This is a genomic window from Roseateles sp. L2-2 (assembly GCF_050613215.1).
Taxonomy (GTDB): domain Bacteria; phylum Pseudomonadota; class Gammaproteobacteria; order Burkholderiales; family Burkholderiaceae_C; genus Roseateles; species Roseateles noduli.
In genome coordinates this window covers 3,939,978-4,051,455 of sequence record NZ_CP192509.1, presented here as the reverse complement: position 1 = coordinate 4,051,455, position 111,478 = coordinate 3,939,978, and the positions used below count along the sequence as shown (strand labels likewise).

The 111,478-nt window shown below is 67.2% G+C and carries 110 protein-coding genes, 1 tRNA gene and 1 other RNA gene (1 of these 112 running past the window's edge); 67 read left to right on the top strand and 45 right to left on the bottom strand.

Going from position 1 to position 111,478, the window contains the following annotated elements; translation table 11 throughout:
* Positions 1–182: 182 nt before the first annotated feature.
* Complete coding sequence (locus tag ACQZ13_RS18180) at positions 183–890, top strand: winged helix-turn-helix domain-containing protein (RefSeq protein ID WP_088408908.1); 708 nt, start codon at positions 183–185, stop codon at positions 888–890.
* A gap of 166 nt (positions 891–1,056) precedes the next feature.
* On the opposite strand, the gene ACQZ13_RS18175 is transcribed toward ACQZ13_RS18180, so the two are convergent.
* On the bottom strand, positions 1,057–2,682 hold the full coding sequence (locus ACQZ13_RS18175; RefSeq protein ID WP_431046824.1) for an ABC transporter substrate-binding protein: 1,626 nt from the start codon (positions 2,680–2,682) through the stop codon (positions 1,057–1,059).
* Between the two features lie 172 nt (positions 2,683–2,854).
* On the opposite strand from ACQZ13_RS18175, the gene ettA reads away from it, so the two are divergent.
* The 4 genes from ettA to ACQZ13_RS18155 all read left to right on the top strand — a co-directional run bounded on the left by ettA (position 2,855) and on the right by ACQZ13_RS18155 (position 7,641).
* Entirely contained in the window at positions 2,855–4,519 is a 1,665-nt protein-coding gene (gene ettA, locus ACQZ13_RS18170; protein WP_088407498.1) for an energy-dependent translational throttle protein EttA, read from the top strand.
* 198 nt (positions 4,520–4,717) lie between these two features.
* On the top strand, positions 4,718–5,305 hold the full coding sequence (locus ACQZ13_RS18165; RefSeq protein ID WP_431046822.1) for a Spy/CpxP family protein refolding chaperone: 588 nt from the start codon (positions 4,718–4,720) through the stop codon (positions 5,303–5,305).
* 94 nt (positions 5,306–5,399) lie between these two features.
* The gene (locus tag ACQZ13_RS18160) at positions 5,400–6,113 is read left to right on the top strand and encodes a response regulator (protein ID WP_088407529.1); all 714 of its coding nucleotides are present in this window, start codon (positions 5,400–5,402) and stop codon (positions 6,111–6,113) included.
* Positions 6,114–6,126: 13 nt separating this feature from the next.
* Positions 6,127–7,641, top strand: coding sequence for a HAMP domain-containing sensor histidine kinase (locus tag ACQZ13_RS18155; protein ID WP_431046820.1), 1,515 nt, complete (start codon positions 6,127–6,129; stop codon positions 7,639–7,641).
* 104 nt (positions 7,642–7,745) lie between these two features.
* On the opposite strand, the gene ACQZ13_RS18150 is transcribed toward ACQZ13_RS18155, so the two are convergent.
* From ACQZ13_RS18150 to trpS, 3 genes are read right to left on the bottom strand one after another with little or no spacing between them, the layout of a single operon-like run.
* Positions 7,746–9,149 (bottom strand): MATE family efflux transporter, encoded by a 1,404-nt coding sequence (locus tag ACQZ13_RS18150; RefSeq protein ID WP_431046818.1) that lies wholly within the window; start codon positions 9,147–9,149, stop codon positions 7,746–7,748.
* Positions 9,146–9,610: a DUF3717 domain-containing protein gene (locus ACQZ13_RS18145; RefSeq protein ID WP_431046816.1), complete on the bottom strand. Its 465-nt coding sequence runs from the start codon at positions 9,608–9,610 to the stop codon at positions 9,146–9,148. Before ACQZ13_RS18145 ends, ACQZ13_RS18150 begins: the two co-directional genes overlap by 4 nt.
* A 28-nt stretch (positions 9,611–9,638) precedes the next feature.
* Entirely contained in the window at positions 9,639–10,655 is a 1,017-nt protein-coding gene (gene trpS, locus ACQZ13_RS18140) for a tryptophan--tRNA ligase (RefSeq protein ID WP_431046814.1), read from the bottom strand.
* A gap of 170 nt (positions 10,656–10,825) precedes the next feature.
* Between trpS and purN the strand changes: the two genes are divergently transcribed.
* Positions 10,826–11,464: a phosphoribosylglycinamide formyltransferase gene (purN, locus tag ACQZ13_RS18135; RefSeq protein WP_431046812.1), complete on the top strand. Its 639-nt coding sequence runs from the start codon at positions 10,826–10,828 to the stop codon at positions 11,462–11,464.
* A gap of 42 nt (positions 11,465–11,506) precedes the next feature.
* Here the strand turns inward: purN and ACQZ13_RS18130 are convergent, their stop codons facing one another.
* Entirely contained in the window at positions 11,507–12,157 is a 651-nt protein-coding gene (locus ACQZ13_RS18130) for a DUF1345 domain-containing protein (RefSeq protein ID WP_088407492.1), read from the bottom strand.
* A 28-nt stretch (positions 12,158–12,185) separates the two neighbouring features.
* Positions 12,186–12,464, bottom strand: coding sequence for a DUF1653 domain-containing protein (locus ACQZ13_RS18125; protein WP_431046810.1), 279 nt, complete (start codon positions 12,462–12,464; stop codon positions 12,186–12,188).
* Between the two features lie 71 nt (positions 12,465–12,535).
* Between ACQZ13_RS18125 and ACQZ13_RS18120 the strand changes: the two genes are divergently transcribed.
* The 3 genes from ACQZ13_RS18120 (at position 12,536) to ACQZ13_RS18110 (ending at position 15,916) form a co-directional block, all read left to right on the top strand.
* Positions 12,536–13,804, top strand: a complete 1,269-nt coding sequence (locus ACQZ13_RS18120) for an RsmB/NOP family class I SAM-dependent RNA methyltransferase (protein ID WP_431046808.1) — start codon at positions 12,536–12,538, stop codon at positions 13,802–13,804.
* A 235-nt stretch (positions 13,805–14,039) separates the two neighbouring features.
* Positions 14,040–15,251, top strand: coding sequence for a DesA family fatty acid desaturase (locus ACQZ13_RS18115; protein ID WP_431046806.1), 1,212 nt, complete (start codon positions 14,040–14,042; stop codon positions 15,249–15,251).
* Positions 15,252–15,397: 146 nt separating this feature from the next.
* On the top strand, positions 15,398–15,916 hold the full coding sequence (locus tag ACQZ13_RS18110) for a DUF3016 domain-containing protein (RefSeq protein ID WP_431046804.1): 519 nt from the start codon (positions 15,398–15,400) through the stop codon (positions 15,914–15,916).
* A 124-nt stretch (positions 15,917–16,040) separates the two neighbouring features.
* On the opposite strand, the gene rpmG is transcribed toward ACQZ13_RS18110, so the two are convergent.
* From rpmG to trxB, 3 genes are all read right to left on the bottom strand, one after another.
* On the bottom strand, positions 16,041–16,211 hold the full coding sequence (gene rpmG, locus ACQZ13_RS18105; RefSeq protein WP_067273562.1) for a 50S ribosomal protein L33: 171 nt from the start codon (positions 16,209–16,211) through the stop codon (positions 16,041–16,043).
* A 22-nt stretch (positions 16,212–16,233) separates the two neighbouring features.
* Entirely contained in the window at positions 16,234–16,467 is a 234-nt protein-coding gene (gene rpmB, locus ACQZ13_RS18100) for a 50S ribosomal protein L28 (RefSeq protein ID WP_088407487.1), read from the bottom strand.
* Between the two features lie 251 nt (positions 16,468–16,718).
* Complete coding sequence (trxB, locus tag ACQZ13_RS18095) at positions 16,719–17,678, bottom strand: thioredoxin-disulfide reductase (protein ID WP_088407486.1); 960 nt, start codon at positions 17,676–17,678, stop codon at positions 16,719–16,721.
* A 203-nt stretch (positions 17,679–17,881) separates the two neighbouring features.
* On the opposite strand from trxB, the gene ACQZ13_RS18090 reads away from it, so the two are divergent.
* The 5 genes from ACQZ13_RS18090 to ACQZ13_RS18070 all read left to right on the top strand — a co-directional run bounded on the left by ACQZ13_RS18090 (position 17,882) and on the right by ACQZ13_RS18070 (position 24,120).
* On the top strand, positions 17,882–18,550 hold the full coding sequence (locus tag ACQZ13_RS18090) for a Crp/Fnr family transcriptional regulator (protein ID WP_088383470.1): 669 nt from the start codon (positions 17,882–17,884) through the stop codon (positions 18,548–18,550).
* A 124-nt stretch (positions 18,551–18,674) separates the two neighbouring features.
* The gene (locus ACQZ13_RS18085) at positions 18,675–21,050 is read left to right on the top strand and encodes a DNA translocase FtsK (protein ID WP_431046800.1); all 2,376 of its coding nucleotides are present in this window, start codon (positions 18,675–18,677) and stop codon (positions 21,048–21,050) included.
* 26 nt (positions 21,051–21,076) lie between these two features.
* Entirely contained in the window at positions 21,077–21,697 is a 621-nt protein-coding gene (gene lolA / locus ACQZ13_RS18080) for an outer membrane lipoprotein chaperone LolA (RefSeq protein ID WP_431046798.1), read from the top strand.
* Between the two features lie 35 nt (positions 21,698–21,732).
* Entirely contained in the window at positions 21,733–23,127 is a 1,395-nt protein-coding gene (locus ACQZ13_RS18075) for a replication-associated recombination protein A (protein ID WP_431046796.1), read from the top strand.
* 3 nt (positions 23,128–23,130) lie between these two features.
* Positions 23,131–24,120 (top strand): amino acid ABC transporter substrate-binding protein, encoded by a 990-nt coding sequence (locus ACQZ13_RS18070; RefSeq protein ID WP_431046794.1) that lies wholly within the window; start codon positions 23,131–23,133, stop codon positions 24,118–24,120.
* Here ACQZ13_RS18070 and ACQZ13_RS18065 read toward each other — a convergent pair.
* On the bottom strand, positions 24,035–25,066 hold the full coding sequence (locus ACQZ13_RS18065) for a LysR family transcriptional regulator (protein ID WP_431046792.1): 1,032 nt from the start codon (positions 25,064–25,066) through the stop codon (positions 24,035–24,037). The two genes, ACQZ13_RS18070 and ACQZ13_RS18065, sit on opposite strands and share 86 nt — an antisense overlap.
* 137 nt (positions 25,067–25,203) lie before the next feature.
* Between ACQZ13_RS18065 and sugE the strand changes: the two genes are divergently transcribed.
* A complete protein-coding gene (gene sugE, locus ACQZ13_RS18060) occupies positions 25,204–25,524 on the top strand; it encodes a quaternary ammonium compound efflux SMR transporter SugE (protein WP_088407527.1) in 321 nt (106 codons plus the stop codon).
* Between the two features lie 12 nt (positions 25,525–25,536).
* Here sugE and ACQZ13_RS18055 read toward each other — a convergent pair whose 3' ends face one another.
* Positions 25,537–26,592 carry a hypothetical protein gene (locus ACQZ13_RS18055; protein ID WP_431046790.1) on the bottom strand — a complete coding sequence of 352 codons (1,056 nt, stop codon included), beginning with the start codon at positions 26,590–26,592 and terminating at the stop codon, positions 25,537–25,539.
* Positions 26,593–26,735: 143 nt separating this feature from the next.
* Here ACQZ13_RS18055 and ACQZ13_RS18050 point away from each other — a divergent pair, with 143 nt between their 5' ends.
* Positions 26,736–27,056 (top strand): hypothetical protein, encoded by a 321-nt coding sequence (locus ACQZ13_RS18050; RefSeq protein ID WP_431046789.1) that lies wholly within the window; start codon positions 26,736–26,738, stop codon positions 27,054–27,056.
* Between the two features lie 28 nt (positions 27,057–27,084).
* Here the strand turns inward: ACQZ13_RS18050 and ACQZ13_RS18045 are convergent, their stop codons facing one another.
* From ACQZ13_RS18045 to rpsU, 6 genes are all read right to left on the bottom strand, one after another.
* Positions 27,085–27,840 (bottom strand): hypothetical protein, encoded by a 756-nt coding sequence (locus ACQZ13_RS18045; RefSeq protein WP_431046787.1) that lies wholly within the window; start codon positions 27,838–27,840, stop codon positions 27,085–27,087.
* A 7-nt stretch (positions 27,841–27,847) separates the two neighbouring features.
* The gene (locus ACQZ13_RS18040) at positions 27,848–29,377 is read right to left on the bottom strand and encodes a TRAP transporter large permease (protein WP_431053277.1); all 1,530 of its coding nucleotides are present in this window, start codon (positions 29,375–29,377) and stop codon (positions 27,848–27,850) included.
* A complete protein-coding gene (locus ACQZ13_RS18035) occupies positions 29,377–29,985 on the bottom strand; it encodes a TRAP transporter small permease subunit (RefSeq protein WP_431046785.1) in 609 nt (202 codons plus the stop codon). Before ACQZ13_RS18035 ends, ACQZ13_RS18040 begins: the two co-directional genes overlap by 1 nt.
* Before the next feature lie 279 nt (positions 29,986–30,264).
* The gene (locus tag ACQZ13_RS18030; protein ID WP_431046783.1) at positions 30,265–30,606 is read right to left on the bottom strand and encodes a TIGR01244 family sulfur transferase; all 342 of its coding nucleotides are present in this window, start codon (positions 30,604–30,606) and stop codon (positions 30,265–30,267) included.
* Positions 30,607–30,639: 33 nt separating this feature from the next.
* Positions 30,640–31,086: a GatB/YqeY domain-containing protein gene (locus ACQZ13_RS18025; RefSeq protein ID WP_421037180.1), complete on the bottom strand. Its 447-nt coding sequence runs from the start codon at positions 31,084–31,086 to the stop codon at positions 30,640–30,642.
* Positions 31,087–31,261: 175 nt separating this feature from the next.
* Positions 31,262–31,474 (bottom strand): 30S ribosomal protein S21, encoded by a 213-nt coding sequence (gene rpsU, locus ACQZ13_RS18020; protein WP_012346814.1) that lies wholly within the window; start codon positions 31,472–31,474, stop codon positions 31,262–31,264.
* Between the two features lie 460 nt (positions 31,475–31,934).
* On the opposite strand from rpsU, the gene ACQZ13_RS18015 reads away from it, so the two are divergent.
* Complete coding sequence (locus ACQZ13_RS18015) at positions 31,935–32,954, top strand: GGDEF domain-containing protein (RefSeq protein ID WP_431046780.1); 1,020 nt, start codon at positions 31,935–31,937, stop codon at positions 32,952–32,954.
* 39 nt (positions 32,955–32,993) lie between these two features.
* Here ACQZ13_RS18015 and ACQZ13_RS18010 read toward each other — a convergent pair whose 3' ends face one another.
* From ACQZ13_RS18010 to ACQZ13_RS17975, 8 genes are all read right to left on the bottom strand, one after another.
* Complete coding sequence (locus ACQZ13_RS18010) at positions 32,994–33,431, bottom strand: EVE domain-containing protein (RefSeq protein WP_431053275.1); 438 nt, start codon at positions 33,429–33,431, stop codon at positions 32,994–32,996.
* Positions 33,432–33,565: 134 nt separating this feature from the next.
* Positions 33,566–33,746, bottom strand: a non-coding RNA gene (gene ssrS, locus ACQZ13_RS18005) — 6S RNA.
* A 29-nt stretch (positions 33,747–33,775) separates the two neighbouring features.
* On the bottom strand, positions 33,776–34,120 hold the full coding sequence (locus ACQZ13_RS18000; protein WP_431046778.1) for a cell division protein ZapA: 345 nt from the start codon (positions 34,118–34,120) through the stop codon (positions 33,776–33,778).
* Entirely contained in the window at positions 34,117–34,371 is a 255-nt protein-coding gene (zapB, locus tag ACQZ13_RS17995; protein WP_088407473.1) for a cell division protein ZapB, read from the bottom strand. Before zapB ends, ACQZ13_RS18000 begins: the two co-directional genes overlap by 4 nt.
* Positions 34,372–34,418: 47 nt before the next feature.
* Positions 34,419–35,057: an endonuclease III gene (gene nth, locus ACQZ13_RS17990; protein WP_431046776.1), complete on the bottom strand. Its 639-nt coding sequence runs from the start codon at positions 35,055–35,057 to the stop codon at positions 34,419–34,421.
* Positions 35,058–35,113: 56 nt separating this feature from the next.
* The gene (gene rsxB, locus ACQZ13_RS17985) at positions 35,114–35,812 is read right to left on the bottom strand and encodes an electron transport complex subunit RsxB (RefSeq protein ID WP_431046774.1); all 699 of its coding nucleotides are present in this window, start codon (positions 35,810–35,812) and stop codon (positions 35,114–35,116) included.
* Complete coding sequence (locus ACQZ13_RS17980) at positions 35,809–37,131, bottom strand: polyhydroxyalkanoate depolymerase (RefSeq protein WP_431046772.1); 1,323 nt, start codon at positions 37,129–37,131, stop codon at positions 35,809–35,811. Before ACQZ13_RS17980 ends, rsxB begins: the two co-directional genes overlap by 4 nt.
* Before the next feature lie 263 nt (positions 37,132–37,394).
* A complete protein-coding gene (locus ACQZ13_RS17975) occupies positions 37,395–38,597 on the bottom strand; it encodes an amino acid aminotransferase (protein ID WP_431046770.1) in 1,203 nt (400 codons plus the stop codon).
* 133 nt (positions 38,598–38,730) lie between these two features.
* On the opposite strand from ACQZ13_RS17975, the gene uvrB reads away from it, so the two are divergent.
* Entirely contained in the window at positions 38,731–40,896 is a 2,166-nt protein-coding gene (gene uvrB / locus ACQZ13_RS17970; protein WP_431046768.1) for an excinuclease ABC subunit UvrB, read from the top strand.
* A gap of 117 nt (positions 40,897–41,013) precedes the next feature.
* Here the strand turns inward: uvrB and ACQZ13_RS17965 are convergent, their stop codons facing one another.
* From ACQZ13_RS17965 to ACQZ13_RS17955, 3 genes are all read right to left on the bottom strand, one after another.
* A complete protein-coding gene (locus tag ACQZ13_RS17965; RefSeq protein WP_431046766.1) occupies positions 41,014–42,729 on the bottom strand; it encodes a rhodanese-like domain-containing protein in 1,716 nt (571 codons plus the stop codon).
* A gap of 80 nt (positions 42,730–42,809) precedes the next feature.
* Positions 42,810–43,787 (bottom strand): aliphatic sulfonate ABC transporter substrate-binding protein, encoded by a 978-nt coding sequence (locus ACQZ13_RS17960; RefSeq protein WP_431046764.1) that lies wholly within the window; start codon positions 43,785–43,787, stop codon positions 42,810–42,812.
* Positions 43,788–43,949: 162 nt separating this feature from the next.
* The gene (locus tag ACQZ13_RS17955; protein WP_421037169.1) at positions 43,950–44,114 is read right to left on the bottom strand and encodes a hypothetical protein; all 165 of its coding nucleotides are present in this window, start codon (positions 44,112–44,114) and stop codon (positions 43,950–43,952) included.
* A 65-nt stretch (positions 44,115–44,179) separates the two neighbouring features.
* On the opposite strand from ACQZ13_RS17955, the gene ACQZ13_RS17950 reads away from it, so the two are divergent.
* From ACQZ13_RS17950 to ggt, 34 genes are all read left to right on the top strand, one after another.
* The gene (locus ACQZ13_RS17950) at positions 44,180–44,644 is read left to right on the top strand and encodes a low molecular weight protein-tyrosine-phosphatase (RefSeq protein ID WP_431046762.1); all 465 of its coding nucleotides are present in this window, start codon (positions 44,180–44,182) and stop codon (positions 44,642–44,644) included.
* A gap of 170 nt (positions 44,645–44,814) precedes the next feature.
* The gene (locus tag ACQZ13_RS17945; protein ID WP_067273486.1) at positions 44,815–45,348 is read left to right on the top strand and encodes a Fe-S cluster assembly transcription factor; all 534 of its coding nucleotides are present in this window, start codon (positions 44,815–44,817) and stop codon (positions 45,346–45,348) included.
* A gap of 55 nt (positions 45,349–45,403) precedes the next feature.
* Positions 45,404–46,624, top strand: coding sequence for an IscS subfamily cysteine desulfurase (locus ACQZ13_RS17940; RefSeq protein WP_431046760.1), 1,221 nt, complete (start codon positions 45,404–45,406; stop codon positions 46,622–46,624).
* Between the two features lie 63 nt (positions 46,625–46,687).
* Positions 46,688–47,104, top strand: a complete 417-nt coding sequence (gene iscU, locus ACQZ13_RS17935; protein WP_431046758.1) for a Fe-S cluster assembly scaffold IscU — start codon at positions 46,688–46,690, stop codon at positions 47,102–47,104.
* 8 nt (positions 47,105–47,112) lie between these two features.
* Complete coding sequence (gene iscA / locus ACQZ13_RS17930; RefSeq protein ID WP_067282339.1) at positions 47,113–47,436, top strand: iron-sulfur cluster assembly protein IscA; 324 nt, start codon at positions 47,113–47,115, stop codon at positions 47,434–47,436.
* Between the two features lie 49 nt (positions 47,437–47,485).
* Positions 47,486–48,007, top strand: a complete 522-nt coding sequence (hscB, locus tag ACQZ13_RS17925) for a Fe-S protein assembly co-chaperone HscB (RefSeq protein ID WP_431046756.1) — start codon at positions 47,486–47,488, stop codon at positions 48,005–48,007.
* Between the two features lie 64 nt (positions 48,008–48,071).
* Positions 48,072–49,940 (top strand): Fe-S protein assembly chaperone HscA, encoded by a 1,869-nt coding sequence (gene hscA / locus ACQZ13_RS17920; RefSeq protein ID WP_431046754.1) that lies wholly within the window; start codon positions 48,072–48,074, stop codon positions 49,938–49,940.
* Between the two features lie 58 nt (positions 49,941–49,998).
* Positions 49,999–50,337: an ISC system 2Fe-2S type ferredoxin gene (gene fdx / locus ACQZ13_RS17915; protein WP_067273474.1), complete on the top strand. Its 339-nt coding sequence runs from the start codon at positions 49,999–50,001 to the stop codon at positions 50,335–50,337.
* Between the two features lie 33 nt (positions 50,338–50,370).
* On the top strand, positions 50,371–51,429 hold the full coding sequence (gene tsaD, locus ACQZ13_RS17910; RefSeq protein ID WP_088407459.1) for a tRNA (adenosine(37)-N6)-threonylcarbamoyltransferase complex transferase subunit TsaD: 1,059 nt from the start codon (positions 50,371–50,373) through the stop codon (positions 51,427–51,429).
* The gene (locus ACQZ13_RS17905; protein ID WP_431046751.1) at positions 51,429–52,757 is read left to right on the top strand and encodes a branched-chain amino acid ABC transporter substrate-binding protein; all 1,329 of its coding nucleotides are present in this window, start codon (positions 51,429–51,431) and stop codon (positions 52,755–52,757) included. The genes tsaD and ACQZ13_RS17905 overlap by 1 nt, the downstream gene beginning before the upstream one ends.
* Positions 52,758–52,943: 186 nt before the next feature.
* Entirely contained in the window at positions 52,944–53,213 is a 270-nt protein-coding gene (rpsO, locus tag ACQZ13_RS17900; protein WP_088407458.1) for a 30S ribosomal protein S15, read from the top strand.
* A 317-nt stretch (positions 53,214–53,530) separates the two neighbouring features.
* Complete coding sequence (gene pnp / locus ACQZ13_RS17895) at positions 53,531–55,669, top strand: polyribonucleotide nucleotidyltransferase (protein WP_431046749.1); 2,139 nt, start codon at positions 53,531–53,533, stop codon at positions 55,667–55,669.
* Between the two features lie 37 nt (positions 55,670–55,706).
* Positions 55,707–56,693 (top strand): NAD(P)H-quinone oxidoreductase, encoded by a 987-nt coding sequence (locus ACQZ13_RS17890; protein ID WP_431046747.1) that lies wholly within the window; start codon positions 55,707–55,709, stop codon positions 56,691–56,693.
* 48 nt (positions 56,694–56,741) lie between these two features.
* Positions 56,742–57,482, top strand: coding sequence for a triose-phosphate isomerase (tpiA, locus tag ACQZ13_RS17885; RefSeq protein WP_431046745.1), 741 nt, complete (start codon positions 56,742–56,744; stop codon positions 57,480–57,482).
* 33 nt (positions 57,483–57,515) lie between these two features.
* Complete coding sequence (gene secG / locus ACQZ13_RS17880; RefSeq protein ID WP_088407454.1) at positions 57,516–57,908, top strand: preprotein translocase subunit SecG; 393 nt, start codon at positions 57,516–57,518, stop codon at positions 57,906–57,908.
* 134 nt (positions 57,909–58,042) lie between these two features.
* Positions 58,043–58,127: transfer RNA gene (locus tag ACQZ13_RS17875), tRNA-Leu, on the top strand.
* 290 nt (positions 58,128–58,417) lie between these two features.
* Positions 58,418–58,777 carry an NADH-quinone oxidoreductase subunit A gene (locus tag ACQZ13_RS17870; RefSeq protein WP_088407453.1) on the top strand — a complete coding sequence of 120 codons (360 nt, stop codon included), beginning with the start codon at positions 58,418–58,420 and terminating at the stop codon, positions 58,775–58,777.
* Positions 58,778–58,958: 181 nt separating this feature from the next.
* The gene (locus ACQZ13_RS17865) at positions 58,959–59,435 is read left to right on the top strand and encodes a NuoB/complex I 20 kDa subunit family protein (protein WP_067067101.1); all 477 of its coding nucleotides are present in this window, start codon (positions 58,959–58,961) and stop codon (positions 59,433–59,435) included.
* A 19-nt stretch (positions 59,436–59,454) separates the two neighbouring features.
* The gene (locus tag ACQZ13_RS17860; RefSeq protein WP_421037158.1) at positions 59,455–60,051 is read left to right on the top strand and encodes an NADH-quinone oxidoreductase subunit C; all 597 of its coding nucleotides are present in this window, start codon (positions 59,455–59,457) and stop codon (positions 60,049–60,051) included.
* Positions 60,052–60,053: 2 nt separating this feature from the next.
* Entirely contained in the window at positions 60,054–61,310 is a 1,257-nt protein-coding gene (locus ACQZ13_RS17855; protein WP_431046741.1) for an NADH-quinone oxidoreductase subunit D, read from the top strand.
* An 11-nt stretch (positions 61,311–61,321) separates the two neighbouring features.
* Positions 61,322–61,852 carry an NAD(P)H-dependent oxidoreductase subunit E gene (gene nuoE, locus ACQZ13_RS17850; RefSeq protein ID WP_331617461.1) on the top strand — a complete coding sequence of 177 codons (531 nt, stop codon included), beginning with the start codon at positions 61,322–61,324 and terminating at the stop codon, positions 61,850–61,852.
* A 12-nt stretch (positions 61,853–61,864) separates the two neighbouring features.
* Positions 61,865–63,262, top strand: coding sequence for an NADH-quinone oxidoreductase subunit NuoF (nuoF, locus tag ACQZ13_RS17845; protein ID WP_431046739.1), 1,398 nt, complete (start codon positions 61,865–61,867; stop codon positions 63,260–63,262).
* Between the two features lie 21 nt (positions 63,263–63,283).
* On the top strand, positions 63,284–65,620 hold the full coding sequence (gene nuoG, locus ACQZ13_RS17840) for an NADH-quinone oxidoreductase subunit NuoG (protein WP_431046737.1): 2,337 nt from the start codon (positions 63,284–63,286) through the stop codon (positions 65,618–65,620).
* Positions 65,621–65,633: 13 nt separating this feature from the next.
* Positions 65,634–66,731 carry an NADH-quinone oxidoreductase subunit NuoH gene (nuoH, locus tag ACQZ13_RS17835; protein WP_088407448.1) on the top strand — a complete coding sequence of 366 codons (1,098 nt, stop codon included), beginning with the start codon at positions 65,634–65,636 and terminating at the stop codon, positions 66,729–66,731.
* A gap of 15 nt (positions 66,732–66,746) precedes the next feature.
* Positions 66,747–67,229 carry an NADH-quinone oxidoreductase subunit NuoI gene (gene nuoI / locus ACQZ13_RS17830; protein WP_088407447.1) on the top strand — a complete coding sequence of 161 codons (483 nt, stop codon included), beginning with the start codon at positions 66,747–66,749 and terminating at the stop codon, positions 67,227–67,229.
* Between the two features lie 79 nt (positions 67,230–67,308).
* On the top strand, positions 67,309–67,950 hold the full coding sequence (locus ACQZ13_RS17825; RefSeq protein WP_421037152.1) for an NADH-quinone oxidoreductase subunit J: 642 nt from the start codon (positions 67,309–67,311) through the stop codon (positions 67,948–67,950).
* The gene (nuoK, locus tag ACQZ13_RS17820; protein ID WP_067273420.1) at positions 67,950–68,261 is read left to right on the top strand and encodes an NADH-quinone oxidoreductase subunit NuoK; all 312 of its coding nucleotides are present in this window, start codon (positions 67,950–67,952) and stop codon (positions 68,259–68,261) included. Before ACQZ13_RS17825 ends, nuoK begins: the two co-directional genes overlap by 1 nt.
* A gap of 20 nt (positions 68,262–68,281) precedes the next feature.
* On the top strand, positions 68,282–70,336 hold the full coding sequence (gene nuoL, locus ACQZ13_RS17815) for an NADH-quinone oxidoreductase subunit L (RefSeq protein WP_431046733.1): 2,055 nt from the start codon (positions 68,282–68,284) through the stop codon (positions 70,334–70,336).
* Positions 70,337–70,354: 18 nt separating this feature from the next.
* On the top strand, positions 70,355–71,824 hold the full coding sequence (locus ACQZ13_RS17810) for an NADH-quinone oxidoreductase subunit M (RefSeq protein ID WP_431046731.1): 1,470 nt from the start codon (positions 70,355–70,357) through the stop codon (positions 71,822–71,824).
* Between the two features lie 12 nt (positions 71,825–71,836).
* On the top strand, positions 71,837–73,318 hold the full coding sequence (nuoN, locus tag ACQZ13_RS17805) for an NADH-quinone oxidoreductase subunit NuoN (RefSeq protein ID WP_431046729.1): 1,482 nt from the start codon (positions 71,837–71,839) through the stop codon (positions 73,316–73,318).
* Positions 73,319–73,373: 55 nt separating this feature from the next.
* The gene (locus ACQZ13_RS17800; RefSeq protein ID WP_431046727.1) at positions 73,374–73,709 is read left to right on the top strand and encodes a DUF2818 family protein; all 336 of its coding nucleotides are present in this window, start codon (positions 73,374–73,376) and stop codon (positions 73,707–73,709) included.
* Positions 73,690–74,349: an NUDIX domain-containing protein gene (locus tag ACQZ13_RS17795; protein ID WP_431046725.1), complete on the top strand. Its 660-nt coding sequence runs from the start codon at positions 73,690–73,692 to the stop codon at positions 74,347–74,349. The genes ACQZ13_RS17800 and ACQZ13_RS17795 overlap by 20 nt, the downstream gene beginning before the upstream one ends.
* Before the next feature lie 12 nt (positions 74,350–74,361).
* The gene (locus tag ACQZ13_RS17790; RefSeq protein WP_431046723.1) at positions 74,362–74,916 is read left to right on the top strand and encodes a DUF1178 family protein; all 555 of its coding nucleotides are present in this window, start codon (positions 74,362–74,364) and stop codon (positions 74,914–74,916) included.
* A 144-nt stretch (positions 74,917–75,060) separates the two neighbouring features.
* The gene (gene ggt / locus ACQZ13_RS17785) at positions 75,061–76,731 is read left to right on the top strand and encodes a gamma-glutamyltransferase (protein ID WP_431053273.1); all 1,671 of its coding nucleotides are present in this window, start codon (positions 75,061–75,063) and stop codon (positions 76,729–76,731) included.
* Between the two features lie 181 nt (positions 76,732–76,912).
* On the opposite strand, the gene ACQZ13_RS17780 is transcribed toward ggt, so the two are convergent.
* Entirely contained in the window at positions 76,913–78,688 is a 1,776-nt protein-coding gene (locus ACQZ13_RS17780) for a hypothetical protein (RefSeq protein ID WP_431046720.1), read from the bottom strand.
* A complete protein-coding gene (locus tag ACQZ13_RS17775; RefSeq protein WP_431046718.1) occupies positions 78,685–80,394 on the bottom strand; it encodes a hypothetical protein in 1,710 nt (569 codons plus the stop codon). The genes ACQZ13_RS17780 and ACQZ13_RS17775 overlap by 4 nt, the downstream gene beginning before the upstream one ends.
* Before the next feature lie 93 nt (positions 80,395–80,487).
* Here ACQZ13_RS17775 and ACQZ13_RS17770 point away from each other — a divergent pair, with 93 nt between their 5' ends.
* Positions 80,488–80,745 (top strand): hypothetical protein, encoded by a 258-nt coding sequence (locus ACQZ13_RS17770; RefSeq protein WP_431046716.1) that lies wholly within the window; start codon positions 80,488–80,490, stop codon positions 80,743–80,745.
* Positions 80,746–80,817: 72 nt separating this feature from the next.
* A complete protein-coding gene (locus tag ACQZ13_RS17765; protein WP_431046715.1) occupies positions 80,818–81,471 on the top strand; it encodes a hypothetical protein in 654 nt (217 codons plus the stop codon).
* A 196-nt stretch (positions 81,472–81,667) separates the two neighbouring features.
* Here the strand turns inward: ACQZ13_RS17765 and ACQZ13_RS17760 are convergent, their stop codons facing one another.
* The 4 genes from ACQZ13_RS17760 to ACQZ13_RS17745 all read right to left on the bottom strand — a co-directional run bounded on the left by ACQZ13_RS17760 (position 81,668) and on the right by ACQZ13_RS17745 (position 84,895).
* Positions 81,668–81,979 (bottom strand): T6SS amidase immunity protein Tai4 family protein, encoded by a 312-nt coding sequence (locus ACQZ13_RS17760; RefSeq protein ID WP_431046713.1) that lies wholly within the window; start codon positions 81,977–81,979, stop codon positions 81,668–81,670.
* Between the two features lie 240 nt (positions 81,980–82,219).
* Complete coding sequence (locus ACQZ13_RS17755) at positions 82,220–83,494, bottom strand: M56 family metallopeptidase (protein ID WP_431046711.1); 1,275 nt, start codon at positions 83,492–83,494, stop codon at positions 82,220–82,222.
* Positions 83,487–83,921 carry a BlaI/MecI/CopY family transcriptional regulator gene (locus tag ACQZ13_RS17750; protein WP_431046709.1) on the bottom strand — a complete coding sequence of 145 codons (435 nt, stop codon included), beginning with the start codon at positions 83,919–83,921 and terminating at the stop codon, positions 83,487–83,489. Before ACQZ13_RS17750 ends, ACQZ13_RS17755 begins: the two co-directional genes overlap by 8 nt.
* 68 nt (positions 83,922–83,989) lie before the next feature.
* A complete protein-coding gene (locus ACQZ13_RS17745; protein ID WP_431053271.1) occupies positions 83,990–84,895 on the bottom strand; it encodes a 5'-nucleotidase, lipoprotein e(P4) family in 906 nt (301 codons plus the stop codon).
* Between the two features lie 203 nt (positions 84,896–85,098).
* On the opposite strand from ACQZ13_RS17745, the gene ACQZ13_RS17740 reads away from it, so the two are divergent.
* Together ACQZ13_RS17740 and ACQZ13_RS17735 are read left to right on the top strand one after the other, a co-directional pair.
* Positions 85,099–87,990 carry a P-loop NTPase fold protein gene (locus ACQZ13_RS17740; protein ID WP_431046707.1) on the top strand — a complete coding sequence of 964 codons (2,892 nt, stop codon included), beginning with the start codon at positions 85,099–85,101 and terminating at the stop codon, positions 87,988–87,990.
* Positions 87,991–88,218: 228 nt separating this feature from the next.
* Positions 88,219–89,913: a calcium-binding protein gene (locus ACQZ13_RS17735; protein WP_431046705.1), complete on the top strand. Its 1,695-nt coding sequence runs from the start codon at positions 88,219–88,221 to the stop codon at positions 89,911–89,913.
* Positions 89,914–89,985: 72 nt separating this feature from the next.
* Here the strand turns inward: ACQZ13_RS17735 and ACQZ13_RS17730 are convergent, their stop codons facing one another.
* From ACQZ13_RS17730 to ACQZ13_RS17720, 3 genes are all read right to left on the bottom strand, one after another.
* Positions 89,986–90,657 (bottom strand): chitosanase, encoded by a 672-nt coding sequence (locus ACQZ13_RS17730; protein WP_431046703.1) that lies wholly within the window; start codon positions 90,655–90,657, stop codon positions 89,986–89,988.
* Positions 90,658–91,134: 477 nt separating this feature from the next.
* Positions 91,135–92,673 carry a 3-deoxy-D-arabino-heptulosonate 7-phosphate synthase gene (locus ACQZ13_RS17725; protein ID WP_431046701.1) on the bottom strand — a complete coding sequence of 513 codons (1,539 nt, stop codon included), beginning with the start codon at positions 92,671–92,673 and terminating at the stop codon, positions 91,135–91,137.
* Positions 92,674–92,800: 127 nt separating this feature from the next.
* On the bottom strand, positions 92,801–94,081 hold the full coding sequence (locus tag ACQZ13_RS17720) for an NADH:flavin oxidoreductase/NADH oxidase family protein (RefSeq protein WP_431046700.1): 1,281 nt from the start codon (positions 94,079–94,081) through the stop codon (positions 92,801–92,803).
* Between the two features lie 78 nt (positions 94,082–94,159).
* Here ACQZ13_RS17720 and ACQZ13_RS17715 point away from each other — a divergent pair, with 78 nt between their 5' ends.
* Positions 94,160–94,597, top strand: coding sequence for a MerR family transcriptional regulator (locus tag ACQZ13_RS17715; protein ID WP_431046698.1), 438 nt, complete (start codon positions 94,160–94,162; stop codon positions 94,595–94,597).
* A 50-nt stretch (positions 94,598–94,647) separates the two neighbouring features.
* Positions 94,648–95,106: a DUF5329 domain-containing protein gene (locus tag ACQZ13_RS17710; protein WP_431046696.1), complete on the top strand. Its 459-nt coding sequence runs from the start codon at positions 94,648–94,650 to the stop codon at positions 95,104–95,106.
* Between the two features lie 7 nt (positions 95,107–95,113).
* Here the strand turns inward: ACQZ13_RS17710 and ampC are convergent, their stop codons facing one another.
* Together ampC and ACQZ13_RS17700 are read right to left on the bottom strand one after the other, a co-directional pair.
* Positions 95,114–96,322, bottom strand: coding sequence for a class C beta-lactamase (ampC, locus tag ACQZ13_RS17705; protein ID WP_431046694.1), 1,209 nt, complete (start codon positions 96,320–96,322; stop codon positions 95,114–95,116).
* Positions 96,323–96,457: 135 nt separating this feature from the next.
* Entirely contained in the window at positions 96,458–97,627 is a 1,170-nt protein-coding gene (locus ACQZ13_RS17700; RefSeq protein WP_431046692.1) for an esterase-like activity of phytase family protein, read from the bottom strand.
* Positions 97,628–97,878: 251 nt separating this feature from the next.
* On the opposite strand from ACQZ13_RS17700, the gene ACQZ13_RS17695 reads away from it, so the two are divergent.
* A complete protein-coding gene (locus tag ACQZ13_RS17695) occupies positions 97,879–98,316 on the top strand; it encodes a hypothetical protein (RefSeq protein WP_431046690.1) in 438 nt (145 codons plus the stop codon).
* Positions 98,317–98,396: 80 nt separating this feature from the next.
* Here ACQZ13_RS17695 and ACQZ13_RS17690 read toward each other — a convergent pair whose 3' ends face one another.
* Positions 98,397–100,388 carry a T6SS phospholipase effector Tle1-like catalytic domain-containing protein gene (locus tag ACQZ13_RS17690; protein WP_431046688.1) on the bottom strand — a complete coding sequence of 664 codons (1,992 nt, stop codon included), beginning with the start codon at positions 100,386–100,388 and terminating at the stop codon, positions 98,397–98,399.
* A 155-nt stretch (positions 100,389–100,543) separates the two neighbouring features.
* Here ACQZ13_RS17690 and ACQZ13_RS17685 point away from each other — a divergent pair, with 155 nt between their 5' ends.
* On the top strand, positions 100,544–102,469 hold the full coding sequence (locus tag ACQZ13_RS17685) for a diguanylate cyclase domain-containing protein (RefSeq protein WP_431046686.1): 1,926 nt from the start codon (positions 100,544–100,546) through the stop codon (positions 102,467–102,469).
* A 69-nt stretch (positions 102,470–102,538) separates the two neighbouring features.
* On the top strand, positions 102,539–102,922 hold the full coding sequence (locus tag ACQZ13_RS17680; RefSeq protein WP_431046684.1) for a DUF427 domain-containing protein: 384 nt from the start codon (positions 102,539–102,541) through the stop codon (positions 102,920–102,922).
* Positions 102,923–102,939: 17 nt separating this feature from the next.
* On the opposite strand, the gene ACQZ13_RS17675 is transcribed toward ACQZ13_RS17680, so the two are convergent.
* Genes ACQZ13_RS17675 through ACQZ13_RS17665 form a run of 3 tightly spaced genes read right to left on the bottom strand, consistent with a single transcriptional unit; the run spans position 102,940 to position 104,562 of the window.
* Entirely contained in the window at positions 102,940–103,455 is a 516-nt protein-coding gene (locus tag ACQZ13_RS17675) for a hypothetical protein (protein ID WP_431046682.1), read from the bottom strand.
* A complete protein-coding gene (locus ACQZ13_RS17670) occupies positions 103,416–103,817 on the bottom strand; it encodes a nuclear transport factor 2 family protein (protein WP_431046680.1) in 402 nt (133 codons plus the stop codon). Before ACQZ13_RS17670 ends, ACQZ13_RS17675 begins: the two co-directional genes overlap by 40 nt.
* Before the next feature lies 1 nt (position 103,818).
* On the bottom strand, positions 103,819–104,562 hold the full coding sequence (locus ACQZ13_RS17665; protein WP_431046678.1) for a DUF695 domain-containing protein: 744 nt from the start codon (positions 104,560–104,562) through the stop codon (positions 103,819–103,821).
* Between the two features lie 176 nt (positions 104,563–104,738).
* Here ACQZ13_RS17665 and ACQZ13_RS17660 point away from each other — a divergent pair, with 176 nt between their 5' ends.
* The 5 genes from ACQZ13_RS17660 (at position 104,739) to ACQZ13_RS17640 (ending at position 108,715) form a co-directional block, all read left to right on the top strand.
* Complete coding sequence (locus ACQZ13_RS17660; protein ID WP_431053269.1) at positions 104,739–105,431, top strand: 2OG-Fe(II) oxygenase; 693 nt, start codon at positions 104,739–104,741, stop codon at positions 105,429–105,431.
* 4 nt (positions 105,432–105,435) lie between these two features.
* Positions 105,436–106,086, top strand: a complete 651-nt coding sequence (gene alkB / locus ACQZ13_RS17655) for a DNA oxidative demethylase AlkB (RefSeq protein ID WP_431046676.1) — start codon at positions 105,436–105,438, stop codon at positions 106,084–106,086.
* A gap of 145 nt (positions 106,087–106,231) precedes the next feature.
* Positions 106,232–107,353: a bifunctional DNA-binding transcriptional regulator/O6-methylguanine-DNA methyltransferase Ada gene (gene ada / locus ACQZ13_RS17650; protein WP_431046674.1), complete on the top strand. Its 1,122-nt coding sequence runs from the start codon at positions 106,232–106,234 to the stop codon at positions 107,351–107,353.
* On the top strand, positions 107,350–107,988 hold the full coding sequence (locus tag ACQZ13_RS17645; protein WP_431046672.1) for a 2OG-Fe(II) oxygenase: 639 nt from the start codon (positions 107,350–107,352) through the stop codon (positions 107,986–107,988). The genes ada and ACQZ13_RS17645 overlap by 4 nt, the downstream gene beginning before the upstream one ends.
* Before the next feature lie 7 nt (positions 107,989–107,995).
* Positions 107,996–108,715 (top strand): 2OG-Fe(II) oxygenase, encoded by a 720-nt coding sequence (locus ACQZ13_RS17640; RefSeq protein WP_431046670.1) that lies wholly within the window; start codon positions 107,996–107,998, stop codon positions 108,713–108,715.
* Here the strand turns inward: ACQZ13_RS17640 and ACQZ13_RS17635 are convergent.
* Entirely contained in the window at positions 108,708–109,007 is a 300-nt protein-coding gene (locus ACQZ13_RS17635; RefSeq protein WP_431046668.1) for a hypothetical protein, read from the bottom strand. The genes ACQZ13_RS17640 and ACQZ13_RS17635 overlap by 8 nt on opposite strands.
* Positions 109,008–109,186: 179 nt before the next feature.
* Between ACQZ13_RS17635 and ACQZ13_RS17630 the strand changes: the two genes are divergently transcribed.
* Positions 109,187–109,753 carry a hypothetical protein gene (locus ACQZ13_RS17630; RefSeq protein WP_431046666.1) on the top strand — a complete coding sequence of 189 codons (567 nt, stop codon included), beginning with the start codon at positions 109,187–109,189 and terminating at the stop codon, positions 109,751–109,753.
* Positions 109,754–109,836: 83 nt separating this feature from the next.
* Here the strand turns inward: ACQZ13_RS17630 and ACQZ13_RS17625 are convergent, their stop codons facing one another.
* Positions 109,837–111,478, bottom strand: partial view of a hypothetical protein gene (locus ACQZ13_RS17625; protein ID WP_431046664.1) — the 3' portion only. The gene runs 1,178 nt beyond the window's last position; only the last 1,642 of its 2,820 coding nucleotides appear in the window; its start codon lies beyond the right edge, outside the window; it ends in the stop codon at positions 109,837–109,839.

The following is a 111,478-nucleotide window of genomic DNA, read 5'->3' as shown; positions in this document are numbered from 1 at the left end:
TCCGGACAGCTTTCAGCAAGCTGGGTGACAGCCCTCACTCAGGCAAGCGTGTCCGTGTCCGCAGCCGTGTTTCAGTGCGGTAAACCGCGGGTAAAAAGGGCGGTGAGGCCCGTCCTGATCGGGGTTCAAACGCGATTGCAGCGGCATAGTCTTGCGCCAATGTGTCCACTTGTCCCATCGTCATGAGCGCCCTGTTTCCCGATCCTGCCGCCGGCACCCATCTGCTGCTGCTGGACCCCGACCCGCATGCGCGCCTGCGATTCGCCGGGCTGATGCGGGCCTGGGGCTTCCGCGTCACCGACAGCAGCGAGGCGGCCCTGCTGGACCGCGTCCCGCTGTTGCCGGTGGACCTGGCCCTCATCGATCCGAGCGACGCCCGCGAGGCGGGTTGGGGCGCGCTGACGCGACTCAGACAGCGATCGCGGATGCCGGTGATCGTGCTGCTGCAGCACGACAGCACGCTGGAGCGGGTGCTGGCGCTGGAACGCGGGGCGGATGCGGTGCTCGCGAAGGACGGGGAGCCGAGGGAGCTGCAGGCGCGCATCAAGGCGCTGTTGCGGCCGCGTGAGGGCGACGCGGCCGAGGTGCTGATGTTCGGCCGGTTCAAGCTGGAACCGATGACGCGCCGGCTGTCGGGCCCGGGCGGGTTCTGCGTGGTGCTCTCGCAGAGCGAATACAAGCTGCTGCGGGCGTTCCTGGAACGGCCGCACAGCGTGCTGCAGCGGCAGGAGCTGCTGCATCTGGCGCGTGGCGACGGCGTGACCGCGCTGGAGCGGTCGGTCGACCTGATGGTCTCGCGGCTGCGGCAGAAGCTCAACGACGATCCGAGTTCGCCGTTGATCCGCACGGTGCGCGGGATCGGGTATCTGTTCGATCCGCCGCTGCGCTGAAGTCCTTCGACGGCCGCTGGCCCTCACCCCCGCCCTCTCCCGCAAGCGGGAGAGGGAGTGAGAATGCACCGAGGCATTGGCCGCAGGACCACTGGGGTGGCCCCCTCTCCCGCTTGCGGGAGAGGGCAGGGGTGAGGGCCAGCTGCCGACGCAGTGAGCCAACGGCTTACTTCGGGGCGACCGAGGCCCAGCGCAGTTCGAACCAGTTGTCGGGGCGGTGGATGACCGTCACGTTGGCGCGCGTCGCCCACGGGATCATCTGGCGGTGCAACGGGATCAGGTGCGTCTGCGCGCGGAACTCGCGCAGCGCGGACTTGATCAGTTCCTCGCGCTTCTTCGGATCGGCTTCCTCGCTGGAGGCGGCGGCGAGCTGATCGAACTTGTCGTCGTGCCAGTTGCCGAAGTTGTACTGGCCGACCGACTTCTCGCCGCGGTTGCGCATCAGCGGCGTCATCGCGACTTCCGCATCGGTGATGCTGCCGCCCCAGCCGTACAGGTAGAGGCTGGTGTCGAGCTTCTCCAGCTTGGGGAACATCAGCACGCGCGGCTGCGCGTTGACGCTCACCTTCACCTTGAGCTGCGCCCACATCGACGCCAGCGCCAGGCAGATGCGCTCGTCGTTGATGTAGCGGTTGTTGGTGCAGTCCAGCGTCACCTCGAAGCCGTTGGCGTAGCCGGCGTCGGCCATGAGCTTGCGCGCCGCGGCCAGGTCGAAGGGCAGGCGCGTCTCCAGCTGCGGGTCGCTGAACGCGCCCAGCGGCGACGGCGTCAGCCCGCCTGTGGGCAGGCTCAGGCCGTTCATCAGCTTGGTGCGCATCGTGTTGATGTCGATCGCCTGGTACAGCGCCTGGCGCACGCGCAGGTCCTTGAACGGGTTCTTGTCGCCGGGCACCTTGCCGTACAGCAGCTTGTCGCGCGACTGGTCCATGCCGATGAACACGATCCGGTTCTCGGGGCCTTCCTGGACCTTGACCTGAGCCGTCTGCTTCAGCTTCGGGATGTCGCGCGGCGAGGGGTCGAGCACGAAGTCGATCTCGCCCGACACCAGCGCCGCCAGGCGCGTCGCGTCGTTGGCGATCGGCGTGTAGACCGCGTCCTGCACGTTGCCGTCGAACTTGCCCCACCAGGCCGGGTTGCGCTTGAAGGTGGTGCGGATGCCGGGCTCGCGGGCCACCATCGCGTACGGCCCGGTGCCGTTCGAATGCGTGGCGGCGTAGGTCTCCTGCTTGTCCTTGAAGTTCTGCGGCTTGACCACGTTGTGCTGCTCGCACCACTTGCGGCTCATGATGAACAGCGTGTCCAGGTGCTGCAGGAAGATCGGATTGACCTTGTCGAGCTGGAACTCGACCGTGAAGTCGTCGATCTTCTTCGGCGTGCCGACGGCCTGCGCGTAGACGCTGATCTGCGAATACGGATCCTTCGCCCGGTTGATCGAGAACACCACGTCGTCCGCCGTGAACGGCGTGCCGTCCTGGAACTTCACGCCCTGGCGCAGCTTCAGCCGCCACAGCGTCGGCTTGAGCTGCGTCCACTCGGTGGCAAGACCCGGCACCAGGTTCAGGTTGCGATCGCGGGAGACCAGGCGCTCGTAGACCTGGCCGTTCATCGCATTGGTGACGATCTCGTTCTGCGAATGCGGGTCGGCCGTCTGCATGTCGCCCTGGCTGGCCCAGCGCAGCGTCTGCGCGTGCGCGCTGCCCACGAGGAGGGCCATCGTGAGCGGGATCGCGGCCAGGGCGCCGACTGTGCGCGAACGAACGGAGGCGGTGCGCGAGATGGAACGGAACAGCATGGTGGTCATCTCTGAGCTCTGAGGGAACGGGGAAGGGCCGTCGAGTTTATGGGCACCGGCGGAAGCTGCGACAATGCACGACTATTGCCCGGGCGCCTCGCCGCCCACGCAGGGCCCGGCGCACGCCGAACGGCCCCCAGGTCAACCCACGAAACGCTGAAGAACCATCGCCATGGCTCAATACGTCTTTTCGATGAACCGCGTCAACAAGACGGTTCCTCCGAAGCGCCACATCCTCAAGAACGTCTCGCTGTCCTTCTTCCCCGGCGCCAAGATCGGCGTGCTGGGCCTGAACGGCTCGGGCAAGTCCACGCTGCTGAAGATCATGGCCGGCGTCGACAAGGAGATCGAGGGCGAGGCCATCCCGATGCCCGGCATCAAGATCGGCTACCTGGAGCAGGAGCCGCAGCTGAACCCGGACCAGACCGTGCGTGAAGCGGTCGAGGAAGGCATCGGCGGCGTGCTGGCCGCCAAGAAGCGCCTGGACGAGGTCTACGCCGCGTATGCCGAGGACGGCGCCGACTTCGACGCGCTGGCCGCCGAGCAGGGCGAGCTGGAAGCCATCATCGCCGCCGCCGGTTCCGAGAACACCGACCTGCAGCTGGAGCTGGCCGCCGACGCGCTGAACCTGCCGCCGTGGGACGCCAACATCGGCGTGCTGTCCGGCGGCGAGAAGCGCCGCGTCGCGCTGTGCCGCCTGCTGCTGTCCAAGCCCGACATGCTGCTGCTGGACGAACCGACCAACCACTTGGACGCCGAATCGGTCGAGTGGCTGGAGCAGTTCCTGCAGCGCTTCCCCGGCACCGTGGTGGCCATCACCCACGATCGCTACTTCCTGGACAACGCCGCCGAGTGGATCCTGGAACTGGACCGCGGCCACGGCATCCCCTGGAAGGGCAACTACTCCGACTGGCTGGACCAGAAGGAACGCCGCCTGGAGCAGGAACAGAAGACCGAGGACGCCCGCGCCAAGGCGATGAAGGAAGAGCTGAAGTGGGTGCGCTCGAACGCGAAGGGCCGCCAGGCCAAGAGCAAGGCGCGTCTGGCCCGCTTCGAGGAACTGAGCGACGTCGACTACCAGAAGCGCAACGAGACCAACGAGATCTTCATCCCCGTGGCCGAGCGCCTGGGCAATGAAGTGATCGAGTTCGAAGGCGTGACCAAGTCCTTCGGCGACCGCGTGCTGATCGACAACCTGTCGTTCAAGGTCCCGGCGGGTGCCATCGTCGGCATCATCGGCCCCAACGGTGCCGGCAAGTCGACGCTGTTCCGCATGATCCAGGGCGTCGAGACGCCGGACAGCGGCACGGTGAAGATCGGCAAGACGGCCAAGCTGGCCTTCGTCGACCAGAGCCGCCAGAGCCTGGACGCCAACAAGACCGTGTGGGAAGACGTCTCCGGCGGTCTGGACAACATCATCGTCGGCAAGTTCGTGATGCCGTCGCGCGCCTACATCGGACGCTTCAACTTCAAGGGCAACGACCAGCAGAAGATGGTCGGCCAGCTGTCCGGCGGTGAACGCGGCCGTCTGCACCTGGCCAAGACCCTGGCCCAGGGCGGCAACGTGCTGATGCTCGACGAACCGTCGAACGACCTGGACGTCGAAACCCTGCGCGCGCTGGAAGAGGCGCTGCTGGAGTTCGCCGGCTCGGCGATGGTGATCTCCCACGATCGCTGGTTCCTGGACCGCATCTGCACGCACATCCTGGCCTGCGAAGGCGATTCGCAGTGGTTCTTCTTCGACGGCAACTTCCACGAGTACGAAGCTGACAAGAAGAAGCGCCTCGGCGAAGAAGGCGCGCGTCCCAAGCGCGTGCGCTTCAAGCCCATCACTTAATCTTCTCGGCTCCCAGCCGTCAGGCCGGCCCTCTGGGGCAGGTCTTGCCAGGCGCCCGCGATGTCTCGATTTCAAGAGGCGCCGCGGGCGTTTTTCATTGGGGTCGATTCATTTCACGAATCTTTACGGGACACCCACGGCCAATTGACGCGCGCCGCCGACCATTTCCTCACCCCAGAACGATTTGGAGATTCCGAGATGGTCAAGAGCTTCTCCCGCCCCCTGAAGATGCTGGCCCTGGCCGCGACGATGAGCGTGGCCGCCCTGGCGGCCCAAGCCCAGCCGGCCCCCGGCGACGCGCCGCCGCCCCCGCCGCACGGCATGCACCGCGGCGGTCCGGACTTCGGCGGTCCCGGCTTCGGCCCGATGGGCCCCATGCACGGCAAGCTGCTGAAGGACGCCGGCGTCACCGATGCGCAGCAGGCCCAGATCAAGCAGATCTTCGAGGCCGCGCACAAGGACCTGAAGGCCCAGCGCGACACCGACCGCCAGCTGCACGAACGCATGCAGGCGCTGTTCACCGCGCCGACCGTGGACGCCAACGCCGTCGAGCAGGTGCGCCAGCAGATGCACGCGTCCCATGACGTCGAATCCAAGCGCATCACGCTGGCGATGATCGACGCGTCGCGGGTCCTGTCGCCCGAGCAGCGCGCCAAGATCGCCCAGCTGAAGAACCAGCAGCGCGAGAAGATGAAGGAGCGCATGAAGGACCGCGCCGAGCGCGCCAAGGAACGCCGCGGCGCCAACGAGGCCAACCCGGTCCCGAAGCCTTTCACTGACCGCTGAACGCACGAGGCCGGCTATGCTTCAGTCTTTCGATGAGTCCGCGGCGCGCGGCCTGGCCGATCCGGCCCGGTCGGTGGCTGCACCGCAACGCCCGATGAACCCACGACTGCTCCTGATCGACGACGACGCCCGGCTCACCGCGATGCTGGGCGACTACCTCAGCAGCGCCGGCTTCGACGTCAGCTTCGCCGGCTCGCTCGCGCAAGGCCGCACCGAGCTCGAGGCCGGCCAGTTCGAGCTGCTGGTCCTGGACCTGATGCTGCCCGACGGCGACGGCCTGGAGTTCTGCCGCCAGCTGCGCGGCGACAAGCGCTGGCGCCGCCTGCCGGTGCTGATGCTGTCGGCGCGCGGCGAGCCGATGGATCGCATCCTCGGTCTGGAACTGGGCGCGGACGACTACCTGCCCAAGCCTTTCGAACCCCGGGAGCTGCAGGCCCGCGTGAAGGCGCTGCTGCGCCGCACCGAGCCGCAGGCCATGGGCGACGAAGTGCTTCGCTTCGGTCGTCTGGAGATCGATCTGGCCGCGCGCCAGGTGCGCCTGGACGGCAACGCCTGCGACCTGACCAGCCACCAGTTCGACCTGCTGGTCGTGCTGGCGCAGAGTCCGGGCCGCGTGCTCTCCCGCGACCAGATCATGGACGCCCTCAAGGGCCATCCGCTGGAAGCCTTCGACCGCTCGATCGACGTGCACATCTCGCGCATCCGTTCGGTCATCGAGGACGACGCCAAGAATCCGCGCCGCGTGCTGACGGTGCGCGGCGCCGGTTACGTGTTCGCACGCAAGCAGGACGCCGAAGGCCTGGAATGAAAGCTGCGACGCGGTGAAGGCGCTGTACCTGCGCATCTACATCACCGTCGTGGTGGTGTTGCTGGCGTTTGCGCTCGGCTCGGCGTGGCTCTTCCAGGGACGCATCGAGCAGGAGCGCGGCACCTTCGAGCAAGCCGCGTCGGAGCGCCTGGTAGCGCTCGCGGTGCTGGTGCAGCGCGCCTTGCCGCCGGTGACGGCGTCCACGGACGAGCAGGCCGACGCCGTCGAGGACTGGGGCCAGCGCCTGCGCATGGCGCTGGCGTTGGAAGATTCGCGCGGGCGCCGCATCGGCGCCTCGCCGCTGTTCGAGCGCCGCGAAGACCTGCCCGGTTCGCGCGTGCAGCGCGTGCCGCTGGACGACGGCCGGCATCTGCTGTTCCTGCGTCTGGCCAGGCCGCCGGGCGCTTCGGGACCGACCGGCCAGGACAAGCTCGAAGCCGATGCGCGCGCCGCGAGCGGTCCGCACCGGATCCAACGTGAGCGTCGCGATCCGTTCGTCGACGGCCCGGCGCCGAACGATGCCCGCACGCCGATCCGGCGCGAACCGCGTCCGGAAGTCGAGCAGATGCGCCAGCGCATGCTGGATCGTCTGGAACAGCAACGCCGCGAGGATGCCGCGAACGGTTCCTGGCTGCCGGGCTGGATCCCGCGTCCGAGCGGCGAGGCCCTGGCCGTGCTGCTGGCGATGCTGTTCATCGCGGTCGCCGTCGGCGCCTATCCGGTCGTGCGCCGGCTCACGCGCCGGCTGGAATCGCTGAAGGCGGGCGTCGAGCAGTTCGGCTCCGGCGACCTGAGCTTCCGCGTGCAGGACAACGGCAAGGACGAGGTCGCCGCGCTGGCGACCAGCTTCAACCTCGCCGCCGAACGCATCGAAGCGCTGCTGAGATCGCAGAAGAGCCTGCTGGCCAACGCGAGCCATGAGCTGCGCTCGCCGCTGGCGCGGCTGAAGATGGCCTTCTCGATGCTGGACGATGCGTCCCCCGCGCAGCGCGCGCGGTTGGGGCAGGAGATCAACACCAACATCGTCGAGCTCGACGCGCTGGTCGAGGAAGTGCTGCTGGCCAGCCGCCTCGAAGGCGGCGCGCAGTCGCTGAGGCTGGAGCCGGTCGATCTGCTGGCCATCGCCGCCGAGTCCGCCGCGCTGGGCGACGCCGAGCTGGAGATCGAGGAAGGCATCGAGCGCCTGCCGCTGAACGGCGACGATCGCCTGCTGCGCCGCGCGCTGCGCAACCTGCTGGAGAACGCTCGCCGCTACGGCGGACCCGTCGTCGAGCTCAAGGTGCGTCGCGCCGGGCAGGATCGCGTCGAGCTGCAGGTCTGCGATCGTGGCCCGGGCGTGCCTGAACCGATGCGCGAGAGGATCTTCGAGGCCTTCTTCCGGCTACCCGGCCATGCCGAGGTGTCCGGCGGCGTCGGCCTGGGCCTGAGCCTGGTGAAACAGATCGCGACGGCCCATCAGGGCACCGTGCGTTGCGACGCCCGCGAAGGCGGTGGAAGCTGCTTCGTCATCACCTTGCCGCTGACGTGACTGCTCGTGGCGCGCAGGGGCGGCCACTCGTCGTTGCAAATGCTCGCCGTAGCGCTGCTACGGCTGTGCTTTGCGCCTAGATTGGCAGCCCCTGCGCACCCCGCTCAGTCACGTCGGGGGATGTTGAGATCCTCTCGCCGATGCACGAGGGCCAGCAGGATGCTGAGCCCGATCGCGGCCGCCGCCAGACCGACCGAGGCGGCACTCCAGAAGCCCATCGCGCCCTGCATGATTGCGGGCAGCGCGACGGCGTGATCGCCGAAGACCAGCCAGTAGCCGCCGCCCAGCCCGAGCCCCCAGATCGCGAACGCGTAGATCAGCATCGGCGCGGTCGCGATGTGATGGGCGCGCAGCACGAAGGCGGCCACGGTCTGGCCGGCGTCGGAGACGTGGAAGAGCCACAACCAGCCCAGCAGGGGCAGGGCGGCGGCGATCACGGCGGTGTTGCTCGTGTACAGCCCCAGCACCTGCTCGCGCAGCGAGAACACCACGCCGCCCAGCACGAACGCAATCGCCAGGGCGATCTCCAGGCCGTGCCAGCCGAGCCGGCGTGCCGCCGCGTAGTCGCGCGCGCCCATCGCCTGCGCCACGAGCGTGCTGCAGGCGTTCGCCTGCGACAGCGGCAGCATGAACATCATCGCGACGAGGTTGGCGCAGAGCTGATGCCCCGCCACCGGCGTCGTGCCCAACCGCGCGATGAAGATCGCCATGAAGGTGAAGCCGGTGACCTCGATCAGCACCGACGCACCCATCGGCACGCCCAGCTTCAGCAGCCGCATCAGCGTGTCCTTGCGCGGACGGTGCAGCCCGCTGCGGGCGAAGCCGAAATCGGCATAGAACGGATCGCGGCGCAGCACGGCCAGCGCGATGAGCAACTGGCTCCACATCACGATCGCCGTGGCGATCGCGCAGCCGACCGCGCCCAGCGCCGGCACGTGCAGCGGCCCGAGCGTGAAGCCGCCGATCAGCAGCGCGCTGGCCGGGAACTTCAGCAGCAGCCCACCGATCTGCAGTGCCATCACGGCCTTGGGTCGCGACACCGCCGTGTTGAAGCCTCGATAGGCCGTGAACAGCAAGGCGGCCGGGAGCGCGATGCCCAGCATGCGCAGGTAGTCGCGGATCTTGGCGGCGATCTCGGGGCTGACCTGCGAGATTGCCAGGAAGGGTTGCGGGAACCACAGGATCAGTTCGCCGACGACCGTCAACGCCAGCGCGAGCCACGCGGCCTGGTGCAGGCTGTCGCCGGCCTCGGCCATGCGCTTCGCGCCGAAGAGCTGCCCGGCGACCGGCGAGATCGCCAGCACCACGCCCATCAGGCCGACGAAGACCGAGGTGTAGACGGCCGAGCCCACCGCCAGCGCCGCCAGGTCGATCGCGGAATGGCGCGCGACGAGCAGCGTGTCGATCGTCGAATAGGCCAGCACCGCGAGCTGCCCGATGAACACGGGCCACGCGAGCGGCAGGATCTGGCGCAGGCTGGCGAGCCGGCCGTGAAGCGCTGCGCTCAAGCGGAATCCTTGCCGGACGCGTCGGCACCGCCGGCGTCGGCCGGGCCGCTGGCGCCGCGCAACTCGATGGCGCGCTCCGCATACCGGTTGAAGCGCCACGCCGTGCCTTCGATCGTGATCCGGCGCCAGGTCGCGCGCTTCTCTCCGGGCGTCAGCACCGGCCAGTTCTGGACCTCGTCGAAGGTGCGACCGCAGCCCTTGCAGAGCTCGTCGCCCTGGCTGGTCGAGCAGATCGCGATGCACGGCGCGTCCGGCGTCGTGTCGTACCAGCGCAGCCAGGCCGCGAGCGCGCGCTGCGGCATGGAGTCCTCGTCGCACTCGGTCTCGTGGTGGAAGACCATCAGCGCATAGACCTCCGCCAGCGCGCGCAGCTCGGGCCCCAACGTCACGCCGTCGCCGGGCGAGCGCTGTCGCCACCAGTTGATGGCGGATTCGAGATCGGTGATGTGGATGCCGGCCATCTCTGTCGTCTCAGTCGCTTCTGTCGTCTCAGTAGTCGATGCCCATCGCGCCGCGCACCTCGCGCAGCGTCTTGCGCGCCACCGCACGGGCACGTTCGGTGCCGACCTCGACGATCCAGTGGACCTTCTTCGGATCGGCGAGCAGTTCGTCGGCGCGGGCGCGCCACGGCGCCTGCTCGTCGTGGATGGCCTCGATCAGCGGTTCCTTGCAGTCCAGGCAGCCGATGCCCGCGCTGCGGCAGCCGGCCTCGACCCAGGCGCGGGTGTCGCTGTCGGCGTAGACCTTGTGGAGCGCCCAGACGGGGCAGCGCTCGGGCTCGCCCGGATCGCCGCGGCGCACGCGCTGAGGGTCCGTCTGCATCTTGCGCACCTTGTCGGCCACCACCTCCGGCGCGTCGCGCATCGCGATCGCGTTGCCGTAGGTCTTGCTCATCTTGCGGCCGTCCAAGCCGGGCAGCCGCGAGGTCTCGGTCATCAGCGCCTGCGGTTCAGGGAACAGCGGCGCCGTCGGCGGCCGGTAGAGGTGGTTGAAACGGCGGGCGACTTCGCGCGTGACCTCAACGTGCGGCGCCTGGTCCTCGCCCACCGGCACGAAGGCCGCCTTGTAGATCAGGATGTCGGCCGCCTGCAGCAGCGGGTAGCCGAGGAAACCGTAGGTCGCCAGCTCGCGGTTCTCGGCCACGAGGTCCTTGTAGCTCGGCATCCGCTCCAGCCAGCTCGACGGCGTGCTCATCGCCAGCAGCGTGAACAGCTCGGCGTGCTCCGGCATGCGGCTCTGGATGAACAGCGTCGCCTGCTCCGGATCGACGCCGGCGGCCAGCCAGTCGACGACCATGTCGTAGACGCTCTGCTCCAGGCCTTCGCGGTGCTGGAAGTGCGTCGTCAGCGCGTGCCAGTCGGCAACGAAGAAGAAGCAGTCGTAGGCGTCCTGCAGCCGCACCCAGTTCTTCAGTGCACCGTGGTAGTGGCCGAGGTGCAGCGCGCCGGTCGGGCGCATGCCGGACAGCACGCGCTGGCGCGGGGTGGGGGTGGGGTGGTCGGTCATGGCGGAGGGCTGGGGCGGTGGCCGCGCCGGGGCGGGCGGTCTCGGAAAGAGGCCGGTCGTGCGACGACGGAACGACAACGACGGAACGGCAACGGCGGGAGGGCGATTGTAGGGAGCGGCGGACCGTGCGACACCGGTCATGCCCATGCCCTTGGCTACACTGCCGGCCCATGAAGAACATCGTGATCCTGATCTCCGGGCGAGGCTCCAACATGGAGGCCATCGTCCAGGCCTGCGCCGCCGGCGGATGGCCGGCCCGCATCGCCGCGGTGATCAGCAACCGGCCGGACGCCGGCGGGCTGGAATTCGCGCGGGCGCATGGCATTGCCACCGCGGTCGTCGACCACAAGGCCTTCGGCAAGGGCGATGCGGCGCGGGTGGCGTTCGACGCGGAACTGCAGCGCGTCATCGACGGCTTCGCGCCCGATCTGGTGGTGCTGGCCGGCTTCATGCGCATCCTGACACCGGGCTTCACCGGCCACTACGCGGGTCGGATGCTCAACATCCATCCGTCGCTGCTGCCGGCCTTCACGGGCCTGCACACCCATCAGCGCGCCATCGAGGCGGGCTGCCGCGTGGCCGGCGCGACGGTGCACTTCGTGACGGCGGAGCTCGACCACGGGCCGATCGTCGCGCAGGCGGTGGTGCCGGTGCTGGACGGCGACGACGAGGCGGCGCTGGCGGCGCGCGTGCTCAAGCTGGAGCACCGCATGTATCCGAGCGCCGTGCGCTGGTTCGTCGAGGACCAGCTCGCGACCGAGGGCGCGCGCGTCCTCCATCGCGGCGGCGATTCGCAGATGTTCAGCTGATCGTCCTGGCGCAGCGGAGCCTCGGCTCCGAGGCTGAGGCGTTCAGCCCAGCATGCCCGCCAGGAAGTTGATCGTGAGCGCCAGCACGACCGTGTTGAACACGAACGCCTGGATCGCCTGCACGAGGACCAGCCGCCGGATCGGTCTCGCGCTGACGACGACGTCCGAAGTCTGCGAGGTCGCGGCGACGGTCGCCGCGAAGTAGAAGAAGTCCAGGTAGTCGGGCGCTTCCTCGTCGCCGGGGAACTCCAGCCCGTGGGGCGCCTTCGGCCCGCTGTGGAACAGCGACGCGTATGCCAGGCCGAACTCCACCGGCAGCAGCAGCCAGGAGCCGGTCAGCGTCGCCGACGCCACCAGCAGATGCGGCCAGGCCTGCAGCAGGCCGGACTCCTTCACCTGCGCCAGCTCCAGCGCGATCGCCGCCATGCTCGCGGCGCCGCCGAGGATCGCCAGGATCAGCACCGTCGGCGCGCTGTCCGCGACGGCGCGGGCCTGCTCCTCGACGTCGTCCGCGTCGGTGCGGAACATCATCCAGCCGATCAGCACGAGGTAGGTCCAGACGCCGGCGCTCCAGCCGAGCAGCGTGCGGGTGTGCCAGGCCAGTTCGACCGGCCAGGCCGCCGCCAGCAGGGCGCCGGTCGCCGCGCCGATCAGCAGGCGGGGACGACGCTTGATCTGGTGCAGCAAGGGCATGGGCGTTCGTCCGGGAATCCGTCCGGGCTCAATCCGGGATGCGGGCGAAGCGGGGCTGGACCACGCCGTCGATCTCGACGGTGCCGACGAACATGTCGTAGGGGCGCACCCACAGGCCGCTGTCGCTGTAGAGCGGCGCGTAGAGCACCAGCGCCTCCAGCGTCTCGCTGTGGCGGACGACGCCGCGCACCTCGTACTCGCCGCCCTTGTAGTGGCGGTAGCGGCCGGCGGGCGCCTCCGGCAGAGGCGGCAACGGGTCGCCGGCGCCGTGCGCCGCGGGGTCCTGGGTCGTGTGGGAATCGCTCATGGAGGAGGGTGCGTGACGGCGGGGACAGGGCAGGGCGCGGTCCCGGGCCCGGAGCCTGGGATAATCGGGCGATGCATCCTAATGCCCTTCTTGAACTCTGCGCCGAACTGGTGGACAGCCTGCTGCTGTTCGACAAGCCCGCCGACTCCCTCGTTTCCGACTTCTTCCGGGCGCACAAGGCGCTCGGCCAGCGTGAGCGCCACACCGTGGCCGAGACCGCCTACGCCGTGCTGCGCCTGCGTCCGGTGCTGCAGCATCTGGCCCAGTCGGGCCGCGGTCCGATGTCGCGGCGTCTGGCGATCCTCGCCTGGGCCGGCAGCGAGGCCTTCCTCCGCGCCGCGCTCAACGACGAAGAGCAGCACTGGCTCAAGCAGGTGGCGAAGATCGACCGCACCAAGCTGCCGGCGAAGCTGCGACACAACCTCCCCGACTGGATCGTCGACCCGCTGAAGCAGCGTCTGGGCGACGAGCAGTTCTGGCAACTGGCCGAAGCCGTCAACGTCCCGGCGCCGCTGGACCTGCGCGTCAACCTGTTGAAGGCCAAGCGCGAGGACGTGCAGGCCGCGCTCCAGGAGAAGGGCTTCGCGTCGTCGCCGACGCCGTTCTCGCCCTGGGGCCTGCGGCTCGAAGGCAAGCCGGCGCTGCAGAAGCTCGACGTCTTCACCAGCGGCCAGGTCGAGGTCCAGGATGAGGGCAGCCAGTTGCTGTCCCTGCTGACCGAAGCCAAGCGCGGCGAGATGGTCGTCGACTTCTGCGCCGGTGCGGGCGGCAAGACGCTGGCGCTGGGCGCCGCGATGCGCAACACCGGTCGGCTCTACGCGTTCGATGTCTCGGGGCACCGCCTCGACAAGCTCAAGCCGCGCCTGGCGCGCAGCGGACTGTCCAACGTCTACCCGGTGCAGATCAGCAACGAGCGCGACGAGCGCGTGAAGCGTCTGGCCGGGAAGATCGACCGCGTGCTGGTCGATGCGCCGTGTTCGGGCCTGGGCACGCTTCGCCGCAATCCGGACCTGAAATGGCGCCAGTCGCCGGAGGGCATTCAGGAACTGCACGCCAAGCAGCTGGCGATCCTGAACAGCGCCTCGCGCCTGCTCAAGCCGGGCGGTCGCCTGGTCTACGCGACCTGCTCGCTGCTGGATGCCGAGAACGAGTCGGTCGCCGAGGCCTTCGCCGAGGCCCACCCCGACTTCAACTTCATCCCGGCACAGGACGTGCTGACGCATGCGCAGGTCGAAGCATCCCAGGCGGCATCGCTGTCGGAGAACGGCTATCTGCGCCTGTGGCCGCATCGTCACCAGAGCGACGGCTTCTTCGCCGCGGTCTGGGAGCGGAAGAAGTAAGCCAGCGGAGCCCGGCGCAGGATTTCGGCGCCGGAACGATGGTTTGTTTTTGATACGAACGGCTTGCACCGTTCGTTCGATCACGTCTTCAGGCCCTTCCAGTCCTGAAGCGTCAAAAGACCGGCGGGAAAGCGGCTTACATCCGGGCGATTTCTAGAGTGCGTCGCCTACAATGGGGGCTTCCTGTGGACAACTGGCTCCTCGCGAGCAGGGTTAGGACCGAATGAACGTATTGATGTCTGTGCATGACGCCATCCTGGCGTGGATGATCGACGGCCTCACCGGCGCCAGCTGGTGGCAGATCGTCGTCTTCACCTTGGTGGTGACGCATATCACCATTGCTGGCGTGACGATCTTCCTGCACCGCGCGCAGGCGCACCGGGCCCTGGACCTGGGTCCGATCCCGTCGCACTTCTTCCGCTTCTGGATGTGGTTGACGACCGGCATGGTCACCCGCGAATGGGTCGCCATCCACCGCAAGCACCATGCGAAGTGCGAGACCGTGGACGATCCTCACAGCCCCGTCACCCGCGGCATCAAGACGGTGATGACGCGCGGCGCCGAGCTGTATCGCGCCGAGGCCAAGAACGAGGAAACGATCAAGAAGTTCAGCCACGGCGTGCCGGACGACTGGATCGAGCGTCACGTCTACACGGGCCGTTCGGTCTGGGGTGTGTCGCTGATGATGATCATCGACCTGGCGCTGTTCGGCGTGGCCGGCATGGCGGTCTGGGCGATCCAGATGGCCTGGATCCCGTTCTGGGCGGCTGGCGTGATCAACGGCGTCGGCCACTACTGGGGCTATCGCAACTTCGAGGCGCAGGACGCGTCGACGAACGTGTCGCCGTGGGGCGTGATCATCGGCGGCGAAGAGTTGCACAACAATCACCACACCTACCCGACGTCGGCCAAGTTCTCGGTCAAGCCGTTCGAGTTCGACATCGGCTGGGGCTACATCCGCGCGATGGAGATGATCGGCTGGGCGAAGGTCCGCAAGACCGCGCCGCAGATCAAGACCGGCGAGCTCAAGGCCGTGGCCGACAAGGACACGCTGGAGGCCATCATCGCCAACCGCTATGAAGTGATGGCGCGTTATGCGCGCGGTCTGCGCGGCGCCTGCAAGGCCGAGCTGACCCAGCTGAAGGCGGCGGGTGAGCAGCACAGCGTCAAGTTCCACCAGTTCAAGCTGGCGACCCGCTGGCTGCACCGCGACGCCGAGAAGATCCCGGCGGCGTACCAGGCGCAGCTGGACGGCGCCCGCGCCGCGAGCCCGGTGCTCGACAAGCTGGTGACGATGCGCGAAGAGCTGCGTCAACTGTGGACCCGCACGAACGTGTCGGCCGAACAGCTGGTGCATGACCTGCAAGCCTGGTGCCGCAAGGCCGAGGAAAGCGGCATCGCTGAACTGAAGGCGTTCGCGACGGGCCTGCGTACCGTGCGCGTCTGATCGGACCGTCTGTCGGGTGATGAGTCGTCCTGAGTGACGGCCTTCACCGAGCGACAGATGAAGCAATGCAAAGGGCGCCCCTACAGGGCGCCTTTTTTCTTGGCGACGCCCATAATTTGTCCGGACTCTCAGACAAGGAGACTGACATGACGACCTCGACCTTCTTCAAGCGCGCCGCGCTGTTGGGCCTGACGAGCGTGAGCCTGGGGGCGATCGCCGCGGCCGCTCAGGCGCAGGCGGAAGTCACCTTCATCAAGCCGGAGAACTTCTCCGACATCGGCTGGATCGGCGTGGATCGTGACAACGCCATGAAGCAGCTGGAAGAGCATTTCAAGGCGCTCGCGGCGCGTGAGCTCCCCGGCAAGCAGCTCAAGATCGATGTCACGGACGTCGACCTGGCGGGCGAAGTCGAGCCGCGCGTCCGCACGGATCGCGTTCGCATCCTGCGGTCGGTGACGATCCCGCGCATGAGCTTCACCTACACGCTCAGCGAGAACGGCCAGGTGCTGAAGTCCGGCAAGGCCGACCTGAAGGACATGGACTACCAGAACAGCGGCGGCAACCGCTATTTCGACACCGAGTCCCTGCGCTACGAGAAGAAGATGATCGACGACTGGATGGCGCGCGAGCTGCTGGGCAAGGCGCACCTGGCGCCGGTCCGCTGATCGCGAGAAGGGCAGGGGCTGTGGCGGCCTCTGTTCATTGCTCCTGATGTGCGCTTGATCGCTGTCGATCGCCCATGAAAAAACCCGCCGAGAGGCGGGTTTTTTCTTCAAGGACCGGGCTGAATCACTTCAGCTTGGTTTCCTTGTACAGCACGTGCTTGCGTGCCTTCGGGTCGAACTTCATGAATTCCAGCTTTTGGGGCGTGGTCTTCTTGTTCTTGTTGGTGGTGTAGAAATGACCGGTGCCGGCAGTGGATTCCAGCTTGATCTTCTCGCGTCCGCCTTTGGATGCCATGGTGTCGCTCCTGGTTCAGTGATTAGGCTTGACCGCGCGAGCGCAGGTCGGCCAGCACGGCGTCGATGCCCTTCTTGTCGATCAGACGCAGACCTGCGTTGCTGATGCGAAGACGGACCCAGCGGTTTTCGCTCTCGACCCAGAAACGGCGGTATTGCAGGTTCGGGAGGAACCGGCGCTTGGTTTTGTTGTTGGCGTGGGAAACGTTGTTCCCGACCATGGGCTTCTTGCCCGTGACTTCGCAGACGCGTGCCATGAGGACACTCCGATACTTGTCATCCGGCGACCGTCCCAATCGTCCCGACCTTGCTGTCGAGTCGCGGGCGGCGGCCTCACCTCGCCATAGGGTGGCGGTATCCCATCTTCCTCGCGTCAAGATCCTTCACAGGTTGATGGCGCGGGGAAACGAAGAGTGTAGCAGAAACAGGCCGGCCCGCGCAAAGGCGGGCCGGTCGGGGTCTGGGTGCGGGCGCCCTGCGCGGGCGCCGCTCGCGCCGGGCGCGAGGGTCAGGCCGATTCCTGCTCCAGGAATCGCTGCGCATCCAGCGCGGCCATGCAGCCCGTGCCGGCGCTGGTGATGGCCTGGCGATAGACGTGGTCCTGCACGTCACCGGCGGCGAACACGCCCGGCACGCTGGTCATCGTGGCGAAGCCTTCCAGGCCGCTCTTCGTACGGATGTAGCCGTCCTTCATCTCGATCTGGCCTTCGAAGATGTCGGTGTTGGGCTTGTGTCCGATGGCGATGAAGCAGCCCTGCAGCTTGACGTCCGTCGTCGTGCCGTCCTGCGTGCTCTTGATGCGCACGCCGGTCACGCCGCTGGCGTCGCCCAGCACTTCGTCCAGCGTGTGGAACACGTGCAGTTCGATCTTGCCGGCCTTGACCTTCTCCATCAGCTTGTCGACCAGGATGGGCTCGGCGCGGAACTTGTCGCGACGATGGATCAGGTGGACCTTGCTGGCGATGTTGGACAGGTACAGCGCTTCCTCGACCGCGGTGTTGCCGCCGCCGACCACGCAGACTTCCTGCTCGCGATAGAAGAAGCCGTCACAGGTCGCGCAGGCGCTGACGCCGCGGCCCATGAACGATTCTTCCGACGGCAGTCCCAGGTATTGCGCCGAGGCGCCGGTGGCCAGCACGACCGCATCGGCCGTGTAGACCGCGCTGTCGCCGGTCAGCGTGAACGGACGCTTGGAGAAGTCGACGCTGTTGATGTGGTCGAAGACGATCTCGGTCTGGAAGCGCTCGGCATGTTCCTGGAAGCGCTGCATCAGTTCCGGACCCTGCACACCCATCACGTCCGCGGGCCAGTTGTCCACTTCGGTCGTGGTCATCAACTGACCCCCTTGCGCCATGCCCGTCACCAGAAGCGGCTTCAAGTTGGCACGCGCCGCGTAGATGGCGGCGGTGTAGCCGGCGGGGCCGGAACCGAGGATCAGCAGTTGGGCGTGGCGGGTGTTTTGGCTCATGACGGGGGAGATGGGGGTGCGTTCATCGGTCGCAAGGGACCGGGCAGGGACGACAGCCTAAGGCGACGCGCGGGCGGCCTATGGCGTTGACCCTATGAACAGGCGTGAACAAATTGGCACAATGCATCCATTCTAGGTGGCGGGTCCCTCTGCCATCCTGAGATCCACGATTGACCCTAACCACCGACAGGAGGCATCCCTTCATGGCCATGTTGTCCAACTTGGATCTGATCCGCAGGGTTCCCTTGTTCTCCCTGCTGACCGCCGACCAGGCCCAGTCCATCGCGGACAGCGTCGTCAAACGGCGCTTCAAACGCGGCGAGTTGATCGTCGAGCAGGGCACCAAGTCCAATGCGCTCTTCATCCTGCTCAACGGCCGCGCCCGCGTGCTGACCGCGGACAGCCGTGGCCGCGAAGTCATCCTCGCCGTGCTGCAGCCCGGCGACTACGTCGGCGAGATGAGCCTCATCGACAACGAACCCCACTCGGCCACGGTCCGTGCCGAGGTGCAGACCGACATGCTGGTGCTGGGCCGCGCCGATTTCGGCCGCGGTCTGCCGGAGTCGTCCAGCCTCGCCTACGGCATCCTGCGCGGCCTCGTGGCGCGCCTGAGAAACGCGGACCGCCAGATCGAATCGCTCGCGCTGCTCGACGTCTACGGCCGTGTCGCGCGCACGCTGCTGGACATGGCGGAGGAAGAGAAGGGCGTGAAGATCATCCGCGGCAAGGTGTCCCGGCAGGACATGGCCAAGGTCGTCGGCGCGTCGCGCGAGATGGTCAGCCGCGTCATGAAGGACCTGGAGGACAAGGGCGTCATCGAGACGCTCGAGAACGGCTCCGTGGTCATCAAGGAACGTCTGCAGCACGACTGACGATCCCGGTGGCGCGCCCGTTGAAGCGCCTGTCGACGCAAGGTCGATCGGCGCTTCAACGTTTCTTCACCTTGGTGGGGAGCCTCCTGTCCGGGACGCGGGGCTTGTGCGTCACAATCGAGGGATGAGTTTTCCCGGTTCCCTGCTGGGCGGCGGTGACGACGCCGCCCCGACCGAGCGCCCCGCGCCGGCACGCAAGTCCAAGAAGGCCGCGCCGCCGGCCGCTCCACCCACGCCCCCCAGCCCGCTGCGCACGCCGCTGTGGCTGCTGCTCGGCGCGATGGTGTGGTGCCTGGTCTTGCTCGCGATGGTCAGCCATGACCGCGCGGACGCCGCCTTCAGCACCGCCGGCACCTCGGCGCCGGCGCACAACCGCGTCGGCGCGCTCGGCGCCTGGATCTCCGACCTGATGCTGTTCGGCTTCGGCTACTCCTGCTGGTGGCTGGTGCTGATCTCGCTGCGCGCGTGGCTGAGCGGCCTGGCGCGCATGCTGCGCGCCGACGGTTCGTCCGTGCCCACCGTCAAGGACCGCCTGCCGGCCCTCGCCGGCGTCGCCCTTTTGATGGCCGCGAGTTGCTCGCTCGAATGGACGCGGCTGTGGCGATGGGACGAATTCCTGCCCGGCGGACATGCCGGCGGCGTGCTCGGCTACTGGCTGGGGCCGCTGAGCATGAAGCTGCTGGGCTTCGCCGGTTCGGGCGTCGTGTGGATCGCGGCGCTGGTGGCCGGCGTCTCGCTGGCGCTGAAATTCTCCTGGCTGCGCCTGGCCGAACAGATCGGCACCAAGATCGAAGCCCTGATCGAGAAGCGCACCGAGCGCCGCGAGATCGCCGAGGACAAGCGCGTCGGCAAGGAAGCCAAGCGCGAGCGCGAAGCCGTCGTCGAGGTCGAGCGCCTGGTCGAGGAAGAGCACCACATCCCCATCGTCATCGAACCGCCGGTGGCGGAGGTGCCGAAGTCCACGCGCGTCATCAAGGAACGGCAGCAGACGCTGTTCACCGATCCGACGGATGCCAAGCTGCCGCAGGTCGACCTGCTGGACTCGCCGCCGCCGCGCATCGAGACGGTGACGCCCGAATCGCTGGAGATGACCAGCCGCATGATCGAGAAGAAGTTGAAGGATTTCGGCGTCGACGTGCGGGTGGTGGCGGCGTCGCCGGGGCCGGTGATCACGCGCTATGAGATCGAGCCGGCGACCGGCGTGAAGGGCTCGCAGATCCTGGGCCTGGCCAAGGACCTGGCGCGCTCGCTGAGCCTGACCTCGATCCGCGTGGTCGAGACCATCCCGGGCAAGAACTACATGGCGCTGGAGTTGCCGAACGCGCGCCGCCAGACCATCCGCCTGTCGGAGATCCTCGGCTCGCAGGTCTACGCCGACGCTGCGTCGCCGCTGACGATGGGCCTGGGCAAGGACATCGTCGGCCTGCCGGTGGTGGCCGACCTGGCCAAGATGCCGCACTGCCTGGTGGCCGGCACGACCGGTTCGGGCAAGTCGGTGGGCATCAACGCGATGATCCTGTCGGTGCTCTACAAGGCCGAGGCCCGCGACGTCCGCCTCATCCTGATCGACCCGAAGATGCTGGAAATGAGCGTCTACGAAGGCATCCCGCATCTGCTGGCGCCGGTCGTGACCGACATGAAGCAGGCCAGCAACGCGTTGAACTGGTGCGTCAACGAGATGGAGCGCCGCTACAAGCTCATGTCCAAGATGGGCGTGCGCAATCTGGCGGGCTTCAACAAGAAGATCGCCGACGCGGCCGAGCGCGAGGAAAAGATCCCCAACCCGTTCAGCCTGACGCCGGAAGAGCCGGAGCCGCTGGAGCGTCTGCCGCACATCGTCGTCGTCATCGACGAGCTGGCCGACCTGATGATGGTGGTCGGCAAGAAGATCGAGGAATTGATCGCCCGCCTGGCGCAGAAGGCGCGCGCGGCCGGCATCCACCTGATCCTGGCCACGCAGCGTCCGTCGGTCGACGTGATCACCGGCCTGATCAAGGCCAACATCCCGACGCGGCTGTCCTTCCAGGTGTCGAGCAAGATCGACTCGCGGACCATCCTCGACCAGATGGGCGCCGAGGCGCTGCTGGGCATGGGCGACATGCTCTACATGGCCTCGGGCACCGGCCTGCCGGTGCGCGTGCACGGCGCCTTCGTCAGCGATGACGAAGTGCACCGCGTCGTCGAGTACCTGAAGGAGCAGGGCGAGCCCAACTACATCGAAGGCATCCTGGAAGGCGGTGTGCTCGATGGCGATGGCGGCAGCGACGGACTGCCCGGCCTGACCGCGGGCGGCGACGGCGAGTCCGACCCGATGTACGACCAGGCCGTGGCCATCGTGCTGCAGCACAAGCGGGCGTCGATCTCGCTGGTGCAGAGACATCTGCGCATCGGCTACAACCGGGCGGCCCGTTTGCTGGAGCAGATGGAGAAATCCGGGGTGGTCTCGTCGATGGCCACCAACGGCAACCGCGACATCATCGTGCCCAAGCGGGACGACTGACCGCGACGTAGATGAAGGCCCCTTCCATGTTCCGATCCTTGACCCGAAGCATCGCGGCGCTGGCCGTCTGCTTCACGACCCTGGCCCACGCCGACGGCGTGAGCGCCCTGCAGCAGTTCGTCAGCGAAGTGAAGAGCGGCCGCGCGAGCTTCACGCAGACCGTGACCGCGCCCGACGGCAAGCGCAAGAAGACGACGACCGGCACCTTCGAGTTCCAGCGTCCCAACCAGTTCCGCTTCAGCTATGCCAAGCCGGCGGAGCAGCTGATCGTGGCCGACGGCAAGGAAGTGTGGATCTACGATCCCGACCTGCAGCAGGCCAGCGTCCGCAACATGGACCAGGCGCTGGGCGCGACGCCGGTCTCGCTGCTGGCGGGCGGTGACCTGGCCAAGGACTTCACCTTGAAGGCCCTGCCTGCGGCGAACGGCCTCGATTGGGTGCAGGCGACGCCCAAGCGCAACGACAGCAGCCTGCAGAGCCTGAAGCTCGGCTTCAAGGGCCGCGAGCTGGGCGCGCTGGAGATCGTGGACGGCTTCGGCCAGCAGTCGGTGATGCAGTTCAGCGCGATCGAGCCCAACGCCAAGGTGTCCGCCGATCGCTTCCGCTTCACGCCGCCAGCGGGCACCGACATCGCCCGCCAGCCTTGAACGTTGAACGCTGAACGGCTGGTGAGCCTGCATCGATGAGCAACGCGTCGCTCTTCCCGGACGAGTTCGATCCCGTTCCCAGCGGACGGCCTTCGGCGGCCGTGGCCAGTGCCCACGCGCCGCTGCCCGAGCGTCTGCGACCGCGCAAGCTGGACGAGGTCGTCGGCCAGCGCCATCTGCTGGGCGAGGGGATGCCGCTGCGCGTGGCGCTCGAAAGCGGCCGGCCGCACTCGATGATCCTGTGGGGCCCGCCTGGCGTCGGCAAGACGACGCTGGCGCGCCTGATGACGCAGCATTTCGACGCGCAGTTCATTGCGATCTCCGCGGTGCTGGGCGGCGTCAAGGACATCCGCGAAGCGGTCGAGCGCGCGCAGGCCGCGGCGGGACAGGGCCGGCGCACGATCGTGTTCGTCGACGAGGTCCACCGCTTCAACAAGGCGCAGCAGGATGCCTTCCTGCCGCATGTCGAGTCGGGACTGTTCAGCTTCATCGGCGCGACGACGGAGAACCCGTCGTTCGAGGTGAACTCGGCGCTGCTGTCGCGGGCGACGGTGCATGTGCTGAAGTCGCTCGACGAGCAGGACATGCGCGAGCTGCTGGCGCGCGGACGTGAGGTGCTGGGCGCGCCGCCGGTGAGCGAGGCCGCCACGCTGCGGCTGATCGGTTATGCCGACGGCGACGCGCGGCGTCTGCTGAACACGCTGGAGACCGTGGCGCAGTTGACGCCGGCGGGCACGGCGGAGATCGACGAGGCGCTGCTGGAACGCACGCTCGGCGAGCAGCTGCGGCGCTACGACAAGGGCGGCGACCAGTTCTACGATGTGATCTCGGCGCTGCACAAGTCGGTGCGCGGGTCCAACCCGGACGGCGCGCTGTACTGGCTGGTGCGCATGCTCGACGGCGGCGTCGACGCGCGCTACATCACGCGACGGCTGATCCGCATGGCGAGCGAGGACATCGGCAACGCCGACCCTCGCGCGCTGCGCATCTGCCTGGATGCGGCCGAAACTTATGAGCGCCTCGGTTCGCCGGAAGGCGAGCTCACGCTGGCGCAGGCGGTCGTCTATCTGGCGATCGCGCCGAAGTCGAACGCCGTCTACAACGCCTACAACCAGGTGCGCGCGCTGATCAAGCAGGACAGCTCGCGACCGGTGCCGGTGCATCTGCGCAATGCGCCGACGCGCCTCATGAAGGAGCTCGGCTACGGCAAGGCCTATCGCTACGCGCATGACTTCCCGGGGGCGTACGTGGCGGGCGAGCAGTACCTGCCGGACGGCCTCGAGGACCAGCGCTTCTACGAGCCCGTGCCACGCGGTCTGGAGATCAAGATCGGGGCGCGCCTCGACGAGCTGCGGCGGCTGGATGCCGGAGCGCTCGGGCAGGCGGATGCCAACGGCGGCGCCGGCTTCGGCGATGACGGCGAGGGCTGATCGATGAACACGCGGATCGTCGGTGCCGTGACCGGGTTGATCCTGACGCTGGTCTCGATGGCCGATGCGTCGTTCGCCGAGGCCGCCACCGTCAAACCGCGGCTCGCTGCGCCATCGGCTTCCGCTTCCCGCCCCGCGCAGCCGCCCGAAGGTCCGACGCTCAACCGCATCCGCGAGACCGGCGTCGTCGTCATCGGCTACCGGCCGGCGTCGGCGCCGTTCAGCTACCTCGATGCGCAGCTGCGGCCGACAGGCTATTCAGTCGACCTCTGCGAACGCGTGATCGCCTCGCTGCGCGTGAGGCTCAAGCTGCCCGACCTGGAAGTCCGCCGGGTCGCGGTCGGTTCCGCGACCCGCATGCCGATGGTCAGCAACGGCACGCTGGACATGGAGTGCGGCATCACGACCAACACGGCCGAGCGCGCGCGCAGCCAGGCGTTCTCGGTGACCATCTTCGTGGCCGAGACCAAGCTGATGACGCGCCACGGCGAGAAGGTGCAGAGCCTGCTCGACCTGCGCGGCCGGCCCGTGGTGAGCACGATCGGAACGACCAGCATCCAGCACCTGGCCAAGGTCAACGAGCAGCAGGGGCTGAACATCCGCATCGTCGCCGGGCTGGACGATCCGGATGCGTTCCAGCTGCTGCGCAGCGGCCGCGCCGACGCGTTCATGATGGACGACGTCATCATCCGCGCACTCCTGGCGCAGCAAGGGGCCGCGGTGTCGGCGGACGACTATGTGATCTCCGATCGCGCGCTGACGGTTGAGCCCTATGCGATCGGGCTCAACCGCGACGATCCGATGTTCAAGACCATGGTTGACGACGTGTTGATCGGCCTGTTCCGCAGCGGCGAGATCCACGCGATCTACAAGCGCTGGTTCGAGTCGCCGCTGCCGCCGTCGGGCATCAACCTGAAGCTGCCGATGAACGCCGCTTTCCGGCGCGTGGTCGAGCAGCCGACGGACTCGCCGGATCCGGAGCGCTACCGCTGAGCGGCTTGATGGCCGACATGACGGCCGACGTGCGATCGCCGGCAACAGCGCCTGAGCAGCCGTCGCGCCCGTTCAGCAGTTCCACGAATCGCCGCGCGGCGAGACCCAGCGGGCGCGTCTGCGTCCACACCACGTCGACATAGAGTTGCAGCGCCGTCGTGAAGTTGCCGGCGGGGATCTGCACCAGTTCGCCGGAGGCCAGCGCCGCGCGCACGAAGCCCGAGGGCAGCCACGCCCAACCCAGCCCCGCAGCCACCATCCGCAGCGCCGCCACCGGACTGTCGGTGCGCCATTGCACCCGGGAAACGGCGATCCGCTTGTCGACGTCACAGGCGTCCCGGCCGGCGACGAGGATCTGACGTTCCGCGATGAGGTGCTCGTCGCGGAGCGCAGACGGTTCACGCGCGAGCATCGGATGCGAGGCCGCGGCGACGGCGATCAAGGTTTCACGCGCCACCTCCTGGAACTGCTCCGACGGATCGAGCCCTTGGCGCTCGAACACGAGGGCCAACTGTGCGCGGCCCGACTTCAGCATCGCGAGCGCATCCGCCTGCGGCGCGGTCAGCACCTCGACGTCCAGCAACGGGAACTCGGTGGACAGCGTCGTCAGCGCATCGCTCCACGGCGTCGCGGCGACGAGTTCGGGCACGACCGTGATCGTCATCGAGGGCTCCAGCCCCTGCGTCATCGACAGCGCGTGGCGGTTGAGCTGTCCGAGCTGCTCGGCCAGCAGCCGCGCCTGCGGCACCAGCGCGAGCGCCTGCGCGGTGGGGACGGGTTCCCGCCCGGCGCGATCGAAGAGGACGAGGTCGAGCTGGGCCTCGAGGTTCGCGATCGTCATGCTGACGGCCGAAGGCACGCGCCCCAGCGCGCGTGCAGCGGCGGAGAACGAGCCGTGATCGATCGCGGCGAGGAAGACACGGAGGTTGTCGAGGTCGAAAGCCATGGCGTGCTCTTGCATCTGTCAATGGATCTGCCAGTGAATCTATCAGTGGATCTGATGGATTCTGACTTTAAGTATCAGGAGCTCGAACATACAGTCACGGGCATCCGCTTTCAAGATCCACTTTCAAGGAGATGACGATGGTGTGGGGCGTGTTGTTTCTGGCCGGGCTGTTCGAGATCGGTTGGGCCGTCGGTTTGAAGTACACGGACGGCTTCACCCGCCTGTGGCCGACGGTGGGCACCGTGGCGGCGATGGTGACGAGCGTCGTGCTGCTGGGCTGGGCGCTGAAGCACCTCCCGGTGGGGACGGCCTATGCGGTATGGACGGGCATCGGCGCCGTCGGGACCGCGATCGCGGGCATCGTGCTGCTGGGCGAATCGGCGTCGCTGGCACGGCTGGCGTGCATCGGCCTGATCGCCGTGGGCATCATCGGCTTGAAGATGTTCTCGTCGCAGTGAGCTGGCCGAGGATCAGCGGAAAGTCTTGAGTGCCTGCTGGCCCGCCGGCGTCAGATAGGGCCAGACGGCGTCGATCGGCAGCGAGACATCTTCGGCGCACGGCGTCATCGCGTACGAGGCCTGCGTATGGAAGACGAGCTGCTTCGATTCCGGATGGATCGAGCTGCCCATCCAGCTCACCTCGTCGCGGCATTCGGCTTCCTCTCCGTTGCCGCCGCCGTCGGCGTAGGCTTTCACCAGCAGCTTGCCGAGGCGCGAGTCCTTCGGGATCTCCTTGCGCCACTCGGACCGCAGCCAGGAGGCGACGTCGGCCTCCGCCCCGGTGTCCAGGCGATAGGTGGTGACGCTGTTGCCGTGCCACGGATGCGCACCGCCGCAGTAGCCCTCGTTCCAGGTGTCGACGACGACGAAGGCGGCGTTCCAGGCAACGATCTTCTGCGTTTGCGAGGACTCATAGCCGGCTTCGGGGCCTCGATCACGCCGACCCTGCGCCATGCAGTCGACGTGATCGAGGACCGCGTCCGCGGCCTTGTCCCACAACGTGGCGTTCAGCGTTGCGATGGCGGGCGTCGTCCCAATCAGGCGGACGCCGACCTGCGTGGTGTCAGGTGTCGTGCCTCCGGCGCCGCCTCCCGGCACGGGGAAAGTCAGCGCCTCATAGCGGCGACCTTCGATCTGGGCCGCCTTTGCGGAGGTCGGCTTGAGCGCGGCCTTGCGGCTCGCGTTGTAGTCGCGCTCCTTGATCGCCACAGCGGTGATCGGCAGCGTCTTCGAGCCGTCGATGGAGCGCCACTCGCCGCTCAGCGTGCTGGCATCGCAACCGAGCTTCAGCCGGCCGGTCGGCTTTTCCTTGGCGTCGAGTTCCTGCCATTCGCCGGTCTTGGCATCGCGGACGAGCGTGAGGTCGCCGAGCGAGCCGCGGTAGTAGTAGCGGCCGATCGCAGGCCGCTCGCCCTCGGCAGGGTTGAGTTCCATCGACACCGGTGTGCTGCCCAGCGTGCCGCGCCAGGAGCCCTTGTCGCAGGGCTCGGCGGCGTGTGCCGCGGTTGGGACGAGCGTCGCCGCCAACGTCAGCGTGATCGACGCGTGAAGGCGGATAGCTGGGAGGCGGTGGAGGAGGGCGGATGGATGTGCGCGCATGACGACGACTGTAGCGAGCGCAGGGCATGACGCTTGCCGACGAAGGTCATCGAGACATCCTGGAGATTGCCATGCCTGACTTCGACAAGCCTCGCGACAAGGCCTACGACCACGAGCAGGAAGCCGCCTACTGGCGCGACAACTACGCCAAGCGGCCCTACATCCAGCAAGGCGACACGCACGATGACTTCGGTCCCGCGTACGCCTACGGCGTCGACGCGTTCGCCCGCTACCCCGACCGCGAGTTCGAGGACTTCGAGGCCGAACTGCACCGCGACTGGGGCAACCAGCGCCAGGGCTCCTCGCTGGAATGGGCGAGGGCGAAGCCCGCCGTGAAGGATGCCTGGGATCGCATCAAGGAGGCGTCGAACATGCCGCCGTCGACGCGCTGAAGCGCACCATCGAGGGTGACGTCGCGCCTCAGCAGGGAGCGGTGATCGCGCCAAACAACCCGTTGAGGACGTTCGTCGTCACCCGCGCCCGATTCAGGACGATGTCGCCGAGCAGCGCGGTTACGCCGGCAAGCCAGGCGGCGTAGCCGAGCCCCACGTAGTCGCTGAAGAGGAGGGTGTGCAGCCAGTCCTGGGCGAAGAGATAACCGTAGCCGGTGATTCCGACCGCCACGAGGATCAACAGCGCCGGCACGGTCAGTTGGATCGCCGCGCGAGGCCGCCACCATGCGATCAGCGTGAGCAGGGCGAAGGCGGTGGCATTGGTGCCGGTGACGATGCGGAATTCGCGCAGCCACTGCCGGCTCACGGAGGCGTAGGCCGTCTCGGCGATATGGCGCAAGGACTGCTCTGCAGCGGTGATGGTGGCGACGCGATCGCGCGCGCTGTCTTCGATCAGTTGGGCGATCCGGCGGCGGCATTCGCAACTGGCGTCCTGCATGTTGGCGAGGACGGTCTGCGTGATGCGTGGCACCGCGTCGCGCAGGCGCGCGGAGGCGGCGATGCGATCAGCCTCTATTCGCTTGAGCGCATCTTGGGCGAGTGCTCCGAGGCGTGACTCGTCCAGGCGATCGATGCGTTCGCCGATACGACGTTCCATCTCGATCCGCAGCAGCTCACGCGCGCCACGTTCGATGAGCAGCGGCTGCACGAGCGACACCAGCAAGGCGACGCCGAACATCGCGGCCCCCAGTGCTCCGATCAGCATCAGCGCTCGACGCAGCATGTGCCGCCTATCGAGCCTCGGACGCCGGCGACGACGCGGCCTCAGAGGCCGCTTCCGCCGGCAGCCCGAACAGCGCATTCGTATCCGCGTTCGGATCGGTGCGCTCCGCCTGACCGGCGTCGATGCCCTGGAGCATCTCCGTCGCCTTGTCCATGTCGACCGCCTCCACCTTGTCGAGGAACGCCGTCACCGTGACGGGGAAGAAAATGACGATGGCGACGAGGATCAGTTGCATCACCACCCAGGGGATGGAGCCGAGATAGATGTCGCTCGACAGCACCTTCCTCGGCAGCGCACCGTTCTTGAAGAGCGTGTCCGAGATCCCTCGCAGATAGAACAGCGCGAACCCGAACGGCGGATGCATGAAGCTGGTCTGCATGTTTACGCAGAGCATCACGCCGAACCACACCAGGTCGATGCCCATCTTGTCGGCGACCGGGCCGAGCAGCGGCAGGATGATGAAGGCGATCTCGAAGAAGTCGAGGAAGAACGCCAGGAAGAAAATGAACAGGTTGACGACGATCAGGAAGCCGATCTGACCGCCTGGCAGGTTCGAGAGCAGGTGCTCGATCCACTTGCCGCCTTCGACGCCCTGGAACACCAGCGAGAAGGTCCGCGAGCCGATCAGGATGAACACCACCATCGCGGTGATGCGCATGGTGCCGATCATGGCGTCCTTGACCACGGGCCAGTTCAGCCGCCGGTGCGACGCCGCCAGGATGAACGCGCCGACGGCGCCCATCGCGCCGGCCTCGGTCGGGGTGCAGATCGCCGTGTCGATGCCGGGCAGTCCACCCATCGAGCCCAGCACCGCGAAGATCAGGATCGCCGACGGGATGATCCCGCGCAGACACTTCGCCCACAGCGCCCAGCCGTCGAGGGTGCGGGCCTCCTTGGGCACGCCGGGCACGTGCTCGGGCCGGATGCGCGACACCATGAAGGTGTACAGCGCAAAGATCAGCACCTGCAGGATCGACGGTCCCCACGCGCCCTTGTACATGTCGCCGACGGGTTTGCCGAGCTGGTCCGCGAGCACCACCAGCACCAGCGACGGTGGCACCAGCTGCGTGATCGTCCCGGAGGCCGCCAGCACGCCGGTGGCGTATCGCATGTTGTAGCCGTAGCGCATCATGACCGGCAGCGAGATCATCGCCATCGCGATCACCTGACCCGCCACCGTGCCGGTGATCGCGCCGAGGATGAAGCCCACGATGATCACCGAGTAGCCCAGCCCGCCGCGCACCGGCCCGAAGAGCTGGCCCATCGAATCGAGCATGTCCTCGGCGAGCCCGCATTTCTCCAGCAACGCCCCCATCAGCGTGAAGAAGGGGATCGCCAGCAGCAGGTCGTTGGACAGGATGCCGAAGACGTTCTGCGGCAGCGCCGACATGAACGAGGGCGGGAACCATCCCTGGCTCACCGCAAAGAAGCCGCAGGCCAGGCCGAGCGCGGCCAACGAGAACGCGACGGGGAAGCCGATCAGCATGATGATGATCAGCCCCGCGAACATCAGCGGGGGAAACTGCTCCATCGTGATCATTGCAGCGGCCTCTCGTAGTGGGTGTCCATCTCGACGAGATGGGCGAGGTAGCCGATGCGCTTGATCACCTCCGAGATCCCCTGTAGGAACACCAGCGCAAAGCCCACCGGCAGCGTCAGCGCGGCCGGCCAGCGGATCAGGCCGCCGGCGTTGCCCGACACCTCGCCACTGGTGAACAGCTTCCACGCATAGCCGCCGTAACCGAGCGCGGCAACGGTGTCATCCGCGCGCATGCCGGTGGTGAGCTTCACCAGGAAGAAATCCCACGACAGCCAGCCCGCGTACGCCATCACGGGGATCAGGAACACGATGAGCCCGAACAGATCGACGTAGACCTTGCCGTGGCCGCGCAGCCGCGTGTACAGGATGTCGACGCGCACGTGCTCGTTGAGCCGCAAGACCTGCGCCGCGCCACCCATCACGCAGGCGGCAAACAGGTACCACTGGATCTCAAGGAAGGCGTTGGAGCTGATGTCCAGCCCGTAGCGGATCACCGCATTCGCGGCGCTGATAAAGCACGACAGCAGGACAGCCCAGGCGGCAAGCGTGCCGAACCGGTCCGTCAGCCAGTCGATGCCCTTGGCAAGTGCAAGCAGGGCTTTCATCGACGAGTCCAGGTCTCCATCTCGAACCCCGACGGGAGGGCTCTCGGTTCTTGTGTGTAGACGTGGACTTTAGCCAGCGAGGGCTGTCGGAAAGCTGAATTCGGGAGGGGTTGCGGGAAAGCCCCGACATGCCAGGGATGGAGCGTTGATCGAGGCGCCCGGGGGCCCTTTCCTCCATCTCCCTCCTTTGCTTGCCTCCCGGCAAGCAAATTCCCTCCTTAAGTTCCGGAAAGGGCCCCCGGTCGCCTCGATCCGAGGCACCGAGGACCACGCGTCGGATCAGAGTTGGGTGGCGGCGGCGAAGAGGCGCGTGGAACGCGCGCCAGAGCGGCAGAACGCCAGCACAGGCGTCGGCACTTCGTCGAGCAGTGCGCGCATGGCGGCGATCTCTTCCGGCGACTGGTAGCCGCCTTGCACCGGCAGGTGGTGATAGACCAGTCCCGCGGCTTCGGCAGCGGCACGAATCTGCTCGCTGGTGGGCTGGTCGGGGCCATGCTCGAAATCAGGCCGGTTGTTGATCACCGACTTGAAGCCGGCCCCCGCCAGCGCCGCCATGGCTTCCGGCGTCAGTTGCGGGGCGACGCAGAAATCGGGCGTCAATTGTTGGACGGTCAGTTCCATCGCGAACTCCTGTCGTTGAATCGAGGGAAAGCTTCAGCCCGCCAGCGCGGCCTTCACCGCCGCCGAGACCAGGCCCATGTCAGCCTTGCCCGCCAGCTTGCCCTTCACGGCACCCATCACCTTGCCCATGTCGGCCGGACCCTTGGCGCCCAGCTCGGCCACGATGGCGGCGACTTCGGCCTTGATCTCGGCCTCGCTCAGGCGCTGCGGCAGGTAGACCTCCAGCACCTTCAGTTCGGCGCTTTCCTTGTCGGCCAGATCCATGCGGCCGGCGGCCGTGAACTGGCTGATCGAGTCCTTGCGCTGCTTGATCAGCTTGTCGACGATGCCCACCAGCATCACGTCATCCACCTCGACGCGCTCGTCCACTTCCTTCTGCTTCACCGCGGCCAGCAACAGGCGGATCGTGCCCAGACGTTCGCTGTCCTTGGCGCGCATCGCCGTCTTCATGTCTTCGGTGATCTGTTCCTTCAGGCTCATGAGGGCTCCTTGATTCGTGGTCTCGAGGGAGAGGTGGGAGAGGGGAGAGATGTCGTAATGTCGCGCAGAAACAGAAAAGCCCGCGGCAGCGTCCTGCGCGGGCTTTCTGTGCTGTTCCGACGGTGGGGATCGTCAGTGGACGGGTCCCCGGTGCCGAAGCGGTCCGATCAGACGATCAGTACAGCTTCTTGGGCAGCTGCATGCTGCGCACGCGCTTGTAGTGACGCTTGACGGCCGCAGCCTTCTTGCGCTTGCGCTCGGCAGTCGGCTTCTCGTAGAACTCGCGGGCGCGCAGCTCGGTGAGCAGGCCCAGCTTTTCGATCGTGCGCTTGAAGCGGCGCAGGGCCACGTCGAACGGCTCGTTTTCTTTGACGCGAATGGTGGTCATGAAATTCCTTCAAATAGCGCTCGGTGTTCGCGAGGAAGGACTTGCCTTCGAAGCGGAGTATCCGGATTCCACTTCCGAATCGACGCGCAGGGTTTGCCAGCAAAACGAGGATTCTAGCCTTATTTTTGACCGTTCGCCATCTGCCGCGATGCAAGCGCGTTGCACCGGACACGACGCCGGGTGTCGACGCCCTTGTCCCCTGTGAAGGCCCCATGCCGACCTTGAAAGGGGATGTGACATTTTCACGCCTTTACCCCCGTGGGAGCGCAAGCTCGCCTCTCTGGGCGAAGCGCATCGCTCTGCGTCCGAGCCAGGGCAAGCTAGGATGCCGGACCCCAAGCTTAGGGGGAGTGGCACCTCTGTGCTGCCGACGGCACTTGCCCCGGCGACGGACGGCCATCTACATTCGATCCACCACCATTCGACCGCGAGGGGCCGCCCCCCTGGCCCGGCCCGACCCATGGAATTACAAGCCGCCGCGACACCCGCGCCTGCCAGTTTCGATGCCTGGCTGGAATCGTCGGGAACGCCCCAGACGCCCGTTGCGGCCGGCTTGCTCAGCCTGCTGGAGCCGACCGGCGCCTGCCTGACCGTGAAGTCGATGGCCACCGGACGTTATGTCTTCGCCAGCCCCGGCATGAGCGAGCTCTTCGGTCGCGTGGAGGCCGGCATCGTCGGTGCCGCCGACGCCGAGCTGATGCGCGGCGACGAAGTGCAGGCGATGCGCCGTTCCGAACAGGCCACGCTGGCGCAGCGCGGCGTGGTGAGTTCGGAGCACCGCCTGGAGATCGGCGGCCGCCGTCGCGAGTTCATGGTCATGCGTGTGCCGCTCGGCGCGGAACACGTGATGGCGCTGTGGAGCGACAAGACCGAGGAGCGCCATCGCGAGACGCACCTGCAGCGCGCGCTGCAGCAGCTCGAACAGCAGCAGAAGTCGCTGGAGCAGATGCGCCGCGAGCTGCAGCAGGGCAGCGGCCGCGACGAGGTCTCCGGCCTCTACATGCGGGCGCAGTTCGACGATCAGCTGCTGCGGGAGATCGATCTCTCGACCCGCGAGCATCGTGAGTTCACGCTGGTGCTGATCGCACTGGATCCGGTGTCGCCGGAGGCCGGCCTGGGCGAAGAGGCCCGCCAACGCCTGCTGGAAGGCCTGGGGCGCATGCTCCGCGCCAACACCCGGGCGATGGACGCGGCCTGCCGCATCGGCGACGACCTGTTCGCCGTGCTGCTGTCGGGCGTTGGCCTCGCGACCGCGCATGCGCGGATGGAGCAACTGCGCCGTCAGTGTCATGCCCAGATCGTCGTGCTGCACGGGCAGGACATCGGCCTGTCGCTGTCGATGGGCGTGGCGAGCTTCCCGCACACCGCTTCCCGCCAGGAAGAGCTGCTGGGCGCCGCCGAGATGGCGGTCAAGGAAGCGCAGCGCCGCGGCGGCAATCAGGTCGTGCTGGCGTCGATCCCTTTCGGGATGGGCGGCTGAGGCCGCTGGAGGACTCCGCGTCGCCGTCGCGCTCGCCGGTCAGGCGAGCAGCTTCTGGAGGTGGCGCCACTCCGCCGGCGTCACCGGCGTGATCGACAGCCGGTTGCCCGGCTGCAACGTGCGCATGTCGGCGAGCGCCGGGTCGCGCTTCATCTCCGCCAGGCTCAGCAGGCGCGTCTTGCGCACGAAGCGCACATCGACGTGCTGCCAGCGCGGTTCTTCGCGCTTGGACTTCGGATCGAAGTAATGGCTCGCCGGATCGAACTGGGTCTCGTCCGGATACGCGGCGCTGCTGACTTCGGCGAAACCGGCGATGCCGGGCTCCGGGCACGACGAGTGATAGAAGAGCACGCCGTCGCCGACGCGCATCTGGTCGCGCATGAAATTGCGGGCCTGGTAGTTGCGCACGCCCGTCCACGGAAGTTCGCCGGCGGCTTGCAGATGATCGATCGAGGCCTCGTCCGGTTCGGACTTCATCAGCCAGTACTGCGGGGACGCGTTCGCTGCGGTGTTCAAGGCGGGATCCTCACGACGATGGCCGAAGACGGCGGACGATGATCGACCATGAAAAAACCGCGCGTGATGGTGGATCAGGCGCGGTTTCGGGAAGAGGTGTCCACGGCGAACCGTGAGCCGCATTCCTGAACCCTAGGGGTACAGGTGGGCGAGGTCAGCAGGGCTTCGGGTTCATCTGACGCGAGACGCTCACACCAGCTCTGCAATGTTCCAAGCCCTTGCTCGCGAAAGCATCGGTTCAAGGAAATATAAAACTCACGCGAACGCAGTGGACAGGGTGGATTCTACGCGCCGCCATCCAGCGTTCACAGCAGTTGCCCGTCTTGGACAAGGGCTTCATCGAGCCGCTTCATCAGCGTTTCAAGATCGGGTATGGCGCCGTCGGCGGCGACAGCGCGGACGTCACTGCTCGTTGCATCGGTTGCATCGCCAGCGGCGGCGGCGTTCGCCGTCGATTCGGTGAGCGAATAAGCGAGGTTCAAGGCCGCCAGCACGGCGATGCGCTCACGCGCCTTGACGCGGCCAGCGTCGCGGATGGCGCACATTTCCTTGTCCACGCGGCCCACCGCCTTCTGCAGCGCGGCTTCGCCGCCTTCAGGGCAGCCGAGCAGGTAGCTCTGGCCCATGATCGTGACTTCCATTTGCTTCATGCGCCCGTCTTTCGAGAGTCAGAGGTGTCAGTGCCGTCGCCGCTCTCCAGGAGATCGACCGCTTCCAGCGGCAGGCGGTCCAGCAGGGCGTCGACGCGCGCGCGCGCCGCGGCCAGTCTGGAGCGCAGGCTGTCGCGTTCCAGCGAAAGCGCCTGGACCTGTTGCTCGAGCAGGTCGTTCGTGCGTTTGAGTTCCTCGTGACGCACCAGCAGGCGCTCGACGCGGTCGACTAGGTCGTTGATGCTGGACATGGCTTCCCTGACGGATGAACGCGCAGATTGTAGGGGCGGGGGTTCGCTCAACGCGCCGCGGCCAGGGGCGCGCTGTCACATTGCGCGACGACGGCGCAACGCTCGCACAGCGGTCGGCGCGCCTGGCAGACGTAGCGTCCATGCAGGATCAGCCAATGGTGCGCGTCGACCAGGAACTCGTCCGGCACGCGTTCGAGCAGTTGCTGTTCGACCTCCAGGACGTTCTTCCCCGGCGCCAGGCCCGTGCGGTTGCCGACGCGGAAGATGTGCGTGTCCACGGCCATCGTCGCTTCGCCGAAGGCGACGTTGAGTACCACGTTCGCCGTCTTGCGGCCGACGCCGGGCAGCGATTCAAGCGCCTCGCGGCTCTGCGGCACGGCGCCGCCGTACTGTTCGACCAGGATCCGGCAGGTCGCGTACAGGTTCTTCGCCTTGGTCTTGTAGAGCCCGATCGTCTTGATGTAGTCGGCGAGCTTCTCCTCGCCGAGGTCGAGGATCTTCTGCGGCGTGTTGGCGACGACGAACAGCCGCCTCGTCGCCTTGTTGACGCCGACGTCGGTGGCCTGCGCGGACAGCAGCACCGCGGCGAGCAGTTCGAAGACGCTGGCGTATTCCAGCTCGGTCTGCGGCGACGGATTGGCGCGGCGGAGGATCTCGAAGAATTCGCGGACTTGGATCTGATTCATGGCGAGCGGCGATGGCTGGCAGAGGCAGGCGATGGCTGGCGGTACGGAGACGGCGCTCAGACGCCGCGCTTGGCGCGGGCCCGTGCGAGCGCGGCCTCGATGACGGCGCGCTTGCGGTCGATCTGCGCGGCGTCGGTGAGGCGCGTTTCCTCTTCGAGGTGGTCGAGCTTGTGCTGCGCCTTGGCTTCAAGACGCGCGTCATGCTCGCGCAGGTCGCGCGCGACGCGGATCTCGTGCCAGCGGTAGCGTTCACGGGCGCGCTCGGCCTGCGGCGCGCTCCACGCGGCCCAGCCGCTGCGTCCCGGCGTCACGTCGGTCAGGGAAATGCAGTCGACCGGGCACACCGGGATGCAGAGTTCGCAACCGGTGCAGTCGGCGTCGATGACGACGTGCATCTGCTTGTTGGTGCCGATGATGGCGTCGACGGGGCAGGCCTTGATGCACAGCGTGCAGCCGATGCACCAGCCTTCGTCGATGACGGCGAGCCGGCGGGGGCCCTCGATGCCGTTCTCGGGATTGAGGGGCAGGGCGTCCCGGGCGGTCAGCGCGGCCAGGCGGGAGATGCCCTCGGCGCCACCGGGCGGGCACTGGTTGATCGCCGCCTCCCCGCGCGCGATCGCGTGGGCGTACGAGTGGCAGTCGGGATAGCCGCAGCGCGTGCATTGCGTCTGCGGCAGGGCCAGATTCAGGCGTTCGACGAGGTCGTCGAACGGGGCGGAGGTCGGTTCAGCGGAGGCGGAAGCGGCGGGGTTCACTCGGTCGGCTTGCGCGACCGGCGGGCCGCAGCCGGTCGGGCGGCGGCACGCTTGGCCGCGACGGGCTTGTGCAACGGGGCCGCATCGTACTTCGCAATGAAGTCGCGGATCACCGGATAGACCTTCTCGCGCCAGCGGCGGCCCGAGAAGATGCCGTAGTGGCCGGCACCCACCGCGTCGTAGTGGGCCTGATCCTTCGCGCCGATGCCGCTGCACAGTTCGTGCGCCGCCTTGGTCTGACCGGCACCGGAGATGTCGTCCAGCTCGCCCTCGACCGTCAGCAGCGCCGTCTGGGTGATGTCCTGCGGACGCACCAGATCGCCGCCCACTTCCCAGGTCCCGTTCACCAGCGCGAAGTCCTGGAACACCGTCTTGATCGTGTCCAGGTAGTACTCCGCCGGCATGTCCAGCACGGCGTTGTACTCGTCGTAGAAACGCCGGTGGGCGTCGACACTGTCGTCGTCGCCGCGGACCAGGTCCAGGAAGTAGTCGTAGTGCGAGCTCAGGTGGCGGTCCGGGTTCATCGCCACGAAGCCGGTGTGCTGCAGGAAGCCGGGATAGACCTCGCGGCCCGCGCCCGGGAAGTTGGTCGGAACGCGGTAGATCACGTTGTTCTCGAACCAGCTGTAGCTCTTGTTCATCGCCAGGTTGTTGACGGCCGTCGGGCTGCGGCGGGCGTCGATCGGACCGCCCATCATCGTCATCGAGCGCGGCGTGGTCTCGCCCTTGGTGGCCATCAGAGAGATCGCGGCCAGCACCGGCACCGTCGGCTGGCAGACCGAGATCACATGGCAGTCCTCGCCGACGTGGCGGATGAAGTCCTGGACGTAGTAGATGTAGTCGTCGAGGTGGAAGGCGCCGGCTTCCATCGGCACCATGCGGGCGTCGGTCCAGTCGGTGATGAAGACTTTGTGGTCCTTCAGCAGCTGCTTGACGGTGTCGCGCAGCAGCGTGCTGTGGTGGCCCGACAGCGGCGCCACGACCAGCACGGTCGGCTGCGCCTTCATCTTGGCCAGCACCGCCTGATCGTCGGTGTAGCGCTTGAAGCGAAGCAGGCGGCAGAACGGCTGCTCCAGCGCGACCAGTTCCTGCACCGCGACGTCGACGCCGTCGACCTCGACGCTGTTGATCTCGAACTCCGGCTTCTCGTATTCCTTGGCCAGGCGGTGCATCAGATCCAGGCCCGCGGACATCCGGTGCGACAGCGGCGTATGGGCGAAGGGCGACAGCGGATGGCTGTACAGCTTGGCCGTGGCGCTGGCAAATTCGGAGAACGGGCTCAGCAGCGCGCGTTGGGTTTCATAAAGCTGGTAGAGCATCTGGCGGACCTCTCGAGGGGGAGTGAGGCGAAGGCTGGCACCCGTTGTGCAATGCAGCAATTCTAGGCCCCGGCTTCTGGCAGTGTGTGTCGCCAGCGTTCCGTGCAGGGCGGGAGGAGGGGCTTCGAAGCGCCCCATTTCGCCATAAATGCGCAGGGCCGGCCCGCTTGCGGCGGGTCCGGCCCTGTGTTCGAAGGCCGATCGTGCGATCAGCGCATCGAAGTGTGGCGCTGGAAGCGCGGATCCTCAGCGGATCAGTCCGCTCAGCCCTTCTTGACGGCGGCGATCGCGGCGGCGACCGGCTTCAGGTTCTTGCTGTTCAGCGCCGCGACACAGATGCGGCCCGAGTCGACGCCGTAGACGCCGAACTCCGAGCGCAGGCGCTGCATCTGCTCCGCAGACAGGCCGCTGTAGCTGAACATGCCCTTCTGACGGGTGACGTAGCTCAGGTCATCGGTGATGCCGGCGGCCTTGAGCTCGGTGACCAGCGCCTCGCGCATCTGCTTGATGCGCACGCGCATGCCGGCCAGTTCCTCTTCCCACTGGGCGCGCAGCGCCGGGGTCGACAGCACGGTGGCCACGACCTGCGCGCCGTGCGTGGGCGGGTTGGAGTAGTTGGTCCGGATGACGATCTTGAGCTGGCTCAGGACCTTGACCGTTTCTTCCGCGGAGGCGCAGACCACGCTCAGCGCGCCGACGCGCTCGCCGTAGAGCGAGAAGCTCTTGGAGAAGCTGGTCGACACGAAGAAGTCCAGGCCGGCGTCCAGGAACTGCTGGATCACGGCGCCGTCCTCGGCGATGCCCTCGCCGAAGCCCTGGTAGGCCATGTCGAGGAAGGCGACGAGGTGCTTGGCCTTGACGACTTCGACCACCTGCGCCCATTGCGCGGGTGTCAGGTCGTAGCCGGTCGGGTTGTGGCAGCACGCGTGCAGCACGACGACCGTGCCGGCCGGCGCGGCGTTGAGCGCCGACAGCATCCCGTCAAAGTTGATGCCGCGGTTGGCGGCGTCGTAGTAGGGGTAGGTCTCGACCGGGAAGCCGGCGTTGGTGAACAGCGCGCGGTGGTTTTCCCAGGACGGATCGGAGATCAGCACCGTCGCGCCCGGGTTCAGGCGCTTGAGGAAGTCCGCGCCGATCTTCAGGCCGCCGGTGCCGCCGATGGCCTGCACGGTCGCCACGCGCTTGCTCTTGAGCACGTCGCTGTCGGCGCCGAAGACCAGGCCCTGGACTGCCAGGTCATAGGCGGCGATGCCGTCGATGGGCAGGTAGCCGCGCGGCTTGGGAGCGGCGTGCATCTGCGCTTCCGCGGCGGCCACGCAGGCCAGCAGCGGCAGCTTGCCGTTGTCGTCGTAATAGACGCCGACGCCCAGGTTGACCTTGTTGGGATTCGGGTCGGCGTTGAATTGCTCGTTCAGACCCAGGATGGGGTCGCGAGGGGCCATGGCGACGGCGGCGAACAAGGACATGGAGGCTTTCCTGACAAACGGTGGAGAGGACTGCGCTACGCTGTCGCGTCCTGACGCCCGAGGCGCCTCCTGAGCGCCCAGCGAAGCCCGCCGATTGTAGGCAGGGAACATGCGTTGCCCCTGGGAAACCCTGATGAGCCGTTCTACCGTCGCCAAGCCTGAAACCTCCGTTGCCAAGGGGGAGAAACCTGCCCCGCCAGAGGCGGAAGCCGCCGGCGCGGGCGAGCCGCCGAAGGGCGAATTCGTCTCTTTCGAAGGCTCTCCCTTCCAGCTCTTCCAGCCGTATCCGCCGGCGGGCGACCAGCCGACGGCCATCCAGGGGCTGGTGGACGGCGTCAACGACGGCGAGAGTTTCCAGACGCTGCTGGGCGTGACGGGGTCGGGCAAGACCTTCACGATGGCCAACACGATCGCGCGCCTCGGACGCCCGGCGATCGTCTTCGCGCCCAACAAGACGCTGGCGGCGCAGCTGTACAGCGAGTTCCGCGAGTTCTTCCCCAAGAACGCGGTCGAGTACTTCGTCAGCTACTACGACTACTATCAGCCCGAGGCTTACGTTCCGCAGCGCGACCTGTTCATCGAGAAGGACAGCGCGATCAACGAGCAGATCGAGCAGTTGAGACTGTCCTGCACGAAGAGCCTGCTGGAGCGGCGCGACGTGGTGATCGTGGCGTCGGTGTCGGCGATCTACGGCATCGGCAACCCGAGCGACTATCACCAGATGGTGATGACGCTGCGGGTGGGCGACAAGGTCGGCCAGCGCGACGTGATCCAGCAGCTGGCGCGCATGCAGTACACGCGCAACGAGATGGAATTCACCCGCGGCCACTTCCGCGTGCGCGGCGACACGATCGACGTGTTCCCGGCCGAGCACTCGGAGCTGGCGCTGCGGATCGAGCTCTTCGACGACGAGGTCGAAGGGCTGGTGCTCTTCGATCCGCTGACCGGCCAGATCCGGCAGAAGATCCCGCGCTTCACCGTCTATCCGTCGAGCCACTACGTGACCCCGCGCGATCGCGTGGTCGCCGCGATCGAGACGATCAAGGAGGAGCTGCGCGAGCGCGTCGCCTTCTTCATCAAGGAGGGCAAGCTGGTCGAGGCCCAGCGGCTGGAGCAGCGCACGCGCTTCGACCTGGAGATGCTCCAGGAGGTCGGCCACTGCAAGGGCATCGAGAACTACACGCGCCACCTGTCGCAGGCCGCGCCCGGCGATCCGCCGCCGACGCTGGTGGACTACCTGCCGCCCGACGCGCTGATGTTCCTGGACGAGAGCCACGTGCTGATCGGCCAGTTCGGCGGCATGTACAACGGCGACCGGGCGCGCAAGAGCACGCTGGTGGAGTACGGCTTCAGACTGCCGTCGGCGATGGACAACCGGCCGCTGAAGTTCGAGGAGTACGAGCGCAAGATGCGCCAGGCCATCTTCGTCAGCGCGACGCCGGGCGACTATGAAAAGCGCCAGGCCGGCAACGTGGTCGAGCAGCTGGTGAGACCGACGGGACTGGTGGACCCGGTCGTCGAGGTGAGACCGGCCGTGCACCAGGTCGACGACGTGCTGCAGGAGATCCGCGACCGCGTCGAGATCCACGAGCGCGTGCTGATCACGACGCTGACCAAGCGCATGGCCGAACAGCTGACCGAGTACCTCAGCGACAACGGCGTGAAGGTGCGCTACCTGCACTCGGACATCGACACCGTCGAGCGGGTGGAGATCCTGCGCGACCTGCGGCTCGGGACCTTCGACGTGCTGGTGGGCATCAACCTCCTGCGTGAGGGCCTGGACATCCCCGAGGTGTCGCTGGTGGCGATCCTGGACGCGGACAAGGAAGGTTTCCTGCGCGCGGAACGCAGCCTGATCCAGACCATCGGGCGGGCCGCGCGGAACGTGAACGGCAAGGCGATCCTGTATGCGGACCGCATGACCGAGTCGATGAAGAAAGCCATCGGCGAGACCGAACGCCGTCGCGCCAAGCAGGTCGAGTTCAACGAGGCCAACGGCATCACGCCGCGCGGCGTGGTCAAGCGCATCCGCGACCTGATCGACGGGGTCTACAGCGACAAGCCGGGGCGCGACGACGCCAAGGTGATCCACGACGCGGCGGAGGTCGAGGCGCTGAGCGAGAAAGACCTCAGCAAGCGCATCACCCAGCTGGAGAAGCAGATGCTGGAACACGCGCGCAACCTGGAGTTCGAGAAGGCCGCGCGGTTGCGCGACCAGCTCTCTCAGCTCAAGGAACAGGCGTTCGGCGCGGCCGTCCACGACAACGTCGTGCCGATCACCGCGGGCAAGGGGAAGTAAGGCGCTTCCGGTCGAAGTTCCTCGACTTCGATCGGCCAAGCGCGGGCTCTCCACGGGGCATGGGGCCTCGCGTCCGCGAACCCCAAGCCCCATTCCGGCCCCACGGAGGCCCGTTGACTACGGGTTCGACGTCGTGGCGTCGGTGTCGGTGCCCGTGTCGATCACACGGAAGAAGTGCGTGCCGTCTCGGTCGAGTTGGGCGATCAGCCCGAATTCCCAGTCGAGGTAGGCCTGCATCGCGTCGCGCGCGTGGTTCGTGCCCTCATAGGGGCGGCGATAGCGGTCGTCGCGGGGGAAGGCCAGACGCGGGTTCGCGGATTCGATCGGTAGTCCGGCGTCGTACCAGGCGGACGTGCCGCCTTCAAGCACCAGCAACTCCCGCCCTTCTGCGGCCAGTTCGGCCGCGAGATCCGCGGCGACGAAACGCGGGAGCACGCCCAGGTTGCCGGTGAGCACGACGCGACGCGCATGCGGGATGACGTTCCGGAGCGCGTCCGCGAGCCGCGCCCGCGGACTCCACCAGGCGCCCGGAATGTGCCGGACGATGTAGGTGATGCTAGGCGCCACATCGACGACGACAGTGTCGGGCTGCTCGCGATCAGCCTCTTCGGCGCGCCAGCGGGCCAGTTCGGCGGGCGTGACGGTCGCGACCGACGGCGATAGCGGTTGCGGCGGCAGGTCGGGGCCTGTCTCGGTATGAGCGGCGGCGTCGGGCGGCAGTACGGCGACTTCCCAGCCCATCTGCGCGAGCCAGGCCGCCGCCATCGGCGCACGGATGCCGTCGTCGTCGGCCAGCACGACGCGCGCGCCGCGCACCGGCACGTGGTGATCAGTCTCCTGGACGAGTTGTCCGCCCGGTGCATTGCGGAAGCCGGGTCGATGACCCAACCCGTACTCGGCGGCGCTGCGGACATCGAAGCGATAGGTCGAGCGCCGCGCATCGGCCAGCCACTCCGCGAGGACCGACGCATCGATGCGCTGCACGTGCGCCCGACGGGCGAGGGCAGCCGCGCCCTCGCGGGCTGCGTTCAGATCGCCGACCGGCACGTCCTCATGGGAACGCCCCTGGCCCTGTGCCAGCGTGAGGCCGGCGAGCGTCCATCCGATCGTGCCGTTGCGCAGCGCGGCGACGGGATTCGGCACGCCGGCGTCGATCAGCGACTGGGCGCCGATCAGGCTGCGGGTGCGGCCGGCGCAGTGCACGACGATCGTCGTCGACGGATCCGGTGCGAGGTCGCGCGCTCGGCGCACCAGCTCGCCGCCCGGCGTGCTGATCGAGCCGGGCAGGCTCATCGTGCGGTACTCGTCGAATCGCCGGGCGTCGAGCAGCACGATGTCGTCCCGGCGCGCGAGGCGCTCCTGGACCTCTTCCGCCGGCAACGACGGCGTATGCCGGCGCGCTTCGACGAGTTCGCCGAAGGCCTTGCTCGGGACGTTAACGTCTCTGAAGAGTTCGAGGCCGTCGTCGCGCCATGCGCTCAGACCGCCCGCCAGCAGCGCGACGTCGGTGTAGCCGAGCGCTTGCAGCTTGCGCGCGGACGGCGCCGCGACGCCTTCGCCGTCGTCATAGACGACGATGGGGACGTCGCGCCGGGGCAATCGTCCCCACGCGTCGAGCTCCAGCCGCGAAGCCGCGAGATTGGCGGCCCACAGCGGATGGGCCTCGGCGTAGGCGGCCTCTTCGCGGACGTCGAGCAGCGCGATCTCTACGCGCGCCAGCAGCGCGGCGCGGACGTCGGCGGGCGTGCGGGTCGGCAGCGGTGCGGGGTGCTTCGGAGTCGGCGGACGGGAGAGCCCTTGGGCGGCCCCCGTATCGGAATTCAAGACGGACATGGCGTTGCTCCTGACGATCGGACCGGGGCGTTGCGGGTCGGGCATCGGCTCGGGGATCGGTGTCGAGTATGAGGTGCTGTTCAGGCCGGACGCCAGACGGGCGATTCCTGGATGGCGATGCGGCGCGGCAGGATCTGCGCGCCGCTGAAGGCGTCGGCGATGCGCTGCTGCTCGGAGAGCGACTCCGCGTCCACGGGGCGGACCGCATACGTGCGCCGCTCGTTGGCGGCGGCGACGATGGACGCGTCGAGGCCGAGCACCGGCGCATGCCATTCGGCTGCGGCGGCGGGATTCTTCTTCACCCAATCGCCGGCGCGCTGGAGTTCGTCGTAGACGCGTTGAAGCACCTCGGGATGCTGCTGCGCGAACGGGGTGGCCGCGAGATAGAAGCGCCGGTAGGAGGCGATGCGGGTGCCGTCGACCAGGATGCGGGCGCCGGACTGGCGCTGCACGGCGGCCAGGAAGGGATCCCAGACGACCCAGGCGGCGATGGCGCCGTTCTCGAAGGCCGAGCGGCCGTCGGCGGGATTGAGGTAGGCGGGCTCGATGTCGCGGATGGACAGGCCGGCCTGACTGAGCGCTTCCAGCAGCAGGTAGTGCGCGCCGGCGCCCTTGGCGAAGCCGATTTTCTTTCCCTTCAACTGGGCGACGCTGGTGATCGGCGAATCCTTGCGGACCACGATGGCCTGCGCGGTGGGCGAGGGTGTCTCGATCGCGTAGTAGGTGAGTTTGGCGCCGGCGGCGAGCGCGAATGGCGGGACCGCGTCGGCCACGTCCGCGCTGAGGTCGAGCGCGCCGATGTTGAGCGCTTCCAGCAGCGGCAGGCCGGAGGTGAACTCATGCCAGCTGACGGTGACCTGTTGCGGCGCGAGCGCCTTCTCCAGGAGGCTGCGCGACTTCAGGAACAGCGTCAGCGTGCTGGACTTCTGGTAGCCGATGCGCAGGGTCTTGGCGTCGGCGGCGAGCACCGGGAGCGCGGGCAGGGCGGTAGCGCCCGCGAGAGTGGCTGCTTGGGCCAGCCATTGGCGGCGGGTGGTCGGAACGGCGGAGGAGGGCATGGCGCGGGGAGCTCGCAATCACGAGGAAACGGGAGATCACCGCAGCCTAGGGATCCTCGTCACGACCTGGAACGAAGCAAAGCGAGGATCGATAGACGCCGCCGGCGTCAGGCAGGCGCCGCCTGCGCCTTCAGCCAGGCCAAGACCGTCGTGCTGACGACTTCAGCCCGCCCGCGGCGTGTCGCGCTGGGGCGGGGTTCCGGAAGTCGGCGAGGAGGCGGCCTTGTCCTCCAGGGCCCATTCCAGCAGCGCCGCGGTCTTCTCGTCGCCGAGGTCGATCAGTTGCAGGCGGGCGAGACGGATGGTTTCGATTTGCGTGAGGCTCATGGCAGCTTTCCAAGGGTTGGGAACGGTGGAAGGGCAAATCCCGGGCCAAGCCACAATACAGCGTCATGGCTGCAGAACTCTCCATCCTCTTTGTGTGCACAGGCAACATCTGTCGCTCGCCGACGGCGGAAGGGGTGCTCCGCCATCAACTGACGGCCATGGGCCTGGCGGACCGGGTCCACGTCGACTCCGCCGGCGTCCAGGGCTGGCACGCCGGCGAGGCCCCCGACGAACGCTCCCAAGACCACGCCTTAAAAAGGGGCTATGAGCTCGGCGACCAACGGGCGCGCGCGCTTCGCACCGATGATTTCGAGCGCTTCGATCTCTTGATCGCCATGGATGGCGGCCACCTGCGCGAACTCCGCCGACGCTGTCCTGCTGCGCTGCAGCACCGGATTTCCCTGCTTCCGGGGGAGATCGAGGTACCAGATCCGTATTACGGCGGTGCGGACGGGTTCGAGCAGGTGCTCGATCTGTTGGAGTCCGGATGCGGTCGCCTGGCCCAGATGGCGGCCAGCCGCCTGGCCTGAACAGGCCCCCTCGGCCCCTGTCCGGGGTAACCCGAGCAAGCTTCTTCTTAATTGAGTAAAATGGTCGGACTTAGCGGGGGTTAACCCTCTGCTCCGTGAGTCGACCCGGCGTCAGCCGAGCCGCCGCCTCCATGTCCTGTAGCCCGACACGGGCGCCAAGGAGAAGTTCGATGCGTCTCACCACCAAAGGTCGTTTTGCCGTCACCGCGATGATCGATCTGGCCCTGCGCGAAAACGGCGGGCCCGTCGCGCTGGCGGCGATCAGCCAACGCCAGCAGATCTCGCTGTCCTATCTGGAGCAGCTGTTCGGCAAGCTCCGCCGCCACCAGCTGGTCGAATCCACCCGCGGTCCCGGCGGCGGCTATTCGCTGGGCCGGCGCTCCGATGAGATCACCGTCGCCGACATCATCGTCGCCGTGGACGAACCCATCGACGCCACCGGCTGCGGCGGCAAGGAAAACTGCATGGGCGACGACACCGGCCGCTGCATCACGCACGACCTGTGGACGGCGCTCAACAACAAGATGATCGAGTACCTCGACTCGGTCACGCTGCGCAAGCTCGTCGACGACCAGCTCGCCAAGGGCGTCACCGTCGAGGAAGCGCCGATCAAGCGCGCCATCTCGAGCACCCCCGTCGTCAAGCCCATCCGCATCACCGCGCCGAATTCCGTGTTCGCGCTCGGCAATGCGATGAGCAAGTGATTCCGGCCCTCCGGTCCACGTCAACCATTCAGTAGTCGACAAGAAGAACGTTCCCATGGACATGACCCCGCACTTCCCCATCTACATGGACTACGGCGCCACCACGCCGGTGGACCCGCGCGTCGTCGACGCGATGATTCCGTGGCTGCGCGAGCACTTCGGCAATCCGGCGTCGCGCAGTCACGCGTGGGGCTGGGAAGCGGAAGAGGCCGTGGAGAAGGCGCGCGTGGAAGTCGCCAAGCTGATCGGCGCGGATCCGCGCGAGATCGTCTGGACCTCCGGCGCGACCGAGTCGAACAACCTCGCCATCAAGGGCGCGGCCAACTTCTATCAGTCCCGCGGCAAGCACCTGATCACGATCAAGACCGAGCACAAGGCCGTGCTTGATACGACGCGTGAGCTGGAGCGCCAGGGCTTCGAGGTCACCTACCTCGATGTCCAGGAAGACGGCCTGATCGACCTGGATGTGCTGAAGGCGGCCATCCGCCCCGACACGATCCTGATCTCGGTGATGTTCGTGAACAACGAGATCGGCGTGATCCAGGACATCCCGACCATCGGCGCGCTGTGCCGCGAGAAGGGCATCGTCTTCCACGTCGACGCCGCGCAGGCCACCGGCAAGGTCGAGATCGACCTGGCCACGCTGCCCGTCGACCTGATGAGCCTGGCCTCGCACAAGTCCTACGGCCCCAAGGGCATCGGCGCGCTGTACGTGCGTCGCAAGCCGCGCGTGCGCCTGGAAGCGCAGATGCACGGCGGCGGTCACGAGCGCGGTCTGCGCTCGGGCACGCTGCCGACGCACCAGATCGTCGGCATGGGCGAAGCCTTCCGCATCGCCCGCGAGGAGATGGCCACCGAGCTGCCCCGCATCAAGGCGCTGCAGCAGCGCCTGCTGGACGGCCTGAAGGACATCGAGCAGGTGTTCCTGAACGGCGACCTGACCCGCCGCGTGCCCCACAACGTCAACGCCTCGTTCAACTACGTCGAAGGCGAGTCGCTGATCATGGGCATCAAGGGCATCGCCGTGTCGTCGGGCTCGGCCTGCACGTCCGCGAGCCTGGAACCGAGCTACGTGCTGCGCGCCCTGGGTCGCAGCGACGAGCTGGCGCATTCCTCGCTGCGCATGACGATCGGCCGCTTCACGACCGAAGAGGAAATCGACTACGCCGTCTCGCTGCTGAAGGACCGGGTCGCCAAGCTGCGCGAACTGTCCCCGCTGTGGGACATGTACAAGGAAGGCGTCGACATCAGCACCATCCAGTGGGCGGCGCATTGAGCGTCCGCTGACGGCGAAACGAACGACGCAGTTCATCAAGACAAAGTTGTTGGAGAACACGACATGGCATACAGCGACAAGGTCATCGACCACTACGAGAATCCCCGCAACGTGGGCGGCTTCGACAAGGGCGACGAGTCCGTCGGCACCGGCATGGTCGGCGCGCCGGCCTGCGGCGACGTGATGAAGCTCCAGATCAAGGTCAACCCCGCGACCGGCCTGATCGAGGACGCCAAGTTCAAGACCTACGGCTGCGGCTCGGCGATCGCGTCGAGCTCGCTGGTCACCGAGTGGGTCAAGGGCAAGACCCTGGACCAGGCGCTGTCGATCAAGAACAACCAGATCGCGGAAGAACTGGCCCTGCCGCCGGTGAAGATCCACTGCTCGATCCTGGCGGAAGACGCGATCAAGGCCGCGGTGGACGACTACCGCGCCAAGCACGGTCAGAGCGCCGACGCAGGCGCGACCGCGACGGCCTGAGGTCCATGATGTCCGTCACCCTGACCGAAGCCGCGGCGCGGCACGTCACACGCTACATCGCCAAGCGCGGTCGTGGCGTGGGCGTGCGCCTGGGCGTGAAGACCACCGGCTGCTCGGGCCTGGCCTACAAGCTCGAGTACGCCGACGAGGTGGCCCCCGAGGATGTGATCTTCGAAGGCCACGGCGTGAAGGTGCTGATCGACCCGAAGAGCTTGCCGTACCTGGATGGCACCGAGTTGGACTTCGTCCGCGAGGGCCTGAACGAAGGCTTCAAGTTCCGCAATCCGCGTGAGAAGGACCGCTGCGGCTGCGGCGAATCCTTCCGAGTCTGAGCTCGATACGCGAGGAAGGGCGCGGCCACGGTGCCGCGCTTTTTTGTTCATGAAACTCGACGACGACGACTTCATCCTCTTCGGCCTGCTGCAGCGCTTCGCGCAGGACGGCGCCGAGATCGCCGAGCGCTGGAAGGCGCTCGCGGCCAAGGTGCATCCGGACCGCTTCGCCGCCGACGGTGCGGCGTCGCAGCGCCTGGCGATGCAATGGGCGCTGCGCGTCAACGAGGCGCACCAGCGCCTGCGCGATCCGCTCAAGCGCGCGTCCTACCTCTGCGAGTTGCGCGGCGCGCCTATCCAGGCCAACGAGAACACCCGCATGCCCGCGGCGTTCTTGATGGAGCAGATGGAATGGCGTGAGTCGCTCGACGAAGCGAAGACGTCCGACGCGATCCTGGCCATCGACAAGCAGGTCGCCGACCGCGAGCGAGCGCTGCTGGCGCAGGCCGGCCGCCAGCTCGACGACGAGGACGACCCCGCCGGCGCCGCCGAATCGGTGCGCGCGCTGATGTTCCTGACGCGTTTCCGCTCGGACATCGACCATCGGCTCGACACGCTTGAGCATTCCTGAGGCCGGAACGACCACGAGCGCCCAGGATCGCCTCCTCGACATCCGAAGAACAAGACAACACACCATGGCCCTGCTGCAAATCTCCGAACCCGGCGCGTCGCCCGATCCCCATCAGCGCCGCATCGCGGTGGGCATCGACCTCGGCACGACGCATTCGCTGGTGGCGTCGGTGCGCCACGGCGTCGCCGAATGCCTGCCGGACGACCAGGGTCGCGTGATCCTGCCGTCGGCCGTGCGCGTGATGCCGGAAGGCCGCCGCCAGTTCGGCTACGACGCGCTCGCCGCGCAGGCCGAGGATCCGGAGAACACCATCGTCTCGGTGAAGCGCTTCATGGGCCGCCGCCTCGACGACATCGCCAACCGCGAGAAGCTGCCGTACCGCTTCGAGGATACGCCCGGCATGCTGAGCGTGGTCACGCGCGAGGGCCTGAAGTCGCCGGTCGAGATCAGCGCGGAGATCCTGGCCACGCTGCGCCAGCGCGCCGAGGACACCTTCAACGACGACCTGTTCGGCGCCGTCATCACGGTGCCCGCGTACTTCGACGACGCGCAGCGCCAGGCGACCAAGGATGCCGCGCAGCTCGCGGGCCTGAACGTGCTGCGCCTGATCAACGAGCCCACCGCCGCCGCGATCGCCTACGGGCTCGACACCGGCAACGAAGGCCTCTACGCCGTGTACGACCTGGGCGGCGGCACTTTCGACATCTCGCTGCTGCGCCTGACGAAGGGCGTGTTCGAGGTGGTCGCGACCGGCGGCGACGCGCAGCTCGGCGGCGACGACTTCGATCGCCTGCTGGCCGACTGGGTGCTGGCGCAGGCGGGCCTGAGCGTGAGCAGCGCGGCCGACAAGCGCCGCGTGCTGGTCGCAGCGCGCGAAGCCAAGGAATTGCTGACCGACCACGAGCGCGTGACCTTGAGCGCCGCGCTCGATGCCGGCGCGCTGAGCGTCGAGGTCTCGCGCGGCCAGTTCGACGAACTGGCGCAGCCGCTGGTCAACAAGACGCTGCTGGCCGTGCGCCGCGTGCTGCGCGACGCGAAGGTCGCCGCGGACGAGGTGCAGGGCACGGTGATGGTCGGCGGCTCCACGCGCATGCCGATCGTGCGCCGCGTCGTCGGCGAGCTGTTCGGCCGTGAAGTCCTGACCGATCTGAATCCCGACGAAGTCGTCGCGCTGGGCGCCTCCGTCCAGGCCAACCAGCTGGCCGGCAACAGCTCGGACGGCGAGATCCTGCTGCTGGACGTGATCCCGCTGTCGCTGGGTCTGGAGACCATGGGCGGCCTGGTCGAGCGCATCATCGAGCGCAACGCCACCATCCCCGTGGCGAAGGCGCAGGACTTCACCACCTTCAAGGATGGCCAGACCGCGCTGGCGGTGCACGTGCTGCAGGGCGAGCGCGAGCTGGTGAGCGAGTGCCGCTCGCTGGCGCGCTTCGAGCTGCGCGGCATTCCGCCGATGGTGGCCGGCGCCGCCCGCATCCGCGTGACCTTCCAGGTCGACGCCGACGGCCTGCTGAGCGTCTCCGCGCGCGAGCTGGGCTCGGGCGTCGAGGCGGCGGTTCAGGTCAAGCCGAGCTACGGCCTGTCCGACGACCAGATTGCGACGATGCTGCGCGAAGGCTTCGCCAGCGCCGAGGGCGACATGGTCGCCCGCAAGTTGCGCGAAGCACGCGTCGACGCCGAGCGCATGATCCTCGCGACCCAGTCCGCGCTGCGCGCCGACGGCGACCTGCTCAACGACGACGAGCGCGCCGGGATCGCCGCGCTGCAGACGGACCTGCTCGCGAAGGCCCAGGCCGACGACGCGGTCGCGGATGCCGATGCGATCACCGCCGCCGTCGAGGCGCTGGCCAAGGGCACGGAAGCCTTTGCCGCCGCGCGCATGAATCGCGGCATCCAGCAGGCCCTCACCGGCCTCAGCATCGACCAGGTCTGACCGCAAGCCGACGCCCAGCCGGAAACGCTCCGCTCGCCAGCCTCAAGGACACCTCCCCATGCCCGTCATCAAGATCCTTCCCCATCCCGAATACGCGCCCGAAGGCAAGTCGATCGAGGCCCCCTCCGGCACGACGATCTGCGAGGCGATGCTGGACAACCACATCGACATCGAGCACGCCTGCGACCAGGTCTGCGCCTGCACGACCTGCCACGTGATCGTCCGCGAGGGCTTCGCGTCGCTGTCCGAGATGGAAGAGAACGAGGAAGACATGCTGGACCGCGCCTGGGGCCTGGAGCCCAACTCGCGCCTGTCCTGCCAGGCCATCCTGTCCAACAAGGACGTGACGGTCGAGATCCCCAAGTACTCGATCAACCACGCCAAAGAGAACCATTGAGCCTTCGCCCTGCGAAGCGGAACGACTGATCCCATGCGCGTCCTCGGCATCGAATCCTCCTGCGACGAAACCGGCGTGGCGCTGGTCGACGCGTCCGGCGACGGCGTGCCGACGCTGCTCGCGCATGCGCTGCACAGCCAGATCACCATGCACCAGGCCTACGGCGGCGTGGTGCCCGAGCTGGCCTCGCGCGACCACATCCGCCGCGTGCTGCCGCTGACCCGCGAGGTGCTCGCGGGTGCCGGACTGTCGCTGGCGGACGTCGACGTCGTCGCCTACACGCAGGGGCCGGGTCTTGCCGGCGCGCTGCTGGTCGGTGCCGGCGTCGCCGCGTCGCTGGGCGCCGCGCTCGATCGGCCGGTGATGGGCATCCATCACCTCGAAGGCCATCTGCTGTCGCCGTTCCTCTCGGCGGATCCCCCGGAGTTCCCCTTCGTCGCGCTGCTGGTGTCCGGCGGCCACACGCAGCTGATGCGCGTCGACGACGTCGGCAGCTACGAGCTGCTCGGCGAGACCATCGACGACGCCGCCGGCGAAGCCTTCGACAAGTCGGCCAAGCTGCTCGGCCTGCCGTATCCCGGCGGCCCGCATCTCTCGAAGCTGGCGGAGCAGGGGAATCCGGAGGCTTTCGCGCTGCCGCGCCCGCTCATGCACAGCGGCAAGCCGGACTTCAGCTTCGCCGGTCTGAAGACGGCGGTGCTGACGCAGGTCCGCAAGCTCGAGGCGCAGCCTGATGGCATCACTGAACAGCAGCGCGCCGATCTCGCGGCGTCGACACAGGCGGCCATCGTTGAAGTGCTGGTCAAGAAGGCGCTGCTCGCGCTGAAGGAAACCGGCCTGAAGCGCCTGGTCGTGGCGGGCGGCGTCGGCGCCAACAAGCGCCTGCGCGAACAGTTGGATGCGGCCTGCGAGAAGCGCCGGGTGCGCGTCCACTATCCCGAGCTGCACCTGTGCACGGACAACGGCGCCATGATCGCGCTCGCGGCCGGCCTGCGTCTGCAGCGCGACATGGCGAACCTGACGCGCGGCGGGGGCTTCGAGGTCAAGCCACGCTGGGATCTGTCGCAGCTCGCCAGCCCCGCGCAGCTGTGATGCGCTGGACGAGGAGGGCGGTGGTCGCGCTGACCGCCGTGACGGCCGTTGTTTGTGCCGTCGCTGGCGCGGCGCCCGCTCCAGCCGCTCCGGCTGCCGCGGTCGCGATCACTTCTGTGGTTCCGGCTGCGCCGATCCGCCTGGCCTTGATCGAAGGGCTCTCCGGTCCGCTGGGCAACGGCGGCGAGGCCGTGTTCCGCAACCTCGTCTGGGCCGCTGAACGCGTCAACTCGCGCGGCGGCGTGAAGCTGCCGAGCGGCGCGCGGCGTCTGGAGATCGTCCGCTTCGACAGCAAGGGCTCTGTCGAGGAATCGCTGGCCATGCTGCGCTCGGCGACGGATCAGCGCATCCCGGTAATCCTCCAGGGCAACAGCTCCGCCGTCGCGGGCGCGCTGATCGGCGCGCTCGACCGGCACAACGCCCGCGAGCCCGAGCGCCGCGCGCTGTTCCTCAACTACGCAGCCGTCGATCCCGCGCTGACCGGCGCGCAGTGCAGCTTCTGGCATTTCCGTTTCGATGCCCACACCGACATGCGCCTGGCGGCGCTGGTCGAGGTGATCGCCCAGGACAAGCACCTCAAGCGCCTCTACCTGATCGGCCAGGACTACAGCTTCGGCCAGCATCTGCGCGAGCAGGCGAGGGCGATGCTGGCCGAGCGTCGCCCCGATCTCCAGATCGTCGGCGACGAGCTCCATCCGCTCGGCCGCGTGAAGGACTTTCTCCCCTACGCGACCAAGATCCGCAGCAGCGGCGCCCAGGCGGTGCTCACCGGCAACTGGGGCAACGACCTGACGCTGCTGATCAAGGCGGCCAAGGACATCGGGCTCGATGCGCGCTTCTACACCTTCTACGGCAACGCGCTGGGCGTGCCCGGCGTGCTGGGCGAGGCGGGCGTCGACCGCGTGCTGGCGGTGGCCGAGTGGCACCCGAACGTCGGTACCGTGGACTCGGAGCGTTTCTATACGGCGTTCCGCCAGCGTTTCCCCAAGCCGGAGCACGACTACCTCCATGCGCGGATGCAGCTCATGATCGAGATGCTGGTCGCCGCGATGGAGAAGGCCGGGAGCACCGATCCGAAGGCGGTCGCGCTCGCGCTGGAGGGGTTCAAGCTCGACGGCCGGCCGCTCGGCGTCGCGCACCAGGGCTGGATGCGGCCTGCGGACCATCAGCTCCAGCAGCCGCTGTACGTCAGCGTCATGCGCCGCGCCGGCGAAGCCGGAACGCCGCACGACAACGAGGGCTCCGGCTACGGTTTCCGCACGCTGCGCTACCTCGATGCCGCGCAGGCGGAGCAGCCTTCCGGCTGCCGCATGCGGCGCCCATTCTGAAAACCATCGTTTGCGGCTATACTCCGCGGCTGTCCCGCCAGGTTTGTCCTGGTGGCGGCAATCAGCACGACACGGGTCGGTTTCACCTGTGATCGCAAGTCAAACCTCGGAAACCGTCTGCGCACTTGACGCCTTCACTGGCATGCCGGCGGACCTTCCGAATCATTCCGGAACAAGGAACGCATCATGTCCAGCTTCGACCAAAACAAGGCCGAGATCGTCAAGGCCAACGCGCGCAGCGCCAATGACACCGGCTCGCCGGAAGTGCAAGTGGCCCTGCTGACCGCGCGCATCAACGAACTGACCCCCCACTTCAAGCTGCACGCCAAGGACCACCACGGCCGTCGCGGTCTGCTGAAGATGGTCAACGCGCGCAAGAGCCTGCTGGCCTACCTGAAGAAGAAGGACGCCGACCGTTACACCGCCCTGATCCAGAAGCTGGGTCTGCGCAAGTAATCGGCGCATGACAGCAAAGAGCCTGATTGGTCTGACTCCAACAGGCTCTTTGTCGTTTCTGCGTGCTTTCAGCGAGCTGTCGGCCGGAGTGTTCCGGCAGGCGGCCCGACCGGTCGGTGGACCGGTCACACAACGGAGTTGAACTGACGTGGCGCCGATGTGTCATTCCAAAGCGTTTGCAAGGCCTTTGCAAGGCGTTCTCCGGCGGCAGCCGGGACGCGCAGCCGCTCTGGAATGGCATCCCGCCAAACCCAGTTTCACTCCCGGTCCTTGTGCCGCACCGTGAGCGGCGCATCCCTGAACTGAGGAGAACTCGAATGAGCATGTTCAACAAGGTCGTGAAGACCTTCCAATGGGGTCAACATCAGGTCGTGATGGAGACCGGCGAGATCGCCCGTCAATCCTCCGGCGCCGTGCTGGTGAACATCGAGGACACCGTGGTGCTGGCGACCGTCGTCGCCAAGTCCTCCCCGAAGGCGGGCCAGGACTTCTTCCCGCTGACCGTCGACTACATCGAGAAGACCTACGCCGCCGGCAAGATCCCCGGCAGCTTCTTCAAGCGTGAAGGCCGTCCGAGCGAACTCGAGACCCTGACCTCGCGCCTGATCGACCGCCCGATCCGCCCGCTGTTCCCGGAAGGCTTCTTCAACGAAGTCCAGGTCGTGGTCCACACGGTGTCGCTGAACCCTGAAGTCCAGGCCGACATCGCCGCCCTGATCGCCACCAGCGCCGCGCTGGCCATCTCCGGCATCCCGTTCAACGGCCCGATCGGCGCCGCCCGCGTGGGCTACGTCAACGGCGAGTACGTGCTGAACCCGGGCAAGACCCAGCTGATCGACTCCAAGCTGGACCTGGTCGTCGCCGGCACCGAAGCCGCCGTGCTGATGGTCGAGTCCGAAGCCGACCAGCTCAGCGAAGACATCATGCTGGGCGCCGTGACCTTCGGTCACGACCAGGGCAAGGTCGCCATCGCCGCGATCAACGACCTGGTCCGCGACGCCGGCAAGCCGTCCTGGAACTGGGTCGCCCCGGCCAAGGATGAAGGCTTCATCGCCAAGGTCACCGCCCTGGCCGAGGAAGAGCTGCGCGCCGCCTACCAGATCCGTTCGAAGCAGGCCCGTACCGAAGCCTGCCGCTCGGCCTACTCGAAGGTCAAGGCTGCCCTGACCGCCGAAGGCACCGAATTCGACGGCGTGGAAGTCGACGGCCTGCTGTTCGAGATCGAAGCCCGCATCGTCCGCGGCCAGATCCTGGCCGGCGAACCGCGCATCGACGGCCGCGACACCCGCACCGTCCGCGCCATCGAGATCCGCAACGGCGTGCTGCCGCGCGCCCACGGCTCCTCGCTGTTCACCCGCGGCGAAACGCAGGCGCTGGTCGCCGCGACGCTGGGCACCGACCGCGACGCGCAGACCATCGACGCGCTGGCCGGCGAGTACTCCGAGCGCTTCATGCTGCACTACAACATGCCCCCGTTCGCCACCGGCGAAACCGGTCGCGTGGGCAGCCCCAAGCGCCGCGAAATCGGCCACGGCCGTCTGGCCAAGCGCGCGCTCGTCGCCGTGCTGCCGACCAAGGAAGACTTCCCGTACTCGATCCGCGTGGTCTCGGAAATCACCGAGTCCAACGGCTCCTCGTCGATGGCCTCGGTCTGCGGCGGCTGCCTGTCGCTGCTGGACGCCGGCGTGCCGCTGAAGGCGCACGTCGCCGGCATCGCCATGGGCCTGATCAAGGACGCCAACCGCTTCGCCGTGCTGACCGACATCCTGGGCGATGAAGATCACCTGGGCGACATGGACTTCAAGGTGGCCGGCACGACCTCGGGCATCACCGCGCTGCAGATGGACATCAAGATCCAGGGCATCACCAAGGAGATCATGCAGGTCGCCCTGGCGCAGGCCAAGGAAGCCCGTCTGCACATCCTGGAAGCCATGGTCGGCGCGCAAGGCGCGGCCAACACCGAGATCTCGCAGTTCGCGCCCCGCCTGTACACGATGAAGATCAATCCGGAGAAGATCCGTGACGTGATCGGCAAGGGCGGCGCCACCATCCGCGCGCTGACCGAAGAGACCGGCACGCAGATCGACATCGGCGAAGACGGCACGATCACCATCGCGTCGACCGACGGCGCCAAGGCTGAGATCGCCAAGAAGCGCATCGCCGAGATCACCGCGGAAGCCGAGATCGGCAAGGTCTACGAAGGCCCGGTCACCAAGATCCTGGACTTCGGCGCGCTGGTCAACATCCTGCCCGGCAAGGACGGCCTGCTGCACATCAGCCAGATCGCGCACCAGCGCGTCGAGAAGGTCACCGACTTCCTGAGCGAAGGCCAGATCGTCAAGGTCAAGGTGCTGGAGACCGACGAGAAGGGCCGCATCAAGCTGTCGATGAAGGCGCTGCTGGATCGCGACGCTCCGGCGCCGCACCACGGCCACGGCGAAGGCTCGGGCGAGTAATCGTCCAGCCCTCCGGCAGCTCAAGCCACCGCATGCCATGAAGGCGATCGCCATCACCCAGCCCGGCGGACCCGAGGTCCTGCAGCTGGTCGAGCGCGCCGACCCCGTCGCCGGGGTTGGCGAATGCTTGATCCGCGTGCAGGCCTACGGCATCAACCGTCCGGACGTGCTGCAGCGCAAGGGCGCGTATCCGGCGCCGGCCGGTGCCAGCGATCTTCCGGGTCTGGAAGTCGCGGGCACGGTCGAGTCGGGTGACGCCCAGGCGCTGGCCGCCGCCGGCCTGAAGGTCGGCGACGCGGTCTGCGCGCTGGTCGCGGGTGGTGGTTATGCCGAGCTCTGCGTCGCGCCGGTGGCCCAGTGCCTGCCGGTGCCTGCGGGCTGGAGCATGGTCGAGGCGGCGAGCCTGCCGGAAACCTTCTTCACCGTCTGGAGCAACGTCTTCGAACGCGCGCGCCTGCAGCCGGGCGAAAGCCTGCTGATCCATGGTGGCAGCAGCGGCATCGGCGTGACGGCGATCCAGCTGGCGAAGGCGCTGGGCTCGACGGTGCTGGTCACCGTCGGCAATTCGGACAAGGCGAAGGCCTGTCTGGCGCTAGGCGCCGACGTCGCGATCAACTATTGCGACCAGGACTTCGTCGAGGAAGTGAAGACGGCGACGAGCGGTCGCGGCGTCGACGTGATCCTGGACATGGTTGCCGGCAGCTATGTCGCGCGCAACGTGCAGTGCCTGGCCGACGACGGCCGTGCCGTGATCATCGCGGTGCAGGGTGGTGTGAAGGCGGAGTTCGATGCGGGTCAGGTCTTGCGCCGCCGGCTGACGATCACCGGCTCCACGCTGCGTCCGCGTCCGGTCGCCTTCAAGGCCGGCATCGCCCGCTCTCTGCGTGAGCGCGTGTGGCCGTTGCTCGAGTCGCGGGCGATCTCGCCGGTGATTTTCAGGCAACTACCCGCGTCGGAAGCCGCCGCGGCGCATGCGCTGATGGAATCGGGCGAGCACGTCGGCAAGATCGTGCTGAGCTGGTGAGCGGTCCGCTCATCCGCAGGATTTTTCGGATTCAAGGGAGTTGATCTGATGCGCAAGAAACTGGTGGTCGGCAACTGGAAGATGCACGGTACCCGTGCGTCCAACGCCGTGCTGCTGGCGGGCCTCAAGGAAGCGGGTCCGTGGAACGCCCAGGTCGCCGTGTGCGTGCCGTTCCCGTACATCACGGACACGGCGCTCGGGCTGACCGGCACGCAGCTCGCATACGGCTCGCAGGACGTGTCCACGCACGAGCAGGGCGCCTACACCGGCGAGGTGTCGTCGGCCATGCTGGCGGACCTGGGTTGCCGCTACGCCATCGTCGGCCACTCGGAGCGCCGCGCGTACCACGCCGAAAGCGATCAGCTGGTCGCCGACAAGGCCAAGGCCGCGCTGGCGCACGGCGTCACGCCGATCGTCTGCGTCGGCGAGACGCTGGCCGAGCGCGAAGCGGGTCGCACCGAGGAAGTCGTCAAGCGCCAGCTCGCGGCGGTCATCCACACGCTGACGCACTGCATCGGCGAGATCGTGGTGGCCTATGAGCCGGTGTGGGCGATCGGCACGGGCCTGACGGCCACGCCGGAGCAGGCTCAGCAGGTCCATGCGCTGCTGCGTCAGCAGCTGCGCGCGGCCACGCAGAAGGCCGATCAGATGCAGATCCTGTACGGCGGCAGCGTCAAGCCCGACAACGCCCCCCAACTGTTTGCGCAGGCTGACATCGACGGCGGCCTCATCGGAGGCGCCGCGCTGAAGGCGGTTGATTTCGCGGCGATCTGCCGCGCTGCCGGCTGACCCCCGGCGTTCAAGGTTCCTGGAGAAATAGCAATGCAAGTGATGATGAATCTGGTGCTGGTGCTGCAACTGATTGCAGCCCTGGCGATGATCGGCCTGGTGCTGGTGCAGCACGGCAAGGGCGCCGACATGGGCGCGTCGTTCGGCAGCGGTGCCTCGGGCTCGCTGTTCGGCGCGACCGGCAGCGCGAACTTCCTCTCGCGCTCGACGGCCGTCGCGGCGACGATCTTCTTCGTGTCGACGCTGGCGCTGGCCTACATGGGCAGCCACCGCGAAGGCGGCATCGGTTCGGGTCCGTCGGCGGGCGAGCAACTGCTCGAACGCGCCGCCGTGCCGTCGGCGCCGGCCTCGGCTGCGGTGCTGCCGGGCGCCTCGATCGCTCCTCAAGCCGCGCCTTCGGCCGCCGCTTCCGGCGCGTCGAACTGACAGGGCTGGGCGGCAAGCGCAAGCACCTCGACAAAATTGCTTTGGTTTCCTTTTGGAGCTTGAAAAGCACTATAGAATTCGAGGCTGTCTGAAGCGCAAACCGTCAAGACAAGGTCACTGAAAGGTGACGACAAGCCGACGTGGTGAAATTGGTAGACACGCTATCTTGAGGGGGTAGTGGCGAAAGCTGTGCGAGTTCGAGTCTCGCCGTCGGCACCAGAATAAATCGGCCTGCCATGGTCTTCGCGATCTAGCCGGAAAGCCGGATCGACAATCGATCAAGCAGGTTGAGGACTCGGGAAATTCCAGCGCACAACAGGTGTGCGAATTTCCAGAGGACAAGGCGGGCGCGGTCCGTGAGCGATTGGATAATCGCTGGCGGCGCGCCCGTTGCTTTTGCCGAATCGTTGGTCGGCCCTGGCCCGCCAATCTTCGGTGACACGCCGGGAAATGGTGTTGCCGCCCAAGGTCGGCAGTATCTAATCCCGGCCATACAACGAGAGCAAGTCGTGAGCCTGGAACAATACCTGCCCGTCATCCTTTTCATCCTGGTCGGTTGCGGAGTGGGTATCGCTCCGCAAGTGCTGGGCTTCCTGGCGGGCCCGCGTCGCCCTGACGCGGCAAAGAACAGCCCCTACGAATGCGGCTTCGAGGCCTTCGAGGACGCGCGCATGAAATTCGACGTGCGCTACTACCTCGTCGCCATCCTCTTCATCCTCTTCGATCTGGAAATCGCCTTCCTGTTCCCGTGGGCGGTCTCGCTGCGCGAGATCGGTCCGACGGGCTTCTGGGCGATGATGATCTTCCTGGGCATCCTGGTCGTGGGCTTCGCCTACGAATGGAAGAAGGGCGCGCTCGACTGGGAGTGACGACCGACGGCGGATCCGCGATGACGCGTCGGATCCGTGAATGCATCAGGACACGGCGCCCGTTCAGGGCGCGTGTCCGTTAGGGAAGGGCAACGCGTCAACGTGGCGTTAGCGTGGTTTTCGCGCAGCGACCATGGTCCGACGTGCCTTCTCCGCTGATCTCGAAAGATGGGAATTCGATATGGGTAACGAAGGCGTATTGAAGGAAGGCTTCATGACCACCCAGCTGGACAAGCTGGTGAACTGGTCCAAGACCGGTTCGTTGTGGCCGATGACCTTCGGTCTCGCCTGCTGCGCGGTCGAGATGATGCACGCGGGCGCCGCCCGCTACGACATCGACCGTTTCGGCATGCTGTTCCGTCCCAGCCCGCGCCAGTCCGACCTGATGATCGTGGCCGGCACGCTGTGCAACAAGATGGCGCCGGCGCTGCGCAAGGTCTACGACCAGATGGCCGAGCCGCGCTGGGTGCTGTCCATGGGCAGCTGCGCCAACGGCGGCGGCTACTACCACTACAGCTATTCGGTGGTCCGCGGCTGCGACCGCATCGTCCCGGTCGACGTCTATGTCCCGGGCTGTCCGCCGACCGCCGAGGCGCTGCTCTACGGCATCCTGCAGCTGCAGGCCAAGATCCGCCGCGAGAACACCATCGCTCGCTGAGCAGAAGCAGGTTGACCTCATGACCCTCAAACTCGACACCCTGCAGGCGGCCCTGCACAGCGTGCTGGGCGACCAGATCGTCGCGTTCAAGCGCGAGCTGGGCGAAATCACGATCACCGTCGCGGCCAAGGACTACTTCAACGTCGCCAAGCTGCTGCGCGACCACTCGGAGCTGCGCTTCGAGCAGCTGATCGACCTGTGCGGCGTGGACTACTCCGCCTACAAGGACGGCGCCTACGAAGGCGCGCGTTTCGCCGTCGTCACCCACCTGCTGTCGATCAACAAGAACTGGCGCCTGCGCCTGAAGGTCTTCGCGCCGGAAGACGACTTCCCGTCGGTCGCCGCCGTGACGCCGATCTGGAACGCCGCCAACTGGTTCGAGCGCGAGGCGTTCGACCTGTACGGGATCATCTTCGAAGGCCATGAAGACCTTCGTCGCATCCTGACCGACTACGGTTTCATCGGCCACCCGATGCGCAAGGACTTCCCGGTGACGGGCCATGTCGAGATGCGCTACGACCCCGAGCAGAAGCGCGTGATCTACCAGCCGGTGACCATCGAGCCGCGTGAGATCACGCCGCGCGTGATCCGCGAAGACAACTACGGGGGCCTGTGAGCATGCCAGCCGAAATCAAGAACTACACCCTGAACTTCGGTCCGCAGCATCCGGCCGCGCACGGCGTGCTGCGCCTGGTGCTGGAGCTGGACGGGGAAGTCATCCAGCGCGCCGACCCGCACATCGGCCTGCTGCACCGCGCCACCGAGAAGCTGGCCGAGAGCAAGACCTTCATCCAGTCGCTGCCCTACATGGACCGCCTCGACTACGTGTCGATGATGTCCAACGAGCACGCGTACTGCCTGGCCATCGAGAAGATGCTCGGCCTGGAAGTGCCGGAGCGCGCGCAGTACATCCGCGTGATGTTCGGCGAGCTGACCCGCATCCTGAACCACCTGCTCTGGCTGGGCGCGCACGGCATCGACTGCGGCGCGATGAACATCCTCATCTACTGCTTCCGCGAGCGTGAGGACATCTTCGACATGTACGAGGCGGTCTCGGGCGCGCGCATGCACGCGGCCTACTTCCGTCCGGGCGGCGTGTACCGCGACCTGCCGGACGCGATGCCGCAGTACAAGGTCAGCAAGATCAAGAACCAGAAGGCCATCGACAAGCTCAACGAGAACCGTCAGGGCTCGCTGCTGGACTTCATCGAGGACTTCTGCAACCGCTTCCCGGCCAACGTCGACGACTACGAGACGCTGCTGACCGACAACCGCATCTGGAAGCAGCGCACGGTCGGCATCGGCGTCGTGACGCCCGAGCGCGCGCTCAACCTGGGCCTGACCGGCCCGATGCTGCGCGGCTCCGGCATCGCCTGGGACACGCGCAAGACGCAGCCCTACGACGTCTACGGCAAGATGGACTTCGACATTCCGGTCGGCACCAACGGCGACACCTACGACCGCTACTGCGTGCGCGTCGAGGAGATGCGCCAGTCCAACCGCATCGTGCAGCAGTGCGTGAAGTGGCTGAAGGCCAACCCGGGTCCGGTCATCACCGACAACCACAAGGTCGCTCCCCCGAGCCGCGTGGCGATGAAGACCAGCATGGAAGAGCTGATCCACCACTTCAAGCTGTTCACCGAAGGCTTCCGCGTCCCCGAGGGCGAGGCCTACGCGTCGGTCGAGCACCCGAAGGGCGAGTTCGGCATCTACCTGATCAGCGACGGCGCCAACAAGCCGTACCGGCTGAAGATCCGCGCGCCGGGTTATTCGCACCTGGCGGCGCTGGACGAGATGGCCCGCGGACACATGATTGCCGACGCGGTGGCCGTGATCGGCACGATGGACATCGTGTTCGGTGAAATTGACCGTTGAGTGGTGACCGCATGAGCAGCACTGAAATTGTGAGCACCGGGTTCGTGTTGAGCGAGGCCACCGCGGCCCGCTTCGCGCGCGAAGTCGCGAAGTACCCGGCCGAGCAGGCGCAGTCGGCCGTGATGGCCTGCCTGTCCATCGTCCAGCAGGAGCAGGGCTTCGTGTCCCGCGAGGCGGAAGACGCGATCGCGCAGTACCTCGGCATGCCGGCGATCGCCGTCTACGAGGTCACGACCTTCTACAACATGTACAACCAGCGCAAGCTGGGCCTGTTCAAGCTGAACGTCTGCACCAACCTGCCGTGCCAGCTGCGCGACGGCCAGAAGGCGCTGGACCACCTGTGCTCGAAGCTGGGCGTCGAGGCCGGCGGCACGACCGCCGACGGCGTCTTCACCGTGCAGCAGAGCGAGTGCCTGGGTGCTTGCGCCGACTCGCCGGTGATGCTGGTCAACGACCGCCAGATGCTCAGCTTCATGAGCACCGAGCGTCTGGACGAGCTGGTGGAGGCTCTGAGAGCCCACCACGCCGCCAACAAGAACTGAGGGACCTGGACGATGACCAACATCGCGAACATCGACCTCTCGAAGTGGCAGGCCACCGGCAAGGAAACCTGCTTCCACGACCGCAACATCACCCCGCAGATCTACGCGGGCCTCGATGGCAAGAACTGGTCGCTGAAGGACTACGAAGCGCGCGGCGGCTACCAGGCCCTGCGCAAGATCCTCGCCCAGGGCGAGGGTCAGGGCATGACCTCCGACCAGGTCATCGCCGAAGTGAAGGCCTCCGGCCTGCGCGGCCGCGGCGGCGCGGGCTTCCCGACCGGCCTGAAGTGGAGCTTCATGCCGCGCCAGTTCCCGGGTGCGAAGTACCTGGTCTGCAACAGCGACGAGGGTGAGCCCGGGACCTGCAAGGACCGCGACATCCTGATGTTCAACCCGCACATCGTCATCGAAGGCATGGCGATCGCGGCGTTCGCGATGGGCATCAAGGTCGGCTACAACTACATCCACGGCGAGATCTTCGAGGTGTACGAACGCTTCGAAGCCGCGCTGGAAGAGGCCCGCGCGGCCGGCTACCTGGGCGACAACATCCTGGGCAGCAACTTCAGCTTCCAGCTGCACGGCCACCACGGCTTCGGCGCCTACATCTGCGGCGAGGAAACCGCGCTGCTGGAATCGCTCGAAGGCAAGAAGGGCCAGCCCCGCTTCAAGCCGCCGTTCCCGGCCTCGTTCGGCCTGTACGGCAAGCCGACCACCATCAACAACACCGAGACCTTCGCGGCGGTGCCCTGGATCATCCGCAACGGCGGCCAGGCCTACCTCGAAGTCGGCAAGCCCAACAACGGCGGCACCAAGATCTTCTCGATCTCCGGCGACGTCGAGCGTCCGGGCAACTACGAGATCCCCCTGGGCACCTCGTTCGAGAAGCTGCTGGAGCTCGCCGGCGGCGTGCGCGGCGGCCGCAAGCTCAAGGCGGTCATCCCCGGCGGTTCGTCCGCCCCGGTGCTGCCGGCCGACGTCATGATGCAGTGCACGATGGACTATGACTCCATCGCCAAGAACGGCTCCATGCTGGGCTCGGGCGCGGTCATCGTGATGGACGAGACCCGCTGCATGGTCACCAGCCTGCTGCGCCTGTCCTACTTCTACGCGCACGAGTCCTGCGGCCAGTGCACGCCCTGCCGCGAAGGCACGGGCTGGATGCACCGCGTGATCGAGCGCATCGCCCACGGCAAGGGCCGCGTCGAGGACATCGACCTGCTGAACTCCGTGGCCGACAACATCCAGGGCCGCACCATCTGCGCGCTGGGCGACGCCGCGGCGATGCCGGTGCGCGCGATGCTCAAGCACTTCAAGGGCGAGTTCATCGCGATGATCGAACAGGCCCAGCAGAACAAGGCGCCCGCCGCGTCGTCCCCGTCCGCCACGGCGAAGTCGCCGGCGCACGCCTGATCGGAGCCGCTGAGAAGAACTATGGTTGAAATCGAACTCGACGGCCAGAAGGTCGAAGTGCCCGAAGGCAGCATGGTGATGCATGCCGCCGAGAAGGCCGGCGCATACATCCCGCACTTCTGCTATCACAAGAAGCTGAGCATCGCGGCCAACTGCCGCATGTGCCTGGTGGACGTGGAGAAGGCGCCCAAGCCGCTGCCCGCCTGCGCCACGCCGGTGACGCAGGGCATGATCGTGCGCACCAAGAGCGAGAAAGCCATCAAGGCCCAGCAGGGCGTGATGGAGTTCCTGCTGATCAATCACCCGCTGGACTGCCCCATCTGCGACCAGGGCGGCGAATGCCAGCTGCAGGACCTGGCCGTCGGTTACGGCGCCAGCGCCTCGCGCTACTCGGAAGAGAAGCGCGTGGTGTTCCACAAGAACGTCGGCCCGCTGATCTCGATGGAAGAGATGAGCCGCTGCATCCACTGCACCCGCTGCGTCCGCTTCGGCCAGGAGATCTCCGGCGTGATGGAGCTGGGCATGGCGCACCGCGGCGAGCACAGCGAGATCCAGACCTTCGTCGGCCGCACCGTGGACTCGGAGCTGTCGGGCAACATGATCGACATCTGCCCGGTGGGCGCGCTGACCAGCAAGCCCTTCCGCTACAGCGCCCGCACCTGGGAACTGTCGCGTCGCAAGAGCGTCAGCCCGCATGACTCGACCGGCGCGAACCTGATCGTCCAGGTCAAGAACAACGAAGTGATGCGCGTCGTCCCGCTGGAGAACGAAGCCGTCAACGAGTGCTGGATCGCCGACCGCGACCGCTTCTCCTACGAAGCGCTGAACGGCGACGAACGCCTGACCACGCCGATGCTGAAGCAGGGCGGCGAGTGGAAGTCCGTCGACTGGACCACCGCGCTCGAATACGTCGCCAACGGCCTGAAGCAGGTCAAGACGGAGAAGGGCGGCGCGTCCATCGCCGCGCTGGGCTCGGAGCACAGCACCGTCGAGGAACTGCACCTGCTGGCGCAACTGGTGCGCGGCCTGGGCAGCGAGAACATCGACACGCAGCTGCGCGTCGTCGACCCGGCGCTGCGCGCCGCGGACGGCAAGGCGCTGTGGCTGGGCACCTCGATCGCCTCGCTGTCGCAGCTGGACCGCGCCTTCGTCGTCGGCTCGTCGCTGCGCAAGGACCACCCGCTGTTCGCGCAACGCCTGCGCCAGGCCGCCCGCCGCGGCGCGCAGGTCGTGTCGCTGGCCGGCTCGGTCGAAGACTGGAAGATGCCGGTCGCCGCCGCGATCACCGCCGCCCCGTCGGCCTGGGTCGCTGAACTGGCCAACGTCGCCGCCGCCATCGGCGCGACGAAGGGCGTCAGCGCGCCGGTGCAAGGCAACGCCACCGACGCCGCCAAGGCGATCGCCGACACGCTGCTGTCGGGCGAGCGCAAGGCCGTGCTGATCGGCAACGCCGCGATCCAGCACCCGCAGGCTGCGACGCTGCTGTCGCTGGCGAACTGGATCGGCGAGCAGACCGGCGCCACCGTCGGCGTGCTGTCGGCCGCCGCGAACAGCGTCGGCGCGCAGCTCGTCAACGCGCGTCCGGGGCAGGGCGGCCGTACGGCGGCCCAGCTGCTGAACGACCAGCCGGCCAAGGCGCTGCTGCTGCTCAACACCGACCCGGTGCTGGACGGCGCGAACGCCGCCGCCGCGAAGAAGGCGATCAACGCGGCCGAGATGGTCGTCGTGCTGACGCCGTTCAAGACCGGCCCGGTGGTCGAGTTCGCCGACGTGCTGCTGCCGACGGCCCCATTCACCGAGACCTCGGGCAGCTTCGTCAACGCGGAAGGCCGCCTGCAGAGCTTCGTCGGCGTGGCCAAGGCCCGCGGCGAGACCCGTCCGGGCTGGAAGATCCTGCGAGTGCTGGGCAACCTGCTGAGCCTGCAGGGCTTCGACTTCGACAGCTCCGAGCAGGTCCGCACCGCGGCGCTGGGCTCGTCGCTGGACCTGGCGAACCGCCTGGGCAACACGGTGTCGGCGCAGTCCGCTGCCGTGGCAGCGCCGGCGCAAGGCCTGGAACGCCTGACGACGGTGCCGATCTACGCGACCGACGCGCTGGTGCGTCGCGCCACCTCGCTGCAGCTGACCCGCGACGGCCGCGACGCGGCGATCGCTTCGCTGCCGCAGGCGCTGTGGACCGAGCTCGGCCTGACCGAGAAGGGTGCGCAGGTGCGCGTGTCGCAGGACGGCGGCGAGGCCGTGCTGGCCGCGCAGCTGGACGCATCGCTGCCCGCGACCGTGGTGCGCATCCCCGCCGGCATCCCCGAGACCGCCGCACTGGGCGCGTTCACCGGCGCGATCGCCGTGACCAAGGCCTGAGGACGAGACGACGATGGAAAACTTCTATAACGCCGGCGCCTCGCTGCTGGGAGGTGTGGTCTGGCCGGTGGTCTGGAGCGTGCTCAAGATCATCGCCGTGCTGCTGCCGCTGCTGGGCTGCGTCGCCTACCTGACGCTGTGGGAACGCAAGGCCATCGGCTGGTCGCAGATCCGTCCGGGTCCGAACCGTGTCGGTCCGATGGGCCTGCTGACCCCGATCGCCGATGCGGTGAAGCTGATCTTCAAGGAGATCATCATCCCGAGCGCGGCCAACAAGAACCTGTTCTTCCTCGGCCCGATCATGACGATCATGCCGGCGCTGGCGGCCTGGGCGGTGGTGCCCTTCGGCCCGGGCGTCGCGATCGCCGACGTCAACGCCGGCCTGCTGTTCCTGATGGCCATCACCTCGCTGGAGGTCTACGGCGTGATCATCGCGGGCTGGGCCTCGAACTCGAAGTACGCCTTCCTGGGCGCGCTGCGCGCCTCCGCGCAGATGGTCTCGTACGAGATCGCGATGGGCTTCTGCCTGGTGGTCGTGCTGATGGTGACGGGCTCGATGAACGTCAGCGCCATCGTGATGAGCCAGGAGCAGGGCTGGTTCGCGTCGCACGGCGTGAACATCCTGTCCTGGAACTGGCTGCCGCTGCTGCCGATCTTCATCGTGTACTTCATCTCCGGCCTGGCCGAGACGAACCGCCACCCCTTCGACGTCGTCGAAGGCGAATCGGAAATCGTGGCCGGTCACATGATCGAGTACTCGGGCATGTCGTTCGCGATGTTCTTCCTGGCCGAGTACGCCAACATGATCCTGGTGTCGGCGCTGGCGGTGCTGATGTTCCTGGGCGGCTGGTCGGCCCCGGTGTCCTGGAGCCTGTTCGGCATGGAGACCCCGGCCTTCATCCAGCAGACCATGGGTCTGTGGAACTGGGTCTGGCTGTTCCTGAAGACCTTCTTCGTCGTGACCTGCTTCCTGTGGGTGCGTGCCACGTTCCCGCGCTATCGCTATGACCAGATCATGCGTCTGGGCTGGAAGATCTTCATCCCCATCACGCTGATCTGGCTGGTGGTCGTGGGTCTGTGGATCCAGTCGCCGTTCAATATCTGGAAGTAAGCCGAGGTACCCGCTGTGATCAAGGACCTAGTCAAGAGCTTCATGCTCACCGAGCTGCTGAAGGGCATGGCCCTCACCGGCCGGCATTTCCTCTCGAAGAACATCACGGTGCAGTTCCCGGAAGAGAAGACCCCGCTGTCTCCTCGCTTCCGCGGTCTGCACGCGCTGCGCCGCTACGAGAACGGTGAAGAACGCTGCATCGCCTGCAAGCTGTGCGAGGCCGTGTGCCCCGCCATGGCGATCACGATCGAATCCGACGTGCGCGCGGACGGCTCGCGCCGCACGACGCGCTACGACATCGACCTGACCAAGTGCATCTTCTGCGGCTTCTGCGAAGAGAGCTGCCCGGTCGACTCCATCGTCGAGACCGACATCTTCGAATACCACGGCGAAAAGCGCGGCGACCTGTACTTCACCAAGGAGATGCTCCTGGCGGTGGGGGACCGGTACGAGCCGCAGATCGCAGCCAGCAAGGAGGCCGACGCCAAGTACCGCTGACCGGTCGCGCGGTCGTCTCCACCTCGCCGCCAGGGGAGGGGAGAGGACTGCGACCGGCGGCCTGCTTGCAGGACATCGCATGGATATCACTACCGCGCTCTTCTACGTTTTCTCGGCCGTGCTGCTGGGCTCCGCGATCCGTGTCATCACGGCCAAGAGCACCGTGCACTCGGCCCTGTTCCTGATCCTGTCCTTCTTCAGCGCCTCCTGTCTGTGGATGCTGCTGAAGGCCGAGTTCCTGGCCATCACCCTGGTGCTGGTCTACATCGGCGCCGTGATGGTGCTGTTCCTGTTCGTCGTCATGATGCTGGACTTCGAGTCCACCGCCGTGCGCGAGAGCATCTGGAAGCACCTGCCGGTGGCCAGCCTCGTCGGCGCGGTCATCGCGCTGGAGATCGCGGCCGTGCTGATGGGCGGCTTCCGCGGCGTCGAGAACGCCCCGGAGATCCCCAACATGGCGCAGCTGGGCAACACCAAGCTGCTGGGCATCGAGATCTACACCAACTACCTGTTCCCGGTGCAGATCGCCGCGGTGCTGCTGCTGGTGGGGATCATCGCGGCGATCGCGCTGACGCTGCGCGGCCGCAAGGACTCGCGCCACCAGGATCCGTCGCAGCAGGTGCGCGTGAAGAAGGCCGACCGCCTGAAGATCGTCAAGGTCGCCGCGACCGTCGAAGCGCCGTCGCTGCCGGCGGCTGACAAGAACGAAGGAGCCGCGTGATGGGTGCGCTGAGCCTGAACCACTTCCTGATCCTGGGCGCGTTCCTGTTCGCGCTGTCGGTGATCGGCATCTTCCTGAACCGCAAGAACCTGATCGTGCTGCTGATGGCCATCGAGCTGATGCTGCTGGCGGTCAACATGAACTTCGTGGCCTTCTCGCACTACCTTGGCGACATGGCCGGCCAGGTGTTCGTGTTCTTCATCCTCACCGTGGCGGCCGCCGAGTCGGCGATCGGCCTGGCCATCCTGGTCGTGCTGTTCCGCAACCGCAGCAGCATCGACGTGGAAGAGCTGGACGCCCTCAAGGGCTGACGAGGGAAGCGAGAAAAACAATGTCTGCAACACTCTCTCAGAACATGCTGCTGGCGGTGCCCCTGGCGCCGCTGGCCGGCGCCATCGTGGCGGGCCTGTTCGGCAAGCAGGTGGGCCGCCGCGGCGCCCACACGGTGACCATCCTCGGCGTGCTGGTGGCGCTGATCATCTCGGTGATGACGCTCAACGCCGTGCTCGACGGCGCGCGCTTCAACCAGACCGTCTACGAGTGGATGGTGCTGGGCGGCCTGAAGATGGAAGTCGGCTTCATGATCGACGGCCTGTCCGCGATGATGATGTGCGTGGTGACCTTCGTCTCGCTGATGGTGCACATCTACACCATCGGCTACATGGAGGAAGACCCCGGCTACCAGCGCTTCTTCAGCTACATCTCGTTGTTCACCTTCAGCATGCTGATGCTGGTGATGTCCAACAACATGCTGCAGCTGTTCTTCGGCTGGGAAGCGGTGGGCCTGGTGTCCTACCTGCTGATCGGCTTCTGGTACACCAAGCCGACGGCGATCTTCGCCAACATGAAGGCCTTCCTGGTGAACCGGGTCGGCGACTTCGGCTTCATCCTGGGCATCGGCCTGCTGGTCGCCTACGGCGGCTCGCTGAACTACACCGAGACCTTCGCCAAGTCGGCGGAACTGTCAAAGATAGTCTTCGCCAACCCCTTCGGCGCCGAGCCGTGGATGATGCTGAGCGTGGCCTGCATCTGCCTGTTCATCGGCGCGATGGGCAAGTCGGCGCAGTTCCCGCTGCACGTCTGGCTGCCGGACTCGATGGAAGGCCCGACCCCGATCTCGGCGCTGATCCACGCGGCGACCATGGTGACGGCCGGCATCTTCATGGTGTCGCGCTTCAGCCCGCTGTTCGAGTTGTCCGACACCGCGCTGAACTTCGTGCTGGTCATCGGCTCGATCACGGCGCTGTTCATGGGCTTCCTGGGCATCATCCAGAACGACATCAAGCGCGTCGTCGCGTACTCCACGCTCTCGCAGCTGGGCTACATGACGGTGGCGCTGGGCGCCTCGGCCTACTCGGTCGCGGTGTTCCACCTGATGACGCACGCGTTCTTCAAGGCGCTGCTGTTCCTGGGCGCGGGCTCCGTGATCATCGGCATGCACCATGACCAGGACATCCGCAACATGGGCGGCCTGCGCAAGTACATGAAGGTGACCTGGATCACCTCGCTGCTGGGCTCGCTGGCGCTGATCGGCACGCCGTTCTTCTCGGGCTTCTACTCGAAGGACTCGATCATCGAAGCCGTGCACGCCTCGCACCTGCCGGGCGCGAGCTTCGCGTACTTCGCGGTGGTGGCCGGCGTCTTCGTGACGGCGTTCTACAGCTTCCGGATGTATTTCCTGGTCTTCCACGGCAAGGAGCACTTCCACCACAAGCCGTTCCCGGGCGAGCACGACCATCACGACGACGATCACCACGGCGACGGTCACGACCACACGCCGCATGAGTCGAAGTGGGTGGTGACGGTGCCGCTGGTGCTGCTGGCGATCCCGTCGGTGCTGATCGGTTTCTTCACGATCAAGCCGATGCTGCACGGCGACTTCTTCAAGGACTCGATCTTCGTGAACCACGTGGTCCATCACGCGATGAGCGAGCTGGGCGAGGAGTTCCACGGCGCCGTCGCGATGGCGGTGCACAGCCTGCAGACGCTGCCCTTGTGGCTGGCGGTGGCCGGCGTGGCCGTGGCCTACTGGTTCTACATGATCAGCCCGGCCATCCCGGCCGCGATCGCGCGCACCTTCCGCCCGATCGTGACGATCCTTGAGAACAAGTACTACATGGACTGGTTCAACGAGAACGTGCTGGCCCGCGGCGCGCGCGCGCTCGGATCCGGCCTGTGGAAGGCCGGCGATCAGGCCGTCATCGACGGCGTGCTGATCAACGGCTCGGCGCGCACGGTGGGCGGATTCGCCGGCCTGGTGCGGCTGGTCCAGACCGGCCACCTGTACTGGTACGCGCTGGTGATGATCCTGGGTGTCGTGGGTCTGATGACCTGGCAGCTGTGGCCTTACATGGGGCCCCAATTCAAGGCCCTGTTCGGCCTCTGACGCGGGCGGAGAATAAGAATGTTGCTAAGTCTCTCCATCTGGCTGCCCATCGTCTGCGGTGGCCTCCTGCTCGCGCTCGGTCGCGACAACAACGCCGGCGCGGTGCGCTGGATGGCGCTGGTCGGCGCCGTGCTGTCCTTCCTGGTGACCTTGCCGCTGATCAGCGGCTTCGACAACACGACGGCGGCGATGCAGTTCGTCGAAGTCGCGACCTGGATCCCGCGCTTCAACATCCACTACCACCTGGGCGTGGACGGCATCTCGATGTGGTTCGTCCCGCTGACGGCCTTCATTTCGATCATCGTGGTGATCGCGGCCTGGGAAGTGATCGACACGCGGGTGCACCAGTACATGGGCGCCTTCCTGATCCTGTCGGGCCTGATGATCGGCGTGTTCTGCGCGCTCGACGGCATGCTGTTCTACGTGTTCTTCGAGGCCACGCTGATCCCGATGTACATCATCATCGGCGTCTGGGGCGGACCTCGTCGCGTGTACGCGGCCTTCAAGTTCTTCCTGTACACGCTGGCGGGCTCGCTGCTGATGCTGATCGCGCTGCTGTACCTGTACAGCCAGTCGGGCAGCTTCGAGATCCTGCTGTGGCACAAGCTGCCGCTGCCGATGTCGGCGCAGTCACTGCTCTTCTTCGCCTTCTTCGCGGCCTTCGCGGTGAAGGTGCCGATGTGGCCGGTGCACACGTGGTTGCCGGACGCCCACGTGGAAGCCCCGACGGGCGGCTCGGTGGTCCTGGCGGCCATCATGCTGAAGCTGGGCGCCTACGGCTTCCTGCGCTTCTCGCTGCCGATCGCGCCGGATGCGGCCCGTCATTACGACTGGGTCATCATCGGCCTGTCGCTGATCGCGGTGATCTACATCGGCCTGGTGGCCATGGTCCAGCGCGACATGAAGAAGCTGGTGGCCTACTCGTCGGTCGCCCACATGGGCTTCGTGACCCTGGGCTTCTTCATCTTCAACGAGCTGGGCGTCGCCGGCGGCCTGGTGCAGATGATCTCGCACGGCTTCGTGTCGGGCGCGATGTTCCTGTGCATCGGCGTCCTGTACGACCGCGTGCATTCGCGTGAGATCGCCGACTACGGCGGCGTCGTCAACACCATGCCCAAGTTCGCGGCGCTGGCGGTGTTCTTCGGCATGGCCAACTGCGGCCTGCCGGCGACGGCCGGTTTTGTGGGCGAGTGGATGGTGATCCTGGGCGCCGTCGGCCACAACTTCTGGATCGGCCTGCTGGCGGCCACGGCGCTGATCTTCGGCGCGGCCTACACGCTGTGGATGATCAAGCGCGTCTACTTCGGCGCGGTGACCAACGACAACGTGCGCAACCTGACCGACATCAACGGCCGTGAGTTCCTGATGCTGGGCGTGCTGGCGATCGCGACGCTCTACATGGGCGTGTACCCGAAGCCGTTCACCGACGTGATGCACCAATCTGTCGACGCGCTGCTCAAGCACGTCGCGGTGTCCAAGATCCAATAAGGGCCCGACACAATGAACGACATGAACTGGGCTGCGGTCTATCCTGAAATCCTGTTGCTGGTGCTGGCCTGCGTGGTCGCGCTGGTGGACCTGTTCGTCACCGATCCGCGCCGCACGACGACCTACCTGCTGACGCAGCTCAGCCTGGCGGTGGTCGGCGCGATGCACTTCGCCGCGATGGGCGAGCCGCGCATCGAAGCGATGCAGGGCATGCTGGTCATCGACCCGCTGAGCCACCTGCTGAGCGGCGTCAGCGCCTACGCGCTGATCGTCACGCTGGTCTACGCGCGTCCGTACGCCGAGTCCCGCGACATCCTCAAGGGCGAGCTGTTCACGCTGAGCCTGCTGGTGCTGCTGGGCGTCAACGTGATGGTGGCGGCCAACAACTTCCTGACCACCTACCTGGGTCTGGAGCTGATGAGCCTGTCGCTGTACGCGCTGACGGCGCTGCGTCGCGATCACACGATCTCGACCGAAGCCGCGATGAAGTACTTCGTGCTGGGCGCGCTGGCCTCGGGCTTCCTGCTGTACGGCCTGTCGATGATGTACGGCGCGACCGGCTCGCTGTCGATCCCGCGCGTGTACGAGGTCATCTCCAGCGGCACGGTCAACCAGGGCGTGCTGGTGCTGGGCGTGGTCTTCGTGGTCGCCGGCCTGGGCTTCAAGCTGGGCGCCGCGCCGTTCCACATGTGGGTGCCGGACGTCTATCAAGGCGCGCCGACGGCCGCGACCCTGCTGATCGGCGGCGCGCCCAAGCTGGCCGCGCTGGGCATGACGCTGCGTCTGCTGGTGGAGGGCATGCTCCCGCTGGCCAACGACTGGCAGCAGATGATGCTGGTGATGGCCGTGGCCTCGCTGGTCGTGGGCAACCTGGCCGCGATCGCGCAGAGCAACCTGAAGCGGATGCTGGCGTACTCGACGATCTCGCAGATGGGCTTCGTCGTGCTGGGCCTGGCCTCGGGCGTGGTGAACAAGCAGCCGGACGTGCACGCGCTGAACGCCTACAGCTCGGCGATGTTCTACGCGATCACCTACGTGCTGACGACGCTGGGCAGCTTCGGCCTGATCATGCTGCTGGCACGCCAGGGCTTCGAGTCCGAGCAGATCAGCGATCTGGCCGGCCTGTTCAAGCGCAGTCCGTGGTACGCCTTCGTGATGGCGATCTACATGTTCTCGCTGGCCGGCATCCCGCCGATGGTGGGCTTCTACGGCAAGCTGGCCGTGCTGCAGGCGATGGTCACGACGGGCCAGTCGCTCTACATCTGGATGGCCGTGATCGCGGTGCTGCTGTCGCTGGTCGGCGCGTTCTACTACCTGCGCGTGGTGAAGGTCATGTTCTTCGATGAACCGACCGACCACAGCCCGGTGACGGCGCCCATGGACGCCCGCGTGGTGATGTCGCTGAACGGCGCCGCGGTGCTGGTGCTGGGCCTGTTGCCGAGCGGCCTGCTGGCGCTGTGCACGCAGGCGGTCGTCCGCGCGCTGGCGCACTGATCGCCGGCCCATCGAACGACCCCGACAGCGGCAACGCGCAAGAGAGAACCCGACCATGGATCAAGGCGTTTCAGTCTGGATGGTGCTGGTGGTGGCGCTGGTCGCCGCCAATCTGCCTTACATGAGTTCCCGCATCCTGCTGGTGGGGCCGCGTCGTGATCCCAAGGCCGGCGGCTGGCGTCTGCTGGAGCTGTTCCTGCTCGCGCTGATCACGCTGGCCGTGGGCTTCGGCCTGGAATCCACGCAGGGCCAGCGTTTCCCGCAGGGCTGGGAGTTCTACGCCGCCGCGCTGGCGATGTTCGTCACCTTGGGCTTCCCGGGTTTCGTGTGGCGCTACCTGCGCCGCTCCCGCTCCAAGGTGCGAGAGTTCGATGACGAAGAAGCTGCCTGAAGCGAACCGACCTGAAGACGACGGCGTGATCGGCATCGCGCCGGCCGCCGACGCTGACGAGCATCTGCGCGAAGCCCCGCTGGCGTCCGAATGGATCCTGCGGGGCAACTTCCTTCAGGTGAAGCGCGACCGCATCGCGCTGCCCAACGGCCGTGAGGCCACGCGCGAATACATCCGCCACCCCGGCGCCGCGGTGATCGTGCCGCTGTTCGACGACGGCCGCGTGCTGCTGGAACGGCAGTACCGCTACCCGGTCGGCCGCGTGGTGCTGGAGTTCCCCGCCGGCAAGCTGGATCCGGACGAGACCCCGCTGCGCTGCGCGATGCGCGAGCTGGTCGAGGAGACCGGCTACCAAGCGCGCGAATGGGCCTACGCCGGCGTGCTGCACAACGCGATCGCCTACTCGGACGAACGCATCGAGATCTTCTTCGCCCGCGGCCTGATCGCCGGCGAGCGGCAACTGGACGACGAGGAATTCCTCGACCTGCTGCCGGTGGCCGAGGACGAGCTCGACCGCATGGCCTTCGACGGCCGCATCACCGACGCCAAGACGCTGATCGGCCTGCAATGGCTGCAGCGCTGGCGCGCCGGTGCATGGCCATTGGACTGGATGGCGGCGGACGAGGCGGCCAGCCGCTAGCATCGGTCCATCATGCTGGTACTGAACCTGGCCTGCGAGGCCGGCCATGCCTTTGAGGGCTGGTTCGCGTCCTCCACCGATTTCGAATCGCAACAGGCGCGCGGTCTCCTGAGCTGCCCGCTGTGCAACATCGTCTCCGTGCGACGGATGCCGAGCGCGCCGCGGCTGAATCTCTCGTCGGCCGCGGAGCCCCGCGCGGCCAGGTCCGCGAAGTCCGCACAGGCGGCGGAAGCGGCCGAGGCCGCGGAAGCCGCTGAAGCTGAAAGGGCTCGCGCGACCGAGGCATCGACGAAGCTGCCCGCAGGCCCGACACCGTCGGACGGCGTGCCGCCGATCGCGATCGAATTGCAGAAGCAGGTGCTGCAGGCGGTCCGCACGCTGATGGCGAAGACCGAGGATGTCGGCGACCGTTTCGCCACCGAGGCGCGCCGCATCCATTACGGCGAAGCCGAGGAGCGCGGCATCCGCGGCCGCGCGACGCCGGACGAGGCGCGCGAGCTCGCGGACGAGGGCATCGACATCGTCGCACTGCCGGTGCCCGACGCGCTGAAAGACCCTCTCCAGTAACGACCTGACGCCTCTTGGGATTGCGGGCGGCACCCTGCGGGTGTCGAATGCCCCGGTCGCATCTCTTGAGGAATCAGGTTCATGAAGACTTTCCGATTGCTGGCCTGCGCCGCGGCGGTGACCGCGTCCCTGGCCTTCGCACCGATGGCGCCGTCGCTGGCGGCCTCCGCCGCACCGGTGGCCGCGCAGAACGGGATGGTGGTGACGGCGCAGCACCTCGCGACGCGCGTGGGCGTCGACGTGCTCAAGGACGGCGGCAATGCCGTCGACGCCGCGGTGGCGGTGGGCTACGCGCTCGCGGTCGTGTACCCGGCCGCGGGCAACCTGGGCGGCGGCGGGTTCATGACCATCCAGCTGGCCGACGGCCGCAAGACCTTCCTCGACTTCCGCGAGAAGGCGCCGCTGGCCGCGACGGCCAACATGTACCTCGACAAGGACGGCAACGTCGTCAAGGGCCTGAGCACGCACGGACACCTCGCGGTGGGCGTGCCGGGCACGGTCTCGGGCATGGAGTACGCGCGGGAGAAGTACGGCACGATGAAGCGTCCCGCGCTGATCGCGCCGGCGATCGCGCTGGCGGACCGCGGCTTCGCGCTGGAGCAGGGCGACGTCGACATGTTCCAGACAGCCACCAAGGACTTCGAGGCCGACGCCGCCTCGGGCGCGATCTTCCTCAACAAGGGCAAGCCTTTCCAGGCCGGCGACAGGCTGGTGCAGAAGGACCTCGCGAAGACCTTGCGCGAGATCGGCGCCAAGGGCACGGACGGCTTCTACAAGGGCTGGGTGGCGAAGGCGCTGGTGGACTCCAGCCAGGCGGGCAAGGGCATCCTGACGCAGGCCGATCTGGACCAGTACCAGACGCGCGAGCTGCCGCCGGTGGAATGCGACTACCGCGGCTACCACGTCGTGTCGGCGCCGCCGCCGAGCTCGGGCGGCGTGATCATCTGCGAGATGCTCAACATCCTCGAGGGCTATCCGCTGCGCCAGCTCGGCTGGGGATCGGCGCAGGGCGCGCACTACCAGATCGAGGCGATGCGGCACGCCTACGTCGATCGCAACAGCACGCTGGGCGATCCGGACTTCGTGAAGAACCCGCTGCAGCGGCTGCTCGACAAGAGCTACGCGGCGAAGATCCGCGCCGCGATCGATCCGGCGAAGGCGGGTGTGTCCATGGACATCAAGCCCGGCGTGGCGCCGCATGAGGGCAGCAACACGACGCACTACTCGATCGCGGACAAGTGGGGCAACGCGGTGTCGGTGACCTACACGCTGAACGACTGGTTCGGCGCGAAGGTCACGGCGGCGAAGACCGGCGTGCTGCTCAACAACGAGATGGACGATTTCACCTCCAAGGTCGGCGTGCCCAACATGTACGGCCTGGTGCAGGGCGAGGCGAATGCGATCGCGCCCGGGAAGCGGCCGCTGTCGTCGATGAGCCCGACCATCGTGACCAAGGACGGCAAGCCGGTGATGGTGGTGGGGACGCCGGGCGGCAGCCGCATCATCACGGCGGTGCTGCAGACCATGCTCAACGCGATCGACTTCGACATGAACGTGCAGGAGGCGGTGGACGCGCCGCGCTTCCACCAGCAGTGGCTGCCGGACGTGACCAACGTCGAGCCGTATGCGTTCTCGCCGGACACGCGCAAGCTGCTGGAGGGCATGGGCCACAAGCTGGGCGCGCCGCATCCGGCGAACCACCTCGCGGCCATCATCGTCGGCGCGCCGTCGCTGAACGGCAAGCCGGTGGGGAACAACCGGTTCTACGGGGCGAACGATCCGCGGCGGAACACGGGCCTCGCGGCCGGGCATTGATGACTGCCTTGCCCCGCGCCCGCGGGGCAAGCGTTCACCCTCGTGATGAGCGAGCGTGCGCCCGAATTGCCGCACCGCCATGCTGCGCACCGATTGCGGTGATCAGGACCGTTGAACGGTTGACCTTGAACTCTTGCCGATCGCGGCCCTGGTCGAGGCTGCAGCGTCGTAGCCGCCTGTGTCAGTCATGGTCCTCGACGTGTGCCGGTGCTTCAGTCTCGCTCGCTGCTGCTGGTGCTTCTGGGCTGTTGTTGAGAGCCGCCCCGCTCTCGCAGAATGCGACCGCTTGCTGGACGAGCATCTGACGCGGGATTTGACGCTCCCATTGCAGGGCAGCGAGCATCGGTATGAATGGGAATCGCGCCCTGTACCAGCCTGATGCCTCAATGCTCTCTACCCCGGGAAGAGGCTTGGCCATGCGTTCGAGGAACTCCTTCGGTTTGGCCGGCACGAAGGCGAGGGCCTCGCCGATCCCGTGGCTGTGCAGCGCGCGCGGGTCCGCTACAACTTCGTCGTAGCCCGCGTCAGAGCTCCAGAAGTTGGGAGTGCTCCACGAGCACTCTGGCATCACAACTTCGCGCAGGAATTGATATGCACCATCGAGCCCAAGCGCTGCAGTCCAGGTGAGCAGTATCGGAATCAATGTGGAGCTGGCGGTCGAGGCGTCCGAGGGGTTCTGGAGGCCGAATCGCACCTGAAGCTGCTCGTCCAAGGTCCTCACGGTCGGCCAAAAGTCCCGCTTCGTGCGAGCGACCCCGATCCGCTCACACAGCGAATGCATCCATCCTGTCGCAACTTCGTTGCGGCCGGTAATGACCAGTAGCAACATCGCAAGATGAATGTCAGTGGCCTGGTGGTCGAAGGCTGGGAACTGGAGGTTCGAATGGGTACTGAGGAGGTCGACCAGCCGAGCGGAGTACGCCCAGTGCCCCCCAGCGTCGCTTCCGGTGGTCGAGGCGTGCCATGCCCAAAAGCACCCCTGCAACCCAAGCCGACCAGCTTCTTCGAAGACGCGCTTCGACAGAAAGAGGTTGTGAGGCAGGACATAGGCGAAGCCATTCTCGGTGCGATAGAAGGCATCGAGGCGCGAGTGATACCGCATGGCAATGCTCATGGCGTCGCCCAGAATCTGGCCAAACTCGACCGCATAGGCCGATGCAGGGTTGAGCAGATCGGCGTGCACCTTCGACCATGTTGCAAGGACGGCGTACTCGGAAAGCCTGTATGGGGCGAGTAGGTTGTCTTCTTCCGCGGCGCGGAGAGTCAGCGCGGAAAGCGCTGCGCGAATGCCTCGCAAGGCCTGTAGGGTGCGCTTTTTCCGAGATGCAGCGCTTCCTCCACTGGCGGGAAGGTCCGACACCAAGCCGTTCACAAGCTGCCTGCCGACGCTTATGCAAAGGTCCGGTTGACCCACGTTAGCCAGCATGCGTCGAAACAGGGACCTCCGTTCGATTGGGAGGATGTGGTCGTCCAAGAGGTGTTCGACGGTCCACGCTGCTAGTTTGGAACCGTTGACGTTCACTACCTTGATGCCGTACTGACTCGCGTAGTTCTCGTAGGCGCCGGCCATCTGCCCTTGAATGCTCGAAAGGAATTCGCCGTTGGTTACGACCACAGCCATTCTCGGCAGCTTACTGTGCTCGGGGGCGACATTCGCGCGGACGTACGTGTGTGCCAAGTCTTGCAGGGACTGAAAAATGGATTGTGGTCCGGAATTCCATTCAGCCCGCCCAATGGTTCCGCACTTGAGTACCCACATGAAGAGCGTCCTGCGACCGCTGTCGTCTTTCCCGACAGATGCCATATCGACGCCGTTCTCGCGCACTCCCTTCTGTGCAGTGTGAACAACTTGGTGCCCCATGCCCGACACGAGTAGCGGCATGAAATCATCGAGTTCACCGGACTCTTTCATCAGCTCCAGATAGTCGGCCACCAACAATTGCAAGGCGTCGTTCATCGGGCTTGCTCCAGCAACTTGAATCGTCGGATGTACCCCTGCATCGGGTCAGAGAGTTCGGATGACGGTAGCTCAAACGAAAGACCGCCAGAAACCAAGTCGACGATCTGGCTTGGCCCATCCGCCAGGTGAGTCACAAATCGTCTTCCTTGTGCCAGATGAGCCTTGGTGACAAGGGAAGCGAAGACAGAGTTCTTTTCCCCCACCTGCTGGATGTGATCGTGTTGCTTTGCTTGCGCGCTTCTCAGAGAGAAAGCATCGACGTCGCTGATTCGAAGTTCGCGCCGGCGAGGTAGACGCGCGAGGTGCCGCGTCCATCGGAGGATCGAGGCATAGATACCTCGAAATACGACCGCGCCGCGAGCGTTTCGGCAAGAAGGACTGCACAGTGGCTTCAAGAATGCCTCAGTTGCACCCGGGTATTCGATCTTTAGGAAGTTGAGCATATCGCCGGCCATGTACAGCCCCGAGTCGCCAAGGCTCTCCATCCTCGCGATGCTCGCTGCGAAATGGCAGAGGGTCGGGCCTTCCTCATGGAGACCGAGCACACGGCGGATCGCCTTCGTCCTGACGAGCGGGGTTGCAGCGGCGAACAGCGGCTCGTCCAGGACAGCTCGGACGGGCCTAGCGTAGAGGAATTCGAGCATCCCGCGAATTACCGGGAAGGAGGCGGTTGGACTCAGCAACCAGTGGGTAAGGAGCGTTCTGAAAAGCGCCTCATCCTCCGCAGACGATTGGAACGTAAGGTTGAAGCGCTGCAAGACGTCTTCAGGGCCGTTTCCCAGCGCAAGCAGCTGCTCGATGACGAAGCTCTTCTGAGGGGCCTTACGCAAACAGGAGCTAAGGGCTAGGTCGACGTTGTGGCAGATGCTCTTATTCTGAAGCGCTAGCTCCACCAGCCGGCGGAGGAGGTCATTCAAAGGGACGGCTTCGACGCCGTAGTACGCACTCTCGATCCGGAAGACCGATCGTGCAACTTGGGACGCGGCCTCCGGCACTCCTGCCGAGAGCGCCTCGGCGACCAATCTGAATGCGGCACGGTCGAATTGCGCAAGCTCGACGATGCAGTACCACGCGTTCTCAGCATTCGTGTTGGATAGCGCGACCAAGTAGGCGAGGAGGGGCTGCTGGTACGGCTCAATGATTTCCTTCACCGCCTCAGAACGCCAAGGAAGCGCCGCCACAAGCGCATGGACCGCACGAGCGTCTTGCACTGGCGGCCCGAGGCGACCCATGACGAACTTCGCCGCAATGACTGGCTGAGCAATCGCGAAGCTGTGCGCCCAGGTTCGGCACGCCCGATCCCCGATCGGTGTATCCGAACAGATGCTGACTACCAAGTCGAATGCCAGGGATGGCTCGCTCGTGAAGCGAGTCTGAAGCACCTCTGCGAGGTGATATGCGAATCCATCGTCGCGGTCAGGAACGAGCCTCAGGAGGCGTTCCAGCCGCACCGCGCTGGCCTGGCCCGACAGGCCCAGTGCTGGAAGCAGGATGTGGCAGGCGCCGAACTGATCGTCTGGCACCCAATGTATGAAGACGTCAAGGAGGTCGACTTCCTGCATGTCCGCTTCAGCAAGCCGTCGCTGCAGTTGAGCGTCCTGCCCGTCATCCTGTTTACGGGTGAGGCCCCGCAGGTCCGCGTAACGCCCGTCTATCAAGAGCGCGAGACGCTCATCGAGTTCTTTCCTGGACAAGGGATCCATAGCGCCTCCGCCTACGCCATCTGTTGATTTTGGAAGTGGTGTCCAGGGCAGCATGGCGACCGCCGTGGCTCGCATACTTTAGTAGAGCAGGAGGTGGGCGCGATGGAGCCTCAGCGGCGCACGGGCTACGTCGAGGCGATGATCAAGGACTCGGACGAGGGCGCGGGCCGGCTGACGCCTGAGGCGTGCAGCTGCTGCCACACCACCGGCCGGCGCCCGCTGACGTGCGAGGTGCCGCCGAAGTTGCGCGAGCATGCCGAATGGATGTCGGCCCATCTGGACCGACACGTTTCGCTCCTGCGCGACGACATGGCGCGTCTGCTGGGAGTCTCCGATGTACTGACACGTTGAGACGACGTTCCGACTTGAGATCCAATTGCCCGCGTAACGTCGCGGCAAAATGCCTTCACCTGGGAGGTGAAGATGAAAGACAAGCGGTTCGTTTGGGGCGTGATCGTGACGGCCATATGGCTTGGCGTCATGGTCGGACTTCTGTTTGTAGCGAATAGGCCGGACAAACTGAACGAGTGGGGAGACTTCTGCGCAGGCTTCTTCGCACCGCTCGCCTTCATGTGGCTGGTACTTGGGTACCTGCAACAGGGCGAGGAACTGCGGCAAAACACCGTGGCGCTGGAGCAGCAACTGCTGGAGCTGCGCCAGACGGTGGAGGTGGGACGGGATCAGCTCGCTGAAGTCCGAATGGCGGCAAAACGCGAGAAAGCGGAGCGTATTCAAGCCCTCCGACCGATCTTCACCCTTCGCCCGCGTTCGAGCATCCTGGGTGCAGGTGGCCTGGAGCAGCAGGTGGCCCTAATAAATGACGGTGGGCTGGCGCGGAATGTGGTGATCGAGGCCGTCGGCGCGGTCATCACTTCGGGAGAACGCTCGGCCCGTATTCCTCAGCATGAGGACGCCCGCCTCTACATCAACCAGCAACTCGATGTGCCTGGCCTGCTGCGAATCCATTACGAGGATGCCGAGGGAAACGAGGGGGAGGTGGAATGCAGGTTTGCTAGGGTGAACTCGGGATTGCAGTTCGCTGCGGTAAAGACGGTGTTGACAGCTGCGGACTTGTAGTTGCAGGGGCGCATTGCAAATGTTTTCAGACCCAATAGATTCCCGCCCGCGCGATACATAGATCGGGATAGCCGATCAAAACACTAAGCTGCGCGCCTCTGACGGTCGTGATCCCAGGCTGAACTCGACGCCTAGCTGGCGAAACGCTCGAAAAAGGATGCATCCCTGCCGTAAGCACCGTAGCCAATGTGAGGAGCTACCGGACTTGCTTCGACAGCCGTGTGGCAAGGACCTCAAGTTCCTTGCCGTGCATCAGGTCGATGCACTTCATGGTGTTGAAATCCGACTGGACGGCGCCGCCGTAGACGCGCTTCGAGTAGCTGTCGGCGAGCTCGCGCAGGGGCTCGTAGGCTTCGATGGGCTGCTTGCCGAACTCCATGTAGGCGCTGGCGGTCGCGTTCGCATCTTCCTTGGCCTCCTGGGTCTTCGCCGCGCTGGCCAGGCACACGCTGACGGCCCAGTTCTTGAGCAGCGTTCTCTGGGAGTAGCTGGCGGTTGCGCTTGCCACGGGCTTCCCAGCAAGGGGCTGAGCTGGCTCCGCACAAACGACGGAAGAGAGCATCGCGGCGCCGAAGAAGAGAGCTTTCATCGCAGGGTCCAGATGGAGCCCGTCTCCGGAACGAGGGGGCCGTTGTCGAGGTCGTGCATCAGGTGGCAGACGTCGGAGGACGCTTCAAGGACACCATCAATGCGCAAGCGCCTCGCGCCTGACTAGCGGATATCGCGCGGCGGGCGCGATGACACTGACTCACTGCTTGGACCTGTAGCCCGGCACGTCCCCGAGCGGCAGCGTCCGCACGCGGATCACGATCTCGGTCTTGTTCGGGTCCTCCGGCGACGAGTGCACGCCGCTGTCGATGCCGTCCTCCACCAGCAGCGTGCTCTTGAGCACCGGCTGCCCGGCTTCCTTCACGTCGAAATCGAGATAGACGCGCTTGCCGTCGCGGCGGCGGGCGGCGATCTCGATGCGGACCTGGTCCGGCGTGACCAGATCGGGCTTGCCACCGATGACGACGAGGGACTTCTTGCCGCTCTCGGTGACGAGGCGCATCGTCGACAGCTTCTGTTCCTGGACCACGCCGTTGCTGCGGCGGTTGAGCTGGATCGTCAGCTCCAGCGCGACGGGATCGATGGCGAGGTCGGGCATGACCGCGTTCATCGCCTGCACGGCGCCTGCGGCGCCCAGCGCCAGCACGACGAGGCCGGAGGCGCCGAAGAGTCGGCGCGAGCGGGAATGGGGACGGACGGCGAGCATGGCGACTCTTTCGATCAACGGGTGGGAAGACAGGTGGGTCGACGGATGGGACGACGAATGGCTTGAGCGCCAGCCGGACCACGGCTGGAGCGGGGACAGCGACGGCTGGGCGCGGAGCAGCGCGCGGGCGTAGTCGGCGGCGCGCGCGGGGAAGCGGCGCATCACGGCGTGATCGCAGGACAGCTCCTGGTCGGCCCGCATCGCACGCAGCGCCAGCCAGGCGAGCGGATTGAACCAGTGCAGCGCGCACAGTCCAGCTGCAAGGGCGTTCCAGTGGTTGTCGAAGCGGCGGCGGTGCACGTCCTCATGCGTGAGAACCAGCGAGCGCTGGACGGCGTCGAATCGTTCTTCGAAGTCGGAAGGCAGTACCAGCCGCGCCGGCCACAGGCCGACCAGCGCGGGGCCTTGCGCGCGAAAGCGCCACTGCAGCCAGATCATGCGTGCGAGGATCGCGAGTGCGCCGGTGACCCAGATCGCCAGCCACATCGCAACGCCGCTAGCCGGCATCCACGACTTCAGCGGTGCCGTCGTCGCCGCGTCCAGCGCCGGTCCGAACTGATGGATAAGCGCCGCGGAGAACTGCGTCGCCGGGGGACTTGCCGGCAGCAGGTCGACGACAAGCAGCATCGGCAGCAGCGCCCAGCCCACGTAGGCGAAACCGGGTCCGACGTGGCGCGCCAACGGACGACGCAAGGCGAGCAGCGCCAGCGCGATCACGGAGAGCAGGGCGGTCTGACGCAGCAGCGTCTGGAGGAGGACGTCAGTCATTGGACTTGCCGCCCTTGCTGGCGGTGCCTGCCTTGGCGGGCTTGGCCTCGCGCTGCTCGTAGTCCGCGATGAGCTGCTTCAGCGCCTTGACGTCGGCGGCCTTGAGCTTGCGATGCGACGAGAAGTGCGACACCAGCGGCGCGAGGCTGCCGCCGAAGAGGCGGTCGAGCAGCGAGAGGCTCTCGCCATGCGCCCACTCGGTGCGCGGAAAGCGGGGCGTGTAGAGGAAGCGCCGGCCGTCGCGCTCGGCGATGAGCGCGTCCTTCTTCAGCAGACGGTTCAGCAAGGTCTTCACCGTCGCGAGCTGCCAGTCCTGCCGGTCGGCGAGCGCGGCGGCGATGTCCTCGGCCGACAGCGGCGAAGAGCGCCAGAGCACTTCCATGACCTCGGCTTCGGCCGAGGTGATGGCGGGGAGGTCGTCGGGCATGCGATTCCGTTTACGCGTGTAATCGAATGAATGATTACAGCTGTAAATGGAATCGTCAAGGGGTGGATTCAGGGAGCGGTCGGGCCGCTCCACGGCTTGAGCGCGTCGTAGCGCTGCGGCAGCGTCAGCGAGTCGCCCCACGATCCATAGGTCGGATTGGGAATCGGCACCCACGACAGTCCCCAGCGCTTCGCCTGCGATGCCTCGTCGTACTTCGCGCGCGGCACGAAGTCGTTGAGGTCGTCGCCGACGAGCATCGCGATGCGGTGCGTGCGTGCGACCGCGAGACGCCTCGCGCTCTTGTCGGACTCGGCCCAGTCAGCGCGGTCGCCGCGCAGCATCAGGTCGCCGGGCGCGACGGCACGGCCGAGCACCCGCTCCAGGTTCGCGAGCGTCTGCGCCTTCTGCGGACAGGCGGCGTGAAGGCCGTCGGGGCCGAAGGGGCCGCCGGCGGGGCAGGTCCGGTTGGTGATGAAGACGACGCGGAATCCGAGCGTCCTGGCGCGGGCGATGAACTCCGGCGCGCCGGGGATCGCGGTGGCCTGCGCGGACGCCACCCAGGCGGCCCAGGACGCGCTGTCGTAGGGCTTGCCGGCGCGGATCCGCCACGCCTCGTAGGGCGAGTTGTCGACCACCGTCTCGTCGACGTCCAGCACGATCGCCGGCGGCTTGCGGGCGAAGCCGCCCTGCGCGGCCTGTTCGAGCGAGGCGGTCTCGCGCGTGGCCTGACGCGCGGACGGCAGGCGGGCCGTCGCGGCGCGATAGACCGCGAGCGTGGCGGCTCGGCGTTCCACCGCGGTCTGGAACCACAAGGTGGACGTCACGCCTTCGCGGCCCTCGATCGGGAGTGCGTCGGCGCTGGGCGCGGAAACGGCAGAGGCAGCTGACGCCGTTGATGAGGTCGATGCCGTCGATGTCTCGGTTGCCGTCGATGTCGTCGGTGTCGTCGTTGTCGTCGATGCCGGGACGGCCATCGACATCATCGCCGTGAGCACGGCGACGGACACTGCGGGGAAGGGCCGCGCAAGGCGGGCTGGGGTCACGACAAGGCGCATGCCGGGAGCTCTCTCAGGGTCGGTAGGCGTGGATTGTGAGGCGGCCCGACGTCATCCGAACGGATGATGCGGCGGGGCGTGGCGCGGGATATACGGGCGATGTCGCCCACTCGTTCCCCGCCATGGAAGCCTCCTCCGTCGACTCGTCCGCGACTCAAGGCCGCGGTGGTCGTGTCCGGCCGTGGCGATGGCTATGGTTCGGGCTGGCCTGGTGCGCAGCCGCCTCCGCCATGGCGCTGTGGCAGTCGGCAGGGCCGGCGGGCCCGCTCGCCGTCACCCGGGTGGACCGCAGTCTCTGGGACTGGTGGCGTCTTCCGGTCGAGCGCCACGCATTCCTTCGTCTGCCCAGTGTCGAGGGGCCCTACACGTCAGGGGATGACGCGTCGTCGCGTTCCCCGACGACCAGGCGAGCGCTGGACCCGCTGACGAGCATCGATTTCTCCGACGACGACCAGCGCGGATGGGTCGTGAGCGCCAGTGGCGCCGTGCTGAGAAGCGAGGACGGCGGCCGGACCTGGAGACGGCAGTCGACGGGCTACACCGCACCGCTGGGGCTGCTGCACGCGAGCGCCGACGGCATGACGGCCTGGGCGCAGGAGAGGGGCGGCGAGCGCGTGATCCAGACCGTCGATGGGGGTGCGTCTTGGCGGGTCGGCGATCTCGCCGCGCCGGACGCGGAGGCCGCGATGGCGCGTCCGCGCCAATCGCTGCGGCCGCCGATGCCGCTGCCCTGGGGGCTGCGTGCGGGCTACATCGGCGCGGACGGCCGTCGTGGCTGGGCCGTCGGCGACGGCGCGCTGCTGCTGAGCACGTCCGACGGCGGCAAGACCTGGACCGATCCCCGTGTCTATGCACGCTACCCGGCACCTTGGTACTGGCTCGCCTTGCTGCTGTCGGTGCCGATGTTCCTGCGCGCGTGGCGACTGTTCACGCAGACGCGTCGCGTGGCGGCCGGCATGGCCGATACGCCCGCCACCGACGCGGCGCTGACCGATCCCCGGCAGGACCGGCTCAACTTCGAGCCGCTTGCCGCGGGCATCTCGCGCTTCCTGCGCAACCCCGCGACGGAGCCGCCGTTGACGCTCGCCATCACCGGCGACTGGGGCTCGGGCAAGAGCTCGCTGATGGGTCTCGTCTGCGCGGACCTGCGCAAGCACGGCTCGCGGCCGATCTGGTTCAACGCCTGGCACCACCAGAAGGAGGATCACCTCTTCGCCGCGCTGCTCGGCGCGCTGAGCAAGCAGGCGCTGCCGCCGTGGCTCAGCCTCGACGGCGTCGGCTTCCGGCTGCGCCTGCTGTGGATGCGCTCGCGCAAGCATGGGGTGTTCACGGTGCTGCTGTGCGCGGCGGTCGCCTTGCTCGTGACCCTGCATGCGGGGATGAACGACCCCGCAGTGGAGACGCAGATGCTGCGGCGCGTCGGCCAGACCTTGGGCGCGCTCGCGGGGCAGGAACCGTCGAAGGACGCGCCGCCATGGCCCTGGGCGGAGTGGCTGGCGCTGCTGGCGGTCGCGGGCACGACGCTGACGGCGTTGCGCAAGGCGCTGACGGCCTTCGGTGCCGATCCCGCGGCGCTGCTGGCGGGCGGCATCCAGGGCATGAAGCCCAAGCTCGCCGCCGAGCAGAACAGCTTCCGCACCCGATTCGCCGAGCAGTTCGGCGAGGTCTCGCGGGCCTTGCCCGAGCGCGTCGTCGTGGTCATCGACGATCTCGACCGCTGCCGGCCCGAGGCCGTGCTGGAGATCATGGAGGCGGTGAACTTCCTGACCTCGTCGGGGCAGTGTTTCGTGCTCTTCGGGATGGCGACTGACAAGGTGCAGGCGGCGCTGGCGATCGCGTTCGAGCGCATCGCCAAGGAGCTGGCGAGCGCCTCGGCCCCGGATGCCAACCCCGAGCAGGCCGCGCGCGAGCAGCGCCGCGCCTACGCGGCCAACTACCTGCAGAAGCTGATCAACCTCGAAATCAAGGTGCCCACGGCGCAGACGTACGAGGCGTGGCGGCTGCTGACCGACGATCCGGCGACGACGGCGCCGTCGTCGTGGCGGCGCGAAGCGATGCAAGGGCTGCGTCGCCATGCGATGTGGCTGGCGCTCGCCGGTGCGATCGCGGGTGGCGTGAGCCTGGGCGTGCTGCTGCGACCGCAGGGTCCGTTGAAGGCCGAAGCGCAAGACCCGGCACGCGCGTCCGTGTCGACCGCGGCGTCCGGTCCGGAGTCGGCACCTCTCTCAGGAGCGGGAGCGTCGAGCGCCGCCAGTGCCCCGCGCTGGGTGCCGATCCCGGGCCTCACGGCGTCCGATCCCACCCGGGCGTGGGGACGATCACCCGCGCAGTCGGAAACGCGCGTGCTCGTGCAGGCCGGCGCGGACAGTCATGCGGACGAATGGATCGTGGCCGGCGTGCTCATCGCCGGCGCTGCGATGGCTGGGCTGCTGCTCCTGCGCGCCGCCAGCCGTCGCCACCGAGAGGCCACGGACTCGAAGGACTTCCGCGACGCGCTCAAGGTCTGGACCGAGCTGGTCCGCGAGTCCGCCCACACGCCGCGCGCGGTCAAGCGCTTCGGCAACAAGCTGCGCTACTTCGAGATGCTGCAGCAGGGCGATGCGCGCGATCGCACGCTGCTCGAAGAGGTGCGCGAGTACTGGCGCGCGCGCCTTGGAAAGGCAGGAAGCGCCGCGTCGGGGGACGACGCCCCACGCACGGCGGTGAACCGGCGCATCGCGGCGCCGCAACTCGTCGCGCTCGGTGCATTGCATGAAGCCTTCGGCAGCGCATGGCTGCGCGCGTTCCACGCCGGCACGGCCGACACCTACCCGACCACGCAGGCGACTTCTCTTGTCGACGATTCGAGGCTGGTCGTCGCCGTTGGGCAGTTGACGCGGGAGCACCAGGCGTTGTTCGACACGTCATGGCCGCCAACGCAGGCGGAGATCGACGTCTTCATCCGCCTGCTCGACGGCATCCGCATGCCGGGCGAATCGGAGGAACTGGACATGCGTCGTCCCGATGTCGCATGACCGCTCGCGAGCGCGCGAACGTTCGAGATGGGCGCCCCCCGGGAGAGGGTGAGAACCGCGGCACCTTGACCTCCCGACTGAGCGCGTTCAAGAGTCTTCCTGGCGAGCCCAACGGATGGATGTCGATCGATATGACGAAGCACGAGCGCCAGAACGCCATCGTTTCCTGACGCTTTATCTGCCGTATCTGGTGCTTCAGTTTCTTTGTCACCATTGAAGAGGTGTGAGATGGCGTGGAATGATTGGTCGAAGTTCGATACGGCAGGTGCGATCGGGGGGCTGCTCGGCGAGAAGTTGCAACCGGCCGCGAAGTACTTTGCGGATGTGGCGGCGGATCTCCGGTCGCAAGCGGGCCGAAGCTCGGCGCGTGTCGATCACATGAAGGACATCCGGCAGCAGTTGGGGGCGCTGAGCAATGCGGCCAATGAAGATCTGCAGGACATCGCTCGTCGGGTGGAAGCAGGGCAGATCGGCAGTATCGATGTCATGCGAAAGGAGCTGTCCAAGGCGCAGGCGCTCCTGAGCAGCGCCGACTTGAACCTTGCCGCATCGAAAAACATTGCCGCGCTGGGTCGCAGCCTGGGTACCGTGGTCGGCGCTGGCGAGTTGCTCTACAAGCTCAGGAACCCTGACCTCAAGAGCGATGACTTTGGGGAGACTGGCGTGGGTCTCATCGGGGGCATTGCCGCCGGAGTCATCGCCACCGCGCTGACGGTCTCAGCGCTCCCTGCCGTCGGCATCGGCATCTTCGGTAAGTACATGTGGCAGCACTACGTGGCCCCTCAACTCGGTTGGTCCGAAAAAGACAGCGCGCGCTTCTGGGACAGCGTGTTCGAAGCGATCGGTGTCGGTCAGTCGCAGAAGACCGCGATCGATCACAAGGCGATCGAAGCGCGTCGCGGGACATCGTTCACGCGCTATTTCGATGATCTGCTAGGCGGTGCGCCAGGGACCGGGGAGACGGTCGGGTCGTCCGGATTGCCGGGTCTGAAGGCGTCGTTCGAACAGGCGTTGAACGACGATCCCGCAACCGGACTTGCCGACCTGATCGACTTCGTGTCCCTGGTCGGTCACGACACGCTGAAGGCGCAAGGCTGGGATCCGCGGCCGCTGATCATGGACGGGTTGCGCAGCGGCGTGTTGCCCGCGGGCATGAGTCCTCCCGTCGCGGACGGGAACGGCGAGCGTGTGGGCAGCGCCTCGGCCGATATCCTGATAGGGACCGACGACGCAGACGCAATCCGGAGCGGTGAAGGCGACGACGTGCTGGGCGGCGGCGCCGGGGCGGACCAGCTGTTCGGCGAGCGTGGCGACGACCAGATCAGCGGCGGCGCCGGCGACGATGTGCTGATCGGCGGCGACGGCGACGACGAGCTGATCGGCGATCAAGGCGCGGACACCCTCATCGGCGGTCCCGGCAACGATCGCCTGCGCGGCAACGTCGGCGACGACGCACTCATCGGCGGTCCGGGCGACGATGTGCTCATCGGTGGGAGCGGTGCGGACACCTTCCACTTCGAACGCAACGGCGGCAACGACCGCGTCATGGATCAGAAGAACCTGCGACCCAATCGCCTGGAGTTCGGCGCGGGTCTGGCCCTCGCCGACGTTTCGGCGATCCGCCGCGGCAACGAACTGCACCTGTCGTGGAAGAGCGGCGAGTCGGTCGCGCTGGCACGCTACTTCACGCGCCGATCGGGCCGATTCAATCTGCATTTCGAGGACGGCGCGTCGATCGAAGACGCGCCGCTGCGGCAATGGGCATCGACGATCGGCCGGGATGCCGCGCGCCTGATCGATGCGATGCCGCTGGTGGAGACCGCGCCGTCAGCGTCGGGTGCGGCCGCCTCCGGGCGCCTTCAGCCGCTCGTGTCCATGTCGTCGATGTCGCCGATGTCGATGCTCGCCGGCGCGACGGCGTGAGGATCGTGTGCCGGCCCGCACGCCCCGCTGGGACGTGACGGGCCTCAGGCGACAGGCGGGCGCCAGCCCGACTCAATCGATGTGGAAGTCGTCCTTGTAGACCTGCCACCGCAGCGGCGTGTTCAGGTCCAGGTTGCCGGCCTTCAGCCAGACGCGCTGCGCGGTGTCCACGCGTGACGTGTCCTCATGCGCCGCTTCCTTCTTCATGGCCACCACGCGGGCATCGAGGAAGGCGTTCAGGTAGACGGTCTCGTCGCCGCCTTGCGCGGGCGTCTTTGCCTTGGCCATCGCCGCCTTGCGGATGCCGCCGAAGCTGTCGCTGCTGTTGCCCGGGCCGTGCATCACGATGGCGTCGTAGTAGGCGAACTGTCCGAGCGCCCGCAGGCCGTCGGCCTTGGCCTGACTCACGGCGGGATTGAAGTAGACGCTGTCGCGCTCCGCATCCTGCGCCTGCTGGAACACGGGATCCTTCGCCGCCGCGGCCCAGTCGGCCTTGAAGTCGGGATCCAGGCCGGCGTGCGAGTCGCTGCCGTTCACCTTCTTCAGCGCCGTCAGGTATTTCGCCAGCACGTTGCCCGGCGAGCGCATCGCGTAGTCCTGGACCAGCTCCAGCATGTCGCCCGTGCCCGAGCAGAACCCGATGATGCCGGCGGTGTAGCCGCGTCCGTCCTTGATGTCCTGGATGTAGGCGTACTGCGCGCGCCAGTCCTGCGAGCTGTTCTCGGCGCTGGACACGATCTGCATCGCGATGTCCTTCTTCCGGGCATCGGAGAGGTCGGCGGAAGAAGGCGCCGGAGCCGGAGCCGGCGCAGGTGCCGGGGCAGGAGCAGGAGCAGGAGCCGGAGCAGGAGCTGGCGAAGGGGCAGGTGCCGGCGAGGGAGCGGGCGCCGGCGAAGGTGCAGGCGCAGGCGCCGGGGAGGGCGCCGGCGAGGGCGCAGGCGACGACGGGTTGTTCGACACCGGAGATCCGGGCTCGTCGCTGGAGCCGCCTCCGCCGCATGCGGAGAGCGCCACGGTCAGTGACAGGAGGGCAAGGTGGCGACGGTTCTTCACGGATCGATCAGGTCAATGGAATGGGCGCGGATTTTCTGTCGCCCGACTCGTCGGCATGTGTTCCTGACTGCGACCAAATGAAAACGGAATGCCTTCCGAAGAGGCATCCGAATGCGCCCAAGGCCGATGCCTGCTGCGTTCCCACACTGCGACCCGTTGTTTGCCAGACTACCTCGAACCGGGTAGTCCGGAGGAGTTGCTCGCCACCGCTGCGGCCGCCGCGGCGTGCAGATCGCGGGGGTGGACCATCAGCTCGCGCACGGCGCGCAGCGTCACGTACTGGCGCAGCACCGAAGTGAAGGCGGGCGCTTCCAGCAGCAGACGCCAGACCGGGAGCAGCAACGACGGATCGGCCGCCACGCCTTCTTCCATCAGCGCGGCGAAGTCGAGGCTGGCTTCGGCGGACAGCAGCTGCATGCGGCTCGCCGCGTTCAGCAGACGCGGCGTGCGGTCTTCCTGGCCGTCGCAGCAATAGAGCACGGCGCGCGCGAGGTCGCCTTCCTCGGTGGGCAGCGCGCTCAGCGACGCGCCGCGCAGGCGGACTTCGCCGTTGTTCGAGGTGAACGCATAAGTCGTGTCGATGTCGGCCTGTGCCAGCAGACGCAGTCCGCGCAGGAGTTTAGGAAGGTCGGTCGTCGCAGCATCGGGCGAGGCCTTGGCCTCGATCAGCAGACAGAGATCCCAGTCGCCATCGCCGTCGCCGCCGGTGTCGGTGTCGGTGTCGTGTCGCCTCAGCAGCGCCACATCCCATTCGCTCTTCGCGCGCTCGGCATCGCCGGGGAAAGACGGCGGAACGCGCAGCGAGGCCGCGATCCGGTAGCGCGTCGCGCCGCCTTCGGTGTTCATGCGGTCGACCAGCACGCCGAGCGCTTCGACCGCCAGCGCCTCCACCGCATCGCCGCGCAGCTGCGCGCCGGCGCCGTGAGCGGCCGCCTGCTCGCTGCCGGCGATCGGACCTCGCTGGTCCCACAGCGCGCGGTAGCGCGCAACCAGGGCGTCCGCGGCCAAGTCGTCGAGCCGCCGCACGCGCGCCAGCGCGGAATCGTCGATCAGCCGCTCGATGCAGCGATGCAGCGCCGGCTCGGCGCGCACGTCGGCGTCGTCGCGCAACGGGATGAGGCGTTCGGACAGGCGCGACCAATCGTCGCTGTCGCTCGCGGCGTGGAGCGCCAGAAGCGCCTCGCGCGTCGGCCCCGGTGCGCGGCGCTGCGTCTTCGCGGGATGGGCGAGCGCGTTGACGGCGGCGCGGACTGCGCGTCGGTCGCGCTCGGCGTGCGCGCTCAGCGAGGCGTACTCGCGCACGACGGCGGAGCGATGGCGCAGCACCATCGCCTGGAAGGCGGGATCGCCGCCGCCCGCCGCGGCATCGTGCAAGGCGTCGTGCGAGACGTCGTCAGAGGTGTCGTTGGAAGCATCGATGCCGGATGCTCGCAGCGGGCGCATGGCCACGCGAATCAACTGGGCGAGTGCGTCCAGGAAGAGCGACTGGACGCTGTCTCCCGGCGAATCACCCGCAGCGAGCGCGGTCCTCGCGCATTCGATGGCGAAGGCGAGCCGGGTCGCCGCGCCGGCGGTCCGAGCCTCTTCAAGGCTCGCCGGCAGCGCGGGCGCGCGGAATCGGCGAGCCGTCCGCTGAAGCACCTCGCCGAGCAGCGGTGGCAGTGGCGGCGAGGAACCGTGAGGCGAGGAGCCGTGGGACGAAGACATCGACGAAGACGGCATGCAAGGCGACCGCGTGGGCGACCGGAAGCGAAGCAGGCATTGTCGCGTTCCGCGAGCGCGCAGCGGTGCAGGCGTGCGGATGCGGCATCGCCCTGTATCCGACGTCGCCGACCTACCGCGCCGACGCCGCCGCGCTCTGCCGCCAGCGCAGGTAGCGTTTCGTCAGCCTCGACGCGCGCCACCGGTCCAGCACCAGCGTGATGAACGGCGAGACGTTCCGGGTCGGCTCGTCGCCCGAGGCCATGCGCCGCAGCTGGCGCCGGGCGAGCGCCATGGTGGCCAGGCCGCTGATGGCCTTGTTCTTCCAGTTCACGGCGACGGGCTCGGCGACGGCTTCCACCGTCGTCCATTGCGTCGGCAGATCCGGCTCGTAGGCGAGGGCGGTCCCCAGGCCCACCACCGCCACGCCGCTCGCGAGCACCTGTTGCGCGACGGCGCGTCGACGGATGCCGCCGGTCGTCATCACCGGCATGTGCGCGAGCCGTGCCAGGTCTTGCGCGAATTCGAGGAAGTAGGCCTCCCGCGCCAGCGTGCGGCCGTCGGCGGTGCGGCCCTGCATGGCCGGGCTCTCGTAGCTGCCGCCGGACAGCTCCAGCAGATCGATGCCTTCGGCGTTGAGCAGGCCGATGACCGCGCGGGCATCGGCTTCGTCGAAGCCGCCGCGCTGGAAGTCGGCGCTGTTGAGCTTGACCGCGACGGCGAAGTCCGGCCCCGCGACGGCCTTCACGGCGCGCACGACCTCGATCAGCAGCCGCGCGCGATGCGCGATCGGCCCGCCGTAGCCGTCCTCGCGGCGGTTGGCCAGCGGCGAGAGGAACTGCGACAGCAGGTAGCCGTGCGCCGCATGGATCTGCACGCCGTCGAAGCCCGCCTCGCGGGCGGCGCGGGCGGTGTCGGCGAAGCGGCGGACGATGCCGGCGATCTCCGCCACGGTCAGCGCACGGACCGGCGCGAAGTGCTTGCCGAACTTGCCCATGTCGAGGGCGACTTCCGACGGCGCGTAACCCGGGTTGCCGAGCGCCGCGAACACCTGCCGGCCCGGATGATTGATCTGCATCCAGAGCCGCGCGCCGCCCGCATGCGCGGCGCGGGCCCAGTCGGCATACGGTGCCAGCGGCGTGCCGGCTTCGAGCACCAGTCCGCCGGGGCCGGTGAGGGCATCCGGCGCCACCATCACGTTCCCGGTGATGAGCAGGCCCGCGCCGCCTTCCGCCCAGCGCCGATAGAGCTTCTGGCTGCTGATGCCGGGCAACTGACCCGCTTCGGCGAGCGCCTCCTCCATCGCCGCCTTCGCGGTGCGGTTCTTCAGCGTCTGGCCGTTGGGCAGGACCAGCGGGTCATGGAGGGCGGGCGCCTGGACGGGCGTCTGGGCGGGCGTCGAAGTGATCGGCATGGTCCGGGCTTGAGTTCAGGAATGCGCTCAGCGTAAGCTTCAAGCTGACTTGAAGGTCAAGCGCCTTTTCAGCTTGTCATGGAGACGACGATGCGCATCGGGGAACTGGCGAAACGGATCGGTATCAAGACTTCGGCGATCCGGTTCTACGAGGCCAGCGGGCTGCTGCCGGAAGGCGCGCGCGGCCTCAACGGCTACCGCGACTACGGCACCGACGCGATGGAGCGGCTGCAGGTCATCCAGCTCGCGCAGCGGCTGGGTTTCACGCTGGACAGCCTCAGACAGGCGTTCGCGCAGGGCGACGGCCGGGTGCCGAAGGAACTGGTGCTCGCCAGCCTGCAGCGGCGGCGCGAGGAGATCGCCCGCATGCGCACCGAGCTCGATGCGCAGGACGCGGAGCTCCAGCGTCTCGCCCAGGCCTTCACCGAAGGCTGGTCGCGCGGCGACTGCCTGGAGGCCAACGGCTTCATCGCGGCGACGCTCGACAGCGCCGTGCCAGTGGGGAAGAAGGCCTGATCGCGCCGCGTGGCAACATCGCGGGTCCGAATCGACGACGTCCCTTGCTCATGCGCGCTTTCCCGCTTCCTGTCCGGCTGGCCGCCGCTTCTGCCGCTGTATTCGCCGCCTGTGCGGCCGCGCCGATGGGCGCGTGGGCCGACCCGCTGCCGCCGGCCGCCAAGGCCGAGGTCACGGCGCTGCTGGGCAAGTTGACGGCCTCGTCGTGCGAGTTCAACCGCAACGGCGACTGGCATTCCGCCGCCGAGGCGAAGACCCATCTTGAGCGCAAGCTGAGCTACCTCGAAGACAAGAACCTCGTGAAGACGGCCGAGCAGTTCATCGATCTTGGCGCCTCGAAGAGCAGCATGAGCGGCAAGCCCTATCTGGTGCGCTGCGGCGGCGCGGCGCCGGTCGAGAGCAAGGCGTGGCTCACGCGCGAGCTCGCGCTCGTGCGCGCTGCGGGGAAGGGCGGTTCCGCGCCTTCCCCATCGACATCCACGACTCCGTCGACGTCGCCGTCGCGCTGAGTCCGCCTCAGCGCGCGCTGCCCGCCTGCAGCTTGCCGAGGATCGCGTAGGCCGCGTCCACGCGCTCCGGGATCGGCCAGCTCCGGTTGCCCAGCAGCACGACGCCGATGCGCTGCGTCGGCACGAAGACCACGTAGGCGCCGAAGCCGCGCGTCGATCCCGTCTTGTTGAACAGCCGCGCTCCCGCCGGCGTGTGGTCCAGCGGCTTGACCGCCGTCGTCACGCGCCCGAGCGCGTTGCCCGCCTGGAGCTGCGCCAGCGGCACCGGCCACGGGTACTGCTCCCAGCCCAGCCCCTGCGTCATGCCGTCGACCTGGAAGTGACCGACGTGCGTCGCCTCGACCGCCTGGCGGGTCGTCGCATCCAGACCGCTGGGATCGATGTTGACCTGCATGAAGCGCACCAGGTCCGCCGCCGTCGTCTTGATGCCGTACGACTCCGAGTCGAACGCGCCCGGCGAGACACGCACGGCCATGTCCGGCGCGCCAGCCTGGCGGTCGTCCTTGTCGTAGCCCGTGGCGTAGTCGGCCATCGCCGACGCCGGCACGCGCAGGTAGGTCTCGCGCAGGCCGAGCTTGGGGAGCAGGTCCGACTCGACCGCTTCCGTGTAGTCGCGCCCCATCGCCGCGGCGGCCGTGCGGCCGAAGAGGCCGATGCTTGGATTCGAATAACGACGCTTCTCTCCGGGCGCGAAGTCGGGCTTCCACTGCTGGAGGTAGCGCATCAGCGAGGCCTCGTCGGTGACCGCGTCCGGCACCTGCAGCGTCAGGCCGCCGGCCGTGTAGGTGACGAGGTTCAGCAGCGTCGCGCGGTCGATCGGATGGCCCTTCAGCGCGGGGATGTGGCGGCCGGGGTGGTCCGACAGCTTGAGCTTGCCCTCCACCAGCGCCTTCGCGCCCAAGGTCGCGTTGAAGGTCTTGCTGACGGAGCCGACCTCGAACAGCGTCTTGTCGTCGACCGGCTTGCCGGACTGCTTCGACGCGACGCCGTAGTTGAAGACGAAGGACTTGCCGCCGACCGTCACGCCCACGGCCATGCCGGGGATGTCGTTCTTCGCCATCAGGGGACGGATCGCCGCGTCGACGGCCGCGCGGATGGCGGCGGCGTCGGGCGCTTGATCGGTCGCAGCCTGCGCCGGGAAGAGCGCGAGCCCGGATGCGGCGAGCGCCGCCAGCTGCGTCGTCAGTCGCGCCGTTGCGCGTGGAATGCCTTGCATCGATGAAGCCTCATTCGGATCGTTGGAATCTGACCGCGCGGGAAGCGCGGCGTTCATCCCGGACCTTAGAGGCAGACGCCCGACCACGACGGCGAAAGGCGCGTTACGGGCGTCCGCCGTAACGCGCGGTGCTTCTTACGGCTGGACTTCGAACACCAGCATCTGGTTGCGGTCCGTCGCCGAATCCGCCGCCGGGAAGTTGTCGTCGGCGACGACGACCAGGCTGCGCTTGCCGTTGGCCAGCTTCGGCCCGAAGGTCATGCCTTCGAGGTTGGCGATGCCGCCGAGCTGCGTCTTCAGCGTCTCGAAGTCCAGCACCAGCTTCTTGGTCACCGGCGTCGCGCCGGCCAGCGAGGGCGCCGTCAGCACGTTGGTCGCGGCCGCCGTGTCGATCTCATAGAGGCGGACCTGGTTGCCGACCACGCCGACCGAGAAGCTGCGCTCCAGCACGAGGAAACGCGTCGCCGACAGCGCCAGGATCTCCGTCGGGCCGTTGACGGTGAACTGGTCCGCCGGGACCGGCGTCGCCTGCACCTTCTCGATCGGGTAGACGTACTGCGCGTTGGCCGTGCCGCTGGCGCGGTCGAAGCGCGTCAGGCGCGACGCGCTGCCCGCGGTCGTCGTCGGCGCGGCGCCGTCCTGGATCAGCGCGCCTTCCATCAGCACCCACGCCGACTGGGTGTCGGGCGAGAAGGTCAGCCCCTCGAAGACCAGGTTGCCGCGCGGACCGGTCTCCTGCGCGCTCATCTGGAACATCGCGGGCAGGGTGTACTCGCGCACATGGTTGCCTTGCGGCGTGATCTCGCGGATGAAGGGATTGATCACGCGCGTCGGTGTGCTCGTCAGCGTGCGGTCGCCCTCGCTGAGCCAGACCCAGTTGCCGGTGACCGGATCGATGCGGACCGACTCCGGATCCGCGACCTTGGCGTCCGGCACCTTCGGATAGACGCTGCCGTCGGGCTGCTTCATTGACACCGTGCCGGTGAAGCTCACGGCGCTGAAGGCAGTCGCGTCGAAGGTGAGCTTGGCGGTGTACAGGCGCGGCGCGCCGGCGGAATCGGTCGTCGTGCGGTCGTCGCTGATGAACACGTAGGTGTCGGTCTTGGGGTCGTAGTCGACGCCGGAGAGGCCGCCGACGACGGTGCCCGCGTAGTCCATCCGCCGCGGCAGCACCTGCTGGCCGATCAGGCGCAGGCTGGACACGGTGATGTCGGCGTTGCCGTTGACCGGCTGGCCGGCGTCGTCGTCGCTGCCGCCGCAGGCGGTGAGGGTGGCCGTCGCGAGCAGCAGCGGCACAAGGACCATCGCTCCGGTCGGTGGGGTGCGACGGCCGCTGGCCCTCACCCCCGCCCTCTCCCGCAAGCGGGCGAGGGAGCAAGACATGGAGCGGCGGAAGGAGGGCGTCGGAATGAGGGACATGACAGCGATCGAGCTCGTGATGCGTGTCATGTTCGTGGCGCAAGGTTGCGCGGAGGTGACAAGCCGTGGCTATCATGCGCACCCGCCGCGCCGAATCATTTCGAAACAGAAGGCCGGCGATTCAGGGAGAAGAAGTCATGCGAGCTGTATTGCTCCTCATCGTCATCGCCGTTCTGGGCGTCGTCGGCTGGAAGAAGCGCGATGAGATCCCGTTCCTGCGCGACGCCGCGCGCGAGGTCCAGCGCCAGGCCGAGAAGGTCGAGGTGCCGAAGAACCCCTTCGACAACGAACCGCCCCCGCCCGCGACCTCGGGCGGTCCGCAGTCGAAGACGCCGACCGGCGCGCCGCGCCGCTGCGTGGTCAACGGCAGCACGCTCTACACCAACGAGGCCTGCCCCGAGGGCAGCACCGAGCAGAAGATCAAGGGCGGCACGATCACCGTCTACAAGGCGCCGCCGACACCCGCCGCGCCCGGATCGGCCAGCTCCGGTATCCCCAACGCCCGCGAGCTGCTCGCGCCCAAGGGCCCGACGCTGAAGCAGCAGGCGCAGGACAAGATCATCGAAGGGCTCTGAGGCCCCCGAGGCCATCGAGGCTCATCGTCGATGTCCTCGATGAGCCCTCGCGCGGTGGGCGCTGTCGTGGCGCGGCGGGGTCAGGCCTTGCGCCCGACCTTGCCGACCGTCTTGATCGGCAGCACCGCCAGCAGCAGGCGCCCGCCGCCGAAGATCGCGATGGCCAGCGGCCAGGCGATCACCTTGATGAGCGAGAAGAGGGCGGTGACGTACAGCGCGAGCCCGGCGACGCCCGGCATGCCGAGCAGGTGGATCGCGATGGCGGCCAGCGTCGACAGATCCTCGAAGGCATCGGCGCCGACGGCGATCGCCGGCAGCCAGCCGATGGCGAGCAGCCAGCGCGACCGCGAGTCGCCCGGCTTGCGCCAGCCCGCCAGCCACGTGAACACCCGCGAGGCGAGCCGCGACAGCAGGTAGGCCGCCGCCAGCAGGAACACCAGGTCGCAGGCCATGCCCACGATGACCGACGAGCGGTCGTGCCGGATCCAGTCCGGCGCGGGCCAGCCGTTCCACGGCATCGGCACCATCAGCTGCTGACGCGCGAACTCGACCGCCGGCTGGATGACGGACGGTATCCACGCCAGGCAGCCCTTGAACGGCAGCGCGTCCTTCACGTCCGGCACCTGATTCAGATTCCAGGCTGAGAGCAGCAGCGCCACCACGCCGATCGCGGCCGCGATGAACAGCCATCCCAGCGAGCGCCGTTCATCCCAGACGCTGGGGCCTTCGAAGGGCGCGGGCGGGGCCTCGGCGGCCACGTCGACCGGGATCGCCTGAGGCGGCTTCGGGATGCGCACCACCTCCGTGGACGTGCGTCTCACCGTCATGCCGGCGAGCGCCCAGAGCGGCGTGTCGTGGAGTGCGTCGTGGCGCAGCGGCAGCTTGCCGATGAACGGCGCCAGCAAAGGCATGCCGAAGGCCGGATCACCGGCGGGCAGGCTGCCGACGGGGTGGTCGGTCAGGCGCGGAATGCCCAGTTCGTGCGCCACCTCGTTGACCATCCACACCATCGAGGCGTCCTGCAGGCCGGTGCGTTCATGCGGATAGCGCGCGCTTTCCGTCGATGCCGCCGGATAGCTGCCGCCGACATCGCAATGCACGCCCGGGAACCACAGCTGGCGAAGGGTGCGCGTGACCGGGCGTCCATGGAGGTCCGTGCCCGGCACGGTGACATGGCTCGGCGAGTCGTAGACCCGCGGCAGGAAGGGCCAGCGGTGCTCGTCGAAGGCCAGCGCGTGCCGGATGTTGAGCATGCGCGGCTTGTTCTCGAAGGTCGCCGTCGCCGGGTTGTCGCGCGATCCGAAGGGCGGCAGGCCGACCGACTCCACGGTGTCCCAGACGCCGACCCAGAAGATGTCCGCGGGCCGCGCGAAATTGCGCCTGACCTGTTCCGCGAGCTTGTTGCGGTCGGCCGCCGTGGCCTCCTCGCCGCCCTGCGCGCCGCGCGCGCCTTCCTGGCCCGGTCTCGCGAAGCCGCGATGCATGGCGCGAGCCATCGCGCGCCGCCAGCTCTTGCGGCCCTCGGCCTGTTCCTCGGCCGGCGGCTGGGAGAAGTAGATGCGGACCAGCGTGGGGATCAGCTCCTCATGCTCGGGCCGCAGGACGCCGAACAGGTTGATCATGCCGACGATCGCGCGCGCGGTGAAGGCGCCGCGCGAGAAGCCGAAGGCGAAGATGCGGTCGTCGCTGCGCTCGTCGTAATGGCGCATCAGGAAGCGGTAGCCCTCGCCGATGTTGTCGTAGACGCCCTGGCCCGAGGCCAGCCCGGCGATGCGCGCCCAGCGGCGCTTGAGCAGGTCCAGCAGGCCGGTCGGCGGGGCAGCGTCCGGCGACCCCACGCCGGGGTCGTAGTACAGCAGCGATTCGATCGTCGGACGATGGTGGCGCAGGTAGCCGAACAGCTTCAGGACATTGGTGTCCTCGATGCCGCCGGTCAGGGTGTTGTTGGTGCCGTCGCAGAACAGCACCAGGTTGCGCTTCCTGCCGGGATCGACCGCCGATCCGGTGCCTGTTCCACCGCTGGTGGCGGTGCTCGTTCCGGCGCTCGCGCTCGTGACTCTGCTCGTTTCCATGGGGCTCCTCCCGGCGTGATTCTTCTGGGTGAAAGACGAAGGCTAGGCCGTCCGGCCGCGGCGGTCATCCCCGAATATGGGGACCAGGGAAAACACCTCGTGGCCGACGGCGCGCGCCCGTTCCGGCGGCTTCGGGGCTGAGGCACCATCCGGACATGCCGCTTTCCGATCCGCAACAGTACGTCGACGGGGCCGTCCGACGCCGGCGCCGCATGACGGCGTGGCTCGCGGGCGCGAACCTGACCGTCGCGCTGGTGCTGGGCGCGCTGGTGGCGCATGTGCTCGCCACGTCGCATCGCGCCTATGAGGCGCAGGCGCGCGATGTCTCCGAAGGCCTGGCGGCCGTCGCGCAGATGAACGTCGCCGCGGAGCTCGGGCGCGTCGACGCGATCCTGCGCGCCACGGCTGCGGAACTGGAGCGGCTGCTGGCGGCGCCGGGCGGCACGCCGGACGCGGTGATCAACGACGTGCTGCATGCGCGCTTCAAGCTGCTTTACGGCATCGACGCTTTCCGCGCCGCCGACGTCACCGGCGTGGTGCGTTGGGGTACGCAGCTGCCGGCGGGGGCGCCGACGCGCATCACCGATCGCGACTACTTCATCGCCGCGCGCGATCTGTCCAATCCCGGGACCAAGGTCAGCGGGCCGCTGGTGTCGCGGGTGTCGGGACGCTGGGTGATCGGCTTCGGACGTCCGCTGGTCGTGGGGGAGCGCTTCGCGGGTTTCGTCTACGTGACCGTGGGCGTCGACCACTTCCGGCACCTCTTCGAGCGTTACGAGCTCGCGCCCATGGACGCGATGACGTTGCGCCGCGACGACCTGCGGCTGGTGGCCCGGATGGCGCCGGACAGCCCGTCGCAGGGCGAGGTCGGCGACGCGACCGTCACCGACAAGCTGCGCGCGATGCAAGCCGCGCATCCGCGCCAGGGGACCTTCGTGTCGACGGTGATGATCGACGGGCAGAGCCGCACCAGCTCGTACCGCGCGGTGGACGACTGGCCCTTCGTCGTCTACGCCGGCGTGAACAACGAGCGCTTCTTCAAGCCCTGGCGCCAGCAGGCCTGGACGGTGGCCTCGCTGGCGGCGCTGGCGTGGCTGCTGGTGGCGCTGGCGACCTGGCAGGTGCATCGCGCCACGCGCCGCCAGGACCGGGCGATGCAGGCGCTGGCCGACCAGGGCAAGCGGATCCAGGCGCTGCAGCGGGAACAGACGGCGATGCTCGACAGCGACCTGGTCGGCATGGCGAAGATCGCGCGCCGCACCATCACCTGGCGCAACCGCGCGGTGGAACGGCTGCTCGGTTACGGCCCCGGCGAGCTGCAGGACATGCCCGCGCGGGTCTTCTACTGGGACGACGCGCAGTACGAGGACGTCGGGCGGCAGGTCTATTCGGCGCTGGCCGAGCACGGCTACTACCGCTCGCAGATCCGGATGCGCAGCAAGTCCGGCGCGGCGGTGTGGGTGGACTTCGGCGCGGTGCCGCTGTCGGAAACCGAGATCTTCGCGATGGCGGTCGACATCACCGCGATGAAGGCGGCGCATGAAGACCTGGCGCATGCGGCCTTCCACGATGCGCTGACGCAGCTGCCCAACCGTGTGCTGCTCTACGACCGGATCGAGCAGGCGCTGGCGATGGCGCGGCGCGAGCGCACGCAGGTGGCCGTCTGCTACCTGGATCTCGACGGCTTCAAGGCCGTCAACGATGCGCAGGGGCACGATGCCGGCGACCAGCTGCTGCAGACGGTGGCGGCCCGCCTGATCGCGAACATCCGGCCGCTGGACACGGCGGCGCGCCTGGGCGGCGACGAGTTCGTGCTGGTGCTGACCTGTCTCGAGTCCGACGAATGGCGCCCAGTGCTGGCGCGCGTGGTCGACGCGATCGGCGAGCCCGTCGTGCTGTCCTCCGGTGCGCGGGTGACGGTGGGCGTCACCGCCGGGGTCGAGGTGTTCTCGCCGGACGACGAGTCCGGCGCGCACGAGCTCATCGAGCGCGCGGATCACGAGATGCTGCGAGGCAAGCGCGACGGCAAGGGCCGCGTAAGGGCCGGCCAGGCATTGCCGGGGGCGCAAGCGGGCCGTTGATCCGATCGCCGGATGAAGGCATGCCGATTGCTCGGTGACGGTTCCCACAACCGTCATCGAGGTCCCGTCATGAGCAAGTCCCCCGGTCATCGCCTGCATCCCGAGCACAAGGTGAAGGAGTCCCCGGTCGCCGAACGCATGATCGCCGTGTTCGCCGGCCAGACCTTGGCGGATTCGCGCGATGTCGTGCGCGTCGACGAGGACGGCCATCCGCCGCGGTTCTACTTCCCGCGCGGGGATGTGCGGCAGGATCGGCTGAAACGGACGGAGACCTCGACCGAATGCCCGTTCAAGGGCACGGCGAGCTACTTCGACATCGACCTTGGCGATCAGAGCGCCAAGGACGCCGTGTGGTCCTATGAGGAGCCCTACGACGAGCACCAGGGACTCAAGGAACGCATGGCGTTCGATGAATCGAAGTCGGACGAACTGGTGGTGAGCAGCCTGCCGTGAGGGGGCGCCGCGGCTTGCTAGCGGCGACGGTGGGACTTCCAAGTCTTCTTGAACAAGGACGCGAGGGCTGTCAGCCCAACGCCGCCCGCGAGCACGGCGGCAAGGAAGTGCCACCAGAACGACGTGCTCCGCGCGGCCTCGACCTGCACCAAGGTCGCGATCGGCTTGCCATCGGCCTCCAAGGCCCACAACGTGGGCTGGCAATCCGCGGGTTGGTCGAAGCGGATCCGGACGGCGCGGGCGGTCTGGATCGTCGACCAGGCGCTCCTCACGTCCGGATCCGGATCGCGGTAGGTGAACGTGACGCTCGGTTGGCCGACCTGCAGCCTGAACCCGGTGAGTTGCTGCCGGGTGTAGATCGGCTCCCTGTCGACGATGACGCCGCTGATGAACTGGAGCGACTCCGGCGGCTGTCTCTCGATCGTGAGCGCCATGGCCAAGAAGAGCGCGGACAGCGCCAGACTCACGATGGCGAGGGCGACTGGGCGCTTGTTCATGACGCGGCGGTCGGGAGTGCGGTCGCCTTGGACCACACAGCCATCCAGCCGGATTCGCGGCGCTCGTAGACGTCCATGTGCCAGCAGTCGACGACCTTGCCCGACGGGAAGCTCAGTCGCGCGCGGTAGCGGATGACGGCGAGGTCCGCGGACGCGCGGACCTGCATGTCGCTGTGTTCCCAGCCGGAGTAGAAGGGCGCTTCGGCGATGAGCGCGAGATACTCGTCGCGTCGGAAGAGGCGACCCGCCGGCGAGATGAGCTCGTATTCCGGCGCGTGCAGCGATTCGATGATCGCCATGTCGCGCTCGACGATGGCGCGGGTGCGGCGGATCTCCAGCGCGGGGAAGAAGTCCTCGGGGTCGAGGGCGTTGGTCGGGTCGTCGGTTCGATCGTTCACATCAGCGCTCGACAGTGCAACCCCAGCCGTCATAGTCGCCGCCATGGCGATGAGTGGCTTCGAAGATCGGACGAGTCACCTCGTCGATGCCCTGCATCGACGGCACGTCCACGCGAGAGACCTCCACGCTGATCGTGTCGTCTTCCTCGTCGTGCCTGGGCTCGTCCTTGATGTGGTAGCCGAGCGGGCGGACATCGTCGATGAATGCGGCCGCCGAGGCCGCATCCCTGAAGTAGGCCAGATGGTCGATCTCGCGAGGCGTCGTCAGCGCGTCGCCGTTCTCTTGGAGTTGCTCGCAGACGCCGCGGTTCAGTATCCGCTGGCGGTCCCAGGGGCCGGGCAGGAGGAAGTTCATGTAGCTCGACCACTCGGGGTCTTCGCGCGTGCCGGTCTGGAACTGATAGTCGCCGAAGGGCGCCATCGCCGAGGCCGTGCGCGCTTCCCACGTGTCAGGTGCCGAGACGTAGAAGTAGAAATCCCGGCAGCCGTCAGACGTGTTGCGGCCGACGAAGGCGGTGTGCTCGTCGCAGAGCGCGTCGGTCAGCGCGTCTTCGATGACGATGAGCTGGTCGAATTCGGCCTTGCTGGAAAGCCCGTCATCGCGCGGCTGGCGCATGCGCAGGCGCAGGTAGGCCATGTGCGGAAGATCCTTCCGCGGAGCGAAGGCTTTGGCGCCGAGGTCCACGTAGAGAGAGGCTGGCTTGCCGTCGACAAGCGCGGAGTAGAAGTCCCAATCGTCGGTCATGAGATGGCCGTGTCGCGGAGTGGAAGTCGACGCGGATCATAGAGGTGTGAGATGAATCGCTCTCCTGGCCACGCACCGCGCGCAAATGGGACCTGGATTCAATCGCAAGGATCGGAGTGTCTGAACGCCTGCGCGTTCCTAGACTGCGTTCATCCCATCGACTTGAAGGAAATGAGATGACAGATGTCGCTGTCTGGGGCGCCGTTGAGCGGTCGCTGGACGCCTGCGGCAATGCCGTCCTGCCTGGCGTGCTGACGGCCGCCCAGTGCCGTCAGATCGCTGACCTGTATCCGCAGGAGGACCGCTTCCGGACGAAGATCGTGATGGCCCGCCATGGCTTCGGCCGCGGCGAGTACAAGTACTTCGCCTATCCGCTGCCGCCGTTGCTCGGCGAGCTGCGTCACGCGCTGTATCCGAGGCTGGTGCCCATCGCCAATCGTTGGAACCAGCGACTCGGTATCGACGTGAGCTATCCCGACGCGTTGACGGACTTCCTGCAACGATGTCATCGCGCAGGACAGACGCGCCCCACGCCGCTGATCCTTCAATACGAAGAAGGCGACTACAACTGCCTCCACCAGGACCTCTACGGCGAGCAAGTGTTCCCGCTGCAGGTCGCGATCCTGCTGTCGCGCCCCGACGAGGACTTCACCGGTGGCGAGTTTGTGATGACGGAAACACGTGCGGGCCAACAGCGCGCGGATGTCGTTCCGCTGTCGCAGGGCGACGGCGTGGTGTTCACCGTGAATCAACGTCCGGTGGCGGGGCAGCGGGGGCAAACTCGTGCCGTCGCCATGCGTCACGGCGTCAGCCGGATCCGCAGCGGCCGACGCCATACGGTGGGATTGATCTTTCACGATTCGAGGTGACGACGTGAGCACACGGGGACTGTTCGACGACATGGGCTTGGACGGCGTCCACGAGCTGGGCCCGCGCGCCTGCGTGTTGCGTGGGTTCGCCCGGCCTGTCGCGGGCGATCTGCTGAAGGCGATCAACGAGGTGGCGCGGATCTCCGCGTTCCGGCATCTGGTGACTCCCGGCGGCTACACGATGTCCGTCGCGATGACCAATTGCGGCGCGCTCGGGTGGACGTCTGATCGACGGGGCTATCGGTACTCGGCGATCGATCCCTACACCGGTTCGCCGTGGCCGGCGATGCCGGACTCGTTCAAGCGCCTCGCCCACGACGCTGCGGCGGCAGCCGGCTTTGAAGCCTTCGAGCCCGATGCCTGCCTGATCAACCGCTACGCGCCTGGCGCGAAGCTGAGCCTTCATCAGGACAAGGACGAACGGGACCTCGGCGCACCGATCGTCTCCGTGTCGCTGGGCATGCCGGCGGTCTTCCTGTTCGGCGGCTTGCGACGCGATGACCCGACCGCGAAAGTGCCGCTGTTCCACGGCGACGTCGCCGTGTGGGGCGCCGAGGATCGCCTGCGCTATCACGGCGTCATGCCGTTGAAGGACGACCCGCATCCCGATCTCGGCAGCTACCGGATCAACCTGACGTTCCGCAAGGCGGGCTAGGCGGCCGGCTCGCAGCGAGCCGCAGTCCGTCCGAAGGAAGAGGGCTGGGATCCGGGAAGAGACCGACGCACACGAATTCGATCGCAAGAAACGAGGTGCCTGCGATCAGGCGCCGTCGGACACTGCGTTCACAGGATTGAAGACCATGAACACCACCAAGCACCTTCTGACTGAAGAAAGCGCCGAGCGCGTCGAGCGCGCGGACGACTACGCCGACGACGCGCAGCGTTGGGCAGCCGTGCAGGCGCGCGACGCCCGCGCCGACGCGTATTTCGTCTACGCCGTCCGCACGACCGGCGTCTACTGCCGGCCGAGCTCGTCAGCCCGCCTGCCCAAGCGCGAGAACGTCGAGTTCTTCGCCAACGAGCAGGCCGCCGAAGCCGCCGGCTACCGCGCGAGTCAGCGCGCATCCGGTGATCGGACCGCCATGGCCAGACAGCACGCGGCGGCGATCGCGAAGGCCTGTCGCATGATCGAGCGCGCGGAAACGCCGCCCAGCCTCGATGAACTGGCCGACGAGGCGGGCATGAGTCCGTTCCACTTCCATCGCATCTTCAAGGCCGAGACGGGGCTGACCCCGAAGGGCTACGCGTCGGCGTTCCGCGCGAACAAGCTGCGGCAGGAGCTGGGCCAGAAGGGCGCGAAGGTCACGAATGCGATCTACGAGGCCGGCTTCAACTCCAACAGCCGCTTCTACGCGGAGGCCGACAACATGCTCGGCATGCAGGCGCGCGAGTACCGCGCCGGTGCGCCCAACATGCAGATCCGCTTCGCGGTGGCGCAATGCTCGCTCGGCGCGATCCTGGTCGCGCAGAGTCAGGTCGGAATCTGCGCCATCCTGATGGACGACGATCCCGAGCGACTGGTCGAGGACCTGCAGGACCAGTTCCCGAAGGCGGAGCTGATCGGCGGCGATGCCGACTTCGAGCTGCTGGTGGCGCAGGTCGTCGGCTTCATCGAGGCGCCGTCGCTCGGCCTGAACCTGCCGCTGGACGTGCAGGGCACGGCCTTCCAGGAGCGGGTCTGGCAGGCACTGCGCGAGATCCCGCCCGGCGTGACCGTCAGCTACGCGCAGGTCGCGGCGCGCATCGGCCAGCCGAAGGCAGTCCGCGCCGTCGCGCAAGCCTGCGGAGCGAATCCGCTGGCGGTCGCCATCCCGTGCCATCGCGTGGTGCGTCGCAACGGCGAGCTGTCCGGCTATCGCTGGGGCGTCGACCGCAAGCGCGAGCTGCTGCTGCGCGAGGCCGGGCAGGGCGCCCAGTCATGAGCGTGAGGGACGCCGTCGATCGATTGGACTGGCCTCGCATCGAAGCGCAGCTGAACGAAGAAGGCTGCGCTGTCCTGCCTGGCGTGCTGGGCGAAGGGCTGATCGCCGAGTTGCTGTCGGCACGTCCCGACGTCATCGCGGACCTGCGCAAGCACTTCTACGAACGCCTGGTCCCGACTGCCAACCACTGGAACGCCGTGCGCGAGATCGATCACACCTACCCGGACACGCTGGCCGAGTGGATGGCGCAATCCGGCGGTGCGGCGGTCGATGCGACCGGCGACTCGGCTCATTCGCGCCTCACACGCCTGCGCATCGATGACTACGAGCCGCTTCGCCAGTATGGGGAGCGGCCGAACGCGTTCCCATTGCAGCTCGTGGCCTTGCTCAACGAGCCCGGGAATGACTTCACCGGCGGCGAGTTCGTCCTGACCGAACAGCGACCTCGCATGCAGTCCCGGCCCATGGTGCTGCCGCTTCGGCGCGGCGATGTCGCCGTCCTCGCGGTGGCGCATCGCCCGCACAAGGGCACGAAGGGCTACTACCGCGTGAGCCTGAAGCATGCGATCAGCCGCGTTCGAAGCGGCGAGCGAGTCGGGATAGAGCTGCTCATCGACGAAGCGACAGTGGCGTGAGGTCGATATGAGAGCGATCGAAACGCCGCAGGACCTTGTCACTGCGTTGGACTGGAGCGACGTCGAGGACGATCTGGGGCAAGACGGTTTCGCCGTCCTGCCTTCGTTGCTGACGCCCACGCAATGCGCCGACGTCGCCGGCTACTTCCCGGCGGACGAGCGCTTTCGCAGTCGCATCGTCATGGAGCGCTACGCGTTTGGGCGGGGCGAGTACAAGTACTTCAGCTATCCGTTGCCCGATGTCGTCGGCGCGTTGAGACACGCCCTCTACGAGCCCTTGGCGCCCATCGCCAACCGATGGCACGAGGCCATGCGCATCAGCGAGCGCTTCCCGCCGACTCACGACGAGTTCCGCGCCATCTGCCATGCGGCCGGCCAGCGACGGCCGACGCCGCTGTTACTGAGGTACCAGCCCGAAGACTACTGCTGTCTGCACCAGGACCTCTACGGCGATCACGTCTTCCCGTTCCAGGTCATCTTCCTGCTGAACGAGCCGGGACGCGACTTTGAAGGCGGCGAGCTCCTGCTGACGCAGAGCGACTCAAAGGGGGCAGGTCGTGCGGACGTGGTGCCGCTGCGGCGGGGCGATGCGGTGGTGCTCGCCGTCAACCATCGTCCGGTGCGCTCGACGCGCGGCTTCCATCGCGCGAGTCTGCGGCACGGCGTCAGTCGGCTGCATTCGGGACTGCGGCACACGCTGGGCATCATCTTTCACGACGCTAAATGAAACCCTGGGCTGCTCCCTCAGTTCCCGTTGTCAGCCAGGACGAGAGAAGCAGGAGGATGCCGTTCTCATCGAGCCCGATCAACTGAACTTCATGCACGCGCTCCTGCTTCTGGTCGGGCAGGGCTCGCCACAGCGTCAGCCAGCCCTCACGATGGTCGCAGACAACTTCGAGGTGGTCGGACGGCGTGCGGACGCGAGCGCGCCAGTTGCCGAAGAAGCCGGGGTGATCCTCGAAAACGAGCACCTGTGCGCCAGCGCTGCGGATGCAGCCGTAGAGGGCGGTTTGATCCATGGAGGGATTCTGCCGTTTGGGTTCGCTCTTGCTGCTGACCTGCCTCCATCAGGCAGCCCTGGCTACACTTCAGGCTTCCGCTTCTGGAAGTCCGGGTGAATCTCGGCTTTCCCGGAGCGGGAACCCTTAATGGCAGGCGATGGGACTCGAAAAATCATCAACCAAGTTAAGGCGTTTTCATGAAGAAGATCATTTCGCTGTTTCAGCGCAATTACGAGGGCAACCGCAAGGTCCGCGACGAAGTCACGCCCGACGCCCGATGGGTGCTCGAGGGTGAAGGCCAGGCCACCCGCAAGTGGGACGGTCTGGCCGTGATGGTCAAGGACGGCGCGGTGTTCAAGCGCTACGACGCCAAGACCGGCCGCACGCCGCCCGCGGGGTTCATCCCGGCTCAGCCGAGCCCGGACCCGGTGAGCGGTCACTGGCCGGGCTGGGTGGCGGCGGAGGGACCGGACTCGCGCTACATCCACGAAGCCGTGGAAGCGGCGGCGGTGCGGTACCCGCAAGGCGTTCCGGACGGCACCTACGAGGTCTGCGGACCGCGCATCGGCACTCGCCACGGCGCGAATCCGGAGAACCTCACCGAGCACGTGCTCATTCCGCACGGCGAGGATGTGCTGGCGGATGCGCCGCGGACCTTTGCCGGGCTGATGGCGTACCTGCGGGACAAGCCGATTGAAGGCATCGTGTGGCATCACGAAGATGGCCGCAGGGTGAAGATCAAGAAGGCGGACTTCCCGTTCTGATAGGTGTCTTGAAGGAGGAGCTTCGGCTCCTCCTTTTTTTGTGGGCGTCGTCTGTCCGATTCAGACCTTCGCCATCCCGCCGTTCACTCCTTCCACATCCTCCCGGACCAGTCCGAGAACGTCTTCAGGCGTTGAGCTTCGGCGCCGTGGTTGCGCGCCGAGATCACGCTCCAGGTGATGTACTGCTCGCTGGTCCAGTCCACCCAGCCACCGACCAGATGCTGCTGGCCTTTGCTGTTGAGCGGCAGCGGCGTGCGCTTCGCATCGAGGCAGAACCGGAAGCCTGACTTGATCTCCGGCTCGCTGCCGAAGAGCGCGTTCGGATCGCAGCGGCGCCACTGCTCGTAGGTCGTGTTCGCGTACATCGCGTTGTAGAGCGAGATCGAGCTGTTGATGAACATCAGATGCAGCCCCGGCGTCACGTCGTCGAGCATTCTGAATCTCGACTTCTCCCAGCTCTCCGGCCCACGGTCGACCACCTCGCCGACACCCAGCTTGTGGATCGCCAGCGAAGCGCGGCTGCGGTGTCCTTCGTTGCGGAACAGGTCCGTTGGCGCGGCGGGATCGGGCTTGTTGAACGACAGGTTCGTGTTGGCGAGCTGCGCCAGCTTGGTCCGCACCTGGAAGTAGCGCGCCAGGTGCGACGCCGACACCTGCGACGGCGCCTTGGCCGTCATCAGGTCGTCCACGACCGCGGTCGTGAAGCCCATGTGGTACGGCCAGTCCATCGGACCTTCCGACGCTCCGGCCCAACCCGGGTTCATCGTCATCTGCAGCTGGTACCACTGGTTGGTCCGGTAGTACGAGGTCAGCCTGGGCTCCCACGAGAAGTAGAACTCGCGCTTGCCCTGCTGGGTCTGCTCGTCGACGTAGAGCATGTGAGGCGCCATGTAGAACACGCTCGGCCAACTGAACGGCCAGCCGCGCTTCTCGCCTTCACCGACCCACTTGCCGCTCGCGTCCTTTTTGCCGTGGAACGACGCGGGCTGGGCTTCGAGCCCGTATTCATGGGCCAGTTCCCACTGCTTGACGCCCATCCAGTGGAGCATGCCGAACATGGCGCGTTCGATGAACGCTTCCTTGCTGTAGCCGGCCTTCGCGTTCGGATACAGCGCCGTCGCTGAGGACTGCGTCGAGGACGACAGCAAGGCCTGCAGCTTGCGGCCGCCGATCTCCGCGCCGAAAGGCTGCGAGGGATTCGACGACACGCGGCTGCCGCGACCGCCGCCCACGACGTCCAGCGTCTTCATGCCCGGGTCGGTCAGCCAGTACATCGCCCGTTCGCGCTGGTCGGCGGTGAGGTGACTCCAGTCGCCGTACACGCCGTTCGGATTCTTGTTGGCCTGCAACCAGTCGGCGATGCGCTTGAACACCTTGATCGGGTTGGAGCCTGTATCGCCTTGCGTCTCGAACAGACCCTGGCTCTGGCCCGCGTCCGGCGTCCAGATGTCCAGCGGATGCGTGATGGGCAGCCACGCGTTCCAGTCGGGCAGTTGCAGCGGGATGGGCATCTCGCGCGTGTTCAGCACCTTGCCCGGGCTCGGATCCATGGCGGCGTCGAGCTCGGCCTGCGTCACCGCAGCCGTGCTGTTGGCGGCCTTGCCAGCGAAGACGTTGACGAAGGACTTCGCGTCCGGGAGCACCGCGTCGATGCCGGCACCGGCGGCCCATTCGACGACGGGCTTGCTGTCGAGTCCCGGACCCGGCTGGTACGGCGGATTCCAG

Coding starts and splice junctions, on each gene's coding strand:
- ACQZ13_RS18070 (WP_431046794.1), top strand. CDS start 23,131: ATGAACACGCGGATCGTCGGTGCCGTGACCGGGTTGATCCTGACGCTG.
- ampC (WP_431046694.1), bottom strand. CDS start 96,322: ATGCAAGGCATTCCACGCGCAACGGCGCGACTGACGACGCAGCTGGCG.
- nuoH (WP_088407448.1), top strand. CDS start 65,634: ATGGAAAACTTCTATAACGCCGGCGCCTCGCTGCTGGGAGGTGTGGTC.
- ACQZ13_RS17725 (WP_431046701.1), bottom strand. CDS start 92,673: ATGTCTTCGTCCCACGGCTCCTCGCCTCACGGTTCCTCGCCGCCACTG.
- ACQZ13_RS18175 (WP_431046824.1), bottom strand. CDS start 2,682: ATGCTGTTCCGTTCCATCTCGCGCACCGCCTCCGTTCGTTCGCGCACA.
- ACQZ13_RS18115 (WP_431046806.1), top strand. CDS start 14,040: ATGTCTGTGCATGACGCCATCCTGGCGTGGATGATCGACGGCCTCACC.
- ACQZ13_RS18050 (WP_431046789.1), top strand. CDS start 26,736: ATGCCTGACTTCGACAAGCCTCGCGACAAGGCCTACGACCACGAGCAG.
- ACQZ13_RS17780 (WP_431046720.1), bottom strand. CDS start 78,688: ATGAACGACGCCTTGCAATTGTTGGTGGCCGACTATCTGGAGCTGATG.
- trxB (WP_088407486.1), bottom strand. CDS start 17,678: ATGAGCCAAAACACCCGCCACGCCCAACTGCTGATCCTCGGTTCCGGC.
- nuoG (WP_431046737.1), top strand. CDS start 63,284: ATGGTTGAAATCGAACTCGACGGCCAGAAGGTCGAAGTGCCCGAAGGC.
- ACQZ13_RS18110 (WP_431046804.1), top strand. CDS start 15,398: ATGACGACCTCGACCTTCTTCAAGCGCGCCGCGCTGTTGGGCCTGACG.
- iscU (WP_431046758.1), top strand. CDS start 46,688: ATGGCATACAGCGACAAGGTCATCGACCACTACGAGAATCCCCGCAAC.
- ACQZ13_RS17855 (WP_431046741.1), top strand. CDS start 60,054: ATGCCAGCCGAAATCAAGAACTACACCCTGAACTTCGGTCCGCAGCAT.
- ACQZ13_RS17775 (WP_431046718.1), bottom strand. CDS start 80,394: ATGGATCCCTTGTCCAGGAAAGAACTCGATGAGCGTCTCGCGCTCTTG.
- ACQZ13_RS17695 (WP_431046690.1), top strand. CDS start 97,879: ATGCGAGCTGTATTGCTCCTCATCGTCATCGCCGTTCTGGGCGTCGTC.
- ACQZ13_RS17950 (WP_431046762.1), top strand. CDS start 44,180: ATGGCTGCAGAACTCTCCATCCTCTTTGTGTGCACAGGCAACATCTGT.
- nuoE (WP_331617461.1), top strand. CDS start 61,322: ATGAGCAGCACTGAAATTGTGAGCACCGGGTTCGTGTTGAGCGAGGCC.
- ACQZ13_RS17975 (WP_431046770.1), bottom strand. CDS start 38,597: ATGTCCTTGTTCGCCGCCGTCGCCATGGCCCCTCGCGACCCCATCCTG.
- ACQZ13_RS17635 (WP_431046668.1), bottom strand. CDS start 109,007: ATGGATCAAACCGCCCTCTACGGCTGCATCCGCAGCGCTGGCGCACAG.
- ACQZ13_RS18120 (WP_431046808.1), top strand. CDS start 12,536: ATGCATCCTAATGCCCTTCTTGAACTCTGCGCCGAACTGGTGGACAGC.
- ACQZ13_RS18065 (WP_431046792.1), bottom strand. CDS start 25,066: ATGGCTTTCGACCTCGACAACCTCCGTGTCTTCCTCGCCGCGATCGAT.
- ACQZ13_RS17960 (WP_431046764.1), bottom strand. CDS start 43,787: ATGCCCTCCTCCGCCGTTCCGACCACCCGCCGCCAATGGCTGGCCCAA.
- ACQZ13_RS18035 (WP_431046785.1), bottom strand. CDS start 29,985: ATGAAAGCCCTGCTTGCACTTGCCAAGGGCATCGACTGGCTGACGGAC.
- fdx (WP_067273474.1), top strand. CDS start 49,999: ATGCCCGTCATCAAGATCCTTCCCCATCCCGAATACGCGCCCGAAGGC.
- ACQZ13_RS17810 (WP_431046731.1), top strand. CDS start 70,355: ATGTTGCTAAGTCTCTCCATCTGGCTGCCCATCGTCTGCGGTGGCCTC.
- ACQZ13_RS17630 (WP_431046666.1), top strand. CDS start 109,187: ATGAAGAAGATCATTTCGCTGTTTCAGCGCAATTACGAGGGCAACCGC.
- ACQZ13_RS17730 (WP_431046703.1), bottom strand. CDS start 90,657: ATGCAGATCGTGTCCAGCGCCGAGAACAGCTCGCAGGACTGGCGCGCG.
- uvrB (WP_431046768.1), top strand. CDS start 38,731: ATGAGCCGTTCTACCGTCGCCAAGCCTGAAACCTCCGTTGCCAAGGGG.
- sugE (WP_088407527.1), top strand. CDS start 25,204: ATGGTGTGGGGCGTGTTGTTTCTGGCCGGGCTGTTCGAGATCGGTTGG.
- lolA (WP_431046798.1), top strand. CDS start 21,077: ATGTTCCGATCCTTGACCCGAAGCATCGCGGCGCTGGCCGTCTGCTTC.
- ACQZ13_RS17640 (WP_431046670.1), top strand. CDS start 107,996: ATGAGAGCGATCGAAACGCCGCAGGACCTTGTCACTGCGTTGGACTGG.
- ACQZ13_RS18165 (WP_431046822.1), top strand. CDS start 4,718: ATGGTCAAGAGCTTCTCCCGCCCCCTGAAGATGCTGGCCCTGGCCGCG.
- ACQZ13_RS18085 (WP_431046800.1), top strand. CDS start 18,675: ATGAGTTTTCCCGGTTCCCTGCTGGGCGGCGGTGACGACGCCGCCCCG.
- secG (WP_088407454.1), top strand. CDS start 57,516: ATGCAAGTGATGATGAATCTGGTGCTGGTGCTGCAACTGATTGCAGCC.
- iscA (WP_067282339.1), top strand. CDS start 47,113: ATGTCCGTCACCCTGACCGAAGCCGCGGCGCGGCACGTCACACGCTAC.
- ACQZ13_RS18010 (WP_431053275.1), bottom strand. CDS start 33,431: ATGAAGTCCGAACCGGACGAGGCCTCGATCGATCATCTGCAAGCCGCC.
- ACQZ13_RS17740 (WP_431046707.1), top strand. CDS start 85,099: ATGGAAGCCTCCTCCGTCGACTCGTCCGCGACTCAAGGCCGCGGTGGT.
- ACQZ13_RS17755 (WP_431046711.1), bottom strand. CDS start 83,494: ATGACTGACGTCCTCCTCCAGACGCTGCTGCGTCAGACCGCCCTGCTC.
- ACQZ13_RS17680 (WP_431046684.1), top strand. CDS start 102,539: ATGAGCAAGTCCCCCGGTCATCGCCTGCATCCCGAGCACAAGGTGAAG.
- ACQZ13_RS18015 (WP_431046780.1), top strand. CDS start 31,935: ATGGAATTACAAGCCGCCGCGACACCCGCGCCTGCCAGTTTCGATGCC.
- ACQZ13_RS17940 (WP_431046760.1), top strand. CDS start 45,404: ATGGACATGACCCCGCACTTCCCCATCTACATGGACTACGGCGCCACC.
- zapB (WP_088407473.1), bottom strand. CDS start 34,371: ATGTCCAGCATCAACGACCTAGTCGACCGCGTCGAGCGCCTGCTGGTG.
- ACQZ13_RS18160 (WP_088407529.1), top strand. CDS start 5,400: ATGAACCCACGACTGCTCCTGATCGACGACGACGCCCGGCTCACCGCG.
- tsaD (WP_088407459.1), top strand. CDS start 50,371: ATGCGCGTCCTCGGCATCGAATCCTCCTGCGACGAAACCGGCGTGGCG.
- nuoL (WP_431046733.1), top strand. CDS start 68,282: ATGTCTGCAACACTCTCTCAGAACATGCTGCTGGCGGTGCCCCTGGCG.
- rpsO (WP_088407458.1), top strand. CDS start 52,944: ATGTCCAGCTTCGACCAAAACAAGGCCGAGATCGTCAAGGCCAACGCG.
- pnp (WP_431046749.1), top strand. CDS start 53,531: ATGAGCATGTTCAACAAGGTCGTGAAGACCTTCCAATGGGGTCAACAT.
- ACQZ13_RS17765 (WP_431046715.1), top strand. CDS start 80,818: ATGAAAGACAAGCGGTTCGTTTGGGGCGTGATCGTGACGGCCATATGG.
- nuoK (WP_067273420.1), top strand. CDS start 67,950: ATGGGTGCGCTGAGCCTGAACCACTTCCTGATCCTGGGCGCGTTCCTG.
- ACQZ13_RS17795 (WP_431046725.1), top strand. CDS start 73,690: ATGACGAAGAAGCTGCCTGAAGCGAACCGACCTGAAGACGACGGCGTG.
- ACQZ13_RS17865 (WP_067067101.1), top strand. CDS start 58,959: ATGGGTAACGAAGGCGTATTGAAGGAAGGCTTCATGACCACCCAGCTG.
- rpsU (WP_012346814.1), bottom strand. CDS start 31,474: ATGACCACCATTCGCGTCAAAGAAAACGAGCCGTTCGACGTGGCCCTG.
- purN (WP_431046812.1), top strand. CDS start 10,826: ATGAAGAACATCGTGATCCTGATCTCCGGGCGAGGCTCCAACATGGAG.
- hscB (WP_431046756.1), top strand. CDS start 47,486: ATGAAACTCGACGACGACGACTTCATCCTCTTCGGCCTGCTGCAGCGC.
- ACQZ13_RS17665 (WP_431046678.1), bottom strand. CDS start 104,562: ATGACCGACGATTGGGACTTCTACTCCGCGCTTGTCGACGGCAAGCCA.
- ACQZ13_RS17790 (WP_431046723.1), top strand. CDS start 74,362: ATGCTGGTACTGAACCTGGCCTGCGAGGCCGGCCATGCCTTTGAGGGC.
- ACQZ13_RS17735 (WP_431046705.1), top strand. CDS start 88,219: ATGGCGTGGAATGATTGGTCGAAGTTCGATACGGCAGGTGCGATCGGG.
- ACQZ13_RS17645 (WP_431046672.1), top strand. CDS start 107,350: ATGAGCGTGAGGGACGCCGTCGATCGATTGGACTGGCCTCGCATCGAA.
- ACQZ13_RS17750 (WP_431046709.1), bottom strand. CDS start 83,921: ATGCCCGACGACCTCCCCGCCATCACCTCGGCCGAAGCCGAGGTCATG.
- ACQZ13_RS18130 (WP_088407492.1), bottom strand. CDS start 12,157: ATGCCCTTGCTGCACCAGATCAAGCGTCGTCCCCGCCTGCTGATCGGC.
- ACQZ13_RS17905 (WP_431046751.1), top strand. CDS start 51,429: ATGCGCTGGACGAGGAGGGCGGTGGTCGCGCTGACCGCCGTGACGGCC.
- ACQZ13_RS17745 (WP_431053271.1), bottom strand. CDS start 84,895: ATGGCCGTCCCGGCATCGACGACAACGACGACACCGACGACATCGACG.
- hscA (WP_431046754.1), top strand. CDS start 48,072: ATGGCCCTGCTGCAAATCTCCGAACCCGGCGCGTCGCCCGATCCCCAT.
- nth (WP_431046776.1), bottom strand. CDS start 35,057: ATGAATCAGATCCAAGTCCGCGAATTCTTCGAGATCCTCCGCCGCGCC.
- ACQZ13_RS18030 (WP_431046783.1), bottom strand. CDS start 30,606: ATGGAACTGACCGTCCAACAATTGACGCCCGATTTCTGCGTCGCCCCG.
- rpmB (WP_088407487.1), bottom strand. CDS start 16,467: ATGGCACGCGTCTGCGAAGTCACGGGCAAGAAGCCCATGGTCGGGAAC.
- ACQZ13_RS17825 (WP_421037152.1), top strand. CDS start 67,309: ATGGATATCACTACCGCGCTCTTCTACGTTTTCTCGGCCGTGCTGCTG.
- nuoN (WP_431046729.1), top strand. CDS start 71,837: ATGAACGACATGAACTGGGCTGCGGTCTATCCTGAAATCCTGTTGCTG.
- ACQZ13_RS18125 (WP_431046810.1), bottom strand. CDS start 12,464: ATGAGCGATTCCCACACGACCCAGGACCCCGCGGCGCACGGCGCCGGC.
- ACQZ13_RS17980 (WP_431046772.1), bottom strand. CDS start 37,131: ATGCTCTACCAGCTTTATGAAACCCAACGCGCGCTGCTGAGCCCGTTC.
- ACQZ13_RS18145 (WP_431046816.1), bottom strand. CDS start 9,610: ATGGCCGGCATCCACATCACCGATCTCGAATCCGCCATCAACTGGTGG.
- ACQZ13_RS17955 (WP_421037169.1), bottom strand. CDS start 44,114: ATGAGCCTCACGCAAATCGAAACCATCCGTCTCGCCCGCCTGCAACTG.
- ACQZ13_RS18075 (WP_431046796.1), top strand. CDS start 21,733: ATGAGCAACGCGTCGCTCTTCCCGGACGAGTTCGATCCCGTTCCCAGC.
- ACQZ13_RS18090 (WP_088383470.1), top strand. CDS start 17,882: ATGGCCATGTTGTCCAACTTGGATCTGATCCGCAGGGTTCCCTTGTTC.
- ACQZ13_RS17660 (WP_431053269.1), top strand. CDS start 104,739: ATGACAGATGTCGCTGTCTGGGGCGCCGTTGAGCGGTCGCTGGACGCC.
- nuoF (WP_431046739.1), top strand. CDS start 61,865: ATGACCAACATCGCGAACATCGACCTCTCGAAGTGGCAGGCCACCGGC.
- trpS (WP_431046814.1), bottom strand. CDS start 10,655: ATGACCGACCACCCCACCCCCACCCCGCGCCAGCGCGTGCTGTCCGGC.
- ACQZ13_RS18000 (WP_431046778.1), bottom strand. CDS start 34,120: ATGAAGCAAATGGAAGTCACGATCATGGGCCAGAGCTACCTGCTCGGC.
- ACQZ13_RS17715 (WP_431046698.1), top strand. CDS start 94,160: ATGGAGACGACGATGCGCATCGGGGAACTGGCGAAACGGATCGGTATC.
- tpiA (WP_431046745.1), top strand. CDS start 56,742: ATGCGCAAGAAACTGGTGGTCGGCAACTGGAAGATGCACGGTACCCGT.
- ACQZ13_RS18180 (WP_088408908.1), top strand. CDS start 183: ATGAGCGCCCTGTTTCCCGATCCTGCCGCCGGCACCCATCTGCTGCTG.
- ACQZ13_RS17800 (WP_431046727.1), top strand. CDS start 73,374: ATGGATCAAGGCGTTTCAGTCTGGATGGTGCTGGTGGTGGCGCTGGTC.
- ACQZ13_RS17965 (WP_431046766.1), bottom strand. CDS start 42,729: ATGTCCGTCTTGAATTCCGATACGGGGGCCGCCCAAGGGCTCTCCCGT.
- ACQZ13_RS17860 (WP_421037158.1), top strand. CDS start 59,455: ATGACCCTCAAACTCGACACCCTGCAGGCGGCCCTGCACAGCGTGCTG.
- ACQZ13_RS17890 (WP_431046747.1), top strand. CDS start 55,707: ATGAAGGCGATCGCCATCACCCAGCCCGGCGGACCCGAGGTCCTGCAG.
- ACQZ13_RS18045 (WP_431046787.1), bottom strand. CDS start 27,840: ATGCTGCGTCGAGCGCTGATGCTGATCGGAGCACTGGGGGCCGCGATG.
- ggt (WP_431053273.1), top strand. CDS start 75,061: ATGGCGCCGTCGCTGGCGGCCTCCGCCGCACCGGTGGCCGCGCAGAAC.
- ACQZ13_RS17945 (WP_067273486.1), top strand. CDS start 44,815: ATGCGTCTCACCACCAAAGGTCGTTTTGCCGTCACCGCGATGATCGAT.
- ACQZ13_RS17690 (WP_431046688.1), bottom strand. CDS start 100,388: ATGGAAACGAGCAGAGTCACGAGCGCGAGCGCCGGAACGAGCACCGCC.
- ACQZ13_RS18025 (WP_421037180.1), bottom strand. CDS start 31,086: ATGAGCCTGAAGGAACAGATCACCGAAGACATGAAGACGGCGATGCGC.
- ACQZ13_RS17720 (WP_431046700.1), bottom strand. CDS start 94,081: ATGCCGATCACTTCGACGCCCGCCCAGACGCCCGTCCAGGCGCCCGCC.
- ettA (WP_088407498.1), top strand. CDS start 2,855: ATGGCTCAATACGTCTTTTCGATGAACCGCGTCAACAAGACGGTTCCT.
- ada (WP_431046674.1), top strand. CDS start 106,232: ATGAACACCACCAAGCACCTTCTGACTGAAGAAAGCGCCGAGCGCGTC.
- ACQZ13_RS17700 (WP_431046692.1), bottom strand. CDS start 97,627: ATGGTCCTTGTGCCGCTGCTGCTCGCGACGGCCACCCTCACCGCCTGC.
- rpmG (WP_067273562.1), bottom strand. CDS start 16,211: ATGGCATCCAAAGGCGGACGCGAGAAGATCAAGCTGGAATCCACTGCC.
- ACQZ13_RS17710 (WP_431046696.1), top strand. CDS start 94,648: ATGCGCGCTTTCCCGCTTCCTGTCCGGCTGGCCGCCGCTTCTGCCGCT.
- ACQZ13_RS17685 (WP_431046686.1), top strand. CDS start 100,544: ATGCCGCTTTCCGATCCGCAACAGTACGTCGACGGGGCCGTCCGACGC.